Here is a 114,626-nt window from a genome sequence, read left to right on the forward strand (position 1 = left end):
GATCTTGGTGCCGGTCAGCTGCTCTTCGTACTTCTTGCACAGCCGTGCGCCCTGGACGGCGATGTCCACGATGCCGTCCTCATCCTGGCGGAACACGACTTCGCGTTGCAGGATCGAGGTGGAGTTGTACAGGTGCACGATAGCCTGCTTGGCGCCTTCCAGGGCTTCGTAGGTGCGCTCGATCAGGTGTTCGCGCGACTGGGTGAGCACCTGGATGGTGACGTCCTCGGGAATGCGGTTCTGCTCGATGAGCTGGCGCACGAAGTCGAAGTCGGTCTGCGACGCCGATGGGAAGCCGACCTCGATTTCCTTGAAGCCCATCTGGACCAGCAGGTCGAACATCTTGTGCTTGCGCTCGGGGCTCATCGGGTCGATCAGCGCCTGGTTGCCGTCGCGCAGGTCGACCGCGCACCAGCGCGGGGCCTTGGTGATGTACTTGTCGGGCCAGGTGCGATCGGGCAGATTGACCTCGATCTGGTCCTGGAATGGAACATACTTGTGGATTGGCATGTTCGAAGATTTCTGCATGTTCTGCATTTCTTTGGGTCCCCTAGACAAAAATAGTGCTTACTTTGTGGGGCCAGACAAGAGCTACTCCGCGACGAGGGGTCGGCCTGTAGACCACTAGCGGTCCTTCGGATCCTCGCAGCGGCTGAGTAGTAGTAGAAGGTCGAAATGCACGAGATGAGCATAGCACCGCGCTTCTCAGGCAGGTGAAACTTATTTCGCCTGCGTGTCACATAATGGACATCCCGGTGGCGAACAGCGGTGGACATGAAGGCAGCGCAGGCGAAGAATGGGTACCATCACGCCATAGCCCGCAGGAGGTCCAGCAATGAAGGCGATCATCATCGGCGCGGGCATCGCCGGGCTCGTCGCGGCCCGGCAGCTCGGGCTTGCCGGCTGGAATGTGCTGGTGCTCGAGCGGTCGGCTGCCCCGAGCCCCGACGGGTACATGATGGACTTCTTCGGCCCGGGCATCGAAGCCTCCGAGCGCATCGGGCTGTACCCCTATCTGGCCCAGGCCGCCCACCGAGTGCAGGCAGCGCAGTATGTGGACCGGCGGGGCAAGCCGACAGCGTCGCTGGACTACTCGAAGTTCTCCGATCTTGCCGGCGGCAAGGTGCTCACCTTGCTGCGTCCGGACATGGAAGCCGCCGCACGAGAAGCGCTAAAAGAAGTCGACGCCTCGCGCTTGGACCTGCGCTACGGGGTTGATATCGATCGGCTGGAAGTCCGTGGCCAACAGGTCCACGTGGGCATCAAGGGGCAGAGCCAGCCAGAGGTTGGTGATCTGCTGGTCGGCGCCGACGGGATCCATTCCGCAGTACGGGCCAGGTTCTTCGGGCCGGAATCGGAAGTCCTGCGCCCCCTGGGGATGAGGGCGGCGGCCTTCATCGTGCGGGATCCGGAGCTGAACCGGCACTACAAGAACCGCTTCGTGCTGACCGATACGGTTGACCGCACCGCGGGAATCTATGGGCTACGCAGCGACGAGGCGGCATCTTTCCTGGTCTATCGCCATGAACACGGGGCGCCGCTCGGGCCGGCCCGCGATCGACTGCGCAGTATTTTCGCAGGCTGCGGTGCGCAGGTGGACCGGTTGCTGATGCAATGCCCGGAAGATCCGTATGACGATGCCGTCGCGCAGGTGGTGATGGATTCTTGGCATGTCGGCCCGGTGGTGCTGATCGGCGATGCGGCCGCCGCGGTGTCGCTGCTCGCCGGGCAGGGCGGGGCGATGGCTGTCTGCGCGGCCGCGGCCTTGGGAGATGCCGTGGGCGGCGTCACCGATCCCGGGCAGCTGAAGCCGGCCCTCGCCCGGTACGAGCAGGCAATGCGGACCAAGATCGCCACCGCCCAGGCTTCAGGGCGCCGTGCGGCCAACAGCTTCCTCCCGCGCAACCAGCTGGGACTGTGGATACGGCGAATCATTGTGAACTCCACGCATCTTCCGGGCATGGACCGGCTGGTGGCCCGCCAGATCGTCAAGCGCCTGGCCAAGTAGCGTGCTGCTGCTTCGGGCCGCAGCCAGCGGCGGCGTGGCATCTCAGTCGCGCCGCCACCGGTTCCGGCCGGTGACGGCCAGCCAAGCACCTGCGCAGATCATCACCAGGCCCGCCACCAGCATTACCAGTTCTCCCCCACCGGCGCCCCCGTCGCGGTCGCCGAGCGCTGCAGCTCCGAGCCCGCCGGCACCGAACAAGGTCACCCCGACAACGGCAAGACGGAGCATGAAGGGCGAGCGTCCGTGAGCGAAAAACAACAGCGGCACGGCGGCCAACAGCAGCGAGCCGGTGCCCACGGCGATCTTGAACATGCCCTGGCCGGGGTCCTCGTCGGCCGTGAGCAGGCAATAGACGGCGAGTCCTCCGAGGACGATCGTGGGAAGCAGGATCAACATGGTCACCGCCTGGATCGCTGCGATTGCCCGCTGCGCCGCGGTCAGCCGAGGCGAAATATCCAGCCCCCGATTTCGCCGCCGTGTCGTGCGGATCTCGACGACGATGCAGAAGGCCGGCCAGGCCACGAGCAGCAGCAACCCGCACACGGCAAGAACCCCAGCAAGGAACGGCCAGGGATTCGCGAGCGCCGCCCCGACGGCAAGCAGCAGTGCCCCGGCGACCAGGACGGAGAACAGTCGAGTGGTGGCCATGCAGGTACGCTTTTCCGTTCATTTGCAGGTTGGCAGGCGGCTCATGCCGCTGGGACAAGCATCGCCCCGGGCGGCCTCGGTTAGAGGCCTCCCGGGGCGATATATCGCTTGGCGGAAAACGGCTAGAAGCCGAGGCGTCCGAGCTGCTTCGGATCGCGCTGCCAATCCTTGGCGACCTTCACATGCAGGTCAAGGTAGACCTTCGTGCCCAGCAGCTTCTCGATGCCGCGACGGGCATTGGTTCCTACCTCGCGCAGCCGCGAACCGCCGCGGCCGATGATGATGGCCTTCTGGCTGGAGCGCTCGACGAACAGCGAAACGTGGATGTCGATCAGCGGGTTGCTCTCGCTGCGGCCCTCGCGCGGAACCATTTCCTCGACGACCACTGCCAGCGAGTGCGGCAATTCGTCGCGCACGCCTTCCAACGCGGCTTCGCGGATCAGCTCGGCAACCATCTTGGCTTCCGGCTCGTCGGTCAGCTCGCCGTCCGGGTACAGCGGCGGGCCTACCGGCAGGTGCTCGACCAGCACATTGGCAACCTCTTCGACCTGGAATTCCTTGACCGCGGACACGGGCACGATCGCGGCGAAGCCCTGCTCGCCGAAGTTCTGGGTGCCCATCTCGGCAACGGCGATCAGCTGCTGCGCGAGCTGCTCGCGGTCCACCAGGTCGGCCTTGGTGACCAGGGCGATGATCGGCTTTCGCTGCAGCTGCGCCAGCTGCGTGGCGATGTAGCGGTCGCCCGGGCCGATCTTCTCGTTGGCCGGGATGCAGAAGCCGATCGCGTCCACCTCGGAGAGGGTCTCGGCGACCAGGTCGTTCAGCCGCTGGCCGAGCAGGGTGCGCGGACGGTGCAGGCCGGGGGTGTCGACCAGGATCAGCTGCGCATCCTCGCGGTGCACGATGCCACGGATGGTGTGGCGGGTCGTCTGCGGCTTGGCGGAGGTGATGGCCACCTTCTGGCCCACCAACGCATTGGTCAGCGTGGACTTGCCGGCGTTCGGGCGGCCCACGAAGGAGGTGAAGCCGGAGCGGAAGCCCTCGGGCCATCCGCTGGCGGCGAGCAGGTTCTGGTTCTCACTCATCTGAGGAATCCTCGTCGTTCTCAATATGGTCGGATGCGTCTGCTTCCAGGCGCTCTACATGGATTTTGCCGATGCGGTTGCGGCGGCCAGCAAGGGCCACCACGGTCAGGCGCAGGCCGTGCACATCAGCGGTGGAACCGAGTACCGGCACGGATTCCAAGGCCTTGGAGAGCAGGCCGCCGACGGTATCGACGTCCTCTTCCTCGATGTGCATGCCGAAGTGGTCGGCCACATCGTCAATGGATGCGGCTGCCACGGCGAAGATCGAACCGTCGGGGTTCTCGATCAGTTCCGCCCGGGAACGATCATACTCGTCGTCGATCTCGCCCACGATTTCCTCCAGCAGGTCCTCCAGGGTCACCAGGCCCGCGGTGCCGCCGTATTCGTCGATGACCACTGCCAGGTGGATTGACTCCTGCTGCAGTTCCTGCATCAGCTCTGCCGCGGACTTCGATTCGGGAACGAAGCGGACCTTGCGCGCCAGGTCGGCCAGGGACTGCGCCTGCTGCAGGCCGTGGATTTCGCGGATCAGGTCCTTGAGGTAGATGATCCCCTGGATGTCATCGGTATCCTCGCCGATCAGCGGGATGCGGGAGAAGCCCGAGGCGATGAACAGGTCCATGGCGCTGTGGAATGAATGGTCAGCATCCAGCACCACCATGTCGGTGCGCGGCACCATCACGGAGCGGACGCTGGTCTCCTCCAGGTCGATCACCGAGGAGATCAGTTCGGCCGATTCCTCGTCCAGGTCCTCGCCTTCGGAGGCGCGATCCACCAGATCGCGCAGGCGTTCCTTGCCCAGATAGCCCTCGCCATCCGCCCCGCCGGGGCTCAACGCCTTGGCAATGGATGCCAGCCAGTTGGTGACCGGCCCCAGGACCAGGCGCAGGAAGCGGACCAGGGTGGCGGTGGACTGCACGACCTTCTGCGCGTTGGACCGCCCGTAGCGCCGCGGGGACACGCTGACCAGGACGAAACCCAGGGCGGCCATGGCAATTGTGGAGATCATGCCGATCAGCCACACATTCTCGATCCACTGGGAAACGAGCAGGGCCACGGCGACCGCCGAAGCGGTCTCGAACCAGATGCGCCAGAACTTCACCGCCTGGGCGTGGCTTTGCGCCTCATCCAGGATCGCGGAGAGCGACTTGGAATTGGATTCGGCGCGCAGGCGTTCGGCCGCGTGCCGGGATAACGCGTAGAAGGCCGAGTCGACAGCGGTCAGCACGGCCGAGAAGGCCATGAAAACCAGGGCCAGGACCAGCAAGATGATTTCCACCGGGTTATTCCACCGTTTCCTTCGGTGCTGGGCGGCCAGTGTGGGATTCCAGCAGCTTGCGCTGCAGTGCGAACATCTCTTCCTTTTCTGCTGGTTCCATGTGGTCGAAGCCCATCAGGTGCAGCAGGCCATGGGTGGTCAGCAGCAGGATCTCGTCGTGCGTGCTGTGCCCGCCGGCCTTGGCCTGGGCTTCGGCGACCGAGGGGCAGATCACGATGTCGCCAAGGATGCCGTTCTCCCCCGGCGCGCCGGCGGTGCCCGGACGCAGCTCATCCATCGGGAAGCTCATCACGTCGGTGGGGCCTTCGAGGTCCATCCACTCGACATGCAGGGCGCTCATGGCTTCCTCGTCGATGAAAACGATGGACACCTCGGTTTCCGGGTGCAAGAACATGGCCCGCATCACCGATTCGGCCAAGGCGTTGACGTCCTGGAGGTCGACGTCGTACTCGGTTTCGTTATTTACTTCGATGCTCATTTGCTGCGGCGTCCCCGGTCGTGTTCTTTGCGTCGGGTGTCATCCCAACGGTCGTAGGCTGTGACGATGTCGGCAATCAGGCGGTGGCGCACCACATCCGAAGAGTCGAGCCGGCAGATGCTGATGTCGTCGATGCCGTCGAGGACATCGCTGGCCATGCGCAACCCGGAAGTGGCATTGTTCGGCAGATCCACTTGGGTGACATCGCCGGTTACTACCATCTTCGAACCGAACCCAAGGCGGGTGAGGAACATCTTCATCTGCTCGGTGGTGGTGTTCTGCGCTTCATCCAGGATCACGAACGCGTCATTGAGCGTGCGGCCGCGCATATAGGCCAGCGGTGCAACCTCAATGGTTCCGGCTTCCAGCAGCTGCGGAATGGTTTCCGGATTGACCATGTCGTGCAGGGCATCGTAGAGCGGACGCAGGTACGGGTCGATCTTCTCGGTCAACGAGCCGGGTAAGAAGCCCAGCTTCTCCCCCGCCTCAACCGCAGGACGGGTCAGGATGATGCGGTTGACCTGCTTGTCCTGCAGGGCGGCGACGGCCATGGCCATGGCCAGGAATGTCTTTCCGGTGCCGGCCGGGCCGATGCCGAAGGTGATGGTCGAATCCTCGATGGCGTCGACATAGCTCTTCTGGTTCACAGTCTTGGGCCGGATGGAGCGTCCGCGTCCCGAGAGGATCTTCAGGCCCAGGACGTCGGTGGGCGCATCTGGGTTGCCGGCGCTGAGCATCTTGATGATCTGCTCGATGGTTTCGGCGCTCATGCGCGAGCCGCGGGTGGCCAGCGAACGCGCTTCCTCGGTGACTCGCTGGGCCTTGCGGACTTGCTGGGGATCGCCGACCAGGGCCAGGGCTTGGCCGTTGGGGCGGAAGCTGACATGCGGGTAGGCTCCGGAGAGGATCCGCAATAGCTCGTCATTGGGGCCCAGCGTGGCAATCATGAGCTCAGCCGTATCGAAACTGATGGTGAGCGATGCGGATCCGTTGTCCGCGGTCGCTTTATTCTGTTCAACCTGCATGCAGTGCGCGGCGCCCCTTTGCGAGCTTCGTAGTGTTCGAGAATTGTTGTGCTTGCCATTCTATCGAGTCTCAGGCCAATCCGGAGAAAATTCAGGTCTCAGCGTAAGCCGGAATACCTGAAAGCACTCTTGAATGATGCTAATAGGAGCATGTGGCGAACATATAGATTTGGTTACGGATTAGTAAGTTGGGCTAGTTTTAGCCTGTTAGCCGCCTCGAATATGGCAAGCTTGAGAGCGGTTCCGCAACTGCCGCGGGCCGAAACAGCAATAAATCACCACGGATTGGTTCGCAGTGCAATCAAGGATCTTGCGGAAGATTCCACGTCGATTCGGCGTTTTGGGAATCACTGCCGCTCTCGTCGTCGCCGCAGGCTGCGGGTTGACGAATCGCGAGAGCTCCTATGAGATGCCTTCGACCCCCGCGGCCGCATCGCTGAACCTGCCGAGCGCCACCGACGCTGGCGAGGATGTCGGCATGGCCGCCATCCTGCCGGTCTACTGGCTGGAAAACACGGACACCGGCGTGTACCTGTACCGCGAATACATCCAGGACACCCGCCATCAGGAACCCATTGGCGATGCGATCTGGACGCTGCTCACCGCAGACCCGATGAAGCCGAAGCGCTATACCCATCTGAAGCCAACCGATGAAATCGGCGTTTCCATCAGCAACGCGAATGTCATCACGCTGGATCTTCCAGCCAAGGTGTTCAGCGCCCGACTGGATCAGGGACTCTCCGAACGGGCCATCCAGCAGCTCGTCTTCACCGCCACGGCAGCAGCCGCCAGCGCTGGCCTGGTTGTCGGGGATACCGCCCCGACGGTCCGCATCCTGGTGGACGGCCAAGCCAACGCGACGGTCTTCGACGGATTCCGGCTCAAGGATGTCTACGCACGCGATGCGGAGTTCATTGCACCGATCTGGATCATTGATCCGCAGTTCGGCGCGACCTTGAAAAACGGCTCGATCAAGATCAATGGCCGAACCACCCAGTTCGATATCGGCACCTTCTACTCCTTGCAGCGCAAGGACGCCGACGGCAAGCTCACGGTGATGACCGCGCAGAAGCAGGTCAATCCCGGGCAGATCAAGGACGACGGTTCCTTCACACTGACCACCGATCTGCGTGCAGGATCCTACCGCCTAACCTTCTGGGGACTTGAAACTGGATCAGAGCATCTGGTCGGCAAGGTCATCAGCGACTTCCGCGTCGAGTAGCGTACCGCCACTGTTGCCGGCCGGTTCCCGGTTTCCTGCAGCGGCCCTGACGTGGTTGCGAAAGGCAACGATCCCTGTCCCGCGAACAGCAACTAATGGCGCGATAGCGCCGAATTTTCCCGCTTCAGGCTGCCTGCGAAACTGCCTTCACAACCATGGGATGCACTGCGGCGAACGAAGATCCTGCACGTCGAGCCGGATGGCGGTCGCCTGGGCCATGCCAGGTCGAGGTGCAGAAACTTGCGTGCCCGCCAAAAGCAGAATTGCTCCGCACAAGCCGAGCGCAGGCGCGCCCTAGGCTTGCACGGAGCACTTTCGATGCTCGCAAGATTGCATGAAGCTAGATCTCGCCGATCAGATGGCGGATCAAGACTAGTGCCGCCGGACCGGCGGTCGAAGCGCGCAGCACGTGCTGGCCGAGCAGGGCTGCATGCGCACCGGCATCCACGAAGGACTGCAGTTCCGTGTCCGAGATGCCGCCTTCCGGACCGACGATCATGATGACCTCCTGGCCGGGCTGCGCCTCGGCGAGCCACGACTGCACGTGCCCCGCGACCGAATCCGCAGCCTGCTCATGCAGGACCAGGACCAGAGCGCCGCGCGCGGCATCCTCGGCAATGGCCTTGGCCAGCTCCTTGGAGCCCATCGGGTCCAGTACCTCTGGCTCATAGGCGCGGCGGGACTGCTTCTGCGCTGAGCGCACCTGGGCACGCCACTTGGTCATGGCCTTCTCGACCTTGGCCGCGTTCCAGCGCACGATCGACCGGTCGGCCTGCCAAGGGCGCACAGCCAGGGCGCCAAGCTCGACGGCGGCCTCAACAGCCTGCAGGTCGCGGTCCCCCTTGGACAGGGCCTGGACCAGGGTGACCGGGTGGTCGCTGACGGCTTCCTCGGTGCGCCGCAGGACCTTGACGCGCAGCAGATCCTTGGCGGTGGCGACGACCTCCACGGTCAGGCGCAGCCCCTTGCCATCGAGCAGGTCCAGCTGCTCGCCGGCGGCGGCCCGCTTGACGGTGACTGCGTGGTGCGCCTCGGGGCCGTCGAGCTCGAGCACGTCGCCGACAGAGGCATCCTGGCCCTGCTGGGCGTCGATGACGAAGCTGTGGTTGCTCATGACCTAGCGCTGGTTCAGCTTGTCGCGCAGGCGGGAGAACATGCCGCCGGAATGCTCGACACGGCCGGCCGTCATTTCCTCGCCACGCAGCTTGGCCAGCTGCTCGAGCAGCTCGCGTTGCGCAGAGTCCAGCTTTGTCGGGGTCTCCACCTGCAGGTGCACGATGATGTCCCCGCGCTTGCCTCCGCGCAGGCGCGGCACGCCGAGGCCCGGCAGGGTCACGGTGTCGCCATCCTGGGCGCCAGGCTCGACATTGATGGCCTGCTCGCCGTCGAAGGTTTCCAGCTTCAGCTCGCAGCCTAGGGCCGCGGCGGTCATCGGCAGGCTCATCTTGGCGTGCAGGTCGGTGCCGGAGCGTTCGAACACCTTGTGGCGGCGCACGTCGACCTCGACGAACAGGTTGCCGTTCGGGCCGCCGCCCGGACCGGCTTCGCCCTGGCCGCGCAGCTGAATGCGGGTGCCGGAGTCGACACCTGCAGGAACGTTCAGCGACTTGGAGACGTGCTCGCGCACGCGGCCTTCGCCGTTGCACTCCAGGCAGGGGTCCGGGATGGTGGTGCCGAAACCGCGGCAGGCAGCACAGGTTTCCACGGTCATCATCTGGCCCAGGAAGGAACGCACCGGACGCTGGACCTGGCCTGCACCATGGCAGATGTCGCAGGTGACCGGGCTGGTGCCCTCGCGGGTGCACGAGCCGTTGCAGGTTTTGCAGGTGACGGCGGTTTCCATCTCAAGCGGGTACACGGTGCCCTTGACCGCGTCCTCAAGGTCGATGGTGATGGTGATCAGCGCGTCGCGGCCCGGCTGGGTGCGCGATGCCGGGCCCTGGCCCTGGCCGCCGCCGAAGAACTGCTCGAAGATGTCGCCGAAGCCGCCAAAGCCCTGGCCCCCGCCGAAGCCCGGGTGGCCGTTGCCGTTCTCATCGCCGGTGGCGTCGTAGTTGGCGCGCTTGGTCTGGTCGGAAAGTACTTCATAGGCTCGGGTGACCAGCTTGAACTGCTCTGCAGCTTCATCGCTCGGGTTCACATCCGGGTGCAGCTTACGTGCCAGCTTCCGGTAGGCACTCTTGATTTCCTGCGGGGTCGCGTCCTTGGCTACACCCAGGGTCTCGTAATGCGAGCTCACGTTATTCGCCGTGTCCTTTCCTAAGACTCTTAAACTTCATTCGTGCCGGGCTGGTGCCCAGCGAGGCTAGCTAGCCAAAATCTTCGACAGGTACCGTGCCACCGCACGCACCGAGGCCATGGAGGTCGGATAGTTCATCCGGGTGGGGCCCAGGACCCCGAGCTTGTTGCGCACATCGGCGCCATAGGTCGTCGCGACCACTGCTGCATCCGAGAGCTGGCCATAGTGGTGCTCGGTGCCGATCGCCACGGCCACCCCGCGAGAATCGGCTTCCAGCTCGGAGAAGAGCTTGAGCAGCACCACCTGCTCTTCGAGCGCCTCGAGCACCGGGGTGATGCTCAGCGGGAAGTCCCCCTCCACGCGGGCGAGGTTGGCGGTGCCGGCCATGATGATGCGCTGGGCATTGGCTGCTTGGGCCATTTCTTCCAGCGCGCCGATCACATGCTCCACCAACGGGTCGGCCTGCTGTGCCGGGCTGAGCTCCATGCGGCCGAGCCGGCCGGCCAGCTCCGCCAGCTGCACTCCCCCGAAATTATTCAGCAGCCACGACTTCAGCTCGCCCAGCTCGTCATCGCTGTAGGAACGCTTGACCGGCATCATCCGCTGGTCCACCGTGCCGTTGGAGGCGATCATCACCATCAGCACCTGGGTTGGGCCCAAGCCCACCAGTTCGAGGTTCTTCAATGACGCGGTGTCATAGTGCGGCACCTGAATCATCGCCACCTGGTTGGTCAATCGTGACAGCAGGCGCACGGTGCTCTTGAGCATCTCGTCGAGGTCCGTGGAGTTATCCAGGATCTTGTTGATGGCGTCGCGTTCGGCCCGCGACAGCGGCTTCAGTTCGCCGATCTCGTCCACGAAGCGGCGGTAGCCCTTTTCGGTGGGGATGCGTCCGGAGGAAGTATGCGGAGCGGCAATCAGCCCCTCCTCTTCCAGCAAAGCCATGTCATTGCGGATCGTCGCGGCGCTGACGCCGAGGTTGTGGCGGTCGAGGAGCGCTTTGGAACCCACCGGCTCACGGGATTGGACGTAGTCCTCCACGATGGCACGCAGAACGTCCAAGCGTCGTGGCTCCGACATGACAGCACCTCCTTGGATTCCCTGTGCCCAGCCTTGGCACTCTAACCTGTCAAGTGCCAAGTCTAATACGTTTAGCTGTTGCTAGCATTGGATTTCGAGCGTATTCGATCACAGCGAAAGGCAGTACGTGGCTAATTACTCCTGGGGACCACGAGATCTCAGTGCACCGGCACCTCGAAAACTCCGCCAGGTCCCCGTGGAACGTGGCATGATCCTGGAAGATGCCACCTCAGGTTGGGTGGGAGAAGTCATCCGTACCGAAAAGTCCGGCGGTATGCGCGTGATCACGCTCGAAGACCGCCATGGCAAGAGCCGTTCCTTCCAAGCCGGCTTCGGGTTCCTCCTCGAAGGGGAACCGGTGGAAATTGTCGAGCCCGTCGCCAAGGCCGCGGAGCCGAAGAACCTGGTTTCCGCTTCGGGTTCGCGTGCCGTTGCGGGGCTGAAGGCCCGGGAGGCCAGGGCCAGCCGCATCTGGGTTGAAGGCAAGCACGATGCCGAGCTGGTTGAAAAAGTCTGGGGCCACGACTTGCGTGTCGAAGGCATTGTCGTCGAACCGCTGCATGGCGTTGACGATCTGGCCGGCGCCATCCGCGACTTCGCCCCGTCGCCGCAGCGTCGTCTGGGAATCCTGGTCGACCACCTGGTCGCTGGCAGCAAGGAATCGCGTATTGTCGCCGAGGCGATGCAGGTTCCCGGCGCGGCCGATAACGTGCTGATCCTCGGCCACCCCTACGTTGACGTGTGGCAGGCGATCAAGCCTGCGACCCTGGGCATCAAGGCGTGGCCGGTCATCTCCAAGGGGGTCGACTGGAAAACCGGAGTGCTCAAGGCCTTTGGCTGGCCGCACGCTACGGCAGAGGATATCGGCATCGGATGGCAGCGGCTGTTGTCGACGGTGCAGAATTACGGGCAGCTTGAACCGCAGCTGCTGGGCCGAATAGAAGAATTGATCGATTTTCTCACGACCGAAGATTACGGTTTCCTAACGATTGACTAATAGTTGGAGATTAGTCGGCGAATCTCCCCGTCCGCTCAGCCGCGGTCGCTATGATAAGAGGAACCACACTTAAGCAAGACAAGGATTAATAGTGACATCACGCCAGACGAAGCCATCGGAGAATTCCCGCTTCGAAGGTTCCCGGACCTCTGCGCTGCCGCTGACTCCTTCAGAAGACCGCCAGTGGGCCACGATGGCCCACTTCGGCGCCATCTTGGGTTGTGTTCCATCGGCAATCGTCTTCGCCGTATTCCGTGACCGCGGCCCATTCACTGCACAGGAATCCAAGGAAGCGTTCAATTTCACGTTCCCGCTGACCATTCTGGCCATCGTGTTCAACGTGCTGATGATCTTGCCGGTGATCGGCTGGCTTTTTGCAGTTCTGGCCGTGGCCCTGTGGGTCTACATGACGGTCTCCGGCGCCCTTGCCGCCATCCAGGCCAACAAGGGACGCCCCTACCGCTATGGATTCAATCTGAGGCTGATGAAGTAGCGCCAGCTACCCAGTCTCAGAAATCAAGCAGTTTACGCACCACGAGGTCGGCCAGGAGCCGGCCTCGCTGCGTTAACACCAAGGTCCCGGAGAATGCTGCCTTGGCATCAATCAGCTCGTCTGCGAGCAAACCGGCAATCTTCTTGCGTCCGGTCTCATCGAGCTCGCTGATCTGCATTCCAGAGCTCAAGCGGGTCAGCAGCATGGTGCGTTCCAGCTGCACGGCTTGGGCATCCGGGTACTCGCGGCCGTGTCCCGGCGAAATTCCGGCGTCGATCCGCTGCTGATAGGCGGCTGGATGCTTCACATTCCACCAGCGCAGTCCGCCAACGTGCGAATGCGCGCCAGGGCCTGCACCCCACCAGTCGCCGCCCTTCCAGTAGGCGATGTTGTGCTGGCACGCATTGGCCGCGGTCTTGGCCCAGTTGCTGACCTCGTACCAGGAGAAACCGGCCGCGGCAAACATCTCATCGGCCATCTGGTACTTTTCGGCATGATCGTCATCGTCGATGTTGGGCACCTGGCCGCGGCGGATCTGGGCCGCGAGCTTGGTGCCCTCCTCGATGATCAGCGCGTAGGCCGAAATATGATCAGGCTCGTAGCTCAGCGCGGCTTCGATACTGGTGCGCCAATCCTCAAGGCTCTCCCCCGGTGTGCCATAAATCAGATCCACACTGACATCCAGGCCGGCTTCGCGCGCCCAGGCAACCGCTTGCGGAACCCGCTTCGGATCATGGGTGCGCTCCAGCACCTTGAGCACATGCGGCACCGCCGACTGCATGCCGAAGGACACCCGGGTGAAACCGCCATCGGCCAGCTCCTGCAGGCTCTCGCGGGTCACCGAATCAGGGTTGGCCTCGGTGGTGATTTCTGCTCCTGGCTTCAGGCCGAATTCGTCGCGGATCCTGCCGAGCACCGAAACCAGGTCGCCGGCGGGCAGCAATGTGGGAGTGCCGCCTCCGAAGAAGACGGTCTCGATTTTGCGATCCGGCTGGCCCGAACGGTCCATCACCTCGCGGGCGAAGCTGATTTCCTTGCTGACGGTGGCAGCGTAGGTCGCTTGGCTGGAACCGGAGCCCAGCTCCGTGGCGGTGTACGTGTTGAAATCGCAGTAGCCGCAACGGACGGTGCAAAACGGGATATGCACATAAAAGGACATGGTCCGCTCCTGTGCCTCATGCGCGCATGAGGCAGGGAGCAGACCATCGGCCGGAGCCGGATCGCCGTCAGGCAGAACTGAAGGCATTTACTTCTTTTTCGGCTCGTCGGTGGACAGCGCTGCAATGAAGGCTTCCTGCGGGACCTCCACGCGGCCGACCATCTTCATGCGCTTCTTGCCTTCCTTCTGCTTTTCCAGCAGCTTGCGCTTGCGGCTGATGTCGCCGCCGTAGCACTTGGCAAGCACGTCCTTGCGGATGGCGCGGATGTTCTCGCGGGCAATGATGCGCGAACCGATGGCTGCCTGGATCGGCACCTCGAACTGCTGGCGCGGGATCAGCTCGCGCAGCTTCGTGGTCATCATGGTGCCGTAGGAGTAGGCCTTGTCGCGGTGGGTGATTGCGGAGAATGCGTCCACCTGGTCGCCCTGGAGCAGGATGTCGACCTTGACCAGGTCTGCAACCTGCTCGCCGTCGGCCTTCCAGTCCAGCGAAGCGTAGCCGCGGGTCTTGGACTTGAGCTGGTCGAAGAAGTCGAACACGATCTCGGCCAGCGGCAGGTGGTAGCGCATTTCCACGCGGTCCTCGGAGAGGTAGTCCATCCCGCGCATGGTGCCGCGGCGGGACTGGCACAGCTCCATGACCGCACCGATGAATTCGCTCGGCGCCAGGATGGTGGCGGCGACCATCGGCTCATGCACCTCGAGGATCTTCCCATCGGGGAATTCCGAAGGGTTGGTCACCGTCATCATCTGCTTGTCTTCGCCCATGACCTCGTACACCACGTTCGGCGCGGTGGAGATCAGGTCCAGGTTGAATTCGGATTCCAGGCGCTGGCGGGTGATTTCCAGGTGCAGCAGGCCCAGGAAGCCCACGCGGAAGCCGAAGCCCAGTGCGACGGACGTTTCCGGCTCGTAGGTCAGTGCGGCATCGTTGAGCTGCAGCTTGTCCAGCGCATCACGCAGTGCCGGGTAGTCGGTCCCGTCCATCGGGTACAGGCCGGAGAAGACCATCGGCTTGGCTTCTTCGTAGCCGCCCAGGGATTCGCTGGCCGGCTTGAGCGAGTTGGTGACGGTATCGCCGACCTTGGACTGGCGCACGTCCTTCACGCCGGTGATCAGGTAGCCTACCTCGCCGACGCCCAGGCCCTTGGTGGGCTCGGGGTTCGGCGAGGATACGCCGATTTCCAGCAGCTCGTGGGTGGTGCCGGTGGACATCATCTGGATCTTCTCACGAGGAGTGAGCTTGCCGTCGACCACGCGGACGTAGGTGACCACTCCGCGGTAGGTGTCATAGACGGAGTCGAAGATCATCGCACGGGCCGGTGCGTCGGCTTCGCCGACCGGCGGCGGCAGCTGCTTGATGACTTCGTCAAGCAACGCCTCGACGCCTTCGCCGGTCTTGCCCGAGACCTTCAGCACGTCTTCGGGCTCGCAACCGATCAGGTTGGCGATCTCGGCGGCGTACTTCTCCGGCTGCGCGTTGGGCAGGTCGATCTTGTTCAGCACCGGGATGATCGTCAGATCGCCCTCAATCGCCAAGTACAAATTCGCCAGGGTTTGGGCTTCGATGCCCTGGGCGGCGTCGACCAGCAGGATCGCGCCTTCGCAGGCGGCCAGCGAACGCGACACTTCATAGGTGAAGTCGACGTGCCCCGGGGTATCGATCATGTTCAGCGCGTACGTCGTGCCGTCCTCGGCGGCCCAGGGCATGCGCACGGCCTGGGACTTGATGGTGATGCCGCGTTCGCGCTCGATGTCCATGCGGTCGAGGTACTGGGCCTTCATGTCGCGGGCAGCAACAACGCCGGTCAGCTGCAGCATCCGGTCGGCCAGGGTCGACTTGCCGTGGTCGATATGGGCAATAATGCAGAAATTACGGATGAGCGACGGATCGGTCGCGGCAGGCACCTGAGCGGTGCGGGCCAATGGAGACACCTAAACAGACCTCACTAGCTGACTAAAAGACATAGTTGGATTAGCTTCCATTCTGTCATGATTTCCGCGTCATCACATATTTCGACAGCTTAGAACTGGTAGTTTGTCGTGCATGGCACTGAATCCGCAGAAGATATTTAGCATGGTCATGCGCGCGATCAAGGAAATCAACAAGATCCGCGCGAATTCGACCGGCAGTTCCCCAGCTCGCAATCGCCCGAACGGTTGGAATCGGAGTGCTAGTGGAGAATCTCCAGCAGCATCCACCGTGCAGCATGTGCCAAGGGGTGCCGGATACCCGGGCGATTACCGTGGCAAGGTTCACTACGAGTACAACCCGTCCAAGGATGGCAATGCTGATCCAGGCGAGATCGTTTGGACCTGGGTTCCTTATGAAGAAGACTATTCGAGAGGCAAAGATCGACCGGTGCTGATTGTTGGACGCGATAGCGGTTGGCTGCTCGGGCTCATGCTAACCAGCAAGGACCGGAATAATCCGGGTCACCGCGATCGGAATTACATGGATATTGGTACCGGGGACTGGGACCGCGAGCGTCGCCCTAGTGAGGTCAAGCTTGATCGCATCATTCGAGTAGACGAACGGGGTGTTCGCCGCGAAGGCGCCATTCTGGACCGCGAACGCTTCTCGAATGTGGTGAACGCCCTAAACGAACTCGCATAGGCACTCGTTGCCGGGCTCTGTATCTGATAGAGTTAATCCTTGTGTGTTGCGCAGGTTGGGCAACACGCCCCCTTCGGGTCGCCATAGGTGCCCCACACCGCTCAGTCGATGGCCTGGAGGATGAACCCTCTACCGACCGTATAAAACGATAAACGAGAGAGTTTATTAAAGTGGCTAACATCAAGTCCCAGAAGAAGCGTAACCTGACCAACGAGAAGGCACGTCTGCGTAACGTAGCTGTCCGTTCCGAGGTCAAGACCGTGATCCGCAACGTCAACGAGGCAATCGCCGCCGGCGACAAGGACAAGGCAACCGAGGCGCTGCGCCTGGCTGGCAAGAAGCTCGACAAGGCTGTAAGCAAGGGTGTTCTGCACAAGAACAACGCTGCTAACCGCAAGTCGGCCATCGCCAAGAAGGTTAACGCCCTCTAAGCCGAGCTTAGACTTCATCAACTCCCCCGCGCTCATCGAGTGCGGGGGTTTTGTTTTGCCCAAAACTGCTTTTCGCGGCTTTCCCGGATCAGGGACGCGTGGCAGACTTCGCGGAAGCGGACACAGTGGGGGCGCGCACGAATGCATCGTGCGCGCCCCCACCTGAATCCGACAGGGATCAGCGGCTTGGTGCCTTGCCAGCAATAAACATGATGGCGTGTTCCAGGGCGTATCCGGGTGAACGGCTGCCGCCCTTGACCATGCGGTCGGTATTCGCGATTTCCTCGACGCACAGGGCCAGATCGCCGCGCTTCCAGCCGCGAGCCTGCTGCTGCGCCTGCTGCACCTGCCACGGAGCCATCCCCAATTCGGAGGCCAGGGCAGCAGCAGGTTCATTCACGCCCGCGACCTTGGCGATCTGGCGGACCTTCATCGCCAAGGTGGCCACAATGGGAATCGGGTCGGTTCCGGTACCCAGCGCGTGGCGCAAGGTGCGCAGCGCGAGCTGGGCATTGCCCGAAATCGCCGCATCGGCCACCTTGAACGCGGTCGCTTCGACCCGCCCCCCGTAGTACTTGTCAACGGTATCCTGGTCAATCGTTCCCGTGGTGTCGGCGATCAGCTGGGAGCAGCTCGAACCGAGCTCTGCCAGCGAATTGCCGACTGCGGCAACGAGGGCCTTGACCGCGTCATTGGTAATCCGGCGCTTGGCTGCCTTGAATTCGGACTGGACGAAGTCGATCTTCTCGGAGTCCTTCTTCACCGGCTGGCAGTTGACGACCACCGCGCCGGCGGCCTTGATCGCGTCTATCAGCTTCTTGCCGCGGGTGCCGCCCGAATAATGCATGATCAGCACATTCTCGGGTGCCTGGTCCTGCAGATAGGCCATCGCATCCTTGAGGAAGTACTCGTTCATGTGCGCCAGTTCGTGGACCTCGACCAGATTGGCGGTGGAGAACAGCGAGGAGCTGGTGGCCATGAGCAGCTCTCCCGGCTCGTACTTGGACGCGTCAAGACGCGTGTGCTGGATGTCGTCCCGCTGGCCGGCTTGGGAGCGCAGCAGCTCGAAGGCGCGTGAAGCGAGGTAATCTTCTGAACCGGTCAACAGGATCAGCGGTTGCGGGCGCAGTTCCCGCCATGAGATACCCGGATTTGCTTGGGCGCGTGCCATCGAGCTCCTTAGTGCATCGGTCGATATATTGATCCTACCGAACCGGAGTACCAAGGGAGGTACCACGGATGCCCTGGCCGGTAAATGTGAGCAGTACGGTACCGGATTGGTCGGTGCGCAGCACTGTCGCGCCGATCCGCTTGGCCATTTCCAATGTTTCCGGGTGCGGGTGGCCATAGGAGTTGTCCTTCCCGGCGGAGACCAGCAGGATCTGCGGATGGATCTGCTCAATGATCTGTGTGCCGCCGTTGCGCGCGCCATGGTGCGAAGCCTTCAAGATTGCGGCCTGGCCTTGCGGATGCAGCCGCAGCAGGCGATCCATCGCTTCGGTCTCCATATCCCCGGCGGCAAAGAAATCGACGGTACCACTCTGGGTGGAAAAGCTGAACCGGATGACCAGCGACGTGTCGTTGGGCTCGGCGTATTGCGCGTACCGAGCCTCGGGACCCACGACTTCGAAGCTCACCTCCCCCGCAGTCTGCCGCGTACCAGGCTCCAGCACCCGAGCCCCGGGCCAGAGTTCCAGATCGAATCCGGTCGAGACCAAGCGGTCCCCGATCCGCACCTTCGACTCCTCCAGTTCCCGGATGGCGCCGAAATGGTCGCTGTGCGTATGCGTGATGAAGACCTTGCCCAGGGTGGTGATGCCCAGCCGGTCCAGGCACAGCAGCAATCCGCTATCCGGCGGCCCAGTATCGATCAGCCAACCTTCGGCATCCCCCAGATTGATGACGAACGCATCGCCCTGCCCCACATCGCACATGGCGATGCTCCAATCCGTGGCAACATCTTCCCGATAGAACAGGGTTGCAGGCACAATGAGCGCCACGGCGAAGACCATGATCGCGCCCAGCACGCCGAGCGAGACCTGGCGCACGCGCAGCCGTTCGGTTTCACGTCCCAGCACCAGCAGCGAGCACAGCGCAAGCGACAGCGTGGCCGCCAGCAGGATTCCCGGCAGTCCTTCCGGCCATGGACGGGCAGCACCCGGCAGCCCGGAGACGACATGGGCAACCTTGCCGATAGCTTCGGCTGGCAGCCCGGGCACCCAGATCAGCACCGATTCCAATCCCGGCCACGGGGTGCACAGCAACAGGCAGATCATTCCGAGCGCGGTAATCAACGGCAGCAACGGCGCCACCAGGAGATTCGCGGGCAGCGAGTACAGGCTGAAATCCGAATTCAATGCGATCACCACCGGCAGGCAGGTGAATTGCGCGGCACAGCAGATGGCGGTCAGCTCCGCCAGCCAGGCCGGCATGATGTGGAGCAGGATTTCGGTCAGCGCCGGCGAGAGCATGATGATGCCCAAGGTTGCCAGCACCGACAGGGCAAAGGCCGGTTCGGCGCCCAGGCTTCGATCCATGGCCAGCAAGGCTGTTCCGCTCAGGCACAGAATCCCCAATGAGCCCTGGCCGCGGCCGAGCAGTACCGAAACCGCCGCAATGCTGCCCATCAGGCTGGCGCGCAGCACGCTGGGATCCGGCCCGACGAACCAGGCGAAAAGCCCGACTACGCCAATCATCAGGATCGCGCTGGGGGCGCGCGGAACCGAGAACAGCCGAAAAAGGACCAGCACGATGGCCCCGATCAGCGCGATATTCGAGCCGCTCACGGCGGTGAGATGGCTCAGCCCGCTGGATCTCATCGCCTCGCCCAGCGCTTCATCCTGCCCGGAGCGGTCGCCGTAGAGCATTCCGGGTAGCAGCGCTTGGGCATTGCCAGGCAAGTCGCGAAGGCTGAGGGTGAAGCGTTCCTTGAGCAGGTCGGCTGCAGTCGGTTCCGCCCAAGAACTGACCTGCGGCTCGCTGGCGGCCTGCGCCCACCAGTCGAAAGATCCGGCATCCGCGGCGTCCAAATCGAGGATGGCCTCGAACTGCCCGGCGTTGGCAGGCAGCCCGAAATCCACGCTCAGGTAGACCGGCACCTGGCATGCCACCCATTGGCCATCGTCCCAGTAGCGCTGGATTTCCGCCCGGCCCGCGGTACTTCCCAGGCCCTGCGCGGATGCCAGGTCCTGGAAACGCACGACAGCGCGGCGCTGCTGCTCGGGAGCGCCGGGCAGCCGGCATTGGGGGTCGGTGAACGACAGGCTGCTGACCGCGACCATTCCCAGCAGCAGGATGATCGGACCGGTGAACCACGGTGCGGCGTAGGCGCGGTCGTGCCGGGGACGCATGAGCAGGAACAGCAGAAAGGCGAGCAGCGCCGACAGCAACCACAGCAGCCAGGCCGGGAGGCTGAAATAGGCGGCGGTCCAGGCCCCGGCCAGCAGCCACAGGCCCCGGAAATCGGTGTTCACGGGACCACCAGCTCGCTCAGCTGCCCCAGCAGCGCCGGGCCGATGCCGGAGACCGCATCCAGCTCCTCTACGGAGGTGAAGGGGCCGTTCTCGGTGCGGAAGTCGATGATCCTGCCGGCCAGGGCCGGGCCGATCCCCGGAAGCTCCTGCAGGGTCTGCGCATCGGCGGTGTTCAGCGAGATCTTCCCGCCGGCCGTGGCGCTCGGTGCCGCTGGGAGGTCCTTGCCGGTCTCGGTGCCGGGAAGGATGATCTGCTGGCCGTCGACCAGCTTGGCTGCCAGATTCACCAGCTGCGCCTGCGCGCCCTTGGCCAGGCCGCCGGCAGCCTCGACCGCGTCGGTGATCCGCGAATCCGCGGGCAGCGTGTAGACGCCGGGCTCCTTCACCGCTCCGACCACATGGACCGTGACCCCGGGACCGGCCGGGCTCGTGGACAGCTGGTTCCCCGGAGCCGATGCGGAGGGATCGGACACCAGCGGAACCGTTTCAAGCTCCTGGGCTACCGGCGGTGGCGCAAGCAGGATGGAGATCGCGATCCAGGCGAGCACCACGATGACCAGCACCAGCACGGCCACACGCGAGATCGCGAACCTCAAGCGGCCGGGACGTGGCGCGTACTTGCTGAAGAAGTCGTGGCGGCCCATGGGCCACAGTCTGGGCTAAGGGACGGGCTGGCTGTCCAGAATGGATTCCGGTTGTGGATTCAGCGGAGCGACGCACACGGCGATCACGCCGATCCCGGTATGCGCGGCCAGCACCGCTGGCAGCGATTCGACCACGACCGGCTCGGCGCTGAACGGGGCCAGCTCGGTGGCGATCTCCTCGGCCAGTTCCTCGGCGCCGAAATGCATCACGCCCAGGCGCACCTCGCCTGTGGCGCCGCGGGCGTCGCGCAAGGCCAGCGAGACCAGCCGCGCGGTGGCGCGCGCGAAGGAACGCGGCTTTTCCAGGGCGGCGATCGCGCCTTCGGCAATCCCGAGGATGGGCTTGAAGTTCAGCAGGCTGCCGAGAACCGAGGACAGCGCGCTGATCCGGCCGCCGCGGCGCAGCTGCTCCAGGCTGGGCACCGCGAAGTACACGGAGTTGGCGGTGGCGGTGCGGGCGATCTGCTCGAGCATTTCCAGCGGGGCGCCGGCGTCGCGCGCGACCAGCACATCGGCCACGGCGAAGCCCTGGGGCAGGCAGACGGTGCGCGTGTCGACCACCGCGATGGGTGCGTCGAAGCTGCGCGCGGCCAGGCGGGCGGCGTCCACGGTGCCCGACAGCGCCCCGGACATGTGGATCGAGATGACCGATTCGCAGCCGGCGTCCAGCAGCTGGCGGTAGGCGCGTTCGAACTCGCCGGGTGCCGGGCGGGAGGTTTTCACCGCCTTGCCCATGGCCAGGCCCATCATCAGCGCCTGCAGGTCCTCGCCTTGCACGTGGTTGTCCACGATGATCGGGATCGGCACCTCGATGAAGTCGGCATGCCGCGCAAAGGCCTCGGGCAGGCAAGACGCCGAATCGGAGACCACCCCGATGCGGGTACGCGAAAGCCCGCGCGGGGCCAGCCACTTGGGCAGCCAGCCCGCGCGCGAGCTTTTCTGGCGTTCAGTCATGAGCTGAGCTTACGGTGCGGGGACCACGTTCACCAGCTTCGGCGCTCGCACGATGACCTTCAGCGGGTCCTTGCCATCGAGCATCCGGATCACCGACTCGTGGGCCAGCGCCTGCTCGCGCAGCTCATCCTCGGTAATGTCCACGGGCACTTCCAGGCGCGCGCGCACCTTGCCCTTGATCTGTACGACCGCGGTGATGGTGTCATCGACCAGCAGCGACTCGTCGACCTGCGGCCACGCGCTGGTGACCACGCTCGGGGCGTAGCCCAGCGCTTCCCACATGTCCTCGGCGGTGTACGGAGCGAACATGCTCAGCAGCTGGGCGAGAACCGTGGCGGCTTCGCGCACTGCCGGGTCGGCTGCGCCGGCGCCGGAGTCGATGGTCTTGCGGCTGGCGTTGACCAGCTCCATGGCCTTGGCGATGACCACGTTGAACTTGCCCGAGTCCAGCAGCTGCGCGGCCTCGTGCACGGTGCGGTGGGTGACCTGGCGCAGCGCCTTGTCTCCTGCCGCGTAGTCGACGCCTGGTTCGCTGGCCACATCCTGGGCGATGCGCCAGGCGCGGGCCAGGAACTTCTGCGAGCCCGATGGCGACACATCGGCCCAGTCCACGTCGTCCTCCGGCGGGGAGGCGAAGACCATGGTCAACCGCACCGCGTCCACGCCGAACTTGTCCAGCTGCTCGCCCAAATCCACGCCGTTGCCCAGCGACTTGCTCATCGCCTTGCCGCCGTTGAGCACCTGGCCCTGGTTCAGCAGCGCGCTGAACGGCTCGGTCGCCTCGATCAGGCCCAAATCGTGGATGACCTTGGTGAAGAAGCGCGAGTAGAGCAGGTGCAGGATCGCATGCTCGACTCCGCCGACGTACTGGCCGACCGGCATCCAGTCGCGCACCGCCTTCGGATCGAATGGCCCTTCGGTGTAATCCGGGGAGACGAAGCGCAGGAAGTACCACGAGGAGTCCACGAAGGTGTCCATGGTGTCGGTGTCGCGCTTGGCATCCGCCCCGCACTTAGGGCAAGCCACGTTGACCCATTCCTCAGCTGCGGCCAGCGGGCTGGTGCCCTTGGGAGCCAGCTGCTCGCCGCGCAGATTATCCGGCAGACGCACCGGCAGCTGATCATCAGGAACCGGCACCTCGCCGCAGTCCGCGCAGTGGATGATCGGGATCGGGGTGCCCCAGAAGCGCTGGCGGCTCAGCAGCCAGTCGCGCAGGCGGAAGTTCACGGTGTGCTTGCCGGTGCCTGCAGCTTCCACGATTTCGATGGCGCGGGCGATCGCTTCGGCCTTGCCCAGCCCGTCCAGCTGCCCGGAGTTCACCAGCTGGCCCTCGCCGGCGGTGGCGATGCCGGTGGCGTTCGGGTCCTCTTCCCCGGTGTCGACGACCACGCGCACCGGCAAATCGAAGGTGCGCGCGAAGTCGAGGTCGCGCTGGTCGTGCGCCGGCACGGCCATGATCGCGCCGGTGCCGTAGTCGGCCAGCACGTAGTCGGCGGCCCAGATCGGCAGCTTCTCCCCCGACAGCGGGTTGATCCCGTAACGCCCGGTGAACACGCCGGTCTTCTCGCGCTCGGTGGACTGGCGCTCGATTTCGCTCAGCGCCTTGACCTGCTCCTGGTAGGCTTCCAGCGCTTCGCGGTGCTCAGCGGTGACCAGTTCGCCGGCCAGATCGGCATCGGCGGCGACGACCATGAAGGTCGCGCCGTACAGGGTGTCCGGGCGGGTGGTGAAGACCGGGATCTTCACCGCCGGCTGATCCTCGTGCGCCTCAATCTCGAAGGTGACCTCGGCGCCTTCGGAGCGGCCGATCCAGTTCTTCTGCATCAGCAGCACGCGCTCGGGCCAGTGGCCCTTGAGCTGGTCCATGTCCTCAAGCAGGCGGTCGGCGTAGTCGGTGATCTTGAAGTACCACTGGTTCAGCGACTTCTTGGTCACTGCAGTGCCGCAGCGTTCGCACGCGCCGTTGACGACCTGCTCGTTGGCCAGCACGGTCTGGTCCTTCGGGCACCAGTTCACCGGGTGGTCCTTGCGGTAGGCCAGGCCCTTCTCGTAGAACTTGTTGAACAGCCACTGGGTCCAGCGGTAGTACTCCGGATCGGAGGTGTGCAGGCGGCGCGACCAGTCCGCGGAAATCGCGTAGCGCTTGAAGCTGGCGGCCTGCGTGTCGATGTTCTTGTAGGTCCACTCCGCAGGGTGCGCATTGCGCTTGATCGCGGCGTTCTCCGCCGGAAGGCCGAACGAGTCCCAGCCGATCGGGTGCATCACGTCATAGCCGCGCAGGCGCCAGTAGCGAGCGACGACGTCGCCCATGGCGAAGGCCTCGGCGTGGCCCATGTGCAAATCGCCCGAGGGGTACGGGAACATGTCCAGCACGTAGCGGCGTTCGCGGCTGCCGTCATCGGCGGGCTTGAACACCTGTAGCTCGTCCCACACCGGAAGCCACTTGGACTCGATGTCCTTGAAGTCGTAGGTCCTGGGTTCGTTCGTCGATGATGTCACGCTGCTCTTCTCACACGCTTTGCGGAAAAATTTCCGATAGGAAAATTTGCTCTTGGTTCCAGACACAACAAAAGCCCCCAAATTTCCACTCGGGGGTACGGCCATCGGGCCGCGCTTATACGAGGTTGCGCTGAGGATTCATATCGCGATTCTATCGCATCTGTCCTGCCCACGCGCGCATCGGTGAAGCGCAAGATTGAACACAGCGGCCAGCACCACGCTTGAGCGCTTATCCACATCCGGTCAAGGCGCCGCATCTAGCCGTTTGCAGTGTTCGATCATGGTGCCATGAGTACGCCGCATTTGATCGCCAGCATGCGCACCGCGTGTTCGGCAGCACTGCACTTCGGGCCCCAGCTGTCCGGGGCCGTGCTGCTGCGCCTTGGCTATCTGTGCCTGGCGCTGTTCACCGCCGTGGGCAAGGCCGTGCACCAAAGCGGCGATCCGCGCCTGGTCCTGGCGCAACTGCAGCTGGTCGAGCGGTTCTCCCAGCAGCTTCATCGCGACCAGCTCGCCGGAGCCCTTGATGCTCAAGCCAGCGGCGCGCACGCGCTGAGACTGGAAAGCTACGCCGCACTGCGCCTGCCCGAAGATGATCCCCACGCCATCACCGATGACCTCTTTGCAGGTCCACCTCCTGTGATCCAGGGACGCAGCTGCTATAAGAACGCGGAAGAACTGCTGGCAGCCTGGCTGGGTATCGCCTACTTCGAAGCCGAGCGGCGCATCGCCGACGCCCACCTGCTCATCGGCCGGCGCACACCCGATGGCAGCATCTGCGCACCGCGCTTCACCGAACTCGCCAAGCTCTATGACCAGGGCACGGCCAGCCGCCGCGCCATCGCCAGCACGGCCCGCCGCTTGGAAAAGCTCGAGCCGCAGGACACCACTTTCGTGGGCACTGCTACCGAACTGGTGGCCCATGGGGACGATGGCCGCACCTTGGATGAATTTGCGGCGCAAGCGCTGAAGGATCTGGGCCCCAGAGCGGCTCAGAAGAAGATCAATTCCGCCATCAAGACCTACAGGCAAACTCATGGAAAGCAGTTGCCACCCAAACTCGGATTCTTCCCCGGTCCGGTGGTAAACGGCGTGCACTTCTTCTCCCTGCGCACCAACGCAACCGACGCGCAGCTGATTCAGTCTGTATGCTCCCAGTCCGGCAATCCACGCACCGAAGCCGGCCGCGCTGATCGCCAGGCATCTCAAGAGCAGACCGAGGGCGCCGGTGAGGATATTGAGCAGAACGACGAAGCTGAAGCTGGCACACAACAAGATTCCAGCTCGGCCAACCAGGAGCCAGGCCCCGTACCGGAGTGGTTGCGCAGCGAGCAGCCCATGCCACCGTGGGCCGGAGAAGCATCAGAGGACGATGCCGACGAGCCCGACGGAGAAGAACACCCGCCCAATACTGAAGCGCACGATGATCCAGCCGCCGAACCTGATCAGCCCCTTCGCCGGCTGAACGCATTCATGGCGCTGCTGCGGGCCCCCTTTACCGGCGGCAACCGAAAGGTCATCATCCCCAAGTGCGTTGTGTATCTGTGGCACGCTGACCTGCAGAACTTGGCCGATGCGCACGGAATGAGCGCCAACGGCGTGGACATCCCACCGGGAGAACTGCGCCAGCTGCTGGCGCGGGCAAATATCATTCCGGTGGTCCTGGGCGGCAACAGCCAGGTGCTGGATATGGGCCGGCGCATGCGCTATCACCAAGGGCCCATCCGGGAAGCGATCCTGGCCCGGGATCGTGGCTGCATCGTGCCCGATTGCACTGCACCGCCAGATCAAGTTGAAATGGATCATTACCTCAAGGCCTGGTCTGATGGTGGAGAGACCAGCGTGTACTCCGGTGCGGGCATGTGCACCAAAGATCACCACAAGCGCCATGCCGGCCAGCTCAAGGTTCTCGATGTCGACGGACTTCCTCACGTGCTTTTGCCCGAACACCAGGACCCCGAACAGATTCCGCGGCGCAACACCTACTGGGATGCGCGGCAGGCAGGCGAATCCCCCGTCCGCACTAACTCAGCTACGTGCGATTCTTCCAACGGCACCGCCCCTACCGGCGCTCCTAAAGCGCATTTCCCGGCGTCCGACGATGATAACGAGGATCCGCTGGCGTCTGACGGTGCCTGAATCCGACTCCGGGTTAAACCGCAAACGCTCGAACCACCATCACGGTGATTCGAGCGTTTGCGGTTTTCAGCGGATCAGGCCATCAGCGGCCTAGGCCTTGGTGTCTTCATCGACCCAGTCGAAGGTTCGGGTAACAGCCTTCTTCCACAGGCGCAGGCTGCGCTCACGCGTAGCCTCATCCATGGTTGGCTCCCAGCGCGTATCCTCGGACCAGTTCGCTTCCAGCTCGCCCAGATCCTTCCAGAAGCCAACGGCGAGACCTGCAGCATAGGCGGCACCCAGCGCGGTGGTCTCGGTGACCTTCGGACGGACCACTGGTACGCCTAGGATGTCGGCCTGGAACTGCATCAGCGCTTCATTGGCGACCATGCCGCCATCGACCTTCAGCTCGGTCAGTGGAACCTCAGCATCGGCGTTGACCGCATCCAGAACCTCACGGGTCTGGAAAGCCGTAGCCTCCAGGGCCGCACGAGCGATGTGGTTCTTGTTCGCAAATCGGGTCAGGCCCACGATCGCGCCGCGGGCATCCGAACGCCAGTACGGTGCGAACAGCCCGGAGAAAGCTGGAACGATGTACACGCCACCGTTGTCCTCGACCTTGGCTGCCAGCGCCTCGATCTCCGGAGCGCTTGAAATCATGCCGATGTTATCGCGCAACCACTGGACCAGGGATCCGGCCACAGCGATCGAGCCTTCCAAAGCGTAGACCGGTGCTTCGTCACCCAGCTTGTAGGCCATGGTGGTCAGCAGGCCGTTGGTCGAGTTCACGATCTCGGTGCCGGTGTTGAAGATCAGGAAGCAGCCGGTGCCGTAGGTGTTCTTCGCGGTACCTGCGGTGAATGCCGCCTGGCCGAAGGTTGCAGCCTGCTGGTCACCCAAGATGCCTGCAACAGGAACCTCGCGCAGCAGCTGATTGGTGTGCACGGTTCCGTAGACCTCGGAGGAGGAACGGATTTCTGGCATCATCGAGCGCGGCACGCCGAAGTCTGCCAGGATCTTCTCGTCCCACTGCAGGGTCTTCAGGTCCATGAACAGGGTGCGGGAAGCATTGGTCACGTCGGTGACGTGCACGCCGCCGTCAACGCCACCGGTCAGGTTCCACAGAACCCAGCTGTCGGTGGTGCCGAAGAGCAAGTCTCCGGCTTCGGCACGTTCGCGGGCACCTTCGACATTGTCCAGGATCCACTTGATCTTGGTACCGGAGAAGTAGGTGGCCAGCGGCAGGCCCACGGTCTGCTTGTAGCGTTCAAGTCCTTCATCGCCAGCCAGCTCTTCGACGATGTCCTGGGTGCGGGTGTCCTGCCAGACAATGGCGTTGTAGACGGCCTCGCCGGTGTTCTTATCCCATACCACCGCGGTTTCGCGCTGGTTGGTGATGCCGACAACCTCAATGTCGTGACGGGTCAGATTGGCCTTGGACAGCGCCTGGCCGATCACTTCGCGTACATTGCTCCAGATTTCAGCTGGATCATGCTCGACCCATCCGGCGGCTGGGAAAATCTGCTCGTGTTCCTTCTGCCCTACCGAGTGGACCTCACCGGCATGGGTGAAGACGATCGCACGGGAACTGGTCGTTCCCTGGTCAATGGCAATAACGAATTTTTCACTCATGATTCACTACTCTCCTTCTAGAAGATTGCCGCGGCAAGCGCGCCGCCGAGGATACCGCCGATTGCTGGGCCAGCTAGTGGAACCCAGGAGTAAGCCCAGTCCGAACCGCCCTTGCCCTTGATTGGCAGCAACTGGTGCGCTAAGCGTGGGGCAAGGTCACGGAAGGGGTTGATGGCGTAGCCGGTGGCTCCACCCAGGGACAGGCCGATGGCAACAACCAGCAATGCTACGGCCAGTGGGCCCAGCTGGTGCGGAGTCTTGCCCAGGCCAGCGATCACGAAGACCAAAATGAAGGTACCGAAGATCTCGGTGACCACGTTCCATCCGTAGGAGCGGATAGCCGGGCCGGTTGCGAAGACGCCCAGCTGGTTCCCGGCATTCTGCGGGTCATCAAGGTGCTTCTTGTAGGCCAGCCAGACGCCCACGGCACCAAGGAATGCGCCGATGAACTGCGCCAGGAAATACAGCAAGGTGTTGGCCAAGGTGATGGCAACTCCCGGAGCGTATTCGGTGACGTCGCTATTGACCATCAGGCCCAAGGTCACCGCAGGGTTCAGGTGCGCACCGGAAATACCGGCAACCCACACGCCGCAGTAAACAGCAAAGCCCCAGCCGAAGCTGATGGACAACCAGCCAGCGGCGCTACCTAATGTGCCTTTCAAGGCGACATTGGCGCAGACGCCGCCACCCATCAGCAATAGTACGAAGGTGCCGAGCATCTCGGCGAAAAACACGTGAGTGGACATCATTGACCTCTTAGGTGATTTCAACTGCCGGCAGCAATTTGCCGCCGGCCAAGAGCAGATTAATCCAGGAGAACTCCGTGGGCATCTGCAAGGACCGAGACAGAATGGTCGATCTCGGCTTGGATCTGGGACTTGTCCCAGCCCATCGGATCAGCGAGGCAGTTAGCGACCTCGATCACCAAATTCTTTGTTACCAGGCCACGGAAGGCCAGATTGGTGCGGCGGATGAAAACGTCGATCAAGCGACCGACCTGCTCGTAGTTGGCCATGTAGGCCAATTCTTCGCAGCTCAGTTCCTTGGTGTGCTCCAGCAGGGTCTCGTTCTCGCCGATGGCCTCGAGCAGCGCGTCGGCGCCGGTTCCATAGCGTTCAAGCAAAATGCGCAGGCGTTCGCGTCCGGCACGGCTTTCACGTGCTGCGAACCAGGCGGCAACTTCGCCGTCGTTGCGAGGGAAGTTCTTGCCGCCGCCGATGGCCACCCCGGCGGTGGACTTCACTTCGCGGGCGCCCAGGAATTCCAGGGCCTTACCGCCCAGGTTTTCGCTCAGTGCGCGGAACGTGGTCCACTTGCCGCCGATCAGCGAAAGCATGGTGGTGGTGTCTGTCAGGCGGGTTTCCTTGATCTGGTAGTCACGGGACACGAACCCTGGAGCGGTATCGTCGTGGCTGGGGAGCGGGCGGACGCCGGAGAACTTGTAGACGATCTGCTCTTCGGTGGCCTTGATGCCCGGGAAGACGTGGTGCACCAAGTCGAAGAAGTACTCCACTTCCTCATCGGTGCATACCGCTGGTTCGTTCATGTCGTGCTCGAGGTCCGTGGTGCCTACCAGCACGCGGCCGAGCATCGGGTAAATCAGCACGATGCGGCCATCTTCATGTTCGAAGAAGATCTCGCGCCCGCCGGTAGCGGCAAGCAGTTCCGGGTGGTCCAGCACGATGTGCGATCCCTTGGTGCCGCCGGTCCACTTGGTTTCGCGTCCCAGATCCTTGTTGGTCATATCGACCCATGCGCCGGTTGCGTTGATGATGACCTCGGCGTCGAAGTCGAATTCTTCGCCGGAGAGCACGTCGCGCAGCTTGGCGGTGCCTGATTCGACTCCGGTCAGCTCAACGTAGTTGCTGGCTCGTGCCTGGTCGTTGGCGTTCAGCCCTTCGCGCAGCACATCCAGGGTCAGTCGTTCGGGGTTGTGCACCGAAGCGTCGAAGTAGGTGGCGGTGTACTTCACGTCATCGCGCAGTTCCGGCAGATCTTCGCGGGCGGCTTTGCCGGCCTTGAAGTTGTGCCAAGGGGTGTTGCGTCCGCCGATGCCAGCGAACACGTCATACATGATCAGCCCGGCCTTGATCAACGCTGCGCCGCGTTCGGTTGGCTTGCCGGACTTGTGGGTCAGGAAGCGCATCGGTGCGCTGAGGATGCCCGAGAAAGTGGAGAAGATCGGGATGGTGGTCTGCAGCGGCTTCACATAGTGCGGAGCGATTTCCAGCAGCGAGTTTCGCTCCTGAACGGATTCATGAACCAGACGGAACTCGCCGTTTTCGAGGTAGCGGATGCCACCATGGATCATGTGGGAGCTGGCGCCCGAAGCGCCCTGGCAGTAATCGCCCCGCTCGATTAGCGCCACATCAATCCCCTGCATGGCAAGGTAACGGAAGGTTGCAACTCCGTTGATGCCACCGCCAACAACCAGAACCTTCGCCTGCGGACGTTCACGCAGTTTGGCTAGCTGTTCCCGAATCACGATTTGTGCCCCTTATGTAACTAATGAATAAGTCTGAAGCTAGTCTTGTTACTAAACGGCAAATCGGTCAAACAAAATGCACAAACGTGCAGAAGTGGTCTGAATCATGATGAAATCTTCATACGGCGGCACATATAAGCGGGGGCTGGCTGACACATCCGTGCAGAGCACCCCGAAAGCCAAGGACGCGCTGCGCGCCGCACAGCTGTACTACCTGCAGGATATGAAGATGGAAGTGATCGCCAAGGAGCTGCGAACATCGCGTTCCACGGTCTCCCGCCTGCTATCCCATGCCAAACGCACCGGCATGGTTTCCATCAGTATCTCCCCCAGCGCGAACATGTCCGCGCTGCTGGGAAACCAGCTCTCCGAGCACTACGGCGTCAGCTTCAACGTGGTGCCCACCGACGGGAATATGGATGATTCCGAATTGCTCGCCCGGGTCGCCGCGCACGCGGCCTACCTGCTGGGCGGCATGGTTTCCTCATCGATGACCGTGGGCGTTGCATGGGGCTCGACCATGCAGGCTGTGTCCATGGCGTTGGGCTCGCACCCAACCCACGACACGCAGATCGTGCAGCTGAACGGTGCGGCGAACCCGGTAACCAGCGGCGTGCGCTATGCCAACGACATCCTCACCCGCTTCGGCCAAGCATTTACCGCCCGCACCGAGCAATTCCCGGTTCCTGCCTTCTTCGACCGCGCCTCCACCCGTGAAGCCATGTGGCAGGAAACCTCCATCCGCCGCGTGCTGCAAGTGCAGAAGGAAATGAACCTCGCGGTCTTCTCCCTGGGATCGGCCGGCTCCGCGGTGGCTTCCCAGGTGTACCGCGGCGGTTACCTGACGAGGGCCGAAACGCAGGAATTGCACGAAATCGGCGTGGTCGGCGATGTGGCCACCGTGTTCTTCGACAAGGACGGGAACAGCTCCAATATTTCGCTGAACGCCCGTTCCACGGGCCCCAACCTCGAAGCCCTGCTCAAAGTGCCGACACGTTTTTGCGTGGTCGCCGGACGGGGCAAGCTGCAAGCCGTGCGCGGTGCGCTTAAAGGCGGGTTGATTACCGATCTAGTGATCGATGAAGGTACCGCACTGGCACTGCTGGACGGGTAGGGTTAAACCATGGCCCCACGAGAACAACTAGTGACCGCCCACCATCTGAACGGTGCTGAAATTCGGGTCTACACCCACCTGGCCCAACAGCCCTCGCGCGGAGTGATCTACGCGGTGCACGGATTCCGCGGAGACCACCATGGACTGGCGCGCATCTCTTCGCACCTAGCGCACTACACGGTGATCGTTCCCGACCTGCCAGGATTTGGCTCGTCCACCTCCATGGCGGACCTGGAACACGACGTGAACGGCTACGCGGCCGTGCTCGCGCAGCTCGCCCAGGAACTGCAGCTGGATTCCTCGGTGCACCTGCTGGGGCATTCTTTCGGCTCGATCGTAGCGGCCAAGCTGGCAACCACGCGCAGCTTCGCTTCGCTGATCTTGCTCAACCCGATCTCCGAGCTGGCCTTGGAATCAGACCAGGCGCTGCTGGCCAAGCTCACCAGTGGATACTACGAGGTATGCGCCAAGCTGCCAGCACATATCGGCGAACCACTGCTGCGCTCGAAGCTGTTCAGCGACGCCATGAGCCTGGTGATGACCAAGAGCAAGGATCCTTCGACGCGCGTCTATGTGCGCGATCAGCACCGCGCCTACTTTGGCGGTTTCGATTCCCGTGCCACCCTGGCCCAGGCCTATCGTGCCTCGATCAGCGCTACTGTCGGGGACTACGCCCCGCAGCTCGACTTGCCCACGCTCATGGTCGGCGGAATGCAAGATGAACTGGGCACCCCGCAAACCCAGGAGGCCTTGCGGGCCCGCTTCGCCGATGCGCACCTGGTGATGCTGGAGAATGTCGGGCACCTGATTCATTACGAGAAGGCACCGCAAACCGCCGACGCGATCGAGAACTTCCTGCAGAAGCTGGCTGCCAGCTCCTAGAGCGCGTCGTCCGGATCGATGGCGATATTCACGACCGGGTCCTTGGCTGCCGACATGCTCGCGCGCAGTTGGCGCAGGGCCTTGGTTACTGCCGGTCCGTCGGCGTAGGAGAAGAACAGCACGTACCGGTGCTGCGCTGGCGGCCCGTCAATGACCGTGGGACCGTGTACTTGCACGAGCTGGCGGGTTTCGGGATCCAAGTTGACGATGAGCCGTTCGGCTCCCAGCCCGGAAATGACCGCGCTGCGTACCGCCGGGGGCAAACCCACCTCCCGGCGTTCGGCCAATTCGCGTTCGGCAAAGGATGCCGGGTCGTAGCGTACCAGCGCGGCGCCGGCAGGACTTGGATTTCCGGTCAGCACCACTACCCCGCTGGAGCGGGCCATGGAGGCGGCGGTGAACCAGCGGGCGATGACTTCTTCGGCGTTGCGCAGCGAATCGTGGGCCAGCATCTTGTCGGCGTCAAGCAGCAGCACGGCGGCGTATCCGGATTCAGCAAAGGGTTCGACCCCTGGTGTTGCGACCACTAGAGCCGGTTTATCAGGGATTTTCTCCACCGGTTTAGCTCCGGTTGATGAAATAACGCTGACTTTGGGGAATGCTAGGCCAAGTTCTTCAGCCGTGCGATCGGCTCCGATGCTTGCGGCGCGGATCCGTGAAGAAGAGCAGTTCACGCAACGGTAGTCGTGGTACTGCTCGCCGCACCAGCGGCAGGCCACATGCGAACCTTTGCCTGCGATATGCAGCGGCCCCTGGCACAGCGTGCAACGGGCCAAAGTGCGGCAATCCTGGCAGGCCAATGCGGGCATGAATCCGGTGCGCGCCACCTGGACGAGCACCGGGCCGGTTTCCAATGCCTTGGTGGCTTCGCGCCAGGCCACGGAGGGAATGCGGGCGCGGGCCAGCACCGGGTCGCGTTCAAGTTCGAAATCATTGGTGGTGGCCACGATACGTGCAGTTTGGGCACGCAAGATATCGCGTGGGACCTTCAGCTCGGTGGCCCAGCCGGTGGAAACCAAGCGCTGGGCTTCAACCGAGCGCGATGGCGAAGCGATGAGCAGCGAAATGCCGGCCAGGGTGCTGCGCAGCAACGCGACCTCGCGGCTGTGCTGGTAGGGGGCGCGCTGTTCGCGGTGCGACTGGTCGGCATCCTGCCAGAGAATGATCAGTTCCAGGTCCGGCACGTGGCACAGGGCTGCGGAGCGGGTGCCGATCACGATCTGCACATGCCCGCCGATGGCACGCAGGAAATTGCGGTAGCGCGGGGTCGGCCCGTCATCGGCCTGCAACTGCGCGTAGGAGTCAGCCCCGAAGTGCTCGTCCAGATAGCTGCCCAGCAGCAGCAGATCGCGCTTGTCGGGCACCAGCAGCAGTACGCGCTTGCCACGCTGCAGCACCGGTCGGGCCGCGTCCATCAAGAAGCCAGGCCACGCTCCGTAGAAGTTCGGCACCCAGGTAGCTACCGCGCGGAAGCTGCGCCCATCGGCCCAGGCCTGCAGCGCTTCTGGCCCGTGCTCGTAATGCTCCAGCTGGTTCGGTGCCTCGGGAAGTACCGGGCTGATGGTAGCCAGCTCTTCTTTTTCAACCTTGGCGGCGCGGGCGGGCACGGCTAGACGCACCACATCCCACAGGGTCCCGGAGTAGCGCGTGGCGATTGCTTGGGCTGCTTCAACAATTTGCGGATACAACGCCACCTGGGTGCTGACCAGCGTTGCCAGCGGGCGAAGCTTCATTTCCGGCGCATAGTCTTCAAGTACTTCCACGATGAACCCGGAGAGCTGCTGCGGGCCAAAAGGCACTTTCACGCGCACCCCGGACACGGCGTCTTGGGTCATCGAGGGCGGGATCTCGTAGTCAAAGAAGCGGTCCAGATGCGGGACCGAAGAATCAATCAGCACCCGAGCAACCCGCTTGAGACGGGCCGGTTCGGGTGCTGAAATCAGGGCATCTTGCTGCACTGAATGATCCTAGGCGTTGAACCAGCTGCGCAGGGCGTCGACGCGGTCCAGCTTCTCCCAGGTGAAGTCGTTGTCCTCGCGGCCGAAATGGCCGTGGGCAGCAGTCTTGCGGTAGATCGGGCGCTTGAGGTCCAGGTCCTCGATGATGCCCAGCGGACGCAGGTCGAACACCTCGTTGATGGCCTTGGTGATCTTCGCCGGGTCAACGGTCTCGGTGCCGAAGGTCTCCACGTACAGGCCGACCGGACGGGCAACTCCGATCGCGTAGGCCACCTGGACCTCGGCGCGGCGGGCCAGGCCGGCGGCGACCACATTCTTGGCCACCCAGCGCATGGCGTAGGCTGCGGAGCGGTCGACCTTCGATGGATCCTTGCCGGAGAACGCGCCGCCGCCGTGGCGGGCGAAGCCACCGTAGGTATCGACGATGATCTTTCGTCCGGTCAACCCGGCATCGCCGACGGGGCCGCCGATGATGAACGGGCCCGAAGGATTCAGGATGATCTTCGTGTTCGAGGTATCCAGGCCCGAACGCTCCAGGATCGGGGTGACGACCTCTTCGTGCAGGTCCGCCTTCAGCGTGGCCAGCTCGTATTCGGCGGCGTGCTGGCTGGAGACGACCACGGTGTCCACGGAGACCGGTTTGTCGCCGTCGTAGCCGATGGTGACCTGGGTCTTGCCGTCCGGGCGCAACAGAGGCATGCGGCCGTTCTTGCGCACCTGGGTCAGGCGTTCGGACAGGCGGTGGGCCAGGAAGATCGGGGTCGGCATCAGCGAGTCGGTCTCATCCGAGGCGTAGCCGAACATCAGGCCTTGGTCGCCGGCGCCCTGCAAGTCGCGGGGATCCTTGGCGGTGCCTTCGCGGGACTCCAGCGAGTTGAAGACCCCGTCGTGGATTTCCTGGGACTGCTGGCCGATGGACACGGACACGCCGCAGCGCGCCCCGTCGAAGCCGTTGGCCGAGGAATCGTAGCCGATGTCCAGGATGGTCTTGCGGACGATCTCGGGGATCTCCACATAGCCATTGGTGGTCACCTCGCCGGCCACGTGCACCAGGCCGGTGGTGGTCAGCGTCTCGACGGCGACCTTCGAGTCCGGATCCTGGGCCAGCATGGCGTCGAGGATCGCGTCCGAGATCTGGTCGCAGATCTTGTCGGGGTGGCCCTCGGTCACGGATTCCGAGGTGAAAAGACGAAGTTCAGGGGTTGTTGAAGTCACCGTATAACTCTATCTGGTCTCTGGGACCGGTAAGCAGAACTAGGACATTTCGTGAACAAGCACCATATGGCGCGGCTCACCTTGTTACAGCTGCATGACTTTTTGTGGCATTCGAAATCTGCTCGATGACCACGCGGGCCACCTCCAGCTTGCTGCCCGAGGCTTTCACCGGCTCGGCGTGATCGGCGAAGAGCACGTGGATGCTATTGGTTTCCTGCCCGAAGGTCAGCGTCGCACCCACCTCATTGACCACGAGCATTTCGCAGCCCTTGCGCTCCAGCTTGGCCTGCCCGTACTCGAGCACGCTGCCCTGCTCGTCGCCGGTCTCGGCGGCAAAGCCGACGATGAGCTCCGGCAGGTCCGGGTTCTGGCTGCGGGCGGAAACCAGTTCGGCGAGGATATCCGGGTTGCGCACCAGCTCGATAACCGGTGCCGAATGCTCGTCGCGCTTCTTGATCTTCGAGTTCTCGATGCGTGCCGGACGGAAATCGGCGACGGCCGCGTTCATGATCAGCACGTCCTGGCCCGGAGCGTTTTCGAAGACCGCCTCTCGCAGCTCCAGCGCGCTTGAAGCATGCACCAGCTTCACGCCATGCGGCGCGGGAACTTCCAGATGGGTGGCGATCAGCGTGACCTCGGCCCCGGCATCACGGGCGGCCTGCGCCAGCGCGACACCCTGGCGGCCCGAGGAGCGGTTGCCCAAGAAGCGCACCGGGTCCAGCGGTTCGCGGGTGCCCCCGGCCGTGATCAGGACCTTGGATCCAGCGAGCACCGGCTCGGAGAGCAGGTCCTGTACTGCGGCGAAGATCTCATCTGGTTCCGGAAGCCGGCCCGGTCCCGAATCCTTTCCGGTAAGCCGCCCCGATGCAGGTTCGATCACCCGCACGCCGCGATCGCGCAGGGTCTGCACGTTCGCGACGGTGGCCGGGTGCTGCCACATTTCGGTGTGCATGGCCGGGGCCACCACAACCGGAGCCCGGGTGGCAAGCAAAGTGCCGGTGAGCAGGTCGTCGGCCATCCCTGCGGCGGCCTTGGCCAGCACATCGGCGGTAGCCGGAACAATCAATACCAGATCGGCCTGCTGGCCGAGACGCACGTGGTTGACGGTATCGACCGCTTCGAATACATTCGAGGTCACCGGATTTCCGGACAGGGCCTCCCAAGTGGCATTGCCCACGAAGTTCGCGACGTTCTGGGTGGGGATCACATCGACATGGTGGCCGGCTTCGCGCAGCAAGCGCAGCAGGAGCACGGACTTGTAGGCGGCGATGCCAGCTGAAACGCCTAGGACAATTCGCTTCACGAAGTACTTCCTCGAGGATTCGGTGCGGTGATGAGGTGCGTGGAAAAGGGGCTTAACGAAAAAGAAGGCGCCCGCTGGGGGCGCCGACTTTCCGATTAGTCCTCGATGGCCTCGGCCGGAGTGACCTTCAGCAGGCTGTCATCCAGCTCGCGCAAGGCTATGGTCAGGGGCTTCTCGTTCAGCTTGGTTTCCACCAGCGGGCCGACGTACTCGAACAGGCCTTCGTTGAGCTGCGCGTAGTAGGCGTTGATCTGGCGTGCGCGCTTGGCCGAGTTCAGCACAATGGCGTACTTCGAGTCGTTGGTCTCAAGCAACGAGTCGATCGATGGGTTGATGATTCCCTCTGGGTTGGACACAGGACTCCCTATTTGTCGTTCTTTAGCCCCATGAGGGCTACAAGCTCTTCGGCGGCACGTGCTACATCGTCGTTGACGATGGTCACGTCGAATTCTGATTCCGCTGCAAGTTCTAGTTTAGCGGTTTCCAGGCGGCGCTGCTGTTCCTCGGCCGTTTCAGTGCCGCGTCCCACAAGCCGGCGCACCAATTCGTCCCACGATGGCGGGGCGAGGAAGACGAATTTTGCCTCGGGCATCGACTCCTTGACCTGGCGCGCACCCTGCAGATCGATTTCCAGCAGGACCTTCTTGCCCTGTGCCACTGCATTTTCAACCGTGGAGCGAATCGTGCCGTAGCTGTTCTGGCCATGGACGACAGCCCATTCCAGCATCTGGCCTTCCTCAACCAGGGTTTGGAAGCGCTCGGGGCCCACGAAGAAGTAGTGGACTCCATCCTGCTCCCCCGGCCGGGCGTTGCGGGTCGTTGCCGACACCGAGAGCCAGACATCTGGATAGTTATCGCGGATGTAGGTAGAGACGGTGCCCTTGCCTACTGCCGTGGGGCCGGCTAGAACAGTTACCGACGCTGCGGTCATTGACTACACTTTCGTTTTTGGCGGGCTTTGCTTGAAGTGCTCGGTGATTGCGGTGCGCTGCTTGCGTCCCAGTCCGCGCAGACGGCGGGATGGGGAAATGCCAAGTCGCTCCAGCAAGTTTGCCGCGCGTACTTCACCTACGCCCGGTACCGATTCCAGAAGGTCCATGACACGCATGCGTCCCACGGCTTCATCTTCGTATACCAAGTCTAGTACCTCGGTGATGGAAATTTTTCCGGCACTGAACTCCGCCTTGATTTCTGCACGACGAGTGCGTGCGGCGAGTGCTTTGGCGCGGGCCCGGATACGATCTTCGTCAGAGAGTTCTCGCAGTACCATCGTTCAGCCATCCTTCAGTTGTAGTGGACTAAGGCTTATGTTGAGAAACATAGCGAGGTAACGCTGCTTTTGCAAGACTAAACGCGTTGTGGCTACTAGAAACTCTAATAGCCACAACGCGCCAATGCCACTTATTCGAATTTTTTGCTAGCTAGCTGCCAGCAATTCGTCCCGGACCCTCAGGGCCTTGTCGCGAAGCGCGGTCTTGTCCGGCCCCGCTTTGAGGATGTCCCGGCTGCTCGTGCCCAGCACTTGGCCATAGCTGGAGGCGAATGACTTGGCAATATCAGCTGCCGTGGCGCCTTGCGCGCCAAGTCCCGGTGTGAGCAGCGGAGCCTTGGAGGTCGCTAGATCGATTCCGAGCTTGGCCGGCGCATCGCCGATGGTGGCGCCGACGACCAAACCGACATGACCTAAATCTTCTGCACCTGAATTTTCTGCAGTGACTTGGTCAATAATCGTTTTAGCAACAGAGTTTTCTCCGCCGACATGCTGCACAGACGGCCCCTCCGGGTTGGAAGTCAGCCCGAGAACGAACACTCCCCTGCCGGTGGCAGCAGCCAAATCCAGTGCCGGTCGCAGCGACTCGTAGCCTAGATATGGGCTCAAGGTCACCGCGTCTGAGGCCAGCGGGGAAGCGTCATCGAGCCATGCGGTCGCGTACGCGGCCATGGTCGAACCGATATCCCCGCGCTTGGCGTCGGCCAGCGTGAGCAGCCCGGCGGCCTTCGCGGCGCTCAAGGTGTCCTCCAGCGCGGCAAATCCCTTGGACCCGAAGCGCTCGTACAGGGCGACCTGGGGCTTGAGTATTGCCGCCGCACCGGCCATCGCTTCCACGACTGCCAGTGAGAAAGATCGCACGCCATCTGCGGTATTCTCCAGCCCCCAGGCTTCCAGCAGCGCCGGGTGCGGATCAATCCCCACGCACAGCGGGCCGGAAGCCTGCATGGCCGAACGAAGCCGCTGGCCGAATGGAATCGGCTCAGGCATTGCGTGCCGCGTTCAGATTGGCATCGTGCACCTGCAAGCTGGTGACATCCCACTCGTACTCGCGCAGGGCATCGATTGCCTGGACGGAGGCGTTGAATTCCGCAACGGTGGTGATCACCGGGGTGCCGACCGAGGTCGCGGCGGCGCGGATCTCGTAGCCGTCGCCACGCGCATCCGAACCCGACGGGGTGTTCAGGATCAGGCCGATCTGGCCGGCCACGATCAGGTCGACGATGGACTCTCCGCCTTCGTGCAGCTTGCCCACCACCTGGGTCGGGATGCCGTTGCGGCGCAGCACCTCGGCGGTGCCGCCGGTGGAGATGATCTCGAAGCCGTTGTCGGACAGGTGCTTGACCGGCATCACGATCGAGCGCTTGTCGCGGTTGGTGACCGAGACGAACACCTTGCCGGCGGTGGGCAGCGGGTTGTTCGCCGCGGCCTGCGACTTGGCGAAGGCGGTATCGAAATACTTGTCGAAGCCCATGACCTCGCCGGTGGAGCGCATTTCAGGGCCGAGCAGCGAGTCGACGACCTTGCCTTCCGGGGTGCGGAAGCGGGCGAACGGCATGACAGCTTCCTTCACCGCGATGGCCGCGGCTTCCGGCAGGTGCGCGCCGTCGCCGGTGGCCGGCAGGTAGCTGCCGCGCAGCTCTGCCAAGGTCTTGCCGACGCCGATCAGCGCGGCGACCTTGGACAGCTGCACGCCGGTGGCCTTCGAGGTGAACGGCACGGTACGCGAAGCACGCGGGTTCGCCTCGATCACGTACAGGATGTCGCTGGCCAGCGCGAACTGGATGTTGATCAGGCCGCGCACGCCCACGCCTTCGGCGATCGCACGGGTGGCCTGCTTCACGCGCTCGCGCACATCGGGGCCCAGGGTGATCGGAGGCAGGGTGCAGGCCGAGTCGCCGGAGTGGATGCCGGCTTCCTCGATGTGCTCCATGATGCCGCCGACGTACAGGTCGGTGCCGTCGAACAGGGCGTCGACGTCAATCTCGATGGCGTCTTCCAGGAAGCGGTCAACCAGGACCGGGTGGTCCACGGTGATCTCGGTGGCGTTGGTGATGTAGCGCTCGAGGTTGGCTTCGTCGTACACGATCTCCATGCCGCGGCCGCCCAGCACGTAGGACGGGCGGACCAGCACCGGGTAGCCGATGGAGTCGGCGATGGCCTTGGCCTCGGCGAAAGACACGGCGGTGCCGTTCTTCGGCGCGATGAGCCCGGCGTTGTCCAGCACCTGCTGGAAGGCGCCGCGGTGCTCGGCCAGGTCGATGGCTTCCGGCGAGGTGCCCAGGATCGGCACGCCGGCGGCCTTCAGCTCGGCGGCGAGCTTCAGCGGGGTCTGGCCCCCGAGCTGGACGAACACGCCCAGCACGCCGCCGGTTTCCTCTTCGGCGTGGATGACCTCGAGCACGTCTTCCAGAGTCAGCGGCTCGAAGTAGAGGCGGTCGGAGATGTCGTAGTCGGTGGAGACGGTCTCCGGGTTGCAGTTGACCATCACGGTCTCGTAGCCCTCGGCGCGCAGCGCCATCACCGCGTGCACGCAGGAGTAGTCGAACTCGATGCCCTGGCCGATGCGGTTCGGGCCCGAGCCGAGGATGATGACCGACTTCTTCTCGTGGCGTCCCAGTTCGGTTTCTTCATCGTACGAGGAGTACATGTACGGGGTGAACGCCTCGAACTCGGCCGCGCAGGTGTCCACGGTCTTGTAGACCGGGCGCACGCCCAGCGCGTGGCGGATGCCGCGGATAACAGCCTCGGACTTGCCGGTGAGCTGGGCCAGCTGCGCATCGGAGAAGCCGTGGCGCTTGGCTTCGCGCAGCACGTGCTCGGGCAGGTGCTTGTTCGCGGCCACCAGCTGCGCGACCTCGTTGATCAGCTGCAGCTGGTCCAGGTACCACGGGTCGATCGCGGTGGTCTCGAACAGCTTCTCGATGGACACGCCGGAGAACAGCAGGCGCTGGACCAGCGAGAGGCGTTCGGTCGAGCCCTTCACGATCGAGGCCAGCACTGCTTCGTGCTCGGCTTCCGGGATCGGCTCGAAGGACAGCTCGGAGCCCTTCTGCTCCAGGGAGCGCAGCGCCTTCTGCAGCGCCTCGGTGAAGTTGCGGCCCAGGGCCATCGCTTCGCCGACCGACTTCATGGTGGTGGTCAGGGTCTTGTCCGCGGCCGGGAACTTCTCGAAGGCGAAGCGCGGGACCTTCACGACCACGTAGTCCAGGGCCGGCTCGAAGGAAGCCGGGGTCTTCTGGGTAATGTCGTTCGGGATCTCATCCAGGGTGTAGCCCACGGCCAGCTTGGTGGCGATCTTCGCGATCGCGAAGCCGGTGGCCTTGGAAGCCAGCGCGGAGGAACGCGAAACGCGCGGGTTCATCTCGATGACCACGACGCGGCCGGTTGCCGGGTCGATGGCGAACTGGATGTTGCAGCCGCCGGTGTCCACGCCAACTTCGCGGATGACCGCGATGGAGATGTCGCGCAGCTTCTGGTATTCGCGGTCGGTCAGGGTCATCGCCGGGGCGACGGTGATCGAGTCGCCGGTGTGCACGCCGACCGGATCGAAGTTCTCGATGGAGCACACGACCACGACGTTGTCGTTTTTGTCGCGCATCATCTCCAGCTCGTACTCCTTCCAGCCCAGGATCGACTCCTCCAGGAGCACCTCGGTGGTTGGCGAGTACTGCAGGCCGGCGCCGGCGATGCGGCGTAGGTCCTCCGGGTTGTAGGCCATGCCCGAGCCCAGGCCGCCCATGGTGAACGACGGGCGCACGACCACCGGGTAGTTCAGCTCCTCGACGGCGGCGAAGGCCTCGTCCAGGGTGTGCACGATGACCGAGCGGGCCGATTCGGCGCCGCAGCGCTCGACGACGCCCTTGAACTTCTCGCGGTCCTCGCCCAGCTCGATGGCTTCGATGTTCGCGCCGATCAGCTCGACATCGTACTTCTGAAGGGCGCCGGACTTGTCGAGCGCGATCGCGGTGTTCAGCGCGGTCTGGCCACCCAGGGTCGGCAGGATCGCATCCGGGCGTTCCTTGGCGATGATCTTCTCGACGACCTCGGGGGTGATCGGCTCGACGTAGGTGGCGTCGGCGAATTCCGGGTCGGTCATGATGGTGGCCGGGTTGGAGTTGACCAGGATGACCCGCAGGCCCTCCTCCTTCAGCACGCGCAGAGCCTGGGTGCCGGAATAGTCGAACTCGGCGGCCTGGCCGATGACGATCGGACCCGAACCGATGACGAGAACTGATTTCAGATCGGTGCGCTTAGGCATTACTTGCTGTCCTTTTCTGCGGCGGAATCCAACGCGGTCATGAAGCGGTCAAAGAGGTAGGCGGCATCGTGGGGGCCGGATGCGGCCTCTGGGTGGTACTGCACGGAAAAGGCCGGGATGTCCAGGCAGGACAGGCCCTCGACCACGTGGTCGTTCAGCGAGTAGTGCGAGACCTCGACCTTGCCGAAGCGCTCGACCGGCGCGGTGACGGAGCCTTCGATCGGCGCGTCGACGGCGAAGCCGTGGTTCTGGCTGGTGATTTCCACGCGGCCGGTGGCCTTGTCCATCACCGGCTGGTTGATGCCGCGGTGGCCGAAGCGCAGCTTGTAGGTGTCGAAGCCCAGCGCGCGGCCCAGGATCTGGTTGCCGAAGCAGATGCCGAAGTACGGAATGCCGGCGTCGAGCACCGAGCGCACCAGTTCCACCTGCGCGGTGGCGGTGGCGGGGTCGCCCGGGCCGTTGGAGAAGAAGACGCCTTCGGCGCCGGTGGCCTTGATGTCCTCAAGGGTGGCGTTGTACGGCAGCACGTGCACGCGCAGGCCGCGCTCGGCCAGGCGGTGCGGGGTCATCGACTTCATGCCCAGGTCGATGGCGGCGACGGTGTGCTTGGGCTCGCCGGTGTAGCCGTGGTCGGCCGGCTCGACGAGGTAGGCGGTGTCCACCGAGACCTCGGCGGAGATGTTACGCCCTGCCATTGACGGCTGCGCCTTGACCAGTTCCACCAGTTCGGCCTCGGACTTCGCGGCGTCGTCGCCGGAGAAGATGCCGGACTTCATGGCGCCGGCGTCGCGCAGGTGGCGGGTCAGGGCGCGGGTGTCCACGCCCTGGATGCCGACAATGCCGTACTCGACAAGGTCCTCGTCCAGGGTGCGCTCGCTGCGCCAGTTGCTCGGACGGCGGGCGGCGTCGCGCACCACATAGCCGGCGGCCCACATGCGGGTGGATTCCGGATCCTCGGAGTTCACGCCGGTGTTGCCGATGTGTGGGAAGGTCTGCACGATGATCTGGTGCGCGTAGGACGGGTCAGTCAGGGTTTCCTGGTAGCCGGTCATGCCGGTGGTGAAGACTGCTTCACCCAGGGTGGTGCCCACGGCGCCATAGCTGCGTCCGCGGAAGATGCGGCCATCTTCGAGTACCAACACGGCTGGTAGGTTGCTCAGGGAATTCACTTATTTGTCTCCTGCTCGGCTTACGTCGTCGTGCGACGCCAGCAACTGATAAATCTTGGGGGTGTCCTCGTGGTAGCGGGGACGGAATCCGGTGTCGAAGGTGAAGCCGTCCTTGTTCCAGGTGATGACGATCAGGCCGTTCTTCTCCACGACCTTGCCGATCATCCCGCTGCTGCGCTTGACCTCTTCGTAGTGCTCCCACGGGATGTGCACGTCGCGCGCTCCGGAACGGATCAGGTGCACGCCTTCGCTGCCAAGCTCCAAGGTGGCGTTGGTGCGCACGCCGAGCTCATACACGGCAATGCGGTCCAGCCAGTCGTCGAATTTCGTGGTGACCACGTACATGCCGTCGAAGCTGTGCTCCACTTGGTCGGCGAACTCCTCATACGGCTCGGGAATCGCCGATTGCCGGGCCTTGAGGTTGCGCCAGCCCAGCAGGATCAGCGTCACGGCAACGACGACCGCGACGATCGTCCAGATGAGCGGCTGAAGTGCTCCCTCAGGCATTGATCGACCTCGGGGTTGCCAGCTGGCCATCGAGCACGGTGGCGTGCCCGTGGAAGAAGGTGGCGCGCACCGATCCGGGCAGCTCCATGCCGGCGAACGGCGAGTTGCGGCCCTTGGTGGCCATGGCTGCCGGGTCGACGATCCAGCGGGCTGCCGGATCCACCAGGGTGAGGTTGGCCGGCTCGCCCACCGCGATCGGGCGGCCCTGGTCGGCGACGCGGCCGATCTGCGCGGGCACCTCGGAGGTGATGCGCGCGACGTCAGCCCAGCCCATCAAGCCGGTGTCGACCAGCGTGTGCTGCACGATCGACAGCGCGGTCTCCAGCCCGGTCATGCCCATGGCCGCCGCGCCCCACTCGCAGTCCTTGGCTTCGGACGGGTGAGGGGCGTGGTCGGTGCCGATCACGTCGATGGTGCCGTCGGCGACGCCGGCGCGCAGCGCCATCACGTCTTCCTCGCGGCGCAGCGGCGGGTTGACTTTGAACACCGGGTCGTAGGTGCGGACTTTCTCGTCGGTGAGCAGCAGGTGGTGCGGGGTGACCTCCGCGGTGACCTGGATGCCGCGGGCCTTGGCCCAGCGGATGATCTCCACCGAGCCGGCGGTGGACACATGGCAGATGTGCAGCCGCGCTCCGACATGCTCGGCCAGCAGCACATCGCGGGCGATGATCGATTCCTCAGCGACCGCAGGCCAGCCGGGCATGCCCAGGATCGAGGAGACTTCGCCCTCGTTCATCTGGGCGCCTTCGGTCAGCCGCGGTTCCTGGGCGTGCTGGGCGATGACTCCGTCAAAGGCCTTCACGTATTCCAGGGCGCGGCGCATCAGCAGCGGGTCGAAGACGCAGATGCCGTCGTCGGAGAACATCTTCACCGCGGCACGGGAATCGGCCATCGCGCCGATTTCGCTCAGCTGCTTGCCGGCCAGGCCGACGGTGACCGCACCGACCGGGCGGACATCCACCCAGCCGGCCTTGCGGCCCAATTCGTAGACCTGTTCGACGACGCCGGCGGTGTCGGCCACCGGGGTGGAGTTGGCCATCGCGTGCACGGCGGTGTAGCCGCCGCGGGCGGCTGCCTGCGAACCGGTTTCCACGGTTTCGGCGTCTTCGCGGCCCGGTTCGCGCAGGTGGGTATGGGTGTCGACCAGGCCCGGCAACAGCACCAGGTCCGTCGCATCGATCACCTGCGCGTCGCCGGCGTCGGCGATGGTGCCCAGCTGGGCGATCTTGCCGTCGGCGATGAGCACGTCGGCAGGTTCGCCGCCGAGGATGGAGGCCTGCTTGATCAAGTAGTTCATGGTTTCTTCCTTCAGATCAGGTCGCCGGAGAGGAGCATGTAGAGGCTGGCCATGCGCACGGCCACGCCATTGGTGACCTGGTCGAGCACGGTGGAGCGCGGCGAGTCCGCGGCGGCCGAGGAGATCTCCAGGCCGCGGTTCATCGGACCCGGGTGCATGATCAGGGTTTCGGCGCCCGAAGCGTCCAATTCCGCCAGGCGCGCATCGTCCAGTCCCCAGTAGCGCGAGTATTCGCGGGGGTTCGGGAAGTAGGCGGCATTCATCCGCTCACCCTGCACGCGCAGCATCATCAGCGCGTCGACGCCCTTGGCGATCACCTCGTCCAGGTCGTAGCTGATGGTGCACGGCCAGGATCCGGCGCCGACCGGCAGCAGGGTCGGAGGGGCGACCATCGTGACTTCGGCACCGAGGGTGTTCAGCAGCCACAGGTTGGAGCGGGCGACACGGCTGTGCAGGATGTCGCCGACGATCGCGACCTTCAGCCCGTCCAGGCCGCGGCCTGCCGGGCTGGTGCCCTCGCGCAGCGCCACCTGGCGGCGCAGGGTGAAGGCGTCGAGCAGCGCCTGGGTGGGGTGCTCATGCGTGCCGTCGCCGGCGTTGACGATCGGCAGCCCGATCCAGTCGGTGGCCGCCAGCCTGGCGGGGGCACCGGAATCCGGGTGGCGGATGACTACCGCGTCGGCTCCGATCGCCAGCAGGGTCTGCGCGGTGTCCTTCAGCGACTCGCCCTTGGATACGCTCGATCCCTTGGCCGAGAAGTTGATGACGTCAGCGCTCAGGCGCTTGGCGGCGGCCTCGAAGGAAATCCGGGTCCGGGTGGAGTCCTCGAAGAACAGATTCACCACGGTGCGCCCGCGCAGGGCCGGCAGCTTCTTGATCTGACGGGTTCCCGATTCCCGCATCTCTTCGGCGACATCCAGGATGGCGATGGCTTCGTCGCGGGTCAGATCCGCGGTGGAGAGCAGGTGCTTCATGCGGCGCCCTCGATCACTACTTCGTTGGTGCCATCGATTTCTGCCAGGTGCACGCGCACCTTTTCGCTCTTCGCGGTCGGCAGGTTCTTGCCCACATGATCAGCGCGGATCGGCAGTTCGCGATGCCCGCGGTCAACCAGCACCGCCAGGCGCACGGTGCGCGGGCGTCCCCAGTCGGCCAGGGCGTCCAGAGCGGCGCGGATGGTGCGCCCGGAATAGAGCACGTCGTCGACCAGTACGACAACCTTGCCCTCGATGCCGCCTGCTGGAAGGCGCGTCGGCGCCGGGGTGCGGGTGGTGGAGTGGCGCAGATCGTCGCGGTACATGGTGATGTCGAGCTGGCCTACCAGCGATGCCGGGTCGAGATTGCCATCGGCGGTGGCTGCGATGCGGGCTGCCAGGCGCTGGGCCAGCGGGAATCCGCGGCTGGGAATGCCAAGGAGGACCAGGTCGTCGGTGCCCTTGTTGGCCTCGATGATTTCGTAGGCTACGCGAGTGAGTACACGTTCGATGTCGTCGCCGGTTAATACCGTGCGCGCGGCATCTGGCACTGAATTCTCATCCATGCTGTGCATCTCTCCCTTCTCCGCCTCACGGGACGGGATTTAAAGGAATATTGCTAACCCAAATTATCACGAGCGCGAGGCGATTCCCTAGCGGAAACCTATGCATGACACTGAATAGGGCATGGGATCGGTCACAAAGATGCATCTGACGGTTCTCGCCAAGGGGCAGAATCACGCAGAACCCGTAAACCGACCCAGCCGCAGGCACGGCAGGTGTTGCGATCGACACACGCACTAAGCGGCCAGGACCGCTGGAAGCGTGCTGCGCTATTGGCCCACCCTGCCGTCGAAGCATTCGCGCAGCAGGTCTGCATGCCCGCTGTGCCTGGCGTACTCCTCGATGCGGTGGACCATCAGGTCGCGGATGATCACCTGCTCGCGTCCTGCGCGCTGGCCGAGGTCTTCGAAGCCGGCCAGCAGGCGGTCGGTGGCATCTTGCTCTCCATGCAGGATGCGCAGCGCCTGGGATACCTGGGCGGGATCCGGGCGCACCGTTTCGAAGTCGGATCCCGCCGGCCCGTAGATCATGCCGGCAGGCTCTCCCGCGGTGATCCAGTTGCGCCGGTCCCGCTCGACTTCGCCGAGCTGGCGCAGCAGGCCCAGCAGGCTGAGCGTGGAGGGCGGGACCGGGCGCGAGGTAATCTGGGCCGCGTCCAGGCCCTGGCATTCGAGTTCGATGGTGAGCCGATAGTCGCGCAGGTAGCGTACGCAGGTGGCCCGCTGCACGCCGGGTCGTCCCCTGCTTCCCGCGGATCCTGGTCGAGATCAAGTCACATGTCCGGCACGATCACCGATTTGCTCCAGCGTTCGGGCTTCTGGCTGATGCACCCTAGCCTCGCCGTCGCACGCCCCGCGGGCAATGGCTGCACAAAAAAGCCCGGGCCGGAACCCCTTTGTGGGGTTCCGGCCCGGGCTCGGAAACGTGAGGATCGAATTAGTCGACCAGGGTGTCCTTGACGCTCTGGATGCGGCCCAAAACGCCATTGACGAACTCCGGCGATTCATCGGTGGACAATTCCCGCACGTTCACCACAGCTTCGGCCACGGCGACAGCGTCGGGAACGTCATCGTTGTACAGCAGCTCCCACACGCCGATGCGCAGTGCGCTGCGGTCAACAGCTGGCATGCGCTCGATGGTCCAGTCCTTGACGTAGCTTTCGAGAACTTCGTCAATGCGGGCCAGGTGGGCGGTCACGCCTTCGATGATCGCCAGCGAGTACTCGTTGAGTACGATGTCCGAGTTTTCCCGTCGTGCGATGGCCACGGCCAGCGGATCTGCATCGCGGGCCTCGGCTTCGAACAGGAACTCAAGGGCTCGGCGGCGGGCTTTGGCGCGGGCTCTCACTAGTTGACACGACCCAGGTAATCGCCGGTGCGAGTGTCAACCTTCACCTTGGTGTTCTGCTCGACGAACAGCGGCACCTGGATTTCCTTGCCGGTTTCCAGGGTTGCCGGCTTGGTGCCAGCCGAGGAGCGGTCGCCCTGCAGGCCCGGCTCGGTGTAGGTGATTTCCAGAACGACCGATGCCGGCAGTTCCAGGTACAGCGGGCTGCCGTCGTACATGGCGATGGTCAGGTTCTGGTTCTCCAGCAGGAAGCCAGCGGCGTCGCCAACGGTGGCGCCGGGAACGGTGAGCTGGTCGTAGTCTTCCAGGTTCATGAAGACGTAGTCTTCGCCATCCTGGTAGAGGTATTGGTAATCTCGGCGGTCAACGGTGGCCAGTTCGATCTTGGTGCCTGCGTTGTAGGTCTTGTCCAGGACCTTGCCGGACATGACGTTGCGCATCTTGGTGCGCACGAATGCGCCGCCCTTGCCTGGCTTGACGTGCTGGAAGTCAATGATGGTCCAGAGCTGGCCATCGATCTTGATGACCTGTCCATTCTTGATGTCAGTTGTATCCGCCACGTTTCCTCAATCCTCTATTTTCGCCAGCGACAGCCGGCATTATCAAAAATCCATGTTCAAGTTTACCCTACGCGCCGTGGGGCACAAAGGGTTGGGCACGGTGGCGCGCATTACTGCGCGGCGCGTTTCTCGGCGATTTGCATGCAGGTGCTGGCCGCGTTGACCAGGTATGCGTCGTCGTCCAACTCGATGCGCAGCTCCAGGGCCTTGCGGAATCGGGTGGCCGCCGCCTTGTAGTCGCCCTTCGCGAAAAAGGAAAGGCCTGCATGGTAGTGCATCAGCGGCTCGTACGCGGTGCCGGCGAATTCCTCGGCCAGCTTGCGCAGGCGGTTGATGGCGCGATCGAAGTCGCCCTGCATGCGGGTCAGCTCGGTGTCCAGGACGCGCAGGTGGGCGTTGGTCGGATCGACGAAACGCGATTCCGCGATCAGCTCGCCGGCCTTGGCCAGCTCGCCACGGGCGAGCAGCACCATTACCTGGTCGGTGGGCGAACCGACCAGCAGCTGCTGCTCGGCGGCCGCCTCGTCAGCGATGTAGGGCTTGAGCGTCTCGGGATCGATCAGCACGCCTTCAACAGCTGTGCCGACACCCTCGCGGTTGACCGATGCGACGTCAATGGCGTATGCGGTGTAGTCGACCATGTGCTTACTCCCCGATTTCCTGGTAGGCGGCGAAGAGCAACGAGTTATCAGGGACTTCGTAGATACGCGGCTTGCCGATTTCTTCCAGCACGACGAAGCGCAGCTGGCTGCCGCGGGCCTTCTTGTCGCGCTTCATGCCATCGAGCAGCGCCGCCCAGCGGTCGTTGCGGTAGGTGGTCGGCAACCCGAGGGACTTCAGGATCGCGACGTGGCGGTCGGCCACTGCGTCGGAGGTGTAGCCCACCGAGCGGCCCAGTTCGGCGGCGAAGGCCAGGCCGATGGACACGGCTGCGCCATGGCGCATCTGGTAGCGCTCGGCCAGCTCGATGGCGTGGGCCAGGGTGTGGCCGTAGTTCAGGAATTCGCGGTCGCCGGATTCCTTCAAATCCCGCGAGACCACGTCGATCTTCACGGCGATGGTTCGCTCGACCAGCTCGCGCAGGCGATCGCTGGCGGGATCGACGGCATCGGCCGGATCCTCTTCGATCAGCTCCAGGATGCGCTCGTCGGCGATGAAGCCGCATTTGACGATTTCAGCCATGCCGGTAACCAGCTCGTTCTTCGGCAAGGTGGCCAGCGCGTCGAGGTCGGCGAGCACCGCGGCCGGCGGGTGGAAGGCGCCGACGAGGTTCTTGCCCTCGGCGGTGTTGATCCCTGTCTTGCCGCCCACGGCAGCGTCGACCATGGCCAGCAGCGAGGTGGGAATATGGATAACCTTCACGCCGCGCAGCCAGGTGGCCGCGACGAATCCTGCCACGTCGGTGACGGCCCCGCCGCCCACTGAGAGCACAGCATCGGAGCGGGTGAAGTCGTTCTTGCCCAGCACTTCCCAGCAGAAGGAGGCAACCTGGATGTGCTTGCCTTCTTCGGCATCCGGAATTTCCGCGGTCAATGCTTCCAAGCCTGACTTCGCCAGTTCGTCGCGAACCACGTCACCGGTGACGCGCAGGGCTCGCGGGTGGATGACCAGGACCTTCTTGACCGCGGGGCCAAGCAGGTCGGGCAGTTGGCCCAAGAGGCCGTTGCCGACCATGACGGGGTACGACTCCGCGGGGGTGCTTCCGGTGACCTTCATGGTGGTCGGTGCGATAGGCATCAGTCTAGCTTCCTCCTGATGGTGGTGATTTTTTCTAGCGTACGCGTGAGCCCGGCCAGAAGTTGCATCTCGTGAGGCTAATCACAGCCCCTCCAGCTGCGGCAACACCTCGTCGAGAATTTGCGAAACGGACTTTCCATCCACGAGAACATGCACGTCAGCGAGCATTTCATAAATTGGACGGCGCTTTTCGTAAACGGCGATCCAGCTCTTGAGGGCTTCGTCACCAGCCAGCAGCGGGCGGTGCCCGTCGCCCTTGATGCGCTCGGCGGCAGCCTGTTCGCCGAGTTCCAGGTAGATTACCGTGCCGCGCGAGAGCAGCTGCTGGTTCTCCTCGCGCAGCACCGCGCCGCCGCCGGTAGCGACCACGCCGGTGCGCAGCCGGCACAGCGCTTGGACTTCCAGGTCGCGGAAATGCGCTTCGCCATGCTCGGCGAAGATCTGCGCAATGGTTCCGTGGTGGGCGACGATGGCCGCGTCGGAATCCGCGAAGCTGGTAGAAAGGGCCGTGGCCAGTGACTTGCCCACGGTGGACTTGCCACTGGCCATCGGACCAATGAGGTAGATCATTGAAGCGTGCTTCCTAGACGCCGGTCGAACCCAGATTGCCCGGGATGCTGGCCAGGTAGGACTCGATATTGCGCTTGGTCTCGGCCACCGAATCGCCGCCGAACTTCTCCAGCAGGGACTGGGCCAGCACCAGGGCGACCATGGCCTCGGCGACCACGCCGGCAGCCGGCACGGCGCAGACATCCGAGCGCTGGTGGTGCGCGGTGGTGTCCTCGCCGGTGGCGGTGTCCACGGTGCGCAGGGCGCGGGGCACGGTGGCGATCGGCTTCATGGCGGCGCGCACGCGCAGCACCTCGCCGATGCTCATGCCGCCCTCGATGCCGCCGGCGCGGTTCGAGTTGCGCTTGATGCTGCCGTCTTCGGCGTGCACGATCTCATCGTGCGCAGCCGAACCGCGGCGCGCCGCGGTGGCGAATCCGTCGCCGACCTCGACGCCCTTGATGGCCTGGATGCCCATCAGGGCGGCGGCCAGGCGCGCGTCCAGGCGGCGGTCCCAGTGCACGTAGGAACCGATGCCCGGAGGCAGGTTGTAGGCCAGGACCTCGACGACGCCGCCCAGGGTCTCCCCTGCCTTGTGGGCGTCGTCGACCTCGGCGACCATGGCTACGCTGGTCTCGGGGTGGAAGCAGCGCAGCGGGTCGGCATCCAGGGCGGCGACATCGGCGGCTCCAGGCAGCGGCGCATCGGCCGGTGCGGCCACGGCGCCGACTGCCGTGGTGTGCGAGACGAGCTGGATGCCCAAATCACTGAGGAATCGGGAGGCCACCGTGCCTAGTGCGACGCGGGCCGCTGTTTCGCGGGCGCTGGCGCGCTCGAGGATCGGGCGGGCGTCCTCGAATCCGTACTTCTGCATGCCGGTGAAATCGGCGTGGCCCGGACGCGGGCGGGTCAGCGGCGCGTTGCGCGCCAGCGAGGCCAGCTCATCCAGATCCACCGGATCGGCGTTCATCACGCGTTCCCATTTGGGCCATTCGGTGTTGCCGATTTCGATGGCTACCGGGCCGCCCTGGGTCTTGCCATGGCGGACGCCACCAAGAAAGGTGACCTGGTCCTTTTCAAACTTCATGCGCGCGCCGCGGCCGTAGCCGAGACGGCGGCGCGCCAGTGCCTCCCGCACTGCTTCGCTATCCACCGATACTCCGGCGGGTAGGCCTTCAAGAATTCCAACGAGTGCCGGGCCATGCGATTCGCCCGCGGTCAACCAACGCAACATGTCATCTATTTTGCCATGACACGAACTGATTACTGGTGTCGGGCCAGACCCAAAGAGTCATACATCGCATTTGTGACGTCCGCTCGGCGCGATTCCTGCCAGGCTCCGGCACTGAAGAATCGCACTTGTTCCACGGCTTGGTGCACGAGCATGTGGATTCCGGAGATTACGGTGCCGCGCCAGGATTGCGCCAAGGCAGAGGGCCAGGGGTCGTAGGCGACATCCAGCAGGATGCCGCTGCCTGCGCCGATCACCGGCACCCAATCGTCGGCGGCACGCGGCGGCAGCGTGGAGAACACAAGCGGGATGCGGTTCAGCGTCGCGGCCAGCGCCGGGTCGATTCCCGAAATCTCGTGGACGGTCGTTTCCATCCCGAGCTGGTGGGCCAGATCGACGGCCCGGGAGGCCCGCGAGGTGGCACGCACGACAAGCTCCAGCTGGCTCACGCCGACTTCAGCGGCGGCCTCGATGGCTGCCAGCGCGGTGTTGCCCGAGCCCAGGATCATCGCCTGCGCGCACTGGTCGAGCCCGAAATCGGCGAGGGCCTGGACCAGGCCGTCGACGTCGGTGTTTTCCCCGTAGAGGGTGCCGTCGTCGCGGACCACGATGGTGTTCAGCGCGCCGAGGCGCTGCACCCGTGCGGACAGGTCGTCCATGAATGGCACGAACGCATCCTTCAGCGGCATGGTCACCGAGCAGCCGGTCCAGTTGCCTGCGCGCAGCGCGGCTGCATGCCCGGCAGCCTGGCCCGGTTCCATGTCGATCGCGCTGTAGCTGATCGGCGCGCCGAGCAGCTGGTAGGCGGCGCGGTGCAGCACTGGAGACTTGGAATGGCTGATGGGGTGGCCGAGGACGGCTGCCTGCTTCATTTTCTTCATGGACTTCCTGCTGGTAATTGCCCGGCCCTGGGGGCGGCAACGCGTCTTTCGTTCGCGGGCTTGCGCTAGCAGACGTCTGGATGCTTGTCGCACCAGGCATCGAATTCGGCCTTGTACCGCTGGTGCTCTTCGTAGGTCGAGGCGAACTTGGTCTCGCCGGTTTCGATGTTGACGGTCACCCAGTAGTAGTAGCCGTTGTCTTCCGGATTAGCGGCGGCCTCGATCGCGGGATTCGCTGGCGAGCCGATCGGAGTTGGCGTCAGGCCCTTATGGACGTAGGTGTTGTATTTGTTCGACGCGTCCTGCTTCTCCTGCTGGCTGAACTGCAGCGAGTAGCGGCCCAGCCCGTAGATCACCGCGGAGTCGACCTGCAGCAACCCGTGGGTTTCACGGTTGCCCGGATCCAGCCGGTTCTCGATCGCTCCGGCGACCGTGGCGTAGTCCGGGGTGCGCGCCTCCGCCTGCAGGATCGAGGCGATCTTCAGGATGCGGTAGCCCTCGTCGAGGTCGGTAATGCCCGCCTGTTCCAGGGAAACCTTGGTGGCCTTGACCAGCTCGGCCAGCACTTCTTTGGCGCTGGTTTCCAACGGGAAGCGGTACTCCCCCGGGTGCAGCCAGCCTTCGAGGTTCGTCACCGAGTCGGGCAGGCCGAACTCCTGCGGCTTGCTGGCCAGCGCCTGCAGGTCCTTCTCCTTCAAGCCCGAGCCCTTGGCGATCTCCTTGAGCGCGGCATCCATGCGCATATTGGCCTTCAACGCGAAATAGAAGACCTTGTCCGGACGCTGGTTGATGAGGATCTCGGCCGCGTCGGCTGCTGGCATCTGCTTCTTGAGCAGGTAGGTGCCGGGGTGGATGAGCCTGTTTTCGGCTTCGGAGTCGGCGACGGCGTCGGAGAACAGGCCATCGTCGGAGACGACGTCGAGCTCTTCGAGCTTGCGCGAAATGATGTTCACGCCCCAGCCATCTTCCACGGTGAATTCCACGGTGGCCCCGCCCGGGCCCGGGTAATCGTCGGGGTTAAACTGCTTGAGCAGGGACTTGATGAAGAAGACCGAGCCGGAGACCACCAGCGCGAAGATCAGCACGGTGGCCAGCATCACCAGGTTGCGCTTGCGCTTGGTGCGCTTGCGCCGCTGGGCCTTGTGGGCCGCGGCTTGCTCGTCCCGGGGTTCGTCGCCAAAGACTGGCGCCGGTCGCTCGGCGGGTGCTTCTTCGGTGTAGTCCTGATCCTGGGGGCCTGCAGGCTCAGCGGATTCCGGTATCTCGGAGTCGGCGGCCGCTTGGGCGGGGAGGAACCTGGTGTGGGTGTCTTCCCCGCCCGAAGCGTTGGGTACCGCGGTGGCCGCTAGCGATTCGCGGTAGTGCTCGGCGCCGGCCAGTTCCGGTTCAGAGGGTTGTGCGATCGGCACGCCAATTCCGGCGGCAAAGCGTTCATATAGCGCGCGATGCGTTTCGCGTTGCCGTTCGTGGCGGGCTTCTTCTCGCATCAACTCTCATCTCTCGGGTCGTTGTGGAGCACTAGCGGTGGTGGGCTAGCGCAGCACAATCCGGCTGGCTTGCACGCGGACATTGTTACGTCGCATTTCCAGCACTTGCTGCAGGATCTCGGTGGCTGCGACCTGGTCGACCACCTTGCGGTGCTCTGCCATCTTCTTGCCCGAGGCGTGCAACGACCGATGCGCGTTGACGGTGCTCAGGCGTTCGTCGACCAGGAAAACCTCAAGCTCGATATTAGCGTCTGCGGCTTCTTCCGCCAAGGCAATCGCGTAGTCACGTGCCATTTTGGTGGATTCGGTCGAGTTGCCGGCCAGCGATTTCGGCTCCCCGACGAAGACCTCGGTGACGCCGCGATCGGCAATAATCCGCAAGAGCATCCGCAGATCCGAATTCTTCTTCGCATCCCTGCGCAGGGTCATCACCGGAGCGGCGAGGATTCCCGAGGGATCGGATGCGGCGACGCCGACGCGGGCCAGGCCCACGTCGACGCCGAGTGCGGCATTAGCCATTGGCCAGTGCCGCCTGGATGGCAGCCAGCGCGTCGTCGATCTTCGACGCGTCCTGGCCGCCGCCCTGAGCCATGTCGTCCTTGCCGCCGCCACCGCCGCCGAGCACGCCGGTTGCGGTGCGGACCAAGGCGCCGGCCTTGAAGCCGTTGGCGCGGGCCTCCTCATTGGTGACCGCCAGCACCAGCGGACGGCCGTTGGACACGCCGATCAGCACGATGACTGCGGCTTCGGAGCCCAGCTTGCCCCGCAGATCCAGCGCCATGGTGCGCAGCGCATCGGCGGAGTCGACTTCTCCGGCGTTGTGCGCCAGCAGGCGGGTGCCGCCGATGGTGACGACCTTCTGCAGCAGCGCCGCGGACTGGGCCAGCATTGCCTGGCTCTTCAGTTCGGCAATCTGCTTCTCAGCGGCCTTGAGCTTGGCAACGGTGTCGTTGACGCGCTCGGAGACCTGGCTGGATGGTACGCGGAACAGGCCGGAGAGCTCGGAGACCAGGGCGCGCTCGGCGGCACCATGGCGGAAGGCTTCCATGCCCACCAGCGCCTCGACGCGGCGGTTGCCCGAACCCACCGAAGCTTCGGAGAGCAGTGTCAGCTGGCCGATGCGGGCGGTGGTGTCCACGTGGGTGCCGCCGCACAGTTCGCGCGACCATGCGCCGTTCATCTCCACCACGCGCACGTCGTTGGCGTACTTCTCGCCGAACAGGCTCATCGCGCCCAGCTTCTTCGCCTCGGACAGCGCCATCTCGTTGGTGATGACCTGGTGGTTGGCGGCGATGGCAAGGTTGACGACCTCTTCGACCTCGCTGCGCGCGGCAGCGGACAGCGCCTCGGCCCAGGAGAAGTCGAAGCGCAGGTAGCCTGCCTTGTTGAAGGAGCCGGCCTGGGTGGCGGTCGGGCCTAGCAGCTCGCGCAGGGCGGCATGCACCAGGTGGGTGGCCGAGTGCGCCTGCTCGCCGGAACGGCGGCGCACGGCATCGACCTGGGTGCGCACCAGTGCCTCGGCAGGCAGTTCGCCTTCGCGCACAATGACCTTGTGGACGCTCAGGCCCTTGACCGGGGCCTGCACGTCGGTGACTTCCAGCACGAATCCGTCGCCGGTGATCAGGCCGCTGTCGCCTGCCTGGCCGCCGGATTCGGCGTAGAACGGGGTTTCGTTGAGCACCAGGTCGATTTCCTGGCCCTGCTCGGCGAACGGCACGACCTGGCCATCGCGGATGATGCCGCGGATGGAGGATTCGCCTTCGAGGGTGTCGTAGCCGGTGAAGTGCACGTTGCCGGCCTCAGCCAGCATGTTGTACACCGACAGGTCTGCGTGGCCGGCCTTCTTGGCCTTGGCGTCTTTCTGGGCGCGGGTGCGCTGCTCGTTCATCAGTTCGCGGAAGCGCGACTCGTCGACGGACAGGCCAGCCTCGGCGGCGATCTCCAGGGTCAGGTCGATCGGGAAGCCGTAGGTGTCGTGCAGGGTGAAGGCGTCGTCGCCGGAGAGGTTCTTGCCTTCCTCCTTGGCGTGGTTCAGCGCCTCGTCCAGGCGGGTGGTGCCCGAAGCGATGGTGCGTCGGAAGGCGCGTTCCTCGGCGTAGGCGATGCGGGCGATGCGCTCGAAATCGGCCTCGACCTCCGGGTAGACGCCCTTCATGGCGTCACGCGAGACCGGAAGCAGCTCAGGGAGCACCTCGGAGTCCACGCCCATCAGGCGCATGGCGCGCACGGCGCGGCGGATCAGCCGGCGCAGCACGTAGCCGCGGCCTTCGTTGCCCGGGGTGACCTGGTCGGAGATCAGCATCAGCGAGGAGCGGATGTGGTCGGCGATCATGCGCAGGCGCACGTCGGTGGCGTGGTTCGGGTCGGCAGGATCCTCGGTGGAGGTGTAGGTGACGCCGGCCAGTTCGGCTGCCTTGTCGAGCACCGGACGGACCTGGTCGGTCTCATACATGTTCTCGACGCCCTGCAGGATCATCGCCAGGCGCTCCAGGCCCAGGCCGGTATCGATGTTGCGCTTGGGCAGTTCGCCGGCAACGTCGAAGTCGGTCTTGGAGCGTACTGCCGAGAGGCGGTACTGCATGAACACCAGGTTCCAGATTTCCACGTAGCGGGTCTCGTCGACGGCGGGGCCGCCTTCGACGCCGTAGGCCGGGCCGCGGTCGTAGTAGATCTCCGAGCATGGTCCGCCCGGACCTGGCTGGCCGGTGTTCCAGTAGTTGTCTTCCTTACCGGTGCCGACAACGCGCTCGGTAGGCATGCCGATCTCTTCTTCCCAGATGCGGCGGGCCTCGAGGTCCTTCTCGTCGCCGTCTTCGTAGACGGTGACCCACAGGCGGTCCTTGTCCAGGCCGTAGCCGCCGTCCTCGACGGAGCTGGTCAGCAGCTCCCAGGCGAAGTGGATGGCTTCCTTCTTGAAGTAGTCGCCGAAGGAGAAGTTGCCGCACATCTGGAAGAAGGTGCCATGACGGGCGGTCTTGCCGACCTCTTCGATGTCACCGGTGCGGATGCACTTCTGCACCGAGGTGGCACGGGAGTATGGAGGCTCTTCGCGTGCGGTGAGGTAAGGGATGAACGGAACCATGCCGGCCACCGTGAACAACAGCGAAGGGTCGGCCGAGACCAGCGAGGCGCTCGGCACCGCGGCATGGCCCTTCGAGACGAAAAAGTCGACCCAACGACGGGCAATTTCCTGCGTTTTCATCGTGTTACGGATGATCCCTTCACTTAGCGGCGTCCACGCCCAAGGCGGAACGCAATTCTTCTTCGCGGGAGCTCATTCCCTGGCGGAAGGCTTCCCAATATTCCGAGGCGCGGTCGGCGTACTTGCCGACCTGGCGGTTCAGCGCCGCCCCGGACGAAACTTCAGCGTATTTCTTGGACGCGAGCACGCCGACGCCCACTCCAATCGAAACCCACAAGAGCTTTTTCATTCTAGTCTCCTTGGCGGCCACCAGATGGCCGTATCCTATTCAGCACGCCAATACGTGTTCGATCAAACAGCGTTGCCTGCTTAGCGGCTGCGGCGTGCCTTGCCGCTTGGCTTGGTGTTCATGGCAGCCTTCACGCCTTCGGTGAATGCTGCAACCTTGATCAGCGGCTTGCCAACGGTGGCTGCTATCAGCGAAGATAGCGCGGATACGTTGGCGGTGGTGTCAGAAACGTTGCTGGTGATGACGTCGACCTTCTTGAGCTGGTCATTGGTGGTCGCAACGGTGGTCGCGACTTCGCCGATCAACGGAGTGGTTCCGTCAGCCAGGTCCTTGATCGATTTGCGCAGCTCGTCGAACACCTTGCCCAACTTGATGATCGGCACTGCCAGCAGCACAACTAGTACGACAAACGCGCCGGCGGCGATGAGCCCTGCAATATCCGAACCCGACATGTGCTTCCTCTTCTGCTTTGGGTTTTTGGTGCCAGTCCACCTTATCGAAGTCAGAGCATAGATAGGTAGTTAAGCGACAAGCCCGCAACCGTTTCCGGCTGCGGGCTTGGAACTAGCGCACGGATTTAGCGTGCGTAGTACTCGACCACGAGGTTCTCTTCGCAGGTCACTGGGATTTCGGCGCGCTCTGGGGTGCGCACGAAGGTCGCCTGGAGGGCTTCCAGCTTCACGTCCAGGTAAGCAGGAACAGCTGGCAGCACCTTTGCGTGCTCGCCGGCTGCAGCCATCTGGAATGGAACCATCTTCTCGCTCTTCTCGTGCACGTGGATCAGCTGACCCGGCTGCACCTTGAAGGACGGACGGTCTACACGCTGGCCGTTGACCAGGATGTGGCGGTGTACAACCATCTGGCGAGCCTGCTGGATGGTGCGGGCGAAGCCTGCACGCAGAACCAGGGCATCCAGACGGGACTCGAGCAGAGCCAGCAGGTTGCCGCCGGTTTCGCCGCCGAGGCGCTTAGCTTCCTTGAAGGCGCTCGCCATCTGAGCTTCGCGGATGCCGTACTGGGCACGCAGACGCTGCTTTTCGCGCAGACGTACTGCGTAGTCGCTGTCCTGCTTCTTACGGGCGCGGCCGTGCTGGCCTGGACCGTATGGACGGCGCTCCATGTACTTTTCAGCTTTTGGAGTCAATGCAAGGCCGAGCGCACGCGAGAGGCGTACGGTACGGCGGGCACGGGCGTTAGCCATGGTGTGTCCCTTTCGATTAGCGACGGTATCTACTGGCCTCCAGGAGGGAGAGTGTGTGGGCGTCGCGTCCCTGCTTCACTTCAACCTCGCTGTGCAGCCGATCACTCGAATGCACAGGCAAGGCTTGCCAGCCAAAGATCAAGTTTACACGAAACCGCCGCTGCTTTCCCTGAGTCCTAGCGCACACTTAGCGCTTGCCCTTGGAGCGCAGCAGATCCTTGCCGCGGATGATCTCGCGCAAGCGGGCCAGGCGGGACCCAAGGGTCTTTTCGGCGCCGTTATTGGTGGGCGTGTAGTAGTTGGTGCCCACCAGGTCATCGGGCAGGTACTGCTGGGTAGCGATGGAATGCGGCGCATCGTGAGAGTAGATGTAGCCCACCCCGTGGCCCAGCGATTTGGCACCTGGATAGTGCGCGTCGCGCAGGTGGTCGGGAACCAGCGAGCCCTTGCCTTCGGACACATCGGCCAGGGCGGCGTTGATCGCGTTATAGGAGGCGTTGGACTTCGGCGCAGTGGCCAGATGCACCGTCGCCTGGCCAAGCATGATCCGCGCTTCGGGCATGCCGGTGAGCTGAACCGACTGGGCGGCGGCGACCGCGAGCGGGAGCGCGGTGGGATCGGCCATGCCGATGTCTTCCGAGGCCGAGATCATCAGCCGGCGGGCGATGAAGCGGGGGTCCTCCCCTGCGGAGAGCATGCGGGCCAGATAGTGCAGGGCAGCGTCCACATCCGAGCCGCGGATGGACTTGATGAACGCGGAGATGATGTCGTAATGCTGGTCGCCATCCTTGTCGTAGCGCTGTACCGCCTGGTCCATGGCCAGCTGCACATGGCCTGCGGTGATGTGCACCGGCGGTGCGACATCCTTCCCGGCGGCGTTCCAGGCGACCGCGCCGGCGGCCTCCAGCACGGTGAGCGAGCGGCGCGCGTCGCCCTGGGCCAGGCGGACAATCGCCTCGCGCTGCTCGTCGTCCAGGATCACTTGTCCATCGAAGCCGCGCTCGTCGGCTACAGCACGCTCGAGCAAGGTGGACAGGTCGCCGTCGGTCAGCGGGCGCAAGGTCAGCAGCAAGGAGCGCGAGAGCAACGGAGAAATCACCGAGAAGGAAGGGTTTTCGGTCGTCGCGGCTACTAGGACGACAACACGGTTCTCCACGCCGGGCAGCAGGGCATCCTGCTGGGCCTTGTTGAAGCGGTGGATCTCATCGAGGAACAAGACGGTGGTGATCCCGCGCAGATCTCGGTCGTCCTTCGCCTGTTCGATGACCCGGCGCACGTCCTTGACGCCTGCGGTGATCGCGGAGAGCTCGACGAACTTGCGGTCGGTGGCGCGGGCGATCACGTGGGCGATGGTGGTTTTGCCGATCCCCGGAGGGCCGTAGAGGATCACGCTGGCCGGGCCTGCCAGGCCGGTTTCCGGATGCTCGGCGAGCTGGCGCAGCGGAGAGCCGGGACCCAAGAGATGCTGCTGGCCAACCAACTCGTCCAGGGATCGAGGGCGCATGCGCACCGCCAGCGGCGGACGCGGCCGGTTGACTTGGGAGGTGCTCCCATCGTGCTGATCATCGGACAAGGAATCGAACAAATCGCTCACCCCCTAAGCCTACCGATACTCTGGTAGTCGCGCGGCGCAAGCCAACACGTCGTCGCACTCACACACCGCCTCTTGAAAGGACTTGCTCCATGCGCGCCGTCGTCCAGGTCGCCAGCACCGCCCACGTCGAAATCGAAGGGGAGATCGTAGGCCGTCTCGCTTCCCCCGGGCTGGTGATCCTGCTGGGGGTCACCCATGACGATGATGAAGCAACGGCTCGCAAGGTTGCGGAGAAGATCTGGCGGCTGCGGATCTTGAAGGACGAATCCAGTGCAGAGTCCACTGCCGCTCCACTGCTGGTGATCAGCCAGTTCACGCTCTACGGGTCGGTGCGCAAGGGCCGGCGCCCGTCCTGGTCCAATGCCGCGCCGGGCCCGGTGAGCGAACCGCTCTACGAGTACTTCGTGTCATACCTGCGGGAGCTGGGGGCCCACGTGGAGACCGGGAAGTTCGGGGCGATGATGAATGTGTCGCTGGTGAATTCCGGGCCTTTCACGGTGATCGTGGATTCGGCCGATCTGACCTAGGTTCCGGTGGATTGAACCAGTGCTGCCAGCTTGTCGAAAGTCTCGCGCTGGCGGCCCAGTTCGGCGCGACCGGCGGCAGATAGACCGTAGACCTTCCGTCCAGGACCACCCTGGCCTTCTTCCCACCGCGTGTCCACGAAGCCCGCGGCCTCAAGCTTGGACAATGCGGGATAGAGCGTGGCACCCTTGATCGGACCGAAACCCCGTTCTTGCAGGGATTTGGACAGCGCATAACCATGAGCCGGGCTGCTGGAGAGCTCTGCAAGAAGCAACATAGGCAGTATCGCGCGTTGCCAGCTACCGGGAAATGGCGCATCTTTACCCATCTTTTCCTTCTTCCAGCCCGCGGGACTGGGCACGCCTTTCGGCCAGCCTGTCCTCGACATAGCTTGCCCGGTTCGCAGGACGCAGCTCATAGAGTGTCCCTGCAGCAAAAATCAGCATGCAGACCGCGAAGAAGATATCCCAACCGTTGCGTTCTGGAGCGATCACTGCCGGAACAAGGCTGATGCTGTACAGACCCACGACAGCTAGCGGAAACAGGCGACGAAGCAACCAGCGCCGCTTTAGCGCTTTGCCGGTGTTGACCGACAGCCCGATGGCGAATTCGATCGGCGTGCCGAACTCATCGGAAATTCCGGCATTGCCGTCCTCCCTGTGCAGGGCTGACCAGTGTTCGCGGGCAGATTCAATGGCGAAGTCCGCCTCTTTGCTCCGCATTCCATAGCGCCCGCGTAGTAAACGCGAAACCTCGGCAAACCAGGACTCAGGATCCACATCCACGCAGACCGCTTCTCGTTTCGCGCCAGATTTCTCTGTAAACGGCAACCAAAAAACGCTGACAACCAGTGCAACGCCGATGATCGGCACCAGCCAGTTGGGCAGCGGCATCGCTTCCTCCGCGCCGAGTACTGCGATCAGCACGGCTACAGCGGTGGCAGCAGTGGCTGCGGCAAGGCCGAGTATCCAGGATAGGGCGAATTTGCCCCTGACCCGATGCAACCACCACAGGTGTCCAGATACTGCCAAGCCGGCCCCGGCGGACAAAGCCGCCAGCTGCCAATAATGCCACGATGTCGCGGCCCATCCATCTCTGAATCCGATCCAAATACCGAACCCTGCGCATAGCAGCCCGACGACCAAGCCGGCACCAGCAATCAGCCCCCAGCTATTACTGACCGGCAGCTCCGAATCAGCCAGTTGCTGAGGGGTCAAGCGCGCATAAGCTCGGACTTCGCCGAATTCAGCGGGATCACCGAAGAGTTCTTCCGCGCTCTGCCCACTGTCGCGGATAGCATCCAAGACCTTCCCCAGTTCCGCTGCGCACTGGGAATCATTCAAGTCCTTCCACCACAGAGCAATGTTGAAGTCCCGCGCCCATTCGCAGTCGCTTTCTGGGTAGAGCCCAGTAACGTCGTCGGGAAGCACCAACGACACGGGTTCTCCTGGGATCGAATACTAGGTTGAAAAGCAACCTAGTATTGAAATCGCCATTAATCCATTGCTTGGCCAACAAATACGCAAAAGAAGCCGGATGGAACACATGAAATGTGTTCCACCCGGCTTCCTTGAACAGCGAATGCCTACTTGGCTTCAGCCTTAGCTTCGCCCTCTTCAGCTTTCTTCTTCTCCGTCTTGAAGTCGATGCCGGCTTCCTTGCGCTGCTGCGGGGTAATTGGCGCAGGAGCCTGGGTCAGCGGATCGAAGCCGCCACCGGTCTTCGGGAAGGCGATGACGTCGCGGATGGACTCCGAGTTGGTCAGCAGCTGCAGCACGCGGTCCCAGCCCAAGGCGATACCGCCATGCGGTGGGGCGCCGTACTTGAAGCCCTCGAGCAGGAAGCCGAACTGGGTGTCGGCCTGCTCCTGGGTCACGCCCATGACCTTAAAGACACGCTCCTGCACGTCGCGCTGATGGATACGGATGGAGCCGCCGCCGATTTCATTGCCGTTGCAGACAATGTCGTAGGCGTAGGACAGGGCCGAGCCAGGATCGGTGTCAAAGGTGTCCATGAACTCAGGCTTCGGGCTGGTGAACGCGTGGTGCACAGCGGTCCAGGCACCGGCACCCACTGCCACGTCGCCGGAAGCGACAGCGTCGGAAGCGGCTTCGAACATCGGCGCATCAACGATCCAGACAAAGGCCCAGTCGCCATCCTTGATCAGGCCGGTGCGGTGGCCGATCTCGACACGAACCGAGCCGAGAAGCGCGCGGGATTCGTTCTTCTTGCCGGCGGAGAAGAAGATGCAGTCGCCGGCAGAGGCGCCGGTGGCGGCGGCCAGGCCGGCCTTCTCCTCGTCGGACAGGTTCTTGGCCACTGGGCCTGCCAGCTCGCCATCTTCCTTGATCAGCACGTAGGCCAGGCCCTTGGCACCGCGCTGCTTGGCGAATTCCTGCCAGGCATCCAGGGTGCGGCGTGGCTGGGATGCGCCTCCAGGCATGACGACGGCACCGACGTACTCGGACTGGAACACCTTGAAGGAGGTGTTCGCGAAGTACTCGGTCATCTCCGTCAGTTCCAGGCCGAAGCGCAGGTCCGGCTTGTCCGAACCGTACTTGGCCATCGCCTCGGAGTAGGCCATGCGGCGGATCGGGGTCGGCACCTGGACGTCGATCAGGCTCCACAGCTCCTTGACCAGCTTCTCGCCGAGCGCGATGATGTCGTCTTCCTCGACGAACGATGCCTCGATGTCCAGCTGGGTGAACTCCGGCTGGCGGTCCGCGCGGAAGTCCTCGTCGCGGTAGCAGCGGGCGATCTGGTAGTACTTCTCGAAGCCGCCGACCTGCAGCAGCTGCTTGAACAACTGCGGGGACTGCGGCAGCGCGTACCAGGAGCCGGGGGTCAGGCGTGCAGGCACGACGAAGTCGCGGGCGCCTTCCGGGGTGGAACGGGTCAGCGTCGGGGTCTCGATTTCGATGAAGCCCTCATCGTGCAGCAGGTTGCGCGCGACCCGGTTGGCCTCGGAGCGCAGGCGGATGTTGCGTGCCGGGGTCGGGCGGCGCAGATCCAGGTAGCGGTGGCGCAGGCGCGCCTCTTCGCCGACCTCGACGTGCTCATCGACCTGGAATGGCAGCGGAGCGGCGGTGTTCAGCACGGTCACGGTGTCCGCGATGACCTCGATCTCGCCGGTTGGCAGGTTCGGGTTCTCGTTGCCTTCCGGGCGGCGCTCGACATTACCGGTGATCTGCAGGACGAACTCATTGCGCAGCGGATGGAAGTCCTCTTCATCGCGCACGACGACCTGGGCCACGCCCGAAGCGTCGCGCAAATCCAGGAAGGCGACTCCGCCGTGGTCACGGCGGCGTGCGACCCAGCCGGTGAGGGTGACTTGCTGTCCAATGTGCTCGGCGTTCAAGACGCCCAGCTGATGAGTGCGTAGCACTACGATCCTTTCGGTTTGTGTGGAAAGTTTCTTCCCATGAAGTTTAGTGCACCATTACTGGTGCGCGGGCGGGCTGCTCAGCCCTGGGACTAGCTGATGGCGATCTTCAGATCTGCTTCGGCCGGCATCCAAGTGGCCGGATCGGCCGTCACCTGCTCGCCGGAGCGGATGTCCTTGGCCTCGTGGGTGCCGTCGGCGTGGGTGAACCACACGAACGGAATCCCGCGGCGATCAGCGTATTTGATCTGCTTGCCGTACTTCTCCGCGCTGGCCGCGACCTCGCAGGCAATGCCGCGCTCGCGCAGCTGCGCAGCGACATCCTGAGCTTCGTGCCAGGAGTCCTCGTTCGCCAAGGTGACATATACCACCGACGGCACCGAACGGCTCGCGGTAACCACCTCTTCGGCCAGGATGCGCGAGACCAGGCGGGTGACGCCGATGGACAGGCCCACGCCGGGGTAGTTCTTCTTGCCCTTGGAAGCCAGCGATTCGTAGCGGCCGCCGGAGCAGATCGAACCCAGCGACTCATGGCCCACCAGCACGGTCTCGTACACGGTGCCGGTGTAGTAGTCCAGGCCGCGGGCGATGGACAGGTCGGCCATGACCTTGCCCGGTGCGCGCTTGGACGCGGCGTCGATGACCTGCGCGAGCTCATCCAGGCCGGTGTCCAGCAGCTCGTGCGTCACGCCCAGTGCGCGGACCTGCTCGATGAAGGAGGTGTCCAGGGTGCGGATCTTGGCAAGGGCCAGGGCGGCGGCGGCCTGTTCGGCGGTGGCGCCGACTTCCTCGATCAGGATCTTGGCAACTGCGTCGTCGCCGATCTTCTCCAGCTTGTCGATGGCGCGCAACACGGCGTCCGGATCCTCCAGGCCCAGGCCGCGGTAGAAGCCCTCGGCCAGCTTGCGGTTGTTCACGCGCAGGCGGAAATCTCCGATCGGCAGGGCGGACAGCGCATCTGCGATGGTCAGCGCCAGTTCCACGTCGTAGCTGAAGGGCAGGGCGCCATCGCCAACGACGTCGATATCTGCCTGGGTGAATTCGCGGAAACGGCCGTCCTGCGGGCGTTCGCCGCGCCACACCTTCTGCATCTGGTAGCGGCGGAACGGGAAGGCCAAGTGGCCGGCGTTCTCCACCACGTAGCGCGCGAAAGGCACGGTGAGGTCGAAGTGCAGGGCCAGCGCGTTCGGATCGTTCTTGTCATCCTCGGCGGCCAGGCGGCTCAGCCCGTAGACTTCCTTGTCGATTTCGCCCTTGCGCAGCAGCTGCGCGCGGGTTTCCACGGCACGGGTCTCGATATTGGCGAATCCATGCAGTTCGAAGACATGGCGCAAGGTGTCCAGCACGTGCTGTTCGACAGCCCGTTCGGCTGGAAGCCATTCCGGGAAACCTGATAGTGAGGCCTTGCGTGCCATGAAACTCCTTAGTGCAAATTGGGCTACCTACCCATCTTATAGCCCGAAACCCGAGAAACCTGTGCACGTCGGCTTACTAAGAAGCGGAGGTCACAGGTAGAGTTGGCTAAAGCAAGTGCTCGTAAAGTGAAAGAGTTTCAGCGGTGACCACCAGTCAGCAATCCGACGACAGCCAGAAGACCCCCTTGCCACAGGCGCAGAAGCCTGCCGCAAAGCCGGTTGTAGCGCCAAGCGTCGCACACACCACTCCCCTCGATGAAGCGGCCAAGTTCGCCCGCGTGACCGAGGACGGCCACGTCTTCGTGATCATCGACGGCGCCGAGTCCCCCGTGGGCCAGTACCCGGACGCAACGCAGGAAGAAGCCCTGGGCTACTTCGTGCGCAAATACGACGACGCGCTCTCGCAGCTGATGCTGCTCGAGCAGCGTGTAGTTGCCAAGGCCCCGGCCGGCGAGCTCAGCAAGGCTGTGCAAGCGCTCTCGGCAACCGTCGCAGAGCGCCACATGGTCGGGGACATCCCGGCGCTGGAATCCCGTCTGGAAGATGTCCGCGTCGCCGTCGACGCGCTGTCCAGCGAACAGCGCAAGGCCAACGACGAGGCGCGTGCCGAGCAGCTCGCTGCCCGCGAGGCCATCGTCGAGCAGGCCGAGGCCCTGGCCGCCAAACACCCGGAACAGATCCAGTGGAAGACCGCTTCGGCCACCATGAACCAGCTGTTCGATGCCTGGAAGGGCGCGCAGCGTTCCTCGGTCCGCCTGCCGCGCGCCACCGAGGATGCGCTGTGGAAGCGGTTCCGTTCGGCCCGTACCACCTTCGACCGCCACCGCCGCGCGTACTTCTCGCAGCTGGATTCGACCAACGCGGCCGCCAAGGAAGTCAAGGAAGAACTGATCGCCCGCGCCGAGGCGCTGCAGGGGTCGACCGACTGGGCTGCCACGGCCGCCGAGTACCGCAAGCTCATGGATGAGTGGAAGAAGTCGCGCCGCGCCTCGCGCAAGGATGACGACCAGCTGTGGAGCCGCTTCCGCGCCGCCCAGGATGTCTTCTTCCAGGCTCGCGCCGCGGCCAACGCCAAGATCGATGAAGAGTACGCCCAGAACCTCGTGGTGAAGGAAGCACTGCTGGAAGAAGCCCGCGCGCTGCTTCCGATCAAGGATCTGGCTACCGCAAAGAAGGAGCTGGATTCGATCCGCACCCGCTGGGAAGAAGCCGGCAAAGTGCCGCGCAACGACCTGCAGCGCATCGAATCGGCACTGCGCCAGGTCGAGGACGCGGTCAAGGGTGCCGAGGACGAGCAGTGGCGCCGTTCCAACCCGGAGACCAAGGCCCGTTCCAACTCCATGCTCTCGCAGCTGCAGGACACCATCGCCGCCTTGGAAGATGATCTGGCAGCAGCGCAGGCCAAGGACAATGCCAAGCAGATCGCGGCAGCCCAGGAAGCCCTGGATGCACGCCGCATGTGGCTGAGCACCTTGGAGAAGTCGGCAGCCGACTTCCAGTAAGTAATCCACAGATCGCTTGCAACCCGCCAACGCGGCGGTGCGGACTGGTTCAGTAGCTCTATGGAAACGAGAAATTCCGCAGCTACCGGACCCCGCGCCGCCGCGTTGCGCATTCCCGGGGATCTCTGGATCGCCGGCGAGATGTTCACCCGCAACGAGTTGGACGCCATGGCTTCCAACGGCTTATTGCGCGAGGTGCTTGGAGATTACTTCCTGCCCAGCAGCATCCAGGTCAACGCCTCGGTGCGTGCCCGCATTGCGGGCTTCGCCTGCGGCCGGGAACTGGTCCGCGATGCAGTGCTGGCGCGGCAGACCGCGGCCTGGATCCACGGGCTCTTGCCCTCGGTCTTCACCTTGTGCATATACACGAAGAACTACCATCGACCCTTTTATCCCGGGCACGGCCTGAAGGCCGAATTCGCCCAGATGCAGGTGCCAGATACGCAGATGGTGTTCCGCAGCCGTATCAAGGTCACCACGGCATTGCGCAGCGCCTGCGATTGCGCCAAATATGATCCATTGCCCATTGCCAGCCGGGTGCTGGGCACCGTCATATCCCTGGCAGACCCCTACCTGAGCTTGGATCTGATCCGGCAGGCGCTGGATAGCGAGGATCCGTCACCTGAACGATCCAGGGCGCTGCGCCTGGTGCAGTCCTTCTCCGGCACAGCACAGGCCGCATAGGCCGCGCGGCCGGCCAGGCAAGTTACCGGCGCGATCCTGCAGTGGTGCGGTAGACATCGTAGACGCCGTCAATCCGCCGCACTTGGTTGAGCACATGGCTCAGGAACTTCGGGTCACCCATTTCGAAGGCGAAGCGCGAAATGGCAACACGGTCCTTGCTGGTCTGCACACTGGCGGACAGGATGTTCAGATGGCTTTCGGAAAGGATCCGGGTCACGTCGGAAAGCAGCGATTTGCGGTCCAGCGCCTCGACCTGGATCTCAACCAGGAACACGCCGTGGTGCTTGTTGGCCCATGTGACGTTGACGAGTCGATCGGGCTGTTCGGCGAGCTGCGTCAGGTTCAGGCAATCCGTGCGGTGCACCGAGACGCCGGCACCTCGCGTGACGAACCCTTGGATCTCATCTGGCGGCACTGGAGTGCAGCAACGCGCCAGCTTGACCAGCACGTCGCCCAGGCCTTCCACGATCACACCGGCCTCATTGCCCGTAGACGGACCAGGAGCGACCGGGTGGATAACCGCTTCCTCATCGACCTGTTCGGCTTCTGGCGGGCCGATCAGAGCCGTTAGATGCTCGATGACGTTTTGCGCACTGGTATGGCCGTCGCCCACCGACTGGTACAGCGCAGAAATGTCAGTGTGGTGCAACTCGTTGGCTACCGCGGTGAGCAACTCGTGCGTCATCAGCTTCTGCAATGGCAGCTGGTTGCGACGCAGTTCCTTTGTCAGCAGCTCCTTGCCCTTTTCGATGGCCTCTTCGCGGCGCTCCTTGGAGAAGTAGCCGCGGATCTTCGCCTTGGCCCGCGGCGACTTGACGAAATTCTGCCAGTCCTGGGATGGGCCGGCGCCTTCGGCCTTGGAGGTAAAGACCTCCACCACATCGCCCTGCTTGAGTTCGGTATGCAGAGGCACGAGCTTGCCGTTGACGCGCGAACCGATGGTTCGGTGCCCTACGTCGGTGTGAATCGAGTAGGCGAAGTCCACCGGTGTTGCACCCACCGGCAGGGACATGATGTCGCCCTTCGGGGTAAACACGTAGACCTCGGCGGAGCTGATGGTGTAGCGCAGCCCGTCCAGGAATTCTTCGGAGTCGGCGGTGTCGGCCTGCCATTCCATCAGGGAGCGCAGCCAATCCATGTTCTGCTCCGGAGAGAGCATGGAGTTGTCGGTCTGGCCATGCTTGTACTGGAAATGCGCGGCGACGCCGTATTCAGCGCGCACATGCATGTCATGGGTGCGGATCTGGATTTCCACGGGCTTGCCCTCGGGACCCATCACCGTGGTGTGCAGCGACTGGTAGAGATTCAGCTTCGGGATGGCGATGTAGTCCTTGAAGCGGTTGGGCAGCGGATTCCACTCCGCGTGCACGACGCCCAGCGCGCCGTAGCAGTCCTTGACGGTATCGACCAGGATCCGCACGCCCATCAGGTCGTGGATGTCGTCGAAGTCCTTGCCGCGCACGATCATCTTCTGGTAGATCGAATAATAGTGCTTGGGCCGGCCGGATACCGAGGCGTTGATGGCCACATCTCCCAGATCGCGCGAAAGGGTCTGGCGGATTGATGAAAGGTACTTCTCGCGCTCAGGGGTGCGGTCGCCGACCATGCGGACGATCTCCTGGTACACCTTGGGATGCAAAGCGGCGAAGGACAGGTCCTCCAGCTCCCATTTGACCGTGTTCATGCCCAGGCGGTGTGCCAGCGGAGCGAAGATTTCCAGGGTTTCCTTCGCCTTGCGGGAGGAGGATTCCGGCGAGACATAACGCCAGGTGCGGGCATTGTGCAGGCGGTCGGCCAACTTGATCAGCAGCACGCGGATGTCGCGGGACATCGCGACGACCATTTTGCGCACGGTTTCGGCGGGGGCCGCATCGCCGTAGGTGACCTTGTCCAGCTTAGTCACGCCGTCCACCAGCATGGCGATTTCTTCGGAGAATTCCTTCTTCACCGACTCGAGGGAGTACTCGGTGTCTTCGACCGTGTCATGCAGCAAGGCAGCGGCGAGAATCGAACCGGTCATGCCCATTTCTGCCAAGATCGTGGCGACCGCGACCGGGTGCGTGATATAGGGGTCGCCGCTCTTGCGCTTTTGGCCCTCATGATATTTTTCTGCGACCTCGTAGGCCCGGACCAGCAAATCCAGATCCGCCTTCGGATGCTTGGACTTGACCGTGCGCAGCAGCGGTTCGAGAGTCGGCGATGTGCTCGGGGTGCTCCCCCGACCTGCAAAGCGCACCAAACGAGAGATAGAGCGTCGTTTCGAATTGTTCAGGTTAGGCGTATTCGCCATGCCCGCTCCTTCCCGTTGCCGTTGGAATTGTCCCGAAGCCTGAATGGAACCCGGTCAAATCCATCGGTAGTTTCGGGCCGCCAGATCACCGGTGGCCGTGCACTTGAAAAACACCTTCTTTAGTTCAAACGTTATAGCACGTTCGCGCGGTGACAACTAATTACGCATCTTCCAGCTTAAGCGAAATGGTGCCCCCGGCATCTGCCGGGGACACCATTTTCTAGACTTCAGATTGCGTTAGAGCGCTGCCATCTTCTTGTCGTGCGCAACCACGTCCTCGTCCTTGTGGCGCAGCCAGTGGAACATCGGTGCCTGGACGAACAGGGTCGACAGGGCCGAGACGATGATGCCGACGAACAGCGCCAAAGACAGGTCCTTGAGAGTACCGGCTCCCAGCAAGTAGGAGCCGATGAACAGGATCGCGGCCACCGGCAGCACGGCCACAACCGAGGTGTTGATCGAGCGGACCAGGGTCTGATTCACCGCGAGGTTGACCAGCTGCTCGAAGGTGCGCTTGGTCTGCTGGGTGTAGTCCTTGGTGTTTTCGCGGACCTTGTCGAAAACCACCACGGTGTCATACAGCGAGTAGCTCAGGATGGTCAGGAAGCCGATGATCGCGCTCGGCGTGATTTCGAAACCGGTCAGCGAGTAGATGCCCGCAGTCACGATCACCACTGCCATCAGGCCGACGATCGCTGCCAGCGACATCTTCCAGGTGCGGAAGTATGCTGCCATCAGCAAGCCCACCAGGACCACGAAGACGACCAGGCCAAACAATGCCTGGCGTGAAACGTCTTCACCCCAGGTCGGGCCGATGAAGTTGCTGGTGACTTCGTCGCTGCTGACGCCATAGTTCTTCGCCAGCTGATCGGCAATGGCCAGGGTCTGGTCATCGCTCAAACGCTCGGTCTGCACGCGCATGGTGCCCGGAGCAATATTGGTCACCGTTGCCTCAGATCCCGAAGCCACCGAGCTGACTGTCTCTTCGCCAATCGAGATATCCGTGTTCTGCACATCCGAAACGGTGAATTCAGAACCGCCGCGGAAGTCGATACCCAGATTGAAGCCGCCCTTGACCACCGGGATCAGGATGGACAGGATCACCAGGATGCCGGCGATCAGGAACCACAAGCGGTGCTTGGAGGTGAACGGGTAGGAACGCTTGCCGGTGTAGAGCTCGTTGCCCCAAGTGACTAGCTTATTCATTGTTCTCCTCCTGGGCCTTGGCCTGCGTGCTGCCAGACGCGTTCGAGCCAGCGGACTGCTCGGCCTGTGCGCGGCGGCGTTCGGCAATGGTCATGCGCTTCGATGCCTCAGTCGATGCCTTCGCATTCTTCTTGCCGCGATTTGCCGCAACATTCTCATCGAAGCGGCGAACCTTGCCCGCGCCCTGGTACAGCGGCTTGACGCCAAGCAACGATGGATCCATGCCCGACATCGGGTGGCCGTTGGCGAAGAACTTGGTGCGTGCCAGCAGCACCAAGGTCGGGTGGGTCAGGCCGTACACGACGATGAGGTCGATGATGGCGGTCAGGCCCAGGGTGAAGGCGAAGCCTCGTACGTTGCCCACGGCAACGATGTAGAGCACTATTGCGGCCAGCACGTTCACTGCCTTGGATGCCAGAATGGTGCGCTTGGCGCGCTTCCAGCCGATATCCACGGCGCTTGCCAGCGGCCTGCCTTCGCGCAGCTCATCGCGCACGCGCTCGAAGTACACGATGAACGAGTCGGCGATGAGGCCGATTGCAACGATCAGGCCGGCGACGCCTGCCAGCGACAGGCGGTAATTCATGCCCCAGCCCAGCAGCACCAGCGCCAGATAGGCGAGCACGCCGGAAACCAGCAGCGACGCGATGGTCACCAAGCCCAGAGCCCGGTACTGGAACAGCGAATAGATGAAGACCAGAACCAGGCCGATGATGCCGGCGATGAGGCCAGCGGTCAGCTGGTCAGCACCCAGAGTTGCGGAAACCTGGCGCTCGGACTGGATGTCGAAGCTGATTGGCAGTGCGCCGTACTTCAGCTGCTCGGCCAACGCCTGCGAGCTGTCCTGGGTGAAGCCGCCGGAGATCTGCGGGCGGCCATCGGAAATCACTGCATTGGTGGTTGGCGCCGAAATGGTTTCGCCATCAAGCACGATAGCGAACTGGTTCTGCGACCCCTGCAGGGCAATCAGACGCTGGGTGGTATCGGCGAAGAGCTTGGTGCCTTCGGCGTCGAACTCGATAACGACGACCCATTCGCCGGTCACCGATCCATTGACGCCGCGGGCCAACTGGGCGTAGGCGTCCTTGATCATGTCACCGGAGATTTCCTGCGGGCCAAGGATGTACTTGACACCCATCTCGCGGTCGCAGGAGATCATTGGCTTGTCTGGGTCGGCGGCTTCGCCACCGCGATCCTTGAGTTCTGCCTCGCAGTCGTAGCCTTCGAACTCCTGGAACAGCTCTGGGGTGATCCAGTTGGTATCCGATGGATTCTCCGGCTTGCCGCTAGGCTTTGGCAGGTCTTCCTTGGGGGTCCGGTCTTCCTTCGGAGTGGCCGCGAAGCCACCGGTGATCAGCACCGGGCGGAATTCCATGTTGGCCGAGGCCTGGATCAAATCGCGGGTGGTCTGGTCCGGGGTACCGGGCATCGATACCACGACGTTGCGTCCGGACTGGGTGGTGATTTCCGATTCGGTGACACCGGAACCGTCCACGCGCTGGCGGATGATCTCCACCGCTTGGTCCAGCTGCTCTTGGTTGATCGCCTCGTCGCCCTGGACCCGAGGGGCCAGGATCATCTCGGTGCCGCCTTCGAGGTCGAGGGCCAGCTTCGGCCCCCATCCGGTTTTGCCGTTCACCGCACCACCCACCAACACTCCGGTTGCGATGATGAAGACGACCAGCAACCACAGCAACGCTTTGCGCGCCTGTTTAACAGGTCTGATTGATGACATCTAATGTGCTTTCTGATTCGGGTGGCTTGGCCTTCAGGCCACCGCTATGCTGCCCGGGACTTAGGCGTTTCGCTCGTCCTTGCCCTCGTCGTTCAAGCGACGCAGGGACTCTTCCGGGGTTTCGGTTGCGTTGGAGGGTGCTGCTGGTTCGTCGGCAGCGGCCGGGGCTGCCGCATCCTTGTCCAGGAAGGTGGCGATGGCCTGGCGGTGCAGGGTCAGCACCACGCCTGGCGAAACCTCAACCTGTACGCGATCCTCTGCGTCTACACCGACGACGGTGCCGAAGATGCCCGAGTTGGTCATCACCTTGGCGCCTGGCACGGTGTTGTTCTTCAGCTTCTCCTGCTGGGCGGCCTGCTTCTTGCGGCCGCGGAACATCATGAAGATCAGCACTGCAAACAGGGCGACCATCAGGATCAGCGAAGGGTTGAAGCCGCCACCAGCGGCCTGTGCGATTACGAGAGGATTCACGTATGTACCTGCTAACGATTCGTTGCGATTTGATCTGGAGTTCTGGGATGCCGCTGCGCCATTTTCTGGCGCGAAACAGCAAAGACGCCCCACCTTACCCTGAAATGGGCACAGGTCGGGCGTCTTTAGTCTAATGGGTCACGGTGAACCGGCAGGCCATTTACGCGGGCAGTGAAGTAATGCTTGCCTAATCCTCATCGTTTTCATAGCTTTGCGCACTGGCGAAGATGGCATCCTTGGGCATGGCCAAGCCCAGATGCTCCCAGGCCCCGGGCATGGCGATACGTCCTCGAGGAGTCCGGCCCATCAATCCTTCGCGCACCAGGTATGGCTCGGCGACGGTTTCGACGGTCTCGGTTTCTTCACCCACGGCAATAGCCAGGGTCGACAGGCCCACCGGTCCCCCGCCGAATTTCGTGCACAATGCTTCCAGCACACCGCGGTCCAGGCGATCCAGTCCACGCGCATCGACCTCGTACATGTCCAGGGCGGCAGCCGCAGCCTTGGCATCGATCTCTTCGAGCTTGTGCACCAGGGCCCAGTCGCGCACCCGGCGCAGCAGGCGGTTGGCGATACGCGGGGTGCCGCGGGAGCGCCCTGCGATCTCGGTGAACGCAGCTGAGGTCACGCTCAGATCCAGCATCATGGCCGAACGGCGCAGTACCAGCTCGAGTTCCTTGACCGCGTAGAACTCCAGGTGCCCGGTGAAGCCGAAGCGGTCGCGCAGCGGCCCGGGCAGCAGGCCCGCGCGCGTGGTGGCCCCGACGAGCGTGAAGGGCGGCAGCTCCAGGGGAATCGCGGTAGCGCCAGCTCCCTTGCCGACGACGATGTCTACGCGGAAGTCTTCCATTGCCATGTAGAGCATTTCCTCGGCAGGCCGGGACATGCGGTGGATTTCATCGAGGAACAGCACCTCGCCCTCGGTCAGCGAGGAGAGGATCGCGGCCAGGTCGCCGGCGTGCTGGATGGCCGGGCCGGATGAGATGCGCAATGGCGCGTTCATCTCGGCGGCGATAATCATCGACAAGGTGGTCTTGCCCAGCCCGGGCGGACCCGAGAGCAGTACGTGGTCCGCGGTGCGTTCGCGGATCTTGGCCGCTTCGAGCACCAGCGAGAGCTGCTGGCGCACCCGGGACTGGCCGACGAAGTCGTCAAGGTTCCGCGGGCGCAGGGCAGCTTCGATGACCCGTTCTTCGGGTTCGCTGCCGGCGTTCGTGAGCCCGGTGGAGTCATTCATGAAAAGTCGATCCTCTCGCAGACCGCTTAGACGCGGGTTCCGCTGGACATACTGCGCAGCGCGGCACGCAGGATTTCAGCGACGTTGCCTGTGGCTACGACATCCGGATCGGCCTTGGACAGCGATTTCAGGGTGCTTGTTGCATCCTTTTCGCTCCAGCCCAGTCCGGTCAGCGCCTCGATCACCTGCGGTTCCCAGACGCTGGCGGTATCGCCGCCGGACACCGGCGCAACAGGCGCGCCCGTCGGGACCAGCTTGCCGTTCAGTTCCAGCACGATCCGGCTGGCGCCCTTGGGGCCAATGCCGGACACCTTGGTGAATGCGGCAGTGTCCTTCGTGTTCGCCGCGATACGCACTTCTTCAGGAGAATGCACGGCCAGGATGGCCAGGCCGGTACGCGGCCCGATGCCCGATACGGAGATCAAGACCTCGAAGACATCCCGCTCCTCCGCAGTGGCGAAGCCGAAAAGGGTCATCGAGTCCTCGCGCACCACCATGGAGGTGAAGACCGTTGCCTTGCGCCCTTGATGCAGGCCGGACAGCGTTCCGGGGGTGGCGTTGACCAGCATTCCAAACCCGTTAACGTCGATTACCGCGGTGTTCAGTGCAACCGCCTGCACGGTGCCGGTCAATGAGCTGATCATGCCACTCCTTGGGATGTATGTTCGATCGAACCCAGTTTATCGAAGATACCTACGAATATCGATCCGCCGTGTTTCCCGGTGGGTCGAGGTTATTTCCCGGCCGCCGACTAGCGGCGCACCGCGCGCCGCTTGGCTGAAGCTTCGGCGGCGATCCATGCCTGCTGCGCACCTGTCAGCTGCGAGGACCCGCCGGCATGCACTGCAGAGGCCGAGGCGTTCGAGCCAGTGGCCGCACCGCGCCAGCCATGGGTGATCGCCAGGGCCACCGCGTCAGCGGCGTCGGCTGGCTTTGGCGGTTCATCAAGCCGGCAGATCTTGGCAATCATCTTGCCGATCGCCGCCTTGGTCGCTTGGCCGGAACCGGTCACCGCTGCCTTGACCTCCGTCGGTGTATGCAGCGCGACGGGGATGCCGCGTCGTGCCGCTGCGGTGATCACCACGCCGGTGACCTGGGCGGTGCCGATCACCGTGGAGACGTTCGCCGAAGCGAACACGCGTTCCAGGGCGAGCACGTCGGGCTGATGCTGGTCCAGCCACGCCTCGATCGCGTTGGCGATCGTCAAGAGCCGGGCATCGAGCGGGGTGCCCGGCGGGGTGCCGGCGACGGTGACGTCCACCAGCGAAACTTGCCTGTTTGCAGCGACGTCGACCACTGCAAGACCGCAACGGGTCAGGCCGGGGTCGACGCCGACAACACGTAAGGCCAAGCCCTACTGCTCTTCGTCCAATGCGGCGCGAACCTCATCGGAGAGATCTGCGTTGGTGTAGATGCCCTGGACGTCGTCCAGTTCTTCCAGCGCGTCGTAGAGCTTCAGGAATTTGCGGGCTCCGTCGACATCCAGGTCCACCTTCATCGACGGCAGGAATTCCATTTCGTCGGATTCGTAGGCGATATCGTTCTCGTCCAGCGCCGCTGCGACCGCGCGCAGGTCCGAAGGATCGCACACGATGGCGAAGTTCTCGTCCTCGTCCAGGATCTCGTCAGCACCGGCATCCAGCACGATCATCAGCAGGTCGTCTTCGGTCAGCTCACCCTTGGGCAGGCGCACGACGCCCTGGCGGTTGAACAGGTAGGCCACCGATCCCGGGTCGGCGACGGTGCCGCCATTGCGGGTGATGCCCACGCGAACCTCGGAGGCAGCGCGGTTCTTGTTGTCGGTCAGGCACTCGATCAGCAGCGCCGAGCCCTGCGGGCCGCGTGCTTCGTAGATGATCTCGGTGTAGTCGACGACCTCACCGGTCAGGCCAGCGCCACGCTTGATCGCGCGGTCGATGTTGTTGATCGGCACGGAGTTCTTCTTGGCCTTGCTGACGGCAAGTTCCAGCGCCGGGTTGCCGGACAAGTCGGCTCCGCCGGCACGGGCTGCAACTTCAATGCCCTTGATGAACTTGGCGAAGGCCTTGGCGCGCTTGGCGTCGATCGCCGCCTTCTTGTGCTTGGTAGTTGCCCATTTGGAGTGGCCTGACATGCTTTAAGCGTCTCCTCGCGTGAGATTGATGAAAAATTGATGGATAGCCGTGCTGCCGGTGACTTCCGGGTGAAAGCTGGTTGCCAACAATTTTCCCTGGCGTACTGCAACAATTCTACCCTGTCCGTCATTCGGCCCGGCTTGAACGGTGCTGATCACCTCGACGTCCGGGCCGATTTGCACGGCTTCCGGGGCGCGGATGAACACCGCTTCGAGAGTGTCCCCGTTGAAGTCCAGCTGGTGCTCGAACGAGTCGACCTGGCGCCCGAAGGCATTGCGCTTCACCGTCATGTCGATGCCGCCGAAGCTTTGCTGGACCGCGCCATCCCGCGCGATTGCAGGATTCTCAATGCGATCGGCCAGCATGATCATTCCAGCGCAGGAGCCGTAGACCGGCATCCCTTCGGCAATGCGATCCTTGATGGGATCGGCCAACCCGTAGTTACGGGAGAGCCGGTCAATTACGGAAGACTCGCCGCCGGGTAGCACCAGCGCGTCGACCTGCGCCAAATCCTCGACTGTACGCACCATTTGCGCACGTTGCCCAAGCCGTTCAAAAGAGGCCAGATGTTCGCGGAAATCCCCTTGCAGCGCGAGGACGCCTATTTTCGGCATGGTTGTAACCTTCATGGTGTTCGGTGGCTGGCGGCACGGAAATGCGCCGAAACAACGTTAAACCCATGGATGCCCTGCGCCGGTTTTGTTTCCCGGTGTGTCGTGAATTCTTCGATGCAACCTCCCGGCAGCCCGTGAAGCTTGGTAGCTTCGGGAACGTGATTGCTGATATTTCTTCCTTCGAACTTGCCGGTGGCGTGAGCATGCCTTCCGTTGGCTTGGGCACGTGGCCCATGCGCGGCCAGGAGGCGGTCACCGCGGTTCGTTCGGCCCTTGACGTCGGCTATCGCCGCGTGGACACGGCGGAGAACTATGAGAACGAGGACGCCGTCGGCCAGGCCTTGGCGCAGAGCAGGCTTGACCGCGATGAATTCTTCGTGACGACGAAGTTCAACAAGAAGTGGCATTCGGCCCAGGGAGTGCGCCAGGCGTTAGAGAATTTCCTGGCCCGCCTCGGCCTTGATTATGTGGACCTGTTCCTGATCCACTGGCCAAACCCGCAGCAGGACACCTACGTCGAAGCTTTCACGGAGCTGGTAATGCTCGTAGACGAAGGGAAAATGCGAGCTGCCGGAGTCTCGAACTTCAAGCCATACCAGTTGCAGAACATCCTGGAAGCAGGCCACAGGCCGGCGCTGAGCCAGATCCAGGTGGATCCGGAGCGTCAAAGCGCCGAATGGCAAGCTTTCAATACGGAGCATGGCGTGCGGACCGAAGCCTATTCCCCATTGGGACGGCAGAAGTCCGACTTCCTTTCACATCCGACTCTGGCACAAATTTCCGGGGCGCATGGGAAGAGCAGCGCGCAGGTGACGCTCCGCTGGCATGTCCAGTCCGGGCGTGCGGCCGCACCGAAATCGGCCGATCCCCAGCGGCAGCGCGAGAACTTGGATATTTTCGATTTCCACCTCACGCAGGCAGAAATGGCCGCCATCGATGCCATGGATACCGGAGCCGGCCCCTTCACCGATTCGGACGAATTCGGGCATTAGGCCCTTACTGCCATGGTTTGACGCAACAGGAGGAACCGAGCATGCTCAGGGGCTACAAGCGGCCAGACATTAAATTCGCGGAGTACGTCGACGAGCTCGATACCCCAATCCCCTATGGCGAGCGTTGGAATGGGGAGCCGGATAGTGAAAGTTATTCGGTGACCGAACATCCGGAACGTTTTGCTCCCGTGCAGCAGGTAGCCCGGGCGTTGCTGAGCTGGATGCAGGAGCAATTCGAGGTGCGCTGCTTCGATGATCTCGGACTGGCCGCCGAACTGCGGATTCCGCCGGACACCGTGGTGAGTTCTGTCCGGATCCTTCCGGTGAATTCGCGCTGCGCTCCATTGGGCATGATCCTTACGACCTTTCCCGGGGTGCATCTGGAGCTCGGTGCGCTTTACCACGCGGTTTTCCCGACCTGCGGTTGCGACGCCTGCGATGAACACGTTCCCGAGATGATCGAGGAACTGGAAGCCCAGGTGGGGGCAGCCGTGTCCGGCGCGTTTCGCGAGTCCTTGGATATCGGCGCTGGCCGCCTCGTGCATCGTTTCGTTGCCAAGGAGACGGGATTCAGTGAGCAATCCGGCGGCCTCGATGACATATCGCCGGCCCAGCTGGCCAAAGCGCAAGCGATTCTGCCTCCAAACGGTGCATGGGAAGCGTGGCCCAGACGCTAGCTAGCTCAGTCCAGCGTCCACGCCTGCAGTCCATCCTCAAAGGCGCCATAGGCATTCACGGTGGCTTCACTGCGCTTCAGGGACGCTTGCCCATCAGCTTCCGGAACGCATCCATCAGCGTTGAAGACTTGGCACCACGCTACCGGCCCGTTCGACAACTGGTGCGGAACCCACCGCAAGTTGCTGACCTCCCATTCGCCAGGTTCGTCCTGGGTGAATGTTGCCTTCACGCTGATGCCTTCGCGGTTGAGAATGGTCGGCGTTGCATGCTTGGCCACAGAGTTTCCCAAACCGTAGACGATCCAGGTTCCGTCGTGCTTCTCAATGGGCAGGACCGAGTGGGTGTGGTGCATGTAGATGAAATCGAAGACGCCAGATTCTGCCAGGGCCTGGCCGAGTTTTCTTTGCGAGGCGGTCGGCTCGGTGGTGTATTCAGCTCCATCGTGCACGGCTGCCACCACGATGTCCGCTCCGGACTTGCGCGTTTCCTTGCCCCGGGTAATCAGCTCCTGCGCATCCACTCCGGTATCGACCTGCCAGTGAGCTGCTTCCGGCAGTCCGTTAAGCGAATAAGTGCTGGTTACTACCCCGAGCTTCACCCCGTTTGTTTCCAGGATGGACGGTTTTTCGGAGTCCTTTTCGTTGCGGTAGGAGCCTGTCGCAAACAGCCCATTGGACTCCAGCGCATCGAGTGTTCGTTCGACTCCGGCCGTACCGGCATCGACCGTGTGATTGGTGGCAGTGGTGCATCCGTCGTAGCCAATGGCTTCGAGATCGGTGAGGATTTGTTCCGGGACGGTGAACCGCGGATACCCGGAATACGGAGGGATACCAATTGGTGTCTCCAGATTGCAAAGCGCGACATCTGCGTCCTGGACATAGGGGGCCAGGCCCGCCAGCAATGGGCTGAAATCGTAGTCCTCGCCATTGCCCGATTGTGCGCCAGCTGCCTTCTCGGCTTCATCCAATAGCTGAGGATGCAGCAAGACGTCTCCGGTGACCATCAGCGAGAGTTCTTCGGGACTCGACGGTGCGGCAGAGCTATCCTCCGTGGTTGGACTTGAAGCCGGATCCGATGAGGACTGAACGGAAGACTGCGGGGTTGCTGGTTCTTGATTGCTGCTCGGGATTGCAGAGCAGCCGCCAATCAGCAATGCGGCCATCAGCGTTGAACCAAGTGGAAGTAATGCGGACGGAGCACGTTGGGGCATGCATCGAGCCTAGCTCAGCTGGGCATGCGGGGTGTAAATGCAAGCTGAATCACTTTTTCCATGAAAACCTAGGCCTATGCAAAACCCTCTTCTGACTCCCAGCACCAGGCCCTACCAATGGCCAGCATTCGACCAGCTCACTGCTGAGCACTACCTGGAGGCGACCCGGATCGGCGCAGCCGAGCAGCGCGAAGAGCTGCAGCGCATAGTCGACGATACGCAGGAACCCACATTCGAGAACACATTCCTCGCTTTGGAAGCCAGCGGGCAGACCCTGCGCCGTGCGTTGATGACGTACTTCTCCGTGATTTCTGCCCATGGGACGGAAGATCTGCGGGCGATTCAATCAGAGATTTCATCGATCTGGTCCGAGCAGGAAGATGAGATCTACCTGAACCAAACCTTGTATTCGCGTTTACAAGCCTTGGATTGTGCGAGCCTCCAGGGTGAAGACGCCCGCTTAGCGGATCAAACTTTGAAGAATTTCCAATTGGCCGGGGCGGGCTTGGGCGATGCCGAAAAGGATCGCCTGAAGGCACTGAACGCGAAGCTGGCCGAACTTTCAACGCAGTTCGCTGACCTCGTGCTGAAGAATCAGAACGCCCATGCGGTGCACTTCGAGGATGCTGCGGAACTCGACGGCCTGTCCGGTCCAGCCATCGAGTCGGCAGCGGAGACGGCGAAGCAAGCAGGCCACGCGTCGGGCTACCTGCTGGCGTTGGTTTCTCCGACCCAGCAGCCGGTTCTGGAGTCGCTGTCCTCAAGCGAGTCCCGCCGCAAGGTGTTCAACGCATCAATGAGCCGTGGCACCGAGGAAAACGCGACAATTCACATTGCCGCCGAAATGGCGCAGCTTCGTGCCGAACGCGCCGCGCTGCTCGGATTCGCCAATCATGCCGAAACCGTGCTCGCCCAAGCCACCGCCCCTTCCACCGCTGCGGTGGAAGAGCGCCTCGCCGAACTGACGAAAGCTGCCACCGCAAACGCCCGGAGGGAAGCTGAGGTGCTCGGTGAGATTGCCGGTGCTGAAATCAACGCGTGGGATTGGAAATACTTCTCCAATCAGGTCCTGCGTGATCAGTACTCGGTGGATTCCGAAGCGCTGCGCAACTACTTCGAGTTGGACCGGGTGCTCATCGATGGGGTCTTCGCGACGGCTACCAAGCTATTCGGCATCACCTTCCAGGAACGGTTCGACCTGCCTGCCTACCACCCGGACGTTCGGGTCTTCGAAGTCTTCGACGCCGATGGCAAGCCTTTGGCGCTCTACACCGGAGACTATCTGGCCCGTGACACGAAGAAGGGCGGCGCGTGGATGACCAGCCTGCGCGATGCCGCTTCATTCCTGGAAGAACGACCGATCGTCACCAACACCTTGAACATCACCCCGCCTGCGCCTGGTGATCCAATCCTGCTGTCCATGGATGAGGCAAATACGCTCTTCCATGAGTTCGGCCACGCGCTGCACGGCATGTTCTCCAGTGGAAAATACGCTTCTCTTGCCGGCACCTCGGTCCCGCGCGACTTCGTGGAGTTCCCTTCCCAAGTCAACGAGATGTGGATGCTCCACGAGGATGTCGTCACCGGTTATGCAGTCCACCACCAGAGCGGCGAAGCGTTGAGCGAGGCGCTGATCGAGAAGATCCGCGCAGCTTCGCTATGGGGCCAGGGTTTTGCAACCACCGAGTACCTGGCTGCCAGCGTGCTCGACTGGGCCTGGCATACCATCAGCGCCGGGACCGTTATCGCCGATCCGCTGCAGTTCGAACAAGACGTGCTTCAGCAAGCCGGCTTCGATACCGAGCTGATTCCGCCTCGTTACCGCACCGGTTATTTCCAGCACATTTTCGCCAATGGATACTCCGCTGGCTACTACTCCTACATCTGGAGTGAGGTGCTCGATGCCGACACTGTGCAGTGGTTCGAGGAAAATGGCGGCTTAATGCGCGAAAATGGTAATCGGTTCCGTGAGGAACTGCTGTCGCGCGGCAATACGCGCGATCCCCTTGAGTCCTACGAGTTATTCCGCGGCCGCACCGCAGTGGTTGAACCGTTGCTGCGCCGTCGAGGATTGGTGAACGCAGAATAATGACCACTATTGCCTCCGCACAGGAAGCGCTAAGCCACTGGCACCAGGCACTGGCAGTAGCCACCGGCGGCAAAATCTTTACCACCCACGGATGCTCATGGGCCTGGCAGCCGGTACGCAAGCGCCTGATTCTGTTGTTTCCTGAGCAGCCGGAGCAGGCTGGCCTGCGCCCGGCGCTGGCCGAGGGCCACCGGCTAGGCGCCCGGCGCGTGGAAGCATGGGTCAACTCAGGCGCCCACTCGGATGAGCTGAAGGCAGCAGGATTCTCCGATAATGCACAAGTCTCATGGCATGCTGGCCCGTTGGCCATTCCCATGGATCGCTGGAACGGAAAGATCCGTTTGGGCAATAATGTGCCTGAGGCCTCCGGCGCTGATGCGGCCGAACTGAACGTGACGAACCTGTGGCGCGAGACCAGTACCCAGCTATCCAGCGGGCATCCGGCCTTGCGTCGTGTTGAGCATGCCTTGGCTCGCACCGACGAGGGAGAGATCGTCGGCCGGGGCTTTGCCCAGCAGGGCCTGAACGGACAGCTCATGGTGCATGCCCTAGCTGTAGGCAAGGAACATCGCCGCCATGGCATTGGCACCGCCTTGCTGCACGGCCTGTCGCGTTCCATGATCAATCCGCTGTCGCCTCCAGACGACGAGGTGCCGCAGGAGCTGCTCGCAGCGGCCACGCCGTCCAGCGCCGACTTCTTCAGCGCCAATGGGCTCAAGCTTCTTGGTCGCGGACGCCACATGGTGTTGCGCTCGTGGAACCAGTAGCGAACAGCTAAAACGGCGGGAACTTGACTGGCCACCGAATTTTCCGGTGGCCAGTCGAGTCTTTTAAAACTTGTTCACTTGGTTGGAAGGACCCGGTAGACGAGGCGGGCAAATGGCCCGGCTTTCCTTGCTTCAGCCAGTTCCAACCGGTCACTGCCAATGCTGCGCGGTAGCAATGCGGCTCCTGCAGACAATGCTGCTGGGGCAACAGTCAACGCCAGGGTGTCGAGTGCGTCAAGATCCAGGAACTGTCCCAGCAGCTCTCCTCCGCCGAGCACCCAGATGTTCTTCTCCCCCGCGGCCTCGCGGATTTCAGGCAAGAATTCTCCGACCGCACCATTGACCAAGCGGACGTCAGCGCCCTCGGGAATTGGCAGGTCCCGCGAGGTGAAAACATACGTGGTGATCCCCCGATAATATTCCTGCCACTTCTGCGGGTTCTCGATGAACTGCTCGTTCTTGATCAGCCATAGGTAGGTATTCGCTCCTTCCACATGCACGCCGACATTCTTGGGCAGCAGGTCCGGGTCGGGGTCTTGGGCCCCCGGAACATCGAAGAGCCATTGCAGGCTATAGTTTTCATCTGCCAGAAAGCCGTTGAGGGTGACAGCTGCGTCGAAAATGATCTGGCCCATGCTCTCTAGTCTGCCATGTCCGGAGCACTATAAGTACGACTCCACTGGGATCAATTCGCGCTTGCGCCACGCAAGTTCCGTGACGGACGATAATGCTCGAACGCCAAGCCATCGACAACGAAGGTGTAGTGTGCCTGCTCAGCGATGGCCCCACTCGAGACCGGCACATGGGCCTTGACGTACACAAAACAATCTGCGCCGCCGAATGCCGCACCTCGGGTTGATATCTGCCGGCAGCGCCTGATCGGCATCTCCGAGCTTTAGCCCAATGCACGTGGTTGGTACACACCAGTGCGACCAGCAGCAAGGTCTGATCGAATTCTCAATCGGCATTTTCTGCTTGGCTCGACCCGAGAACTCGTCTCCGATCGCGGGAATTCGACCTACGGTCACCAATCGCCCATCTTCTAGGCTTTCGAATACATTCCGAATAGCCTTGAAATATATCCATCCTAGCTGAGCCTCCAACCCGGACTAGGCGCTCCTCGGATCTGAGCAAGCACTCACCCGAGGTCTTCGCCGAGGCGGAAGAACATCCAGTCACGGTAACCCGTCGTGACGGGGAGACACTGGTGCTGATGTCACAGCGGGAGGCCGATGGACGCGCCTGTCTACTGCACTTTGCTGCGCAATTGATCATCGTACCCCTCGACGACCGGGGTACCCTGGCTGAGCGCATGAGCCAGAACTTCCCATGGTGCTTGCCCAGTCGCCTGCTGATCGCGAGTCCTGTGCGCAGGAGCTTGTCGATGCTGCTCGGGCCTCATTCTCCACCAACCAGCTTCAATTGGCGATCTCGGAGCTGACCTCATGGAAAGAGACTGCTACGGCAGTCGCCGCGGGACTCGGCAGCGCCGATCTTGAGTGGCTCGATGACGTTGAGATCGCCGTGGAGCGCCCCTGATCGTGGCTGCTGCCAAGAAGGGGAATCTGGTCCCCGGCCTCCGAAGAAGGTCGGATACGAGATCCGCTTCGCTACCACCGATGCCCAGAAAGGATGGCGGGAACTGGTTGAGGCGATCTGAAATCCAATGTCGGACGCCTGGGACTTCCTCGCACGCAAACCCTAAGCCACCACTCCGACGAATTATCGGCTGAAAGGTGAACTCGGGACGGTCAAACGCGGTGGTCGATCCATGAGAGGTGGCAGCATAAGGCTGGTGCGACGGGTACCGCTCGGATCTGGTTCTACGTGAGTGGCCATACGGTGTCCTTGGAACAGGTGCACACCATTCATCGAAACGAGACGAACTAACTTCGAGCGGTGGCATACGCCGCGTCCGTTCCAGCGGTCAGCAATTGCCGGACTCGATTAGAACCTGGACATAGTTCTATCCAGACGCCGCTCCTGCACGGGTAAATGGTTGGGCCTCTGACCAGCAACCGGTCGCAAAGGCCCACGCCACCGAGAAGTTCGGTAGCGTGGACCTTTAGCACTTATGGAGTCAGGGCTTACCAGCCGCGCTCAGCCAAGCGGTGTGGCACCGGCACGTCGGCGACGTTGATGCCGACCATCGCCTCGCCCAGGCCGCGAGAGATCTTGGCCAGCTCGTCCGGGTTGTCGAAGAAGGTGGTGGCCTTCACGATGGCTTCGGCACGCTGCACCGGGTTGCCGGACTTGAAGATGCCCGAGCCGACGAACACGCCGTCGGCGCCCAGCTGCATCATCATCGCGGCGTCGGCCGGGGTGGCGATGCCTCCAGCGGTGAACAGCACGACCGGCAGCTTGCCGTTGGCGGCGACTTCCTTGACCAGTTCGTATGGAGCCTGCAATTCCTTGGCTGCAACATACAGCTCGTCCTCTGGCAGGGCGGACAGCTTGGCGATCTCTGCACGGATCTTGCGCATGTGGCCGGTGGCGTTGGAGACGTCGCCGGTGCCGGCTTCGCCCTTGGAGCGGATCATTGCAGCGCCCTCGTTGATGCGGCGCAGGGCCTCACCGAGGTTGGTGGCACCGCAGACGAATGGCACCGTGAACGGCTGCTTGTCGATGTGGTTCTCGTAGTCGGCTGGCGAGAGGACCTCGGACTCGTCGATGTAGTCGACGCCCAGGGACTGCAGGATCTGCGCCTCGACGAAGTGGCCGATGCGGGCCTTGGCCATGACCGGGATGGAGACCTCGGCAATGATGCCGTCGATCATGTCCGGGTCGCTCATGCGCGAGACGCCACCCTGGGCACGGATGTCGGCGGGAACGCGCTCCAGCGCCATGACTGCCACGGCACCGGCGTCTTCTGCGATACGTGCCTGCTCCGGGGTGACTACGTCCATGATGACACCGCCCTTGAGCATTTCGGCCATGCCGCGCTTGACGCGGTCCGAACCGACGACGGAGTTCTGGTTGTTCGTAGACATGGAGGAATGGTTCCTTTCGACACTGCGGTGACTCGTTTTGCCCCAGAATTTCAGGGTTTTAAGCGAGGTGGTACGCCAGTAATCGTAGAATCGCTTTGCTTTATTACCTCACGTGTTGCGTCACAATCCAGCATCGGGAGACTTGTCTACCGATCAGAGGTTAGTGCGTAACATAGCCTTTCGACACAAATGTACTAGTCAAACATATTTTAGGCACGTAGTTGAGGGTTTGCTTCCAGTACCTCAGCCACAGCCCCTTTTGCCGCCCCTTCACCCGCGTCATATTCCCCGGCATCCCATCGCACCGCTTCATCGGACATGCATCGCACTAGGCTCATGCCTCTTTGAATCGTTGCAGCCGCTTCCCGCAGTTATCAGGCATCGCCCAAGAGCCGCGTGGTCCAGGCGCGGGTATAAGACGGATCCGGGTCGTCGACACGTTCTTGGATGCCTGCGAGGCATTCCGCGAACTCATCAATCCCAGGGTTCCCCGCTTCCCTGACCTGAAGCCGCGCGCGATCATCTGCCGGACAGCGCCCAAGAGCCCTAGATGGTATTCGGACTCGCTCGGCGCCTCGACCGCGAGGCGTTGCGCCAAGTTTCCGCAACTATCTATGAGACACAGCTTTGATTCAGACCAGCATCGCGATTCTCGCGTTAAAATCGCGTTAAAAACCAGTGGCCCAGCAGGACATACTGATGTCCTGCCGGGCCCGTGAGCCGGCTAATGCCTAATTCAGTGTTTCGCTGTCCCATGCCTCGGCAATCGCGCTGCGGACCTCCGACAGGGTCTGCGGGATGGCTTTGGTCTGCGCGATGATCGGGAAGAAGTTCCCGTCGCCGTTCCACCGGGGCACGATGTGCTGGTGCAGGTGGGCGGCGATGCCGGCTCCCCCGGCTTCGCCCTGGTTCATGCCCAGGTTGAAGCCGGCAGGATTGGACACCTTGCGCAGCACGCGCATGGACTGCTGCGCCAGCGCCGCCATTTCCGCCGTCTCCTCAACCGTGATGTCGGTGTAGTTCGGCACGTGGCGGTACGGGCAGACCAGAAGGTGGCCGGGGTTGTACGGGAACAGGTTCAGGATCACGTAGCAGGTTTTGCCGCGGTGGACGATCAGCGCCTCCTCGTCGGTACGGCCAGGACCTGCGCAGAATGGGCAGCTGGCCTCATCCTTGACCTGGTCCTGCCCGCCCTTGATATAGGCCATCCGGTAGGGAGTCCACAGACGCTGGAACGAATCCGGCACTCCGGCGAGTTCGAAGTCGTCGGTGACGGACTGGTCTGCGTATTCCTGCATGCTCAATGGACTCCCTGTCCGAACTAGTTATTGTTGTCGCGGCTCTTGATGGCTTCAACGATACGGGCTACCGCATCATCGATGGGCACCTGGTTTTCCTGGCTGCCGTCGCGGAAGCGGAAGGACACGGCGTTCGCATCAGCATCTTCGCCGCCGGCGATGAGCACGAATGGAATCTTGTCCTTGGACGCGTTGCGGATCTTCTTCGGGAAGCGGTCCGACGAGTCATCCAGTTCCACGCGGACGCCCTGGGCCTTGAGCCTGGCGACAACCTCTTCGAGGTAGCCGTTGAAGGCCTCGGCCACGGGGATCGCGCGCACCTGCACCGGCGAGAGCCATGCCGGGAAGGCGCCGGCGTAGTGCTCGGTGAGCACGCCAAGGAAACGCTCGATGGAGCCGAACTTCGCGGCGTGGATCATCACCGGTTCCTGGCGGGTTCCGTCGGCAGCCTGGTACTCCAGGCCGAAGCGTGCCGGCTGGTTGAAGTCGTACTGCACGGTGCCCATCTGCCAGGTGCGGCCGATGGCGTCCTTGGCCTGGACCGAGATCTTAGGCCCGTAGAACGCTGCACCACCCGGGTCGGCAACCAGCTCGACGCCGGATTCGGTGGCCACGCGCTCAAGCACCGCGGTGGCTTCCGCCCACTGCTCGTCGGTGCCGATGAACTTGTCCGACTCCGGATCGCGGGTGGACAGCTCCAGGTAGAAGTCGTCCATGCCGAAGTCCTTGAGCAGCGAGAGCATGAAGTTCAGCAGGTGCTCGACCTCGGCTGGGGCCTGCTCCTTGGTGACGTAGGAGTGCGAGTCATCTTGTGCGAAACCGCGCACACGGGTCAGGCCGTGAACCACGCCGGACTTCTCGTAGCGGTAGACGTGGCCGAACTCGAACAGGCGCAGCGGCAGTTCGCGGTAGCTGCGTCCGCGGCCGCGGAAGATCAGGTTGTGCATCGGGCAGTTCATCGCCTTCAGGCGGTATTCCTGGCCCTGCTTGGTGATGTTGCCGTCTTCGTCGCGCTCCTCGTCGATGTGCAGCGCCGGGAACATGGTGTCCGCGTAGTACGGCAGGTGGCCCGAGGTGTGGAACAGCCCGTCCTTGGAGATGTGCGGGGTGCCCACGTACTGGAAGCCCTCTTCGACGTGGCGGTCGCGCACGTAGTCTTCCATCTCGCGCTTGATGATGCCGCCCTTGGGGTGGAACACCGGCAGACCCGAGCCTAGCTCGTCCGGGAAGGAGAACAAGTCCAGCTCGGCGCCGAGCTTGCGGTGGTCGCGGCGCTCGGCCTCGGCCAGTCGCTCCTGGTAGGCCTTGAGGTCTTCCTTGGTTGGCCAGGCGGTGCCGTAGATGCGCTGCAGCTGCTTGTTCTTCTCGCTGCCCAGCCAGTACGCGGCGGCCGAGCGGGTCAGTGCGAACGCGTTCTTGATCAGCTTCGTGTTCGGCAGGTGCGGGCCGCGGCACAGGTCCTTCCAGACGGTGTCGCCGGACTTGCGGTCGACGTTGTCGTAGATGGTGGTCTCGCCGGCGGCGACCTCGACGGTCACGCCTTCGCCGGAGGTGTCAGCGGAGTCGGCCTTGGCCAGCAGCTCGCATTTGTATGGCTCGTTGGCCATCTCGGCCTTGGCTTCCGCTGGGGATACTTCGCGGCGGACGAAGAGCTGGTTCTGGTTGATGATCTTCTGCATCATCTTTTCCAGCTGCTTGAGGTCTTCCGGTGTGAACGGTTCTTCGACGTCGAAGTCGAAGTAGAAACCATCGGTGATGTACGGGCCGATGCCCAGCTTGGAATCCGGGCGCAGCTGCTGCACAGCCTGGGCCATCACGTGGGCGGTCGAGTGGCGCAGCACCTCCAATCCTTCTGGATCGTTGATGGTTACGCGGGTGACAGTGGTTCCGGCTTCCAGTTCGCGGGCCAGGTCGCGCAGTACGCCATCGACGTGCATGACAACCACGTCCTTGTCATTGGCGAAATGCTGCAGACCGGTCGTTCCCGCGTCCACCTGTACCTGCTCGCCGTCAATGGTGAGAGTCAGCTGCTCGCTCATGAGATCGGGTTCTACCTTTCAATCTGTGATGGCTTCATAGCTTGTGGCATACCTTGGCCACAGCCAGCCAGAATCCAGTTTAGTTCAGCATTGCGTCGCGCAACCGGTTCACTTCGGGTTTTACGCCGATTGTTCGCCCGAGTGTGACCCGTTCAACAGCTCGTCGGCCGACAGTAGCCCGGAGTAGTGCCACAGCTTGCGCTGTGAGGCTGGTTGCGAACTGGCGATCTTCCCGCTCTGCTGGTCCTTGCGGAAGGCGGGGATCACCGCATCCAAACGGCGTTGCAGCTCCTGGCGTTCATCTTCGGTGAGCATCAGGTTGCTGGTGCTCAGCTGCGCCAGGTCCGGCCTGGAATCGCTGGCTCCGTACCAGCGCTGGGCGTGGGCCAAGGCGGCTTCCAAGCGCCGCTGCTCGTCGTGCATGACCTGCCCGAGGTAGGCGTTCATGGCGGTGGCAGAACCATCCCCGGTGCGGTCCGCGGGCTGGCCCGTGGTGTAGCCGGTAGCCGCCGGACGCCAGACGCGGTCGCGCTTGTCGCGCGCCAGCTCGGGAGCCTCCTCGATCATCTCGGCCTTGGCCAGCTCGCGCAGGTGGAAGCTGACCTTGTTCGGGGCCAGACCCAGCAGTTCGCCGATATCGGAGGCGCGCCCGGTGCCCATCGCCGCCAATGCATCGAAGATCTGCCTACGCAACGGGTTGGCCATGGCCTTGAGCATTGGCGCGGTGAACGTGACATTCGACTGTGCTTGGGTCATGGGATCAGCATAGCAATTGCCCAAATTAAGTTGCGCAAATTCTATTGCGCAAGTTTATTTGCGGGTCTATGGTTGATGCATGACCACGGACCAGACTCCCCTGATTCAGCCGCAGGCGACCGCTGCCGGCGCACAACTGCTGCCGGCATTGCATTACCAGCGCAGCTACCGCATCTGGTGGGTCGCCGACACCACGGCCTTGCTGGCTGGCGGCATCTACTCCTTCGTGCTGCCGCTGATCCTGCTGGGACTGGCCGGTTCGACGGTGCAGGCCGGCACGCTGGCCGCCCTGGGACTGGCCGCGCGGGCCAGCTTGACGCTGCTTGGCGGCTCCGTGGCCGACCGTTCCGACAGGGCACGCATGATGCTCACCGGAGGGATTTGCGGTGCGACACTCACCTTGGCACTGGCAGTGGCCAGCATGAGCGGCTCGCTGAGCGTAGCAGTGCTCTGCTTGGCCCACGTGCTCATGGAACTGCGTTCAGGCTATTTCGGTGCCGTCACGAATGCCGCACTCAAGGACGTGGTCCATCCCAAGCAGTTGGGACGAGCCATGGCGGCAAATCAGGGACGCGATTCGGTGCTCATGCTGGGCGCGGCTCCGCTGGGCGGGCTCCTGCTCGGATTCGGAGCAGGGTTTGCCCTGTTGGCTGTCAGTTTCCTGCAGCTGCTCGCCGCCGCTTCGGGGTTCGCGCTGCGCGGACCATTGCGCGCAGCCGAAGCCATGTCAAAGCCCATGGAGCACTCCCCGGCCGGCAGCCGTCTGGTCTCGCCCGGCATCGCGGCGGGCATGCGATGGTGCTTCGCCAGGCCGCAGCTGCGCAGCCTGCTCATCCTGATCACCGTCATCAATATCGGAACCAACGGACTGAACACGACGTTGATCTATGGGTTGCAGCAACGCGGCGAAACCCCATGGGTAATCGGCCTGGTATCCACATTCATGGGCCTGGGCATGTTCGCCGGTTCGCTGTTCGCCGGACGCTTGATCGAGAAATTCCGGACGGGCGTGCTGGCCTGCAGCTGCTTGAGCGTTCTGGGCGGAGCGATGCTGCTAATGGGCTTCAACACAAATCTGCTCTGGCTGGGTGCCATGCTGCTGGTGGCCTACCTGAGCGTTCCTGCGTTGAACGCGTCGGTCGGAGGCTACTTCATGGCAGTAGTCCCGCGGGAAATGGCAGGACGAGCCAATTCCCTGATCTTGTTCATGGCCCTGTCGGCTCTGCCGCTGGCGCCGTTCCTCACCGGGCTCGGCCTGCAATGGCTGGGCATGGGACCGACATTGCTGTTCTTCGGCTCACTGGTGATCGTTGCAGCTATCGCCGCCTGGTGCTCACGGCACGTGCGCGGCATCCCGCACCCGGATCAGTGGTCCAGTGAACCGGCGAGCGCAAATTCTCAGATCGACGTGGAGGCGAAGGAATCTGCAGGTTTGGTTTCTGCAGAAGACGAGCCGACGCAGGTTCAAGGAGAACCGAGCATGAAAAACTATCCAGCATCAAACTCATCCTTTTCGTCCCGGCGGCTTGGCTTGCGCCGCACGCCCAGCAGCGTACAGCGCAACCATCACCTGCCGAGCCGCGTCGACCTGGAACTCCACGCCCAGCGTGAGCGCGACCTGTCATCGCCGCGCAATGAGCAGTGGATCCATCTGTAGTCAGCCAGAATTTGAACTGCCTGCAGTTTTCCCGGAAGCTCGCACTATGCGGACGACCCCAATAACCAGCACCGCGAATAGCGCAACTCCCCCTGCGGCAGTGACGAGCCCTCCTGAGGTCGAGAAGTAGTGCGAGGCAATACCCACAAAGAGCACGCTGACGCGCAACCCGACCCACACCATGAGGTGTTCGCCTTCCAGGCCTATCATTCGAGATCAGGGCATCCTAGGCTGGTTACATGAACAAGTCGGCCCCGCCGACCATCAGCGCGATCACCCTCGGCGTGCGTGATGTCGGTGCTTCAACCAGGTTCTATACCGAGGGGCTGGGTTTCGAGCTGGTGCAGCCAGCCCACCCGGAGATTGCCTTTGTCCGTGCTGGGCATTCCTTGATGCTGGCCTTGTGGGACGTTACGCAGATGCCCAGCGAGTATGGCGACATCGGACACGGCGAGAAGGCTCCCCCTGTGTCGCTGGGGCACAACGTGCACACCGATGAGGAAGTCGAGCGGTTCTACCGGCGAGCGCTTGATGCCGGAGCGCAATCCGTGACGGCACCGGCTGTGCAGCCGTGGGGCGGAATGAGCGCCTGCGTGGCCGACCCTGAAGGGTTCCGCTGGGACTTCGTGCATAATCCGTCATTCGTCATTGATGCGGACGGGCATGTGTCCTCGGTTTGAGGTTTTTCAGCCTTGGGTGATGTTTCTCGATGTTTCCGACTCGGGCCAGGGTTCTGCGGTCAGCGACGGCCACTGGGCTAGCCACCGTTCGATCTTGGCTTCGTAGACATCCCGCGGGGCAAGCACTGGGTTCGGAACGATCTTCCGGGCGAATAGATCTGCAAACCCATGCGGGGCATAGGTGGCTACTTGCCCATGCGCATCGCGAGTGACCGCAAAGCAGCAGGTCTTCGCTGCAAAATGATCGATGGCATCCGTGGAGCTGGTGAATGGAATAGCAGGCACGCCGAAGTGCTCCTCGTACCAAATGTGGACGCGTGCTTCATTGCGGACTTCGATTTCTGCGTCGATGCCTTTGAAGAGTTCTTTGGCCCGGCGTATGACTGCGTCTTCCGCCTCATAGGACGTATCTTCATCGAAGTAGAAGAAGTCGTAGTCGCGAATTCCGTTTTGCGGGTCCTTTCCCTCAAGCACGTTCCATACCGTTTGGAATAGTGCACCTGCGGTGAGCCACCAGTCCGAAACACCTAGCTGTGGCGCAAGGTGGAGGATTTGCTGGTTGATGGGGTTTGCTTGGACGCACTTGAGAAAGAATTGTTCATCCGGTGCATCCATGTTCGTTTGCTCCTCACGTCAAGTACTCGCCCCATGAGACCCAATGTACTTGTTGGGCAAAACCCTGTCATTGGATGAGCGCATCACGCCCCTCTCTGGTCCAGCCCTTCGGCTTCCATCCGCTTGGCCAGCTCACCGACGCTCTCGATGCTGCGAGCACCTTCGCCGAGCTTTGGCCGGTAGCTGATTTGCGGGCGGCCCTGCTCTTCAAGGTATCCCGCAGCGGGCAAGGTTTCGGGCTGATGCAGATCCCAGGCGTTCAGCGCCTGCAGCGAGATGCCACGTGGTCCGGTGCGCCGGGTGACTCCGTGGATGAGCAGCATGCGGGTGGAAAAAAGCAATGGCCCGGTGCGTTGCTGGGTGTCGTCGAAGAAGGTCGCGTCGATGCAGCCGGTCCCGTCGTCCACGGAAATGAAGACCACGCGCTTGCCTCCGCGCATGGGCGGGGTCTGGGTGGCCACGCGCACTCCGGCGACAAGCACCTCGGTTCCGTTGCGCAACTGCAGCAGCTCGGCCGCTTGGGTGATGGGCAGGTGCGCCAGGCGTTGCCGGTAGGAAGAGATCAGGTGCTCGCTGGCATCCAGGTGCATCAGGTCCAGTTCGGTACGCACCACTTCGGCAGGTTCCAGCTCGGTTCCGGTGGCCTTGATGTGTTCGATTTTCCCGAGGTCAAGCGCCAGCTGCCCGGGGCCGGGCCGGTATTTGGCCGGAAGGGAGCTGTGGGCCATGGATTGCGTGTGGGCGATGGTGTCGGCACGCGAGGTCCCGGCGAGCAGGGAGTCGAAGACGCCGAGGGCCGCGAGGTTCTGGTAGGTGCGGCGTGAGAGCCCCGCGCGGGCGCGGACATCTGCAAGGTGCTCATAGGGCTGGCCGGCGACCAGGCGTTCGACTTCGCGTTCGCTCATCTGGTGGATGTCGCGGAAGGCCAGGCGGACCCCGTAGCGTCCAGGGCGCAGCGAGCTGGGCGCGCGTGGCACCACCGGGAGCTTCGCTGGAGCGGATTCGAACACCCGTTCGACCCGGTAGTGCCCGGTGGAGCGGTTGATGTCCAGCGGCAGGATGGGGATGCCCATGCGCCGGGCTTCGGAGACCAGCAGCCGCTTGGGGTACATGCCCGGGTCGTGCTCCCAGATGCCGGCAAGGAAGGCTTCGGGGTGGTGGGCCTTGAGCCAGGCCGAGTGGTAGGTGGGCACGGCGAAGGCCGCCCCGTGGGCTTTGCAGAAGCCGAAGGACCCGAAGCCGGAGAGCACTTCCCAGACCTTGTCGATCGTCTCCTGGCTGTAGCCGCGCTTGGTTGCTTCGGTGCGCACATAGCGTTCTACGGCTGGTTCCTTGTCCGGATTCCCCAGCAGTCGGCGGTAGACATCGGCCATGCCCAGCCCGCAACCGGTCATCACATCCAGGATGCGCAGCACCTGTTCATGGAAGACGGTGACCCCATGGGTTTCGGCGAGCGCTGGAATCAGGTCCGGGTGCAGGTATTGGGCCGGGGCGAAGCCGTGGCGGTGCTCCAGGTAGGGCTTGACCATATTCGATTGCATGGGGCCAGGGCGGAACAGCGAGATGTCGATGATCAGGTCGTTGAATTCGCGCGGGGCGAGCTTGCCGATCAGCTCGCGCTGGCCCGGGGATTCGATCTGGAAGCAGCCCAGGGTATGGGTTGAGCGGATCAATTCGAACGTGGGTCCGTCATCCAGCGGCACCCGGGACAGGTCGATCGCTCCGGCAGCGGAGATATAGCTGTCATCCACGTGCCCTCCGGCGCGCGCGACCGACTGCTTGTCCGGGTGCATGCGGGCGATCTCTTCCAGGGTGTAGGCGATGGCTGATTGCATGCGCACCCCGAGCACGTCGAGCTTGATCAGCCCCATCAGGTCCATGTCGTGCTTGTCGAACTGGCTCATCTGCAGCCCGATGCCCGACGGCTGGACCGGGGTGCGGTCCAGCAGGCTCGCGTCGGAGAGGATCACTCCGCAGGGGTGCATGGAGATATGGCGCGGCAGCCGGTCCAGGCGTTCGGTGGCGTCGATGAGAATATCGAGCTGGGTGTCATCGGTAATGCGTTCGGCCAATGCCGCCAATTCCGGCTTCTCGGTGAGCGCTTCGCGGAAAGAGGACGCGGAGAAGCGCCAGAGCTGCTTGGCGATCTCGTCGACCTGCTCCTGCTCCACCCCGAGGGCGGCTCCTGCATCGCGGACCGCGCCGCGGGCACGGTAGGCGTTCTGCATGCTCATCAGGCTCACGCGCTCTTCGCCGAAGTTGGCGAAGATCTCCCGGTAGATCTCGTGGCGGCGTGCGGATTCCACGTCGATGTCGATGTCCGGCAAGGTGGTGCGGGTATCGGAGAGGAAGCGTTCGAACACCAGGTCGTGGGTTAGCGGGTTCACCTGGCTGATGCCCAGCAGGTAGTTCACCAGCGAGGAGGCGCCGGAGCCGCGGGCGGCCACGCGGATTCCCATGCCGGTGATCAGCTTGACGGTTTCGGCGACTGTCAGGAAGTACCCGGCGAAGTCCAGCCGGTCGATCACCCCGAGTTCCCGGGCGAGGCACTCTTCAACCAGGTTCGGGTCCGCATCGCCCAAGAGCCCTGGCACCGCGCCGTAGACGCGGCTGGTGAGCTCTTGCATGGCCGGGCGGTCCAGGCCGAGGACCTTGGCCTCGGGGATGACCGGCTTCTTCCATCCGAGATCGGCCACCGGGTCGGCCGCCGCCCATTCGGCAAGCGCTTCGGTTTCCCGCAGCAGCTGGTGCGCCCAGCTTTTTTCGGTGGCATAACCGATTTCCTTGGCCAGCTGGCGCATCTCTTGCGGGGTTTTCAGCCACCCTTGGCCGTTGGGTTGGCAGGAGTCCAGATTCTTCAGGCTGTGCAGGGCGCGCGCCGAGTCCAGGATGTCTGCGGTGACCGCACCGTCGGGATCCACGTAGCGTACAGCGTTGCTGAGGACTGCCTTGATCCCCCGCTCGTGGGCGTAGCGCAGCATGCGGCTTGCTTCGCCGAGGCTGTAGCGCGACCCGGGACTGGACAGGTGCGTGGTGATCTCCACGCGCAGCATCTTTCCCAGCCGCTTCTTCCAGTTGGCAAGCAGCGCCCGGGCGTGGGCATAGTTTCCCTTGAGGATTGTGCGGGCAACATCCGATTCCCCGCCGAGCAGGAGCATCAGGTTCCCGCCGGCGCCCAGATGCGCCAGCTGCCCGGTTTCCAGGCCCGGAACACCATGCGAAGTGCCATGCGCGAGGGTAATTGCCCGGCACAGCGCCGCATACCCGGCGCCATTGCAGCGCCCACGGGCCAGCAGGACAATCCGCCCTTGGGCTTCCCCGTGGCTATCAAGCACCGCAAGGTTCACCCCGAGAATCGGATGCAGGCCTTCTGCCATGCAGGCTGCCACATGCTTGACCGTCCCGTACAGCCCGTCCCGGTCAGTCAACGCAAGCATCTGCGCCCCCTGCGCCTTGGCCGCCTGGGCCAGCTGCTTTGGGTGCGAGACGCCGTAATGGGCGCTATATGAAGAACTGACGTTCAGATGGGTGAAGCTCATGGAGGTCCTTCGAAAATATGTTCCCCCGCCGGGACATCAGGCGCTACGGGCCAGCGAGCCATGCACCCGCACCAGGCGCCACCGCTCAGTTTGCGCATCAAAACTCACATCGACGCTGTGCACTTGGCTGGATCCGCGCACGGCGACCAGCTGCAGGCGCCACATCTCATAGTCGGCAATCCCCGCACCGGCTCCGCGGGGAATCCGCAGGTTCTCGTCCCACCATTTGCGGCGCTCGAACCAGCGCTGCGGTTCGGCTACCAAGCGATAGTCCTGCCCCTGCCAGCTCACGCGCAACGGCATTCCATTCGCTGCGCGAGCTACCTCGATCGACTCGGTGAACATCCCCACGTGCACACTCCTTACCTAGTAGAATCATTCTATTCGAACATGTGTTCGAATGACAGTTACACTAGTCAGCGCGACCGACAGTTTGGGTTAGCCGAGCGCAGCGGCTCCAGCGCCGACAGGCTGGCTGAATAAGCCCTGCGAAAGGCCGTGCTGAATGCAAAGGGCAAGGAGTATCCGACGTCGCGGCAAACTGGAACAGCGATGCATCGCTGGCAACCTGCGCATCATGAGCCAAGGCCAGGCGTAATTTGGCGAGGTACCCGATGGGAGGGGGACCCTGCTGACCATCAGAGCTGGAGCTCGAGGAGCAGCCCTTGCACCGTCACATACGTTCCGGGAAAACCGTGGTGCACCTGCGCAAATTGGCTCTGGGCGAAACAGCCTGCGTCATTGTGTCGTGAATGTTCCATAAGCGCCGGGGACACCGATAACATCGAGACAGCAACAGTCAATCGTTCCAGGAGCTAAATGCCATGCCTCATAAGGTCAAAGCCGTTGTTTCCCGCGCCAAGGATGCGCCGGTAGAGGTCGTCGACATCATCGTTCCGGACCCGGGCCCCGGAGAAGTAGTCGTCGATGTGCTCACCACCGGTGTCTGCCACACCGACTTGCACTACAAGCTCGGCGGCATCGGCGACGAGTACCCCTACCTGCTGGGCCACGAGTCCACCGCAGTCGTCAGCCAGATCGGCGAGAACGTCACCAATGTGAAGGTCGGCGACCGCGTGATCCTGAACTGGCGTGCAGTCTGCGGCCAGTGCCGCGCTTGCGCCAAGGGCGAGCCGAAGTACTGTTTCAACACATTCAATGCCACCCAGAAGATGACCCTCGAGGACGGCACCGAACTGTCGGCTGCCCTAGGCATCGGCTCCTTCGCCGAGAAGACCCTGGTCCACTCCGGCCAGTGCACCATCGTGGATGAGGAAGCGGATCCGGCAGCCGTCGGCCTGCTCGGCTGCGGCATCATGGCCGGCATCGGCGCGGCGATCAACACCGGCGAAATCAAGCGCGGCGAGTCGGTTGCCGTGATCGGTTGCGGCGGCGTCGGCGCCGCCGCCATCGCCGGCGCGCAACTGGCTGGCGCGACCACCATCATCGCGGTGGACGTCAACGCTGACAAGCTGGAAACCGCGAGGGCCTTCGGCGCCACCCACACCGTGGATTCCTCCAAGGTCGACGCAGTGGAAGCCATCCAGGAACTGACCGGCGGCTTCGGCGCCGATGTGGTGATCGATGCTGTAGGCCGTCCGGAAACGTACAAGCAGGCCTTCTACGCCCGCGATCTTGCAGGCCGCGTGGTGCTGGTGGGCGTCCCGACCCCGGAGATGAAGCTCGAGCTGCCGCTGCTGGACGTCTTCGGCCGAGGCGGCTCGCTGAAGAGCTCGTGGTACGGCGACTGCCTGCCAAGCCACGACTTCCCGATGCTTGTCGAGCAGTACAAGCTCGGCCGGCTGGATCTGGACTCCTTCGTCACCGAACGCATCAAGATCGATGAAATCGAAGAGGCGTTCAAGAAGATGCATGAAGGCACCGTGCTGCGTTCGGTGGTGGAGCTCTAATGGCTGCCCGCATCGAGAACGTCGTCACCTCCGGCACTTTCTCGCTGGATGGCGGCACCTGGGATGTCGATAACAACGTCTGGATCATCGGCGATGATTCCGAGGTCATGGTGATCGACCCGGCACACGATGTTGCCAAGATCCGGGAAGCCGTGGGCGATCGCGAAGTCATGGCCGTCCTGCTGACCCACGGGCACGATGACCACATCCGCGCCGCCGGCGAATTCGCCGACGCCGTAGATGCACCGTTGTTCTTGAACCCGGAAGACCGCATGCTCTGGGAAGCTGTCTACCCGGAGCGCGACGTGGACGCGGAAATCAGCGAAGGCGATTCATTCACCATCGCCGGCACCTCGCTGACCGCGCTGCACACCCCGGGGCACTCGCCAGGTTCAACCTGCTTCTATGCGGAAGACCTCGGCGTGCTGTTCAGCGGCGACACCCTGTTCAACGGCGGACCGGGTGCTACCGGGCGCAGCTACTCCAGCTTCGAGACGATCATTGAATCGATCCGCACCAAGCTGCTGGTGCTACCAGCCGAAACGGTGGTCAATACCGGTCACGGCGATGCCACTTCCATCGGTGCCGAAGCGCCGAACCTGGATGAATGGATCAAGCGCGGGCACTGACCCGCGACAGCGATTCCACCAAATGGCGGCAGCAGCCGGCCTGCGGGCCGGCTGCTGCCGCCATCCTTGTTTCCCGCACCATCGATGGAATAATGAATCCATGCCTGAAACGCATTTGCGGATCCAGAGAACGGCAGGCTATGGCGGCCTTGCCGCCCTGCTCTGCGGCCTCGTCTTGATCTGGCACGACGGCCGCCAACCGGTGGCCGCTGCCGCAGATAGCTTCCATTCGGCCGCAGGAGCGATCTCGCAGTCGCCGAGCCCTGTGCTTCTTGCCGGAGGAGCGCTGCTGTTCTTCGGCGTCGTCACTCTCTGCTTGGCAGCAGGGATCTTCCTGATGCGCCGCATTCTGGCGGTGCGCCCTCTCAGAGTCGTGCCCTGGGTCCTGGCCGCGCTCGCCTTGGCCTTGTTCCTGGCAGGGGCCGGGTTGAAGATCTGGGATACGCTGCAACCGGTGCCTTTGGGCTGGTTCGCCTACGAGCCGCTGACGCACGCACAGCTGTCCTCGCTGGCCACGTCCCCGGCGGGCGTTGCCGCGCGGCGGCTGATGGGACTGGGGCTGGCAGTATTCGCCATGGCCAACGGCGCCTGGATGGTGCAGCACGCCGCCCGGCACCAGCGCTAGAACAGCGAGTTGCTGTGCGCCTCGATCAGCTCCGGAGAGTTGTTGCGCACATTGCCGACAGCGGTGTCGACCTCATGCATGGTCCATTCTGAGGCCACATCGAACGCTTCTGCACGAATCTGCTCGATCAGCCCTTCGCCATCTTCCTCGGCAGGGTTCATCCAACGGCCCATCATCTCCTTGCCCAGCGGAATGGGCAAGCGGTCGTGCAGGCCGGCAAGTTCGCCGAGCACCCCTGGTTCTTCAGCCGAAGGCGAATCCATGGTCATGATCGAGGTGGAAAGAATCCAGGATCCGTCCTCGTCCTTCCACCATTCATAGAGGCCAGCGAAGAAGATCAGCTTTCCATCCTCGCGGTGCACGTAGAAGGGGCGTTTCTTGCTGCCCTCCTTCTTCCACTCGTAGTAGCCTTCCACCGGGACGACGGCTCGGCGCTTCTTCACTGCTGAGCGGAAGGTCGGCTTGGTGCTGGCCGTCTCGCTGCGCGCGTTGAAGGCACGCACCCCGACCGAAAGCTCCTTCGCCCAGCCTGGCACCAGCCCCCACCGGGCGACATGGATCTGGCGGTGCAGCTCATCGCCGATCAGCCGCTCGAGCACAATCGGCACATCGGTGGTTGGCGCAACGTTCCATGACTGGCGCAATTCCAGGTTGTCGTCAGCTTCGGCCTCGGCCTCCGCCACCAGATCGCCGATAGCTTTGGCCATCACATATCGTCCGCACATCGCTTGCCCCCTAGTCCGGCCTCAAGGAAAATCTGCTCCCCAGTCTAGCGAGCAGCGTCCGAGAATTCAGCGAACTTTTTCCGGCCAGCCGGGAACAAAGTCAACATGCGTGCCGTTACACCAACTATGAGCAATGAATTGAACCTTGACCAGTACGTTCCCGCTGCCGGCGCAGTCACCATGTTCACCACCAGCTGGTGCGGCTACTGCCGCAACCTCAAGCGCCTGATGGACCAGAAGGGTGTCGCCTACACCGAGGTGAATATCGAAGAAGTTGAAGGCACCGCGGAGATCGTCGAGTCGTTCAACAACGGCAACCAGACCGTTCCAACTCTGATTTTCCCGGACGGCACCGCAGCCACCAACCCGCGCATCGACGAGGTTGTTGAGCGCGTCGGCGCATAGTTCCAGTCGCAAAACCACGTATCGGCACCCCCAGCAGGTGCCGATACCTTTTTAGCTGCGCTATGCACCGTGCAGCGTTGCGTGCTCGCGGTATTCCCCGAGCAACGCGGAAATAAATGCTTCAGTGGTGACACCGGCTAGCAAATCGTTCGCTGCGCCTACCGTTGTCGGATCCATGGGAACACCCATTGCCTGGTAGACCCCATCAAGGACCTGGCGCAAGGACGAAGAATCTTCGACAACAAAGACTGAAGAGAACAGCCACGCGCCGGACACCACACGCTGAGCCGTGCCTACCAGCTTCACTGGATAGTTGCGCGGCGAGTTCCCATCAGGGAGGCCATGTACCGAATGATCGCCGGGGCAGTACTCCCCCGGGATTGGCCCGACCTGCGCATTCACGCCAAGGCGCTGGAAGGCGTTGGCATAGACGCGGGCAAATACCTCGAAGCGGCTTTGCTGGCGCATCACTGCCTCAGCTTCGGGCTCAATGTGGTCAACGATTAATGTGCCCCGGTGATATGCCGCGGCTCGGCCACCGGCTTTGCGCACCAATGGCGCAAAGCCTAGCTGCTGCGCCACCTCCCGCGCCTCCTCATAGCCGTCCAGACGCACATCACGCTGGCCAAAGGCCAGAGTCGGGTCCGGACGATAGAGCCGTAGCAAAGAACCCCTCTCGCCCGACTGGACATCGCGCAGCAACTGCACTCCGCGTTCTAGGTCAGCTGCCGGGTCTCCGCTTGGAACTTCGATTTCCACGGATAACGGCGCATCTGACTGGGCATTCCACAAACTCATGGAACTGAGTCTAATTCAGCAAATCACTTCAGGTGGAGTAGATGTCACAGCAGCTGGTTGCCGAAAGCCGGCATTTCTGGGCCATAATAAAAGGCGTGCCAAATTCTTCAACCCCTGTCATCCTGATTGCCGGGCCGTCCGGATCCGGCAAGTCCTATCTCGCGTCGAAATTCGGCCAGCCTCATCTGCCGCTGGACGAGTTCTACCGCCAGATCAGTGAAGACGGGAATCCTGTTGAGTTCCCCCGCACCGGCTACGGCGAAATCGACTGGGACGATTCGGCTACCTGGAATCAGGAAGCCGCGCTGCAGGCAATCGATGATTTGCTCCAGCGCGGTACCACCATGGTCCCCAACTACTCAATCGCAACCTCGAGCTACAACGGGCATCGCGAAATCACGTGCGCCGGAGGACCGATCGTCGCCGAAGGCATCTTCCTCTACGAAATCCTTGAGCCGCTGTGTGCCAAGGGCATCAATGTCCAGGCGTACTATGTCGACGAACCGGCCTTGGTCACCGCTCTTCGGAGATTCGTTCGCGACGTAGCACAGCGCCGGAAGCCAATCTTATTCCTGGTCAAGCGCGGCTATGCACTTTTCCAGGCCCACAGCGCAGACCGGGAAAAGTACCGCCAGCGGCAGTTCACGCTGAAGTCCAAGCCAGAGCTCAAGAAGCTGCTGGCCAAGCTTTCAGCCGGCGCATCGAACTAGCGCGAACGGACCGTCAGGATCTGCTCGGCCCGGCCGAAAGGGCCAGTTTCATCGTGCAAAACCGTTGAGGTCAGTCCGATGCCGTCGGTGCCGAAGCTCTGCTGGACATCCAGCCCCAGCCACTTGCCTACCGGCATGCGGTACATGTGGATCTGGAGATCCACGTTCGGGTAGATCCAGGTCTCTTCACCCGGATCCACACGTGGCACCACGCCGTTTGCCGTGTCGATCATTCCCACCAGGCTGGATAACGCAGTAGCGTCTCCCGTGTCGACCAGCGCATAAGGAGTACGCAGCCATGCGAAGCCCCGACCTGGGCGCAGTTCATCATTGGCACGCAACTCGATGGATTTGATGTAGCCACCAGGCCATTTCCCGCTGATGTCCCGGACCGAGCAGGCATCTGGACCCGGGATTTCCTTGTCTTCGATCCCTGCTACAGCACTGGTGTCGCTCTGGATGACTCGCCACGCGCGCGCAACGATGCTGGTGCGGCCCTTGGCAGTCATCTCGGCCTCAATCAATTCGATCGTCCGGCCGGGACGGACCATTCGCGTTGAGATCTCGAATTCCCCGGCGTGGATCAGACCGTGGATTTCGTAGCTGATCCGTGCGATGCGCATGTCTGCGCGTGGCTGGAAATTTTCCAAGGCATAAGCCAAGATTCCCGAGGCGGGAGCCATATGCTGCTCATGCGGGTTCCACGCACCCTGGGAATGCCACGACGAGCGATAACGCCCATCGCCAAGAGCTTCAAAATAGAAATCGCCATCAGCTAGGGTCTGTTCTAGCTCTTCGTTGAGCTGGTGCGTCATCGTTGCCCTCCTGGCATCGCGGTCTTCAATACTCTGCCCTCAGGCTACCCAAGAGTAATTGAATTCACTAAACTAGCCGGCTGTGTCGTGCTCATGGGCTCGCTGGCCGGCATGATCCATGATTCCGAGCACCTCGGCAACACCATTGACCGCCCACATCGCATGAGGAGTCATGGTGTCGAACTGGGCGGATTGACCCGCCTTCACATGGTAGGTTCGATCCCCCAGCTTCAGCTGGATCTCGCCGAGGAGCACTGTGAACCATTCCTTGCCCGGATGGATGCGCAGCTCGGTGGGAGCGGGCGCCTGCGAAGGATCGAAGCGCATTTTCGAAACATTGACACCGTTCACCGCGTCATCGGTGGACAGCTTCCACATGGTGACCCCCGGCATCGAAATCGGCTCCGGGCGGATAATGATCTCGGCCTCAGAGGTTGACGCTAGCTCGTCCAAACTGGTGTTCAACGCCTTGGCTATGGGTATCAGCTGGTCAAGGGCAATACGACGGCTTCCTGTTTCGATCCTGCTGAGCGTGGAAACGCTGAGGGATGCCTTGCTCGCCAATGATTCCAATGACCATCCAAGATTCTGCCGAAGCGTCCTGATGCGTTGCCGGATAATCTGATCCACATCGATTTCTTGCGTCATGCGCAAAACGATACACCCTTTGGCGCAAGTCGTCGATACCGTGGACAGTACACCGAACGCAGCAAGGAGAGGGACATGGAACATTACGAAGCAATCGTCATCGGCGGCGGCAGCGCGGGACTCGCGGCCGCCATCGCGCTAGGCCGTTCGCGGCGCACTGTGCTGGTTATCGATGAAGGAAAGCCGCGAAACGCTGCAGCGCAGCATGCGCATAACATCCTGGGAAACGAAGGCATCAATCCCCTTGACTTCTTGTCCCGCGGACGGCGGGAGGCCATGAACTATGGAGTGCAAATTATCGAAGGCACAGTCGACCAGCTCGGCGGTTCGATGGAGACCGGTTTCAGCGTCACGATGTCCGGCCAAGCATTCAGCGCAGACCGCATCATGCTGGCGACGGGTCTGGTTGATGACTTGCCTCCGATTCCAGGCCTGGCCCGCGCATGGGGCGATACCGCGGTCCACTGCGCTTACTGCCATGGCTAGGAAGTCCGCGACCAAGAAATCCTGGTTCTCGGTATCGGGCCCATGAGCACCCATCAAGCGATGATGTTCAGCCAGCTAAGCCCTAGCATCACCTTCATCAACCACACCCCGGCCGCATTGAACGACGAGAATCGCGCAACACTTGCCGCCTTGGAAATACCGGTCATCGAGCAAGCAGTGCAAGCGATCGATTTCGATGCTCAGGGAAATCTGGATTCAGTGACCCTTGCAGACGGCCGAAAGGTCAACGCGCAGGCACTGGTAGTGGCAAGCCAGATGAACGCGCAAGCCTCGCTTTACCTGTCGCTCGGCGGGCAGCTTGCCGAAAATCCGCTTGGCACCTTCATCCAAGTCAATGAAATGGGCGCTACCGCTCTGCCCGGAGTATACGCCGCCGGAAACGCAAGTAACCTGGGCGCGATGGTCATGGCCGCGGCAGCATCTGGAACGGTCGCAGGAGCTGCCATCAATGCTGATCTGCTGGGCAGTCGGTTGGCTGAGGCCTCAGCGCCAGCGAAGCCGTAGTTGCCGGCTCTGTCCCCTGGCGCACTGTTTTCCAGGGGGCCGAGCTGCGGCCGCCCAGGGGCACGCGAATAATGCTCATCAATTTTACAGAGAATTACTTTCTGCTGACGCACTAGTCAATCGACAAGTCGTGAACTCCGTTGGCGCGATTCACCTCGGCAGGTTGCCCACGTATCACACGTCACGCCCCACCGGACGGCGATCAATGGTAGGCTTTATTCGTTACCTCAACGGTTGCAGGTGTGAGTCCCCGCCAGCAATTGTTAGCAGTAGGATTTGTAGCACAGCCAACAAATCGTCTGTGCTTTGCAAATCGGTTCATCGATCTTCAGATTGAATGAACTCCTATCGAAACGAATTCTTCATCTTCTCTTCTTCACTGCAGATAAAACATCTCGACGTTTCCGTGCGTCACTTTTCTGTGGCTTCCTTGTTCTACTCCGTTAGCGTGGGGTCATTACCCGCTAGCAGCCTGGAAACCGATGATGTCTAAGCACGTGCAGCGACCCCCGTTTTGGCCGATACCGGCAAAATCAGTATTCGATGCTCCGTATCGACGGCAGGCGAATCGTTCTCGGCAGCTCTGCGCGAGGTAACCCCTAAATTTTCCGATTCGAAACTTCGGATCGGCAACCAGGCCACATCGTGGCCATCAATAAATAAGGAAATAACACTATGGCCACTGGCACCGTAAAATGGTTCAACGCTGAAAAGGGCTTCGGCTTCATCGCTCCTTCGGATGGATCGGCTGACGTCTTCGCACACTACAGCGCAATCCAGAGCTTCGGTTTCCGTAGCCTCGAAGAGGGCCAGACCGTTGAGTACACCCTGGAAGCTGGTCCAAAGGGCCCACAGGCAACCAACATCCAGGCTCGCTAAGAGACTTTCTTCAAAGGTGCAGTTCCCCGCAAGGATGGAACTGCACCTTTGCTGCTTTTAACCGTTTTCTACCGGCAGGCTTCGACCGGAGGTCGTTCCCGAAGAACCCCTACACCAAGCAGACGAGCCGGCAATGTCGTGAGCTTCGGGAACAAGCGAAAAGCGGAAGCTACCGGCATCGGCACCCGGAATTCGCCGCTGGCCTGCATGACGCGGGTTAGCCCGCGATGCATAACTCGTTGAACCATCTGTGTAGCAACTGTCGGGACGGTTCGGCGGCGTTGTACTGCTGCCACATCATGATCAGAAATCGTCCCCTCCCGAAGAGGCCGCGCCAAGATCCGTGCCGCTGCTACAGCATCCTGCACAGCCAAGTTGATGCCGATTCCCCCAACTGGACTCATGGCATGGGCAGAATCCCCAATGCACAGCAGGCCTCTCCGCCACCACTGTTTCGCACGATTTAGCTTGACGTCCAGAAGCTTCGCATCATCAAGGGCCAAACTCCGTACGCCATCTGCCAGCTCGGGGGCGGCCTGGATGATTGACTTCCTCCATGACTGGACGCCTTCTGCGCGTAGCCGGGCATCGTGCCCCTTCGGTAAAAGCATGGCTGCCTGCACGTATCCCTCGCGCGGAATCAGGACAAAAGATCGATCCTTGGCGAACGCTGGAGTCAGTTCGTTCTTTCGATCCACGTTGCTTGGAATCTTGAACCACCACACATCAATCGGTACGGAGAATTCCCTCATCGGCAGTGCGGCTGCTTCTCGGACACGGGACCACCTGCCGTCTGCCGCAATAGTGAGCAAAGCACGCATTTCACCGCCGCCGGCCGAGTCTTCATATTTGACGCCAACTATGCGGCCTCCTTCGGTGACAACGTCAGTTACCGAAGTACACATCCTCAGCTCGAAATTCGGTTCCGCTGCACCTGCACGAGCCAACAAGTTGAGGAAATCCCACTGCGGCGCCATGGCGATGAACGGAAATGGATGCTCCAACCGCGACAGGTCGAGAACTGTAGCTGGCGAACCGTCCCTGGCGGGTATGCTTGCCTGAGCAACCTTGCTGAAATCGATCTTTTCGAACTCGCTCATCAGCCCGATTTCATCAAGCAACTGCAGCGTTGAGGGGTGGATGGTGTCACCACGAAAATCCCTGAGGAAATCGGCATGCTTCTCAAGAACCGTTACTGGCACACCGCTGCGGGCAAGCAGCAAACCGGCCACCATTCCGGAGGGTCCTCCCCCAACGATAATGCACCGTGTATCTTCTGCCATGAGCCCGTAACCTTCCGCATGAAGTAACCAGCTTCCAGCTTGGCACTATCCGCTAATCGTAGACAGCATCCGAGCTGTTTGGCTTCAAATTCACAGCAATCATGAGCATCGCGAAGATCAACAGCACCACGGCCAGCCCTTGGAACCCGACGGCTCCCAGAACCGGGCCAGCGCTAAGCCCTCCAAGCACACCGGCAAGATTCATGCAGAGATCCGAAGTGCCTTGCAATTGCGGACGTTCCGAAATACCAACCGCCCCGGAAATCATTGTTGCCCCGGCAACTGTGGCCGCAGACCAGCCGAGTCCCAAGCTCAGCAAAGCAAAGGTTGTCACGGTGTGGCTCTCTGAATCGATCCACACGAGTATGCTTGCCGTGATCAGCAATACTTGCCCAGCAAAGATGATCGTCCGCGCTCCTGCCTTGTCCGTGAGCCAGCCGAATACCGGCGACAATGCGTACATCCCGGCAACATGAATTGAAATCGTGATGCCGATGAGCGTGAGGCTTGCCCCTTGATGCTGCATGTGGATTGGAGTCATTGACATCATGGACACCATGTAGAGGTGGGTCAAAGCCACGGTGAGCACCGCACGTCGAGCTGCCGGAGTGTTTTTCAGGATGCTCCAGCCTCGGCGGCGAAGTTGGGCTTTTTGCGCGTGGGCAGCTGCTCGTTGCTGTGCAATCTGCAAAGGGTCGGGACGCAAGCCAACCCAGTAAACCAGCACGCCGATCAGTTGCGCGCACATGGCGATGAGAAAGCCTCCGGTAAACGATGGGAGACTTATGAACCGAGCGAGTTCTTCGCCAGGCTCGAACAAGTTGGGACCAATGACTGCGCCGATGGTTGTCGACCATACGACGATGGAGAGATCACGGCCGCGAGTGGATTTGCTGGACAAATCCGTGGCAGCGAATCGGGATTGGAGATTCATTGCCGAGCCGGTTCCTAGAACCAGCATGCCGAGCAGCAGCAGCGGCCAATATCTCAGGAATGCTGAGGCAATGATGATGGTGACGCCGCTGGCCGCCAGCAAGGCACCTGTTGATAGCGAAACACGCCGGCCGAATTTCTGAGCGAGCATCGCCAGCGGCAGTGCCATGACGGCGGCACCCAGTGTATTCATGGTTGCTGCCATGCCGGCCAGTTCATCGAGCCCGGAAACATTCACAATCAGCAGCGACCCCAAGGTCAGGGTTGCGCCACTGCCCAAGCCACCAAGAATCTGTCCTGCGGCGAGAACAGAAATGGATTTGCGTCGAATCCGCTGGATTTGCTGGTCGTCCAATGAACTTTGTTCATCCGAAGTGGATTCGATCTGCACATTGACTCCCGCGCATTGATAGCAACTCGTACTTTCCAAGTATCTACCAATTGCCGCTGTGCGTTGCGTATAGCGTCGCTCATGACAAAGGCCCCACCAAATTGGTGGGGCCAGTGTCGGAAAAGCTAGGTACTAGAAGTCCCAGTCCTCGTCTTCGGTATTTACTGCCTTGCCGATGACATAGGAGGAACCGGAACCGGAGAAGAAGTCATGGTTCTCATCAGCGTTCGGGCTCAACGCAGCCAAGATAGCTGGGGATACGTCGGTCACGGTGGATGGGAACATGGCCTCGTAGCCCAGGTTCATCAGAGCCTTGTTGGCGTTGTAGTGCAAGAACTTCTTGACGTCCTCGGACAGGCCTACCGGATCGTAGAGGTCATGGGTGTACTGGACTTCATTTTCGTACAGTTCGTACATCAGCTCGAAGGTGTAGTCCTTCAGCTCCTGCTTGCGTTCTTCGCTGGCACCTTCCAGACCCTTCTGGAACTTGTAGCCGATGTAGTAGCCGTGGACTGCTTCGTCACGGATGATCAGGCGGATCAAGTCAGCAGTGTTGGTCAGCTTAGCGTGCGAGGACCAGTGCATTGGCAGGTAGAAGCCCGAGTAGAACAGGAACGATTCGAGCAGGGTCGAAGCGATCTTGCGCTTGAGCGGGTCTTCGCCGTGGTAGTAGCTCTCGATGATCTGGGCCTTCTTCTGCAGGTTCACGTTCTCGGTGGACCAGCGGAAGGCTTCATCGATTTCCTTGGTGGAGGCCAGGGTCGAGAAAATCGAGGAGTAGCTCTTGGCGTGCACCGATTCCATGAAGGCAATGTTGGTGTACACTGCTTCTTCGTGCGGGGTCAGTGCATCCGGGATCAGCGAGACGGCGCCTACGGTACCCTGCAAGGTGTCCAGCAGGGTCAGGCCGGTGAAGACACGCATGGTCAGCAGCTTTTCGTCTTCGGTCAGGGTGGCCCACGACTGGATGTCGTTGGACAGCGGCACCTTCTCCGGAAGCCAGAAGTTATTGACGAGTCGGTTCCAGACCTCCACGTCCTTATCGTCCTGGATACGGTTCCAGTTGATTGCTTCAACCTTGTTGGTGAGCTGAATCTTCTCGGTCATTGCCCCTCATCGAAAAGCTAAATCGTGTTAAGAACTTCGCGTACAACTCTACAGTTCTTTCGAACGGTGCCGGTGCAGCAAGGTCCAGAGTTCATGTCGGATCGTTGACACGATCTGAAGTGGTTTTGATGTGCAACAGCTGCCGCTGGACGGAGCCCTGCGGCAGCTGTTGCGTGATGCCATGGACCGGCCAACCGGTCAATGGCTCAAGGTCTTACAGTGCGCAGGAAACGCAACCTTCAACCTCGGTGCCTTCCAGCGCGAGCTGGCGCAGGCGGATGTAGTACAGGCTCTTGATACCCTTGCGCCATGCGTAGATCTGGGCCTTGTTGATGTCACGAGTAGTGACGGTGTCCTTGAAGAACAAGGTCAGCGACAAGCCCTGGTCGACGTGCTGGGTTGCAGCGGCGTAGGTGTCAATGATCTTCTCGTAGCCGATTTCGTAAGCGTCTTCGTAGAAGTCGGTGTTCTCGTTGTTCATGTAAGGAGCCGGGTAGTAAACGCGGCCGATCTTACCTTCCTTGCGGATTTCGATCTTCGCTGCGACCGGGTGGATCGAGGAGGTCGAGTTGTTGATGTACGAGATCGAACCGGTTGGAGGAACTGCCTGGAGGTTCTGGTTGTAGATGCCGTGCTCCATAACCGAAGCCTTCAGGGCCTTCCAGTCTTCCTGGGTAGGAATGTGCATGCCCTCGAATAGTTCGCGGACGCGCTCGGTAGCTGGTGCCCATTCCTGCTCGGTGTACTTGTCGAAGAACTCGCCGGAGGCGTACTTCGAGTTCTCGAAGTTGTCGAAGGTCTCGCCGCGTTCCATCGCGATCTTGTTCGAAGCAGTCAGCGCGTGGAACAGGATCGTGTAGAAGTAGATATTGGTGAAGTCGATGCCTTCTTCGGAGCCATAGTAGATGTGCTCGCGAGCAAGGAAGCCATGCAGGTTCATCTGGCCCAGGCCAATGGCGTGCGACTTGCGGTTGCCATCGGCAATCGAAGGAACTGAAGCGATGTCCGACATGTCCGAAACGGCGCTCAGCGCACGAATGGCGATCTCTACCGAGGTAGCCAGATCTTTGCCGTCCATGGCCTTGGCGATGTTCATCGAACCGAGGTTGCAGGAGATGTCCTTGCCGACGGTCTTGTAGCTCAGGTCGTCAGCAAATTCCGAAGCGGAAGAAACCTGGAGGATTTCCGAGCACAGGTTGGACATGGTGATGCGGCCGGCAATTGGATTTGCCTTGTTCACGGTGTCCTCGAACATGATGTACGGGTAACCGGACTCGAACTGGATCTCGGCCAGAGTCTGGAAGAACTCGCGGGCGTTGATCTTGGTCTTCTTGATGCGCGCATCGTCGACCATGTCGTAGTACTTCTCGGTGACGGAGATTTCGCTGAACGGCTGGCCGTAGACGCGCTCGACGTCGTACGGGCTGAACAGGTACATGTCTTCGTTCTTGCGCGCCAGTTCGAAGGTGACATCCGGAATGACAACACCCAGGGACAGGGTCTTGATGCGGATCTTCTCATCAGCGTTTTCGCGCTTGGTATCCAAGAAGCGGTAGATATCCGGGTGGTGCGCGTTCAAGTAGACGGCACCGGCGCCCTGGCGTGCACCGAGCTGGTTCGCGTAGGAGAAGGAATCTTCAAGAAGCTTCATGACCGGGATGACACCGGAAGACTGGTTCTCGATCTGCTTGATCGGGGCACCATGCTCACGCAGGTTGGTCAGCGACAGGGCAACACCACCGCCGCGCTTGGAAAGCTGCAGCGACGAGTTCACCGCGCGGGCGATGGACTCCATGTTGTCTTCGATGCGAAGCAGGAAGCAGGAGACCAGTTCGCCGCGCTGCGCCTTGCCGGCATTCAGGAAGGTTGGGGTAGCAGGCTGGAAGCGGCCTTCGATGATCTCGTCGACCAGATGCCGGGCCAGCTTCTCGTCGCCGCGTGCCAGGTGCAGGGCCACCATGCAGACGCGGTCTTCATAGCGTTCCAGGTAGCGCTTTCCGTCGAAGGTCTTCAAAGTGTACGAAGTGTAGAACTTGAAGGCGCCCAAGAAGGTTTCGAAGCGGAACTTCTTGCCGAAGGCGTGCTTGAACAGATCCCGGATGAAGTTCATCGAGTACTGGTCGAGGGTTTCGCGTTCGTAGTACTCGTGCTTGACGAGGTATTCAAGCTTCTCGTCCAGATCGTGGAAGAACACGGTGTTGTTGTTCACGTGATCCAAGAAATACTGGCGAGCCGCATAGCGGTCTACCTCGAACTGGATCTTTCCATCTGGACCGTAGAGGTTCAGCATGGCGTTCAAGTCGTTGTAGCTCAAGCCCTGGAACTGGGCTGGGAGCTCCTTTGAGCTCTTCATCGTTGCTGCCGGTTCTGCGACGCTGGTGTCCAAAAGGTTTCAAGCCCTTCTTTGACGTTGAGAACGTCTTCTGAGGTTCCCATAATTTCGAATGTATAAAGCACGGGTACGTTGCATTTCTCGGCAATGCGCTTGGCCGCAATGCAGTAGTACTCGCCGAAGTTTGTATTCCCCGCACCGATCACGCCGCGAAGATTCGCCCGGTTCACATCATGCCGCAGGAACTTCATGATCTGCGGCATGATTGAACGCTTGCCTTGCTCTCCGCCATAAGTGGGTATGAGCAGCACGTACGGGGCTGTCGAGATGAGCTGCGGTTCGGTCGCGTAGACCGGAATCCTCGCGGCATCCATCTCGAGCTTCTCCACGAAACGCTTCGTGTTCTCCGAAACCGATGAGAAGTAAATCAGGTTCGAATCGGTGAATTCCAGCGGTTCCTGGGCCTCAGCATTTTGCCTGTCGGCAAGTGCTGCAGGTGCCATTATTTTTTCGCCTCCACTAGAAGATAGCGGATGGAGTTCTGAATTAGTTGGCTGGTGCCAGCAACTCGATCTTGTCTGGGCGGAAACCCGACCAGTGATCGTCATCGGTGATTACGACAGGTGCCTGCATGTAGCCCAAGCCACGAACGTGCTCCAAGGCTGCCGCATCCTGAGAGATGTCTACCTTGTTGTACTCGACACCCTTCTTATCCAGCGCGCGGTAAGTAGCGTTGCACTGAACGCAGGAAGGCTTCGTGTAAACCGTGATGGCCATGTCCCTGATCCCCTTTGGAAAGTCTATTTTCGGCTAGGTTCCCGGATTCTCGGAAAGTACCTAGCCATCCTCTCGGATGCCTCGAAACCACTGCTTCGAGGTGCTTCTGGTGCGAGCCGCACCAACGAGTTCAATACTACATCTTGTGTTTGGCCGGTCAAGCGGCCACAACATGATGTATTACAAGTATGTCATTCATCCACGATGACGTCCACAGGATCTGTGGATACTAACCCCCGTTTAAACCGCTATTTCTAGCGGACCCGGCTCCTTTGTCCACAGGTTGGCAGAACTCCATTGTGGGTTAAAAATTCTTCTGTGAGATGTTCGTCGGCGTGTTTCGCTTCCCCTATCCAGTTCCGGGTGCACATCGTGCACCCCTACATGTAGTGTCAGCCTCTGAACCGACAGTTTGGGAGCCGCACGACCGATTGTGGAGAACGCAAAACAGGGGCAGCTAAGACCAGGGGCAGCTAAGAAATATCAGCTGCCCCTGGTCGCGAAGCCCAGAAACGATTCAGGGGCTCTTTAGGCCGGGTAGGTCCGGGCACCGAAGATTCCCTGGCCCACGCGCACAACGGTGGCTCCTTCGGCGATGGCCAGCTCGTAGTCGCCGCTCATGCCCATGGACAGGTGCTGGAAGCTGTCAGGAGCATCCTGCCGCAATTGGTCACGGGTCTCGCGCAGCAAGGAGAAGCTGCCGCGGATGGATGCTTCATCGGTGGTATTCGCCGCCATGGTCATCAGGCCCACCGGCTTCAATCGGTCCAGCGACGCCAAACCGGCAAGCAACCCGGCTGCCTCGCCAGCCTGGATACCGGATTTGCTTTCCTCCCCGGAGGTATTGACCTGGATGAAGACCTCCAGCGTCCGATCTTCGAGCTCCAGTCGGCGTTGCAAGGTCTCGGCGAGTTTCAGCGAGTCCAGCGCATGGAATTCATCAGCGAACTTCGCCACGAACTTCGCCTTGTTCGTCTGCAGCGGACCAATGATCGCATAGCGCAGGTGCGGGAACTTCTCGCAGAAATGCTCGTACTTGCCCTGCGCCTCTTGGACCTTGTTCTC

Annotated in this window: 105 protein-coding genes and 1 pseudogene (2 of these 106 cut by a window edge); 26 read left to right on the forward strand and 80 right to left on the reverse strand. The window is 62.5% G+C overall.

The window, feature by feature from the left end:
- On the reverse strand, window positions 1–537 hold the start of the coding sequence (gene leuA / locus JOE62_RS09560) for a 2-isopropylmalate synthase (RefSeq protein WP_204722151.1). 1,206 nt of this gene lie to the left of the window's left edge; 537 of the gene's 1,743 nt are visible here — the first part of the coding sequence; it begins with the start codon at window positions 535–537; the stop codon falls past the left edge of the window.
- Window positions 538–835: 298 nt separating this feature from the next.
- On the opposite strand from leuA, the gene JOE62_RS09565 reads away from it, so the two are divergent.
- Window positions 836–2,008 (forward strand): FAD-dependent monooxygenase, encoded by a 1,173-nt coding sequence (locus JOE62_RS09565; protein WP_204722153.1) that lies wholly within the window; start codon window positions 836–838, stop codon window positions 2,006–2,008.
- A 42-nt stretch (window positions 2,009–2,050) separates the two neighbouring features.
- On the opposite strand, the gene JOE62_RS09570 is transcribed toward JOE62_RS09565, so the two are convergent.
- The 5 genes from JOE62_RS09570 to JOE62_RS09590 all read right to left on the reverse strand — a co-directional run bounded on the left by JOE62_RS09570 (window position 2,051) and on the right by JOE62_RS09590 (window position 6,523).
- Complete coding sequence (locus tag JOE62_RS09570) at window positions 2,051–2,656, reverse strand: hypothetical protein (protein ID WP_204722155.1); 606 nt, start codon at window positions 2,654–2,656, stop codon at window positions 2,051–2,053.
- Between the two features lie 122 nt (window positions 2,657–2,778).
- Window positions 2,779–3,741, reverse strand: coding sequence for a GTPase Era (gene era / locus JOE62_RS09575; RefSeq protein ID WP_204722157.1), 963 nt, complete (start codon window positions 3,739–3,741; stop codon window positions 2,779–2,781).
- Window positions 3,734–5,020: a CBS domain-containing protein gene (locus JOE62_RS09580; RefSeq protein WP_204722159.1), complete on the reverse strand. Its 1,287-nt coding sequence runs from the start codon at window positions 5,018–5,020 to the stop codon at window positions 3,734–3,736. The genes era and JOE62_RS09580 overlap by 8 nt, the downstream gene beginning before the upstream one ends.
- Window positions 5,021–5,024: 4 nt before the next feature.
- Window positions 5,025–5,498: an rRNA maturation RNase YbeY gene (ybeY, locus tag JOE62_RS09585; protein ID WP_204722161.1), complete on the reverse strand. Its 474-nt coding sequence runs from the start codon at window positions 5,496–5,498 to the stop codon at window positions 5,025–5,027.
- Window positions 5,495–6,523, reverse strand: a complete 1,029-nt coding sequence (locus JOE62_RS09590; RefSeq protein WP_204722163.1) for a PhoH family protein — start codon at window positions 6,521–6,523, stop codon at window positions 5,495–5,497. The genes ybeY and JOE62_RS09590 overlap by 4 nt, the downstream gene beginning before the upstream one ends.
- 340 nt (window positions 6,524–6,863) lie before the next feature.
- Here JOE62_RS09590 and JOE62_RS09595 point away from each other — a divergent pair, with 340 nt between their 5' ends.
- Complete coding sequence (locus JOE62_RS09595) at window positions 6,864–7,745, forward strand: GerMN domain-containing protein (protein ID WP_204722165.1); 882 nt, start codon at window positions 6,864–6,866, stop codon at window positions 7,743–7,745.
- A gap of 340 nt (window positions 7,746–8,085) precedes the next feature.
- On the opposite strand, the gene JOE62_RS09600 is transcribed toward JOE62_RS09595, so the two are convergent.
- The 3 genes from JOE62_RS09600 to hrcA form a co-directional block, all read right to left on the reverse strand.
- Entirely contained in the window at window positions 8,086–8,859 is a 774-nt protein-coding gene (locus JOE62_RS09600) for a 16S rRNA (uracil(1498)-N(3))-methyltransferase (RefSeq protein ID WP_204722167.1), read from the reverse strand.
- A 3-nt stretch (window positions 8,860–8,862) separates the two neighbouring features.
- Window positions 8,863–9,984, reverse strand: a complete 1,122-nt coding sequence (gene dnaJ / locus JOE62_RS09605) for a molecular chaperone DnaJ (protein WP_204722169.1) — start codon at window positions 9,982–9,984, stop codon at window positions 8,863–8,865.
- A gap of 66 nt (window positions 9,985–10,050) precedes the next feature.
- The gene (hrcA, locus tag JOE62_RS09610) at window positions 10,051–11,064 is read right to left on the reverse strand and encodes a heat-inducible transcriptional repressor HrcA (protein WP_038991095.1); all 1,014 of its coding nucleotides are present in this window, start codon (window positions 11,062–11,064) and stop codon (window positions 10,051–10,053) included.
- Window positions 11,065–11,191: 127 nt separating this feature from the next.
- Here hrcA and JOE62_RS09615 point away from each other — a divergent pair, with 127 nt between their 5' ends.
- Together JOE62_RS09615 and JOE62_RS09620 are read left to right on the forward strand one after the other, a co-directional pair.
- Entirely contained in the window at window positions 11,192–12,061 is an 870-nt protein-coding gene (locus tag JOE62_RS09615; RefSeq protein ID WP_204722171.1) for a DUF3097 family protein, read from the forward strand.
- Between the two features lie 91 nt (window positions 12,062–12,152).
- Complete coding sequence (locus JOE62_RS09620; RefSeq protein ID WP_204722173.1) at window positions 12,153–12,554, forward strand: magnetosome magnetite crystal formation protein family; 402 nt, start codon at window positions 12,153–12,155, stop codon at window positions 12,552–12,554.
- A 16-nt stretch (window positions 12,555–12,570) separates the two neighbouring features.
- Here the strand turns inward: JOE62_RS09620 and hemW are convergent, their stop codons facing one another.
- Both hemW and lepA read right to left on the reverse strand, forming a co-directional pair.
- The gene (gene hemW / locus JOE62_RS09625; protein ID WP_204722175.1) at window positions 12,571–13,800 is read right to left on the reverse strand and encodes a radical SAM family heme chaperone HemW; all 1,230 of its coding nucleotides are present in this window, start codon (window positions 13,798–13,800) and stop codon (window positions 12,571–12,573) included.
- The gene (gene lepA, locus JOE62_RS09630) at window positions 13,801–15,648 is read right to left on the reverse strand and encodes a translation elongation factor 4 (protein ID WP_204722177.1); all 1,848 of its coding nucleotides are present in this window, start codon (window positions 15,646–15,648) and stop codon (window positions 13,801–13,803) included.
- A 112-nt stretch (window positions 15,649–15,760) separates the two neighbouring features.
- Here lepA and JOE62_RS09635 point away from each other — a divergent pair, with 112 nt between their 5' ends.
- Together JOE62_RS09635 and rpsT are read left to right on the forward strand one after the other, a co-directional pair.
- The gene (locus tag JOE62_RS09635; RefSeq protein ID WP_204722179.1) at window positions 15,761–16,330 is read left to right on the forward strand and encodes a type II toxin-antitoxin system PemK/MazF family toxin; all 570 of its coding nucleotides are present in this window, start codon (window positions 15,761–15,763) and stop codon (window positions 16,328–16,330) included.
- Window positions 16,331–16,500: 170 nt separating this feature from the next.
- Entirely contained in the window at window positions 16,501–16,761 is a 261-nt protein-coding gene (gene rpsT / locus JOE62_RS09640) for a 30S ribosomal protein S20 (RefSeq protein ID WP_038991103.1), read from the forward strand.
- A gap of 178 nt (window positions 16,762–16,939) precedes the next feature.
- Here the strand turns inward: rpsT and holA are convergent, their stop codons facing one another.
- The 5 genes from holA to leuS are packed head-to-tail and all read right to left on the reverse strand — an operon-like array spanning window position 16,940 to window position 24,331.
- Window positions 16,940–17,932: a DNA polymerase III subunit delta gene (holA, locus tag JOE62_RS09645; RefSeq protein WP_204722181.1), complete on the reverse strand. Its 993-nt coding sequence runs from the start codon at window positions 17,930–17,932 to the stop codon at window positions 16,940–16,942.
- A 34-nt stretch (window positions 17,933–17,966) separates the two neighbouring features.
- Window positions 17,967–20,234 carry a ComEC/Rec2 family competence protein gene (locus JOE62_RS09650; protein WP_204722183.1) on the reverse strand — a complete coding sequence of 756 codons (2,268 nt, stop codon included), beginning with the start codon at window positions 20,232–20,234 and terminating at the stop codon, window positions 17,967–17,969.
- The gene (locus JOE62_RS09655) at window positions 20,231–20,878 is read right to left on the reverse strand and encodes a ComEA family DNA-binding protein (protein WP_204722185.1); all 648 of its coding nucleotides are present in this window, start codon (window positions 20,876–20,878) and stop codon (window positions 20,231–20,233) included. Before JOE62_RS09655 ends, JOE62_RS09650 begins: the two co-directional genes overlap by 4 nt.
- A gap of 15 nt (window positions 20,879–20,893) precedes the next feature.
- Window positions 20,894–21,832, reverse strand: coding sequence for a DegV family protein (locus JOE62_RS09660; protein ID WP_204722187.1), 939 nt, complete (start codon window positions 21,830–21,832; stop codon window positions 20,894–20,896).
- A 9-nt stretch (window positions 21,833–21,841) separates the two neighbouring features.
- Window positions 21,842–24,331: a leucine--tRNA ligase gene (gene leuS, locus JOE62_RS09665; RefSeq protein WP_204722188.1), complete on the reverse strand. Its 2,490-nt coding sequence runs from the start codon at window positions 24,329–24,331 to the stop codon at window positions 21,842–21,844.
- A gap of 288 nt (window positions 24,332–24,619) precedes the next feature.
- Between leuS and JOE62_RS09670 the strand changes: the two genes are divergently transcribed.
- Window positions 24,620–26,470, forward strand: coding sequence for an HNH endonuclease (locus JOE62_RS09670; RefSeq protein WP_204722190.1), 1,851 nt, complete (start codon window positions 24,620–24,622; stop codon window positions 26,468–26,470).
- Between the two features lie 90 nt (window positions 26,471–26,560).
- Here JOE62_RS09670 and glpK read toward each other — a convergent pair whose 3' ends face one another.
- Genes glpK through JOE62_RS09685 form a run of 3 tightly spaced genes read right to left on the reverse strand, consistent with a single transcriptional unit; the run spans window position 26,561 to window position 30,566 of the window.
- Window positions 26,561–28,081, reverse strand: coding sequence for a glycerol kinase GlpK (gene glpK, locus JOE62_RS09675; protein WP_204722192.1), 1,521 nt, complete (start codon window positions 28,079–28,081; stop codon window positions 26,561–26,563).
- A gap of 17 nt (window positions 28,082–28,098) precedes the next feature.
- Window positions 28,099–28,827, reverse strand: coding sequence for an MIP/aquaporin family protein (locus JOE62_RS09680; RefSeq protein ID WP_204723272.1), 729 nt, complete (start codon window positions 28,825–28,827; stop codon window positions 28,099–28,101).
- 59 nt (window positions 28,828–28,886) lie between these two features.
- Window positions 28,887–30,566 (reverse strand): FAD-dependent oxidoreductase, encoded by a 1,680-nt coding sequence (locus JOE62_RS09685; protein ID WP_204722193.1) that lies wholly within the window; start codon window positions 30,564–30,566, stop codon window positions 28,887–28,889.
- A gap of 106 nt (window positions 30,567–30,672) precedes the next feature.
- Between JOE62_RS09685 and JOE62_RS09690 the strand changes: the two genes are divergently transcribed.
- Complete coding sequence (locus JOE62_RS09690; protein ID WP_204722194.1) at window positions 30,673–31,680, forward strand: sugar-binding transcriptional regulator; 1,008 nt, start codon at window positions 30,673–30,675, stop codon at window positions 31,678–31,680.
- A 9-nt stretch (window positions 31,681–31,689) separates the two neighbouring features.
- Window positions 31,690–32,562 (forward strand): alpha/beta fold hydrolase, encoded by an 873-nt coding sequence (locus JOE62_RS09695; protein ID WP_204722195.1) that lies wholly within the window; start codon window positions 31,690–31,692, stop codon window positions 32,560–32,562.
- Here JOE62_RS09695 and JOE62_RS09700 read toward each other — a convergent pair.
- From JOE62_RS09700 to JOE62_RS09835, 28 genes are all read right to left on the reverse strand, one after another.
- Window positions 32,559–34,520 (reverse strand): primosomal protein N' family DNA-binding protein, encoded by a 1,962-nt coding sequence (locus tag JOE62_RS09700; RefSeq protein WP_204722196.1) that lies wholly within the window; start codon window positions 34,518–34,520, stop codon window positions 32,559–32,561. The genes JOE62_RS09695 and JOE62_RS09700 overlap by 4 nt on opposite strands.
- 9 nt (window positions 34,521–34,529) lie before the next feature.
- Window positions 34,530–35,735: a methionine adenosyltransferase gene (gene metK, locus JOE62_RS09705; RefSeq protein ID WP_204722197.1), complete on the reverse strand. Its 1,206-nt coding sequence runs from the start codon at window positions 35,733–35,735 to the stop codon at window positions 34,530–34,532.
- A 76-nt stretch (window positions 35,736–35,811) separates the two neighbouring features.
- Window positions 35,812–37,038 (reverse strand): bifunctional phosphopantothenoylcysteine decarboxylase/phosphopantothenate--cysteine ligase CoaBC, encoded by a 1,227-nt coding sequence (gene coaBC / locus JOE62_RS09710; RefSeq protein ID WP_204722198.1) that lies wholly within the window; start codon window positions 37,036–37,038, stop codon window positions 35,812–35,814.
- Between the two features lie 95 nt (window positions 37,039–37,133).
- Window positions 37,134–37,394, reverse strand: coding sequence for a DNA-directed RNA polymerase subunit omega (gene rpoZ, locus JOE62_RS09715; protein WP_038991115.1), 261 nt, complete (start codon window positions 37,392–37,394; stop codon window positions 37,134–37,136).
- 8 nt (window positions 37,395–37,402) lie between these two features.
- A complete protein-coding gene (gene gmk, locus JOE62_RS09720) occupies window positions 37,403–37,969 on the reverse strand; it encodes a guanylate kinase (RefSeq protein WP_038991117.1) in 567 nt (188 codons plus the stop codon).
- 3 nt (window positions 37,970–37,972) lie between these two features.
- Window positions 37,973–38,308 carry an integration host factor, actinobacterial type gene (gene mihF / locus JOE62_RS09725; protein ID WP_013349055.1) on the reverse strand — a complete coding sequence of 112 codons (336 nt, stop codon included), beginning with the start codon at window positions 38,306–38,308 and terminating at the stop codon, window positions 37,973–37,975.
- Between the two features lie 147 nt (window positions 38,309–38,455).
- Window positions 38,456–39,298 carry an orotidine-5'-phosphate decarboxylase gene (pyrF, locus tag JOE62_RS09730; RefSeq protein ID WP_073706210.1) on the reverse strand — a complete coding sequence of 281 codons (843 nt, stop codon included), beginning with the start codon at window positions 39,296–39,298 and terminating at the stop codon, window positions 38,456–38,458.
- Window positions 39,291–42,569, reverse strand: coding sequence for a carbamoyl-phosphate synthase large subunit (gene carB, locus JOE62_RS09735; RefSeq protein ID WP_204722199.1), 3,279 nt, complete (start codon window positions 42,567–42,569; stop codon window positions 39,291–39,293). The genes pyrF and carB overlap by 8 nt, the downstream gene beginning before the upstream one ends.
- On the reverse strand, window positions 42,569–43,738 hold the full coding sequence (gene carA, locus JOE62_RS09740) for a glutamine-hydrolyzing carbamoyl-phosphate synthase small subunit (RefSeq protein ID WP_204722200.1): 1,170 nt from the start codon (window positions 43,736–43,738) through the stop codon (window positions 42,569–42,571). The genes carB and carA overlap by 1 nt, the downstream gene beginning before the upstream one ends.
- Window positions 43,739–44,245 (reverse strand): PH-like domain-containing protein, encoded by a 507-nt coding sequence (locus JOE62_RS09745; protein WP_204722201.1) that lies wholly within the window; start codon window positions 44,243–44,245, stop codon window positions 43,739–43,741.
- Complete coding sequence (locus JOE62_RS09750) at window positions 44,238–45,542, reverse strand: dihydroorotase (RefSeq protein WP_121866846.1); 1,305 nt, start codon at window positions 45,540–45,542, stop codon at window positions 44,238–44,240. Before JOE62_RS09750 ends, JOE62_RS09745 begins: the two co-directional genes overlap by 8 nt.
- A gap of 11 nt (window positions 45,543–45,553) precedes the next feature.
- The gene (locus tag JOE62_RS09755; RefSeq protein ID WP_204722202.1) at window positions 45,554–46,516 is read right to left on the reverse strand and encodes an aspartate carbamoyltransferase catalytic subunit; all 963 of its coding nucleotides are present in this window, start codon (window positions 46,514–46,516) and stop codon (window positions 45,554–45,556) included.
- Entirely contained in the window at window positions 46,513–47,082 is a 570-nt protein-coding gene (gene pyrR / locus JOE62_RS09760; protein WP_204722203.1) for a bifunctional pyr operon transcriptional regulator/uracil phosphoribosyltransferase PyrR, read from the reverse strand. The genes JOE62_RS09755 and pyrR overlap by 4 nt, the downstream gene beginning before the upstream one ends.
- Before the next feature lie 267 nt (window positions 47,083–47,349).
- Entirely contained in the window at window positions 47,350–47,808 is a 459-nt protein-coding gene (locus JOE62_RS09765; RefSeq protein ID WP_204722204.1) for a mycothiol transferase, read from the reverse strand.
- A gap of 208 nt (window positions 47,809–48,016) precedes the next feature.
- Complete coding sequence (nusB, locus tag JOE62_RS09770; protein WP_038991129.1) at window positions 48,017–48,427, reverse strand: transcription antitermination factor NusB; 411 nt, start codon at window positions 48,425–48,427, stop codon at window positions 48,017–48,019.
- Window positions 48,427–48,987: an elongation factor P gene (gene efp / locus JOE62_RS09775; RefSeq protein ID WP_204722205.1), complete on the reverse strand. Its 561-nt coding sequence runs from the start codon at window positions 48,985–48,987 to the stop codon at window positions 48,427–48,429. The genes nusB and efp overlap by 1 nt, the downstream gene beginning before the upstream one ends.
- 110 nt (window positions 48,988–49,097) lie before the next feature.
- The gene (locus JOE62_RS09780; RefSeq protein WP_204722206.1) at window positions 49,098–49,628 is read right to left on the reverse strand and encodes a tetratricopeptide repeat protein; all 531 of its coding nucleotides are present in this window, start codon (window positions 49,626–49,628) and stop codon (window positions 49,098–49,100) included.
- A gap of 4 nt (window positions 49,629–49,632) precedes the next feature.
- Window positions 49,633–50,724, reverse strand: a complete 1,092-nt coding sequence (gene aroB, locus JOE62_RS09785; protein ID WP_204722207.1) for a 3-dehydroquinate synthase — start codon at window positions 50,722–50,724, stop codon at window positions 49,633–49,635.
- Between the two features lie 81 nt (window positions 50,725–50,805).
- Window positions 50,806–51,294 (reverse strand): shikimate kinase, encoded by a 489-nt coding sequence (locus JOE62_RS09790; RefSeq protein ID WP_204722208.1) that lies wholly within the window; start codon window positions 51,292–51,294, stop codon window positions 50,806–50,808.
- 13 nt (window positions 51,295–51,307) lie between these two features.
- Complete coding sequence (gene aroC, locus JOE62_RS09795; RefSeq protein WP_204722209.1) at window positions 51,308–52,507, reverse strand: chorismate synthase; 1,200 nt, start codon at window positions 52,505–52,507, stop codon at window positions 51,308–51,310.
- Between the two features lie 29 nt (window positions 52,508–52,536).
- Window positions 52,537–53,385, reverse strand: coding sequence for a shikimate dehydrogenase family protein (locus JOE62_RS09800; protein ID WP_204722210.1), 849 nt, complete (start codon window positions 53,383–53,385; stop codon window positions 52,537–52,539).
- Window positions 53,386–53,450: 65 nt separating this feature from the next.
- Window positions 53,451–54,872, reverse strand: a complete 1,422-nt coding sequence (gene mltG, locus JOE62_RS09805; protein WP_204722211.1) for an endolytic transglycosylase MltG — start codon at window positions 54,870–54,872, stop codon at window positions 53,451–53,453.
- 45 nt (window positions 54,873–54,917) lie between these two features.
- Complete coding sequence (gene ruvX, locus JOE62_RS09810) at window positions 54,918–55,391, reverse strand: Holliday junction resolvase RuvX (RefSeq protein ID WP_204722212.1); 474 nt, start codon at window positions 55,389–55,391, stop codon at window positions 54,918–54,920.
- Window positions 55,384–58,074: an alanine--tRNA ligase gene (alaS, locus tag JOE62_RS09815; RefSeq protein ID WP_204722213.1), complete on the reverse strand. Its 2,691-nt coding sequence runs from the start codon at window positions 58,072–58,074 to the stop codon at window positions 55,384–55,386. Before alaS ends, ruvX begins: the two co-directional genes overlap by 8 nt.
- Before the next feature lie 19 nt (window positions 58,075–58,093).
- The gene (locus JOE62_RS09820) at window positions 58,094–58,303 is read right to left on the reverse strand and encodes a hypothetical protein (protein ID WP_038991150.1); all 210 of its coding nucleotides are present in this window, start codon (window positions 58,301–58,303) and stop codon (window positions 58,094–58,096) included.
- 80 nt (window positions 58,304–58,383) lie between these two features.
- Window positions 58,384–58,755, reverse strand: a complete 372-nt coding sequence (locus JOE62_RS09825) for a DUF948 domain-containing protein (RefSeq protein ID WP_038991152.1) — start codon at window positions 58,753–58,755, stop codon at window positions 58,384–58,386.
- Between the two features lie 125 nt (window positions 58,756–58,880).
- Window positions 58,881–59,504, reverse strand: coding sequence for a 30S ribosomal protein S4 (gene rpsD, locus JOE62_RS09830; protein ID WP_204722214.1), 624 nt, complete (start codon window positions 59,502–59,504; stop codon window positions 58,881–58,883).
- A gap of 187 nt (window positions 59,505–59,691) precedes the next feature.
- Window positions 59,692–61,098 carry a replication-associated recombination protein A gene (locus tag JOE62_RS09835; protein WP_204722215.1) on the reverse strand — a complete coding sequence of 469 codons (1,407 nt, stop codon included), beginning with the start codon at window positions 61,096–61,098 and terminating at the stop codon, window positions 59,692–59,694.
- A gap of 89 nt (window positions 61,099–61,187) precedes the next feature.
- Between JOE62_RS09835 and dtd the strand changes: the two genes are divergently transcribed.
- The gene (gene dtd / locus JOE62_RS09840) at window positions 61,188–61,625 is read left to right on the forward strand and encodes a D-aminoacyl-tRNA deacylase (RefSeq protein ID WP_204722216.1); all 438 of its coding nucleotides are present in this window, start codon (window positions 61,188–61,190) and stop codon (window positions 61,623–61,625) included.
- Here the strand turns inward: dtd and JOE62_RS09845 are convergent.
- The 4 genes from JOE62_RS09845 to hisS form a co-directional block, all read right to left on the reverse strand.
- A complete protein-coding gene (locus JOE62_RS09845; protein WP_239543329.1) occupies window positions 61,622–61,900 on the reverse strand; it encodes a PadR family transcriptional regulator in 279 nt (92 codons plus the stop codon). The two genes, dtd and JOE62_RS09845, sit on opposite strands and share 4 nt — an antisense overlap.
- A gap of 43 nt (window positions 61,901–61,943) precedes the next feature.
- Window positions 61,944–63,062 (reverse strand): hypothetical protein, encoded by a 1,119-nt coding sequence (locus JOE62_RS09850; RefSeq protein WP_204722218.1) that lies wholly within the window; start codon window positions 63,060–63,062, stop codon window positions 61,944–61,946.
- A 146-nt stretch (window positions 63,063–63,208) separates the two neighbouring features.
- Complete coding sequence (gene aspS, locus JOE62_RS09855; RefSeq protein WP_204722219.1) at window positions 63,209–65,008, reverse strand: aspartate--tRNA ligase; 1,800 nt, start codon at window positions 65,006–65,008, stop codon at window positions 63,209–63,211.
- A gap of 89 nt (window positions 65,009–65,097) precedes the next feature.
- Window positions 65,098–66,420: a histidine--tRNA ligase gene (gene hisS / locus JOE62_RS09860; protein ID WP_204722220.1), complete on the reverse strand. Its 1,323-nt coding sequence runs from the start codon at window positions 66,418–66,420 to the stop codon at window positions 65,098–65,100.
- Window positions 66,421–66,563: 143 nt separating this feature from the next.
- Between hisS and JOE62_RS09865 the strand changes: the two genes are divergently transcribed.
- Both JOE62_RS09865 and JOE62_RS09870 read left to right on the forward strand, forming a co-directional pair.
- The gene (locus tag JOE62_RS09865; protein ID WP_204722221.1) at window positions 66,564–67,922 is read left to right on the forward strand and encodes a DUF349 domain-containing protein; all 1,359 of its coding nucleotides are present in this window, start codon (window positions 66,564–66,566) and stop codon (window positions 67,920–67,922) included.
- 60 nt (window positions 67,923–67,982) lie between these two features.
- Window positions 67,983–68,606, forward strand: coding sequence for a hypothetical protein (locus JOE62_RS09870; protein WP_204722222.1), 624 nt, complete (start codon window positions 67,983–67,985; stop codon window positions 68,604–68,606).
- 22 nt (window positions 68,607–68,628) lie between these two features.
- On the opposite strand, the gene JOE62_RS09875 is transcribed toward JOE62_RS09870, so the two are convergent.
- From JOE62_RS09875 to pdxT, 9 genes are all read right to left on the reverse strand, one after another.
- Window positions 68,629–70,896, reverse strand: a complete 2,268-nt coding sequence (locus tag JOE62_RS09875) for a RelA/SpoT family protein (RefSeq protein ID WP_204722223.1) — start codon at window positions 70,894–70,896, stop codon at window positions 68,629–68,631.
- Between the two features lie 237 nt (window positions 70,897–71,133).
- Entirely contained in the window at window positions 71,134–72,102 is a 969-nt protein-coding gene (gene secF / locus JOE62_RS09880; protein ID WP_038991171.1) for a protein translocase subunit SecF, read from the reverse strand.
- A complete protein-coding gene (gene secD / locus JOE62_RS09885; RefSeq protein ID WP_204722224.1) occupies window positions 72,095–73,837 on the reverse strand; it encodes a protein translocase subunit SecD in 1,743 nt (580 codons plus the stop codon). The genes secF and secD overlap by 8 nt, the downstream gene beginning before the upstream one ends.
- A 60-nt stretch (window positions 73,838–73,897) precedes the next feature.
- Entirely contained in the window at window positions 73,898–74,308 is a 411-nt protein-coding gene (yajC, locus tag JOE62_RS09890; protein ID WP_223308723.1) for a preprotein translocase subunit YajC, read from the reverse strand.
- A gap of 187 nt (window positions 74,309–74,495) precedes the next feature.
- Entirely contained in the window at window positions 74,496–75,545 is a 1,050-nt protein-coding gene (gene ruvB, locus JOE62_RS09895) for a Holliday junction branch migration DNA helicase RuvB (protein WP_128470234.1), read from the reverse strand.
- Window positions 75,546–75,571: 26 nt separating this feature from the next.
- The gene (gene ruvA, locus JOE62_RS09900; RefSeq protein WP_204722225.1) at window positions 75,572–76,189 is read right to left on the reverse strand and encodes a Holliday junction branch migration protein RuvA; all 618 of its coding nucleotides are present in this window, start codon (window positions 76,187–76,189) and stop codon (window positions 75,572–75,574) included.
- Window positions 76,190–76,296: 107 nt separating this feature from the next.
- Window positions 76,297–76,896, reverse strand: coding sequence for a crossover junction endodeoxyribonuclease RuvC (ruvC, locus tag JOE62_RS09905; RefSeq protein ID WP_149596944.1), 600 nt, complete (start codon window positions 76,894–76,896; stop codon window positions 76,297–76,299).
- A gap of 3 nt (window positions 76,897–76,899) precedes the next feature.
- Window positions 76,900–77,658, reverse strand: a complete 759-nt coding sequence (locus JOE62_RS09910; RefSeq protein ID WP_204722226.1) for a YebC/PmpR family DNA-binding transcriptional regulator — start codon at window positions 77,656–77,658, stop codon at window positions 76,900–76,902.
- 3 nt (window positions 77,659–77,661) lie between these two features.
- Window positions 77,662–78,288: a pyridoxal 5'-phosphate synthase glutaminase subunit PdxT gene (pdxT, locus tag JOE62_RS09915; protein ID WP_239543330.1), complete on the reverse strand. Its 627-nt coding sequence runs from the start codon at window positions 78,286–78,288 to the stop codon at window positions 77,662–77,664.
- A 143-nt stretch (window positions 78,289–78,431) separates the two neighbouring features.
- Between pdxT and JOE62_RS09920 the strand changes: the two genes are divergently transcribed.
- Window positions 78,432–79,265: an aldo/keto reductase gene (locus JOE62_RS09920; protein WP_204722227.1), complete on the forward strand. Its 834-nt coding sequence runs from the start codon at window positions 78,432–78,434 to the stop codon at window positions 79,263–79,265.
- A 41-nt stretch (window positions 79,266–79,306) separates the two neighbouring features.
- Window positions 79,307–79,942 (forward strand): DUF6226 family protein, encoded by a 636-nt coding sequence (locus tag JOE62_RS09925; protein WP_204722228.1) that lies wholly within the window; start codon window positions 79,307–79,309, stop codon window positions 79,940–79,942.
- A 5-nt stretch (window positions 79,943–79,947) separates the two neighbouring features.
- Here the strand turns inward: JOE62_RS09925 and JOE62_RS09930 are convergent, their stop codons facing one another.
- On the reverse strand, window positions 79,948–81,153 hold the full coding sequence (locus JOE62_RS09930; RefSeq protein ID WP_204722229.1) for a CapA family protein: 1,206 nt from the start codon (window positions 81,151–81,153) through the stop codon (window positions 79,948–79,950).
- Between the two features lie 76 nt (window positions 81,154–81,229).
- On the opposite strand from JOE62_RS09930, the gene JOE62_RS09935 reads away from it, so the two are divergent.
- Window positions 81,230–83,242 carry a M3 family metallopeptidase gene (locus JOE62_RS09935; protein ID WP_204722230.1) on the forward strand — a complete coding sequence of 671 codons (2,013 nt, stop codon included), beginning with the start codon at window positions 81,230–81,232 and terminating at the stop codon, window positions 83,240–83,242.
- Window positions 83,242–84,009 (forward strand): GNAT family N-acetyltransferase, encoded by a 768-nt coding sequence (locus JOE62_RS09940; RefSeq protein WP_073706187.1) that lies wholly within the window; start codon window positions 83,242–83,244, stop codon window positions 84,007–84,009. The genes JOE62_RS09935 and JOE62_RS09940 overlap by 1 nt, the downstream gene beginning before the upstream one ends.
- 74 nt (window positions 84,010–84,083) lie before the next feature.
- Here the strand turns inward: JOE62_RS09940 and JOE62_RS09945 are convergent, their stop codons facing one another.
- Window positions 84,084–84,644, reverse strand: a complete 561-nt coding sequence (locus JOE62_RS09945) for a dihydrofolate reductase family protein (protein WP_204722231.1) — start codon at window positions 84,642–84,644, stop codon at window positions 84,084–84,086.
- 694 nt (window positions 84,645–85,338) lie between these two features.
- On the opposite strand from JOE62_RS09945, the gene JOE62_RS16650 reads away from it, so the two are divergent.
- Window positions 85,339–85,548, forward strand: coding sequence for a hypothetical protein (locus JOE62_RS16650; protein WP_338085776.1), 210 nt, complete (start codon window positions 85,339–85,341; stop codon window positions 85,546–85,548).
- A 548-nt stretch (window positions 85,549–86,096) separates the two neighbouring features.
- Here the strand turns inward: JOE62_RS16650 and pdxS are convergent.
- The 4 genes from pdxS to JOE62_RS09970 form a co-directional block, all read right to left on the reverse strand.
- The gene (gene pdxS / locus JOE62_RS09955) at window positions 86,097–86,999 is read right to left on the reverse strand and encodes a pyridoxal 5'-phosphate synthase lyase subunit PdxS (protein WP_073706185.1); all 903 of its coding nucleotides are present in this window, start codon (window positions 86,997–86,999) and stop codon (window positions 86,097–86,099) included.
- 731 nt (window positions 87,000–87,730) lie between these two features.
- Window positions 87,731–88,297, reverse strand: a complete 567-nt coding sequence (locus JOE62_RS09960) for an HIT family protein (protein WP_204722232.1) — start codon at window positions 88,295–88,297, stop codon at window positions 87,731–87,733.
- A gap of 23 nt (window positions 88,298–88,320) precedes the next feature.
- A complete protein-coding gene (gene thrS, locus JOE62_RS09965; RefSeq protein WP_204722233.1) occupies window positions 88,321–90,336 on the reverse strand; it encodes a threonine--tRNA ligase in 2,016 nt (671 codons plus the stop codon).
- Between the two features lie 120 nt (window positions 90,337–90,456).
- On the reverse strand, window positions 90,457–91,092 hold the full coding sequence (locus JOE62_RS09970; protein ID WP_204722234.1) for a winged helix-turn-helix domain-containing protein: 636 nt from the start codon (window positions 91,090–91,092) through the stop codon (window positions 90,457–90,459).
- A 79-nt stretch (window positions 91,093–91,171) separates the two neighbouring features.
- Between JOE62_RS09970 and JOE62_RS09975 the strand changes: the two genes are divergently transcribed.
- Together JOE62_RS09975 and JOE62_RS09980 are read left to right on the forward strand one after the other, a co-directional pair.
- Window positions 91,172–92,749 carry an MFS transporter gene (locus tag JOE62_RS09975; RefSeq protein WP_204722235.1) on the forward strand — a complete coding sequence of 526 codons (1,578 nt, stop codon included), beginning with the start codon at window positions 91,172–91,174 and terminating at the stop codon, window positions 92,747–92,749.
- A 239-nt stretch (window positions 92,750–92,988) separates the two neighbouring features.
- Complete coding sequence (locus JOE62_RS09980) at window positions 92,989–93,429, forward strand: VOC family protein (RefSeq protein ID WP_204722236.1); 441 nt, start codon at window positions 92,989–92,991, stop codon at window positions 93,427–93,429.
- A gap of 6 nt (window positions 93,430–93,435) precedes the next feature.
- On the opposite strand, the gene JOE62_RS09985 is transcribed toward JOE62_RS09980, so the two are convergent.
- The 3 genes from JOE62_RS09985 to JOE62_RS09995 all read right to left on the reverse strand — a co-directional run bounded on the left by JOE62_RS09985 (window position 93,436) and on the right by JOE62_RS09995 (window position 97,928).
- The gene (locus tag JOE62_RS09985; RefSeq protein ID WP_204722237.1) at window positions 93,436–94,044 is read right to left on the reverse strand and encodes a nucleotidyltransferase family protein; all 609 of its coding nucleotides are present in this window, start codon (window positions 94,042–94,044) and stop codon (window positions 93,436–93,438) included.
- A gap of 83 nt (window positions 94,045–94,127) precedes the next feature.
- On the reverse strand, window positions 94,128–97,583 hold the full coding sequence (locus tag JOE62_RS09990) for a DNA polymerase III subunit alpha (protein ID WP_204722238.1): 3,456 nt from the start codon (window positions 97,581–97,583) through the stop codon (window positions 94,128–94,130).
- Between the two features lie 36 nt (window positions 97,584–97,619).
- Window positions 97,620–97,928, reverse strand: coding sequence for a DUF6504 family protein (locus JOE62_RS09995; protein ID WP_239543741.1), 309 nt, complete (start codon window positions 97,926–97,928; stop codon window positions 97,620–97,622).
- 479 nt (window positions 97,929–98,407) lie between these two features.
- Here JOE62_RS09995 and JOE62_RS10000 point away from each other — a divergent pair, with 479 nt between their 5' ends.
- The 3 genes from JOE62_RS10000 to JOE62_RS10010 all read left to right on the forward strand — a co-directional run bounded on the left by JOE62_RS10000 (window position 98,408) and on the right by JOE62_RS10010 (window position 100,747).
- Window positions 98,408–99,493 carry an S-(hydroxymethyl)mycothiol dehydrogenase gene (locus JOE62_RS10000; RefSeq protein ID WP_204722240.1) on the forward strand — a complete coding sequence of 362 codons (1,086 nt, stop codon included), beginning with the start codon at window positions 98,408–98,410 and terminating at the stop codon, window positions 99,491–99,493.
- Entirely contained in the window at window positions 99,493–100,122 is a 630-nt protein-coding gene (locus JOE62_RS10005; RefSeq protein ID WP_204722241.1) for an MBL fold metallo-hydrolase, read from the forward strand. The genes JOE62_RS10000 and JOE62_RS10005 overlap by 1 nt, the downstream gene beginning before the upstream one ends.
- A 100-nt stretch (window positions 100,123–100,222) precedes the next feature.
- A complete protein-coding gene (locus JOE62_RS10010; protein WP_204722242.1) occupies window positions 100,223–100,747 on the forward strand; it encodes a hypothetical protein in 525 nt (174 codons plus the stop codon).
- Here JOE62_RS10010 and JOE62_RS10015 read toward each other — a convergent pair.
- On the reverse strand, window positions 100,744–101,472 hold the full coding sequence (locus tag JOE62_RS10015) for an SOS response-associated peptidase (RefSeq protein ID WP_204722243.1): 729 nt from the start codon (window positions 101,470–101,472) through the stop codon (window positions 100,744–100,746). The two genes, JOE62_RS10010 and JOE62_RS10015, sit on opposite strands and share 4 nt — an antisense overlap.
- A 126-nt stretch (window positions 101,473–101,598) precedes the next feature.
- On the opposite strand from JOE62_RS10015, the gene JOE62_RS10020 reads away from it, so the two are divergent.
- Window positions 101,599–101,877, forward strand: a complete 279-nt coding sequence (locus JOE62_RS10020; RefSeq protein WP_204722244.1) for a mycoredoxin — start codon at window positions 101,599–101,601, stop codon at window positions 101,875–101,877.
- A gap of 60 nt (window positions 101,878–101,937) precedes the next feature.
- On the opposite strand, the gene JOE62_RS10025 is transcribed toward JOE62_RS10020, so the two are convergent.
- On the reverse strand, window positions 101,938–102,675 hold the full coding sequence (locus JOE62_RS10025) for a lipoate--protein ligase family protein (protein WP_204722245.1): 738 nt from the start codon (window positions 102,673–102,675) through the stop codon (window positions 101,938–101,940).
- 95 nt (window positions 102,676–102,770) lie between these two features.
- Here JOE62_RS10025 and JOE62_RS10030 point away from each other — a divergent pair, with 95 nt between their 5' ends.
- The gene (locus JOE62_RS10030) at window positions 102,771–103,385 is read left to right on the forward strand and encodes a uridine kinase (protein ID WP_204722246.1); all 615 of its coding nucleotides are present in this window, start codon (window positions 102,771–102,773) and stop codon (window positions 103,383–103,385) included.
- Here the strand turns inward: JOE62_RS10030 and JOE62_RS10035 are convergent.
- On the reverse strand, window positions 103,382–104,200 hold the full coding sequence (locus JOE62_RS10035; RefSeq protein WP_204722247.1) for a thioesterase family protein: 819 nt from the start codon (window positions 104,198–104,200) through the stop codon (window positions 103,382–103,384). The two genes, JOE62_RS10030 and JOE62_RS10035, sit on opposite strands and share 4 nt — an antisense overlap.
- Window positions 104,201–104,272: 72 nt before the next feature.
- Window positions 104,273–104,932 (reverse strand): helix-turn-helix domain-containing protein, encoded by a 660-nt coding sequence (locus JOE62_RS10040; RefSeq protein ID WP_338085777.1) that lies wholly within the window; start codon window positions 104,930–104,932, stop codon window positions 104,273–104,275.
- On the opposite strand from JOE62_RS10040, the pseudogene JOE62_RS16305 reads away from it, so the two are divergent.
- Both JOE62_RS16305 and JOE62_RS10055 read left to right on the forward strand, forming a co-directional pair.
- Window positions 104,924–105,859, forward strand: a pseudogene (locus JOE62_RS16305) (NAD(P)/FAD-dependent oxidoreductase). The gene JOE62_RS10040 and the pseudogene JOE62_RS16305 sit on opposite strands and share 9 nt — an antisense overlap.
- Window positions 105,860–106,534: 675 nt before the next feature.
- The gene (locus JOE62_RS10055) at window positions 106,535–106,738 is read left to right on the forward strand and encodes a cold-shock protein (protein ID WP_013349123.1); all 204 of its coding nucleotides are present in this window, start codon (window positions 106,535–106,537) and stop codon (window positions 106,736–106,738) included.
- 68 nt (window positions 106,739–106,806) lie between these two features.
- Here the strand turns inward: JOE62_RS10055 and JOE62_RS10060 are convergent, their stop codons facing one another.
- The 7 genes from JOE62_RS10060 to JOE62_RS10090 all read right to left on the reverse strand — a co-directional run.
- Window positions 106,807–108,021 carry an FAD-dependent oxidoreductase gene (locus JOE62_RS10060; protein WP_204722250.1) on the reverse strand — a complete coding sequence of 405 codons (1,215 nt, stop codon included), beginning with the start codon at window positions 108,019–108,021 and terminating at the stop codon, window positions 106,807–106,809.
- Window positions 108,022–108,073: 52 nt separating this feature from the next.
- Window positions 108,074–109,345 carry an MFS transporter gene (locus tag JOE62_RS10065; protein WP_204722251.1) on the reverse strand — a complete coding sequence of 424 codons (1,272 nt, stop codon included), beginning with the start codon at window positions 109,343–109,345 and terminating at the stop codon, window positions 108,074–108,076.
- A gap of 132 nt (window positions 109,346–109,477) precedes the next feature.
- Entirely contained in the window at window positions 109,478–110,452 is a 975-nt protein-coding gene (gene nrdF / locus JOE62_RS10070; protein WP_038991231.1) for a class 1b ribonucleoside-diphosphate reductase subunit beta, read from the reverse strand.
- 214 nt (window positions 110,453–110,666) lie between these two features.
- Window positions 110,667–112,805 (reverse strand): class 1b ribonucleoside-diphosphate reductase subunit alpha, encoded by a 2,139-nt coding sequence (gene nrdE, locus JOE62_RS10075; protein ID WP_204722252.1) that lies wholly within the window; start codon window positions 112,803–112,805, stop codon window positions 110,667–110,669.
- On the reverse strand, window positions 112,802–113,287 hold the full coding sequence (nrdI, locus tag JOE62_RS10080; protein ID WP_073706167.1) for a class Ib ribonucleoside-diphosphate reductase assembly flavoprotein NrdI: 486 nt from the start codon (window positions 113,285–113,287) through the stop codon (window positions 112,802–112,804). Before nrdI ends, nrdE begins: the two co-directional genes overlap by 4 nt.
- 43 nt (window positions 113,288–113,330) lie before the next feature.
- A complete protein-coding gene (gene nrdH, locus JOE62_RS10085; protein ID WP_013349130.1) occupies window positions 113,331–113,561 on the reverse strand; it encodes a glutaredoxin-like protein NrdH in 231 nt (76 codons plus the stop codon).
- 528 nt (window positions 113,562–114,089) lie between these two features.
- Window positions 114,090–114,626: the 3' portion of a YggS family pyridoxal phosphate-dependent enzyme gene (locus tag JOE62_RS10090; protein WP_204722253.1), read on the reverse strand. Its footprint extends 201 nt past the window's final position; only the last 537 of its 738 coding nucleotides appear in the window; its start codon lies beyond the right edge, outside the window; the stop codon is at window positions 114,090–114,092.

This window comes from Glutamicibacter nicotianae (assembly GCF_016907615.1).
Classification (GTDB): Bacteria; Actinomycetota; Actinomycetes; order Actinomycetales; family Micrococcaceae; genus Glutamicibacter; species Glutamicibacter nicotianae.

Coding starts and splice junctions, on each gene's coding strand:
- JOE62_RS09925 (WP_204722228.1), top strand. CDS start 79,307: ATGCTCAGGGGCTACAAGCGGCCAGACATTAAATTCGCGGAGTACGTC.
- JOE62_RS09750 (WP_121866846.1), bottom strand. CDS start 45,542: ATGAACTACTTGATCAAGCAGGCCTCCATCCTCGGCGGCGAACCTGCC.
- rpsD (WP_204722214.1), bottom strand. CDS start 59,504: ATGGCTAACGCCCGTGCCCGCCGTACCGTACGCCTCTCGCGTGCGCTC.
- JOE62_RS09820 (WP_038991150.1), bottom strand. CDS start 58,303: ATGAAAAAGCTCTTGTGGGTTTCGATTGGAGTGGGCGTCGGCGTGCTC.
- JOE62_RS09975 (WP_204722235.1), top strand. CDS start 91,172: ATGACCACGGACCAGACTCCCCTGATTCAGCCGCAGGCGACCGCTGCC.
- glpK (WP_204722192.1), bottom strand. CDS start 28,081: ATGAGTGAAAAATTCGTTATTGCCATTGACCAGGGAACGACCAGTTCC.
- JOE62_RS09755 (WP_204722202.1), bottom strand. CDS start 46,516: ATGAAGCACCTGCTCTCCACCGCGGATCTGACCCGCGACGAAGCCATC.
- hisS (WP_204722220.1), bottom strand. CDS start 66,420: ATGGCACGCAAGGCCTCACTATCAGGTTTCCCGGAATGGCTTCCAGCC.
- JOE62_RS10010 (WP_204722242.1), top strand. CDS start 100,223: ATGCCTGAAACGCATTTGCGGATCCAGAGAACGGCAGGCTATGGCGGC.
- JOE62_RS10055 (WP_013349123.1), top strand. CDS start 106,535: ATGGCCACTGGCACCGTAAAATGGTTCAACGCTGAAAAGGGCTTCGGC.
- JOE62_RS09825 (WP_038991152.1), bottom strand. CDS start 58,755: ATGTCGGGTTCGGATATTGCAGGGCTCATCGCCGCCGGCGCGTTTGTC.
- JOE62_RS09790 (WP_204722208.1), bottom strand. CDS start 51,294: ATGATCTACCTCATTGGTCCGATGGCCAGTGGCAAGTCCACCGTGGGC.
- aroC (WP_204722209.1), bottom strand. CDS start 52,507: ATGTTGCGTTGGTTGACCGCGGGCGAATCGCATGGCCCGGCACTCGTT.
- JOE62_RS09690 (WP_204722194.1), top strand. CDS start 30,673: ATGATGAAATCTTCATACGGCGGCACATATAAGCGGGGGCTGGCTGAC.
- JOE62_RS09570 (WP_204722155.1), bottom strand. CDS start 2,656: ATGGCCACCACTCGACTGTTCTCCGTCCTGGTCGCCGGGGCACTGCTG.
- ruvB (WP_128470234.1), bottom strand. CDS start 75,545: ATGAATGACTCCACCGGGCTCACGAACGCCGGCAGCGAACCCGAAGAA.
- JOE62_RS09870 (WP_204722222.1), top strand. CDS start 67,983: ATGGAAACGAGAAATTCCGCAGCTACCGGACCCCGCGCCGCCGCGTTG.
- JOE62_RS10035 (WP_204722247.1), bottom strand. CDS start 104,200: ATGACGCACCAGCTCAACGAAGAGCTAGAACAGACCCTAGCTGATGGC.
- pdxS (WP_073706185.1), bottom strand. CDS start 86,999: ATGTCTACGAACAACCAGAACTCCGTCGTCGGTTCGGACCGCGTCAAG.
- JOE62_RS09945 (WP_204722231.1), bottom strand. CDS start 84,644: ATGGGCCAGATCATTTTCGACGCAGCTGTCACCCTCAACGGCTTTCTG.
- dtd (WP_204722216.1), top strand. CDS start 61,188: ATGCGCGCCGTCGTCCAGGTCGCCAGCACCGCCCACGTCGAAATCGAA.
- nrdE (WP_204722252.1), bottom strand. CDS start 112,805: ATGAAGAGCTCAAAGGAGCTCCCAGCCCAGTTCCAGGGCTTGAGCTAC.
- pdxT (WP_239543330.1), bottom strand. CDS start 78,288: ATGAAGGTTACAACCATGCCGAAAATAGGCGTCCTCGCGCTGCAAGGG.
- JOE62_RS09985 (WP_204722237.1), bottom strand. CDS start 94,044: ATGGATGCACCGGATGAACAATTCTTTCTCAAGTGCGTCCAAGCAAAC.
- JOE62_RS09670 (WP_204722190.1), top strand. CDS start 24,620: ATGAGTACGCCGCATTTGATCGCCAGCATGCGCACCGCGTGTTCGGCA.
- JOE62_RS10000 (WP_204722240.1), top strand. CDS start 98,408: ATGCCTCATAAGGTCAAAGCCGTTGTTTCCCGCGCCAAGGATGCGCCG.
- secD (WP_204722224.1), bottom strand. CDS start 73,837: ATGTCATCAATCAGACCTGTTAAACAGGCGCGCAAAGCGTTGCTGTGG.
- JOE62_RS09600 (WP_204722167.1), bottom strand. CDS start 8,859: ATGAGCAACCACAGCTTCGTCATCGACGCCCAGCAGGGCCAGGATGCC.
- JOE62_RS09980 (WP_204722236.1), top strand. CDS start 92,989: ATGAACAAGTCGGCCCCGCCGACCATCAGCGCGATCACCCTCGGCGTG.
- secF (WP_038991171.1), bottom strand. CDS start 72,102: ATGAATAAGCTAGTCACTTGGGGCAACGAGCTCTACACCGGCAAGCGT.
- JOE62_RS09970 (WP_204722234.1), bottom strand. CDS start 91,092: ATGACCCAAGCACAGTCGAATGTCACGTTCACCGCGCCAATGCTCAAG.
- nrdI (WP_073706167.1), bottom strand. CDS start 113,287: ATGGCACCTGCAGCACTTGCCGACAGGCAAAATGCTGAGGCCCAGGAA.
- JOE62_RS09960 (WP_204722232.1), bottom strand. CDS start 88,297: ATGCAGGAATACGCAGACCAGTCCGTCACCGACGACTTCGAACTCGCC.
- ruvA (WP_204722225.1), bottom strand. CDS start 76,189: ATGATCAGCTCATTGACCGGCACCGTGCAGGCGGTTGCACTGAACACC.
- JOE62_RS09565 (WP_204722153.1), top strand. CDS start 836: ATGAAGGCGATCATCATCGGCGCGGGCATCGCCGGGCTCGTCGCGGCC.
- JOE62_RS10040 (WP_338085777.1), bottom strand. CDS start 104,932: ATGTTCCATGTCCCTCTCCTTGCTGCGTTCGGTGTACTGTCCACGGTA.
- JOE62_RS09745 (WP_204722201.1), bottom strand. CDS start 44,245: ATGCCTGAGGGAGCACTTCAGCCGCTCATCTGGACGATCGTCGCGGTC.
- thrS (WP_204722233.1), bottom strand. CDS start 90,336: ATGAGCGAGCAGCTGACTCTCACCATTGACGGCGAGCAGGTACAGGTG.
- JOE62_RS10060 (WP_204722250.1), bottom strand. CDS start 108,021: ATGGCAGAAGATACACGGTGCATTATCGTTGGGGGAGGACCCTCCGGA.
- JOE62_RS09590 (WP_204722163.1), bottom strand. CDS start 6,523: ATGCAGGTTGAACAGAATAAAGCGACCGCGGACAACGGATCCGCATCG.
- mihF (WP_013349055.1), bottom strand. CDS start 38,308: ATGGTACTGCGAGAACTCTCTGACGAAGATCGTATCCGGGCCCGCGCC.
- JOE62_RS09930 (WP_204722229.1), bottom strand. CDS start 81,153: ATGCCCCAACGTGCTCCGTCCGCATTACTTCCACTTGGTTCAACGCTG.
- hemW (WP_204722175.1), bottom strand. CDS start 13,800: ATGCCTTCAGTTCTGCCTGACGGCGATCCGGCTCCGGCCGATGGTCTG.
- aroB (WP_204722207.1), bottom strand. CDS start 50,724: ATGCCTATCGCACCGACCACCATGAAGGTCACCGGAAGCACCCCCGCG.
- JOE62_RS09935 (WP_204722230.1), top strand. CDS start 81,230: ATGCAAAACCCTCTTCTGACTCCCAGCACCAGGCCCTACCAATGGCCA.
- JOE62_RS16650 (WP_338085776.1), top strand. CDS start 85,339: ATGGTGCTTGCCCAGTCGCCTGCTGATCGCGAGTCCTGTGCGCAGGAG.
- JOE62_RS09845 (WP_239543329.1), bottom strand. CDS start 61,900: ATGTTGCTTCTTGCAGAGCTCTCCAGCAGCCCGGCTCATGGTTATGCG.
- JOE62_RS09995 (WP_239543741.1), bottom strand. CDS start 97,928: ATGTTCACCGAGTCGATCGAGGTAGCTCGCGCAGCGAATGGAATGCCG.
- hrcA (WP_038991095.1), bottom strand. CDS start 11,064: ATGTCGGAGCCACGACGCTTGGACGTTCTGCGTGCCATCGTGGAGGAC.
- JOE62_RS10005 (WP_204722241.1), top strand. CDS start 99,493: ATGGCTGCCCGCATCGAGAACGTCGTCACCTCCGGCACTTTCTCGCTG.
- JOE62_RS09695 (WP_204722195.1), top strand. CDS start 31,690: ATGGCCCCACGAGAACAACTAGTGACCGCCCACCATCTGAACGGTGCT.
- JOE62_RS09990 (WP_204722238.1), bottom strand. CDS start 97,583: ATGAGCTTCACCCATCTGAACGTCAGTTCTTCATATAGCGCCCATTAC.
- ruvX (WP_204722212.1), bottom strand. CDS start 55,391: ATGGCTAATGCCGCACTCGGCGTCGACGTGGGCCTGGCCCGCGTCGGC.
- JOE62_RS09940 (WP_073706187.1), top strand. CDS start 83,242: ATGACCACTATTGCCTCCGCACAGGAAGCGCTAAGCCACTGGCACCAG.
- JOE62_RS10020 (WP_204722244.1), top strand. CDS start 101,599: ATGAGCAATGAATTGAACCTTGACCAGTACGTTCCCGCTGCCGGCGCA.
- JOE62_RS09680 (WP_204723272.1), bottom strand. CDS start 28,827: ATGTCCACTCACGTGTTTTTCGCCGAGATGCTCGGCACCTTCGTACTA.
- JOE62_RS09655 (WP_204722185.1), bottom strand. CDS start 20,878: ATGGGCCGCCACGACTTCTTCAGCAAGTACGCGCCACGTCCCGGCCGC.
- JOE62_RS09875 (WP_204722223.1), bottom strand. CDS start 70,896: ATGGCGAATACGCCTAACCTGAACAATTCGAAACGACGCTCTATCTCT.
- JOE62_RS09635 (WP_204722179.1), top strand. CDS start 15,761: ATGGCACTGAATCCGCAGAAGATATTTAGCATGGTCATGCGCGCGATC.
- JOE62_RS09800 (WP_204722210.1), bottom strand. CDS start 53,385: ATGAAGAAAATGAAGCAGGCAGCCGTCCTCGGCCACCCCATCAGCCAT.
- JOE62_RS10015 (WP_204722243.1), bottom strand. CDS start 101,472: ATGTGCGGACGATATGTGATGGCCAAAGCTATCGGCGATCTGGTGGCG.
- JOE62_RS09780 (WP_204722206.1), bottom strand. CDS start 49,628: ATGGTCGACTACACCGCATACGCCATTGACGTCGCATCGGTCAACCGC.
- JOE62_RS09660 (WP_204722187.1), bottom strand. CDS start 21,832: ATGACTGAACGCCAGAAAAGCTCGCGCGCGGGCTGGCTGCCCAAGTGG.
- nrdH (WP_013349130.1), bottom strand. CDS start 113,561: ATGGCCATCACGGTTTACACGAAGCCTTCCTGCGTTCAGTGCAACGCT.
- holA (WP_204722181.1), bottom strand. CDS start 17,932: ATGGCACGCGCCCAAGCAAATCCGGGTATCTCATGGCGGGAACTGCGC.
- pyrR (WP_204722203.1), bottom strand. CDS start 47,082: ATGGATGAGAATTCAGTGCCAGATGCCGCGCGCACGGTATTAACCGGC.
- era (WP_204722157.1), bottom strand. CDS start 3,741: ATGAGTGAGAACCAGAACCTGCTCGCCGCCAGCGGATGGCCCGAGGGC.
- pyrF (WP_073706210.1), bottom strand. CDS start 39,298: ATGCCTGAGCCGATTCCATTCGGCCAGCGGCTTCGTTCGGCCATGCAG.
- JOE62_RS10025 (WP_204722245.1), bottom strand. CDS start 102,675: ATGAGTTTGTGGAATGCCCAGTCAGATGCGCCGTTATCCGTGGAAATC.
- JOE62_RS09910 (WP_204722226.1), bottom strand. CDS start 77,658: ATGTCAGGCCACTCCAAATGGGCAACTACCAAGCACAAGAAGGCGGCG.
- carB (WP_204722199.1), bottom strand. CDS start 42,569: ATGCCTAAGCGCACCGATCTGAAATCAGTTCTCGTCATCGGTTCGGGT.
- alaS (WP_204722213.1), bottom strand. CDS start 58,074: ATGAAAACGCAGGAAATTGCCCGTCGTTGGGTCGACTTTTTCGTCTCG.
- gmk (WP_038991117.1), bottom strand. CDS start 37,969: ATGACCGCAGCGTCGGTAACTGTTCTAGCCGGCCCCACGGCAGTAGGC.
- mltG (WP_204722211.1), bottom strand. CDS start 54,872: ATGCGAGAAGAAGCCCGCCACGAACGGCAACGCGAAACGCATCGCGCG.
- nrdF (WP_038991231.1), bottom strand. CDS start 110,452: ATGACCGAGAAGATTCAGCTCACCAACAAGGTTGAAGCAATCAACTGG.
- ybeY (WP_204722161.1), bottom strand. CDS start 5,498: ATGAGCATCGAAGTAAATAACGAAACCGAGTACGACGTCGACCTCCAG.